Source organism: Paenibacillus sp. MBLB1832 (genome assembly GCF_032271945.1).
In the GTDB taxonomy this organism is placed as follows: domain Bacteria; phylum Bacillota; class Bacilli; order Paenibacillales; family NBRC-103111; genus Paenibacillus_E; species Paenibacillus_E roseopurpureus.
Genome location: NZ_CP130319.1, coordinates 1,423,358 through 1,538,700, shown reverse-complemented (window position 1 = coordinate 1,538,700; position 115,343 = coordinate 1,423,358). Strand labels below are relative to the sequence as shown.

Genomic DNA, 115,343 nt, shown 5'->3' with positions numbered 1-115,343 from the left:
TAAGCCTTTCTCATACAAGCTTACGAATACTTCACGTACCGCTTGTGAGAGGCCTTCATCTAGGGTGAATCGTTCACGCGAGTAATCGAGCGAAAAGCCCATTTTGGCCCACTGTTCACGAATCGTGTTCGCATATAGTTCTTTCCATTCCCACACCTTCTCCAGGAATTTCTCACGGCCTAGATCGTAACGGGTTTGACCTTGCTCGCGAAGTTTCGCTTCTACGCGCGTTTGTGTTGCAATCCCTGCATGGTCAGAGCCTGGCAGCCAGAGGGTGTCAAACCCTTGCATCCGCTTCGTACGGATCAGAATATCTTGCAGCGTGAAATCGAGTGCATGCCCGATATGAAGCATCCCTGTTACGTTCGGAGGAGGGATTACGATTGTATAAGTCTCAGCATCAGGACGGTTTCCTGCTTTGAAGAATTCATTTTGGATCCAGTAATCATACCATTTGCGTTCCGCTTCTTTCGGGTCATACGTTGTAGGCATTTCCGTTTGTAATTTGGTTTCGGTCATACTAAGTACCTCCATACCTGGGTAGATGATATTGTAATTTGCTTTTAAAAAGATCCATAAACACAAAAAAACCTTTCGCCCCAAAAAGGACGAAAGGGTTAGCTTCCGTGGTACCACCTTCATTTCATGTACTTGCCCCAATAGCAAATAACATGACACTTGAAACAGATAACGGCTGCGACCGGATAATGCTACTGCACCTGCCGATCACTCGGTTGCTGCACTCACATTAACTGCTCCAGGGCGACTTCGTTCGGACGTATCCTGAGGAACCTCTCAGCGCTGCAGTTCCACTCTCTGAAGGGCTTTCCGACTACTACTCCCTATCCTAGCAATTCCATATGTTGGTTTGAAAATGATTTACACTATATGATAACTAACATTTGGCACATAGTCAATATGCAAGCATGGAACTTCCACGATTGTCACGGTTATTTCATAGTATTGGATAGAACTTGAAATTGTATACCTTTATGAAAGTCAGATGCGTGTATCGACCGATAGATAAAAAAAGTAAAAAGCCCCCAGCTGCCGTAACAGCCAGAGGCTCTTGCCTATGTATCCGGTATGATGAAGTTACCTCGGTAAATAGATGACCTGCCCCGCGGTTACATCCTGATCGCTTAGCCGGTTCATCAATTGAAGCTCACGCGTTGTTAATGCGTACTTCTTAGCGATGGAATCCAAGGTTTCCTCTTTTTGAACAATACACATTTTAACCTTCTTAAACTCTTGTGATTCGGAACGGCTTTGTAGAAACAATCGTTTCCACTCAACCGCATCTATCCGCGATTCCGCCTCAAGAGCCGCTTGTGCTTCCGCTTCCGCGATCCGCTTATCCGAAAGATACGAGCCTGCCTTAGATAATAGCGATTTGATGCCATATGGGTTAACCTCCACGGCGTCTGCCGCCTTCTTGCCAAAGGCAACTTTGAGCTCTTTTTTCTCCTCCGTCACAACCGTGCTGTCCGCATGAGGCGTGACTTTCAACTCAATTTGTTCGACGTCGATGGCTACTACGCCACCATCTTTCGGCGTTTCAGGCGGAGTAGAAGCAATAGGCCCCGGCGGAATAGGCGTGGGAACCGGTATAGGCGACGGTATTGGCGTAGGCGGTACCTGCGAGATAGGCGGCGCCTCTGGCAACGGCTGCTCAACTGGCAGCTGCGTGGCGTACGGTGGCGGCTGCTCAACTGGCAGCTGGGTAACGTACGGTGGCGGCGCGGGTATAGGTGCAGGTTGCACGGGCTCTGAACGCGGATAGTCCAGCTGATGCACAAACGTTACCTCTTCCTCCTCGCGCCAACTTTCCTGCGGGGAAGAGACCATTTCCACTCCTTGCAGAGACAACACACCTGTCACATTCAAGCTGCGCGCCGATAACAGATCGACATCAAAGTTCTCGATTTCCACCTGAATATCTTCGACACGGTGAATGCGATTCAGCGGCAGCGTAATCTCAACGGGAATAAAATGCTCCAGCGAGCGAGTGCTATCCCCCTCTTCACTGACATAGTTGCCAGTCAACAGCAAATTCCCCTTGAGAATCGCCTGATCATCCAGCGTTAGTACTTGAATGTGCGGAAGCAACTCAACATCACTCAACTCATGAATGGCTGCCAAATTCTCATGCAGATGCACACGTTCATAAATATCGAATCTTAATCCTGGTTGTTGTTCGGACACCGAATGAAACCTCCCTTCCATTAATCTAGAGGATTGATCAACTCCAGATTGTTGGGTGATATACTGGATTGTCTCTAAAAGTATATGGGTACAGGAGTCCAGGCATGACTACATTTTGTGGATTTCTCATTTCTCCGACAACTGATCCAGCAATTTCTTGAAATCTGATGGATACGGCGCATGTACGACAACCTCATCACCTGTGAGTGGATGCGGGAAAAGGAGCCGCTCGCCATGGAGCGCCTGCCGATGAAATCCCCGCGAAGAACCTCCGTATAAGGTATCGCCTACTAGCGGGTGGCCGAGATAACTGAGATGAACTCGAATTTGATGGGTTCGCCCAGTCTCGAGTTCGACTTCAACTAAAGCGGCACTTTTCATTTGCTGAACCACCCGATAGTGGGTCACAGCTTGATCCCCATTCAGCGTCACCCTCCGCTTGCCAGCATGATGCCGATCCCTACCTATTGGCTCATCAATGGTTCCTCTCTTAGCAATGAATCTTCCTTCTGCGATGGCCACATATTGCCGATCAATGCGATTCTCGCGCATCGCTTCATCCAAGAGAACATGTGCCCATTCATTTTTGGCATATAGAACAGCACCTGTTGTATCTTGATCCAGGCGATGAATATGGCGAATACCGCAAGCTTGCCCCGTTGTTTCATAATAGTGTGCAACCGCAGATGCCAGCGTTCCACCTTGCCCTGCTTCCGAAGGGTGAACAGACATCCCCGCCGGCTTGTTCACAACAAGAGTGAACTCATCCTCGAACAGAACGTCTAATGGATAGGCTTCCGGTTTGAAAACCGGCTTTTCCTGCGGAAATATTTTGAGCCGAACCGATTGATCTTCTACTCGAATACATCCCTGTGAAGCTAATCGCAAAAAGTATTTGCGAGGCACAGGCAGACAAACTGCTAGTTGTTCTACAGCGCCTGGTTTCAGCGGTTTCCACTGTTCATTAGGCAAAGGCAATGCAAGCCATTCACCGTGACGCGCCCAATTGATCATCGTCTAGTCCCTTTACGGAAAGAAAGGAAGATTACTAGAAGCACACATAGAAAAGCCAAAACAATTGCCATCAAATCGACAGGGAAATCAAATAAATAATATCGTTTCATATCGGAAGTGAACTCCTTGTTCTTATAGGGATTATGTACACTTTATTTTAACAATTACCAATACCCTTTGCATGCATAAATATGATATTATTAATCTTGTATTGTTTTTTTTCGACATTTTCTATCAATTTATTAATAGAGCAGGAGATGAACAACCTTGGGTAGTTCAATAGCAAATCATTTTCGAAATTATAGTTGGCTGAAGCGAATTTTACTTGTCATAGCCGTTTGTACGTTTTTAAGTTCAAGCTTTTTATTCCTGACCCCGCCAGGAACTTATATACGGGAGTATTTGGCTAAAACCGTTATTACGACACAGCATCGTGATTGGGCTTGGATTTTTGTAGGAGCGCAGCGCAGAGATGAGATGGTTCTCGAGATGCAAAATCTAACGGAGATTAACTCGATTGAGAAGCAAGACTTGAATGCTGTTCAGTTCAATACGTCGCGTCCGATTGAAAGTTTAGTGAAAGTCGAAGATATCTCGGGTCAATTCTGGAAAGGGAAACGGATGTATGTCTATGATCCGCGTACCATCCGCGTCGTCGTTCCTGCTAAGCAAGGTGAAGGGGAACGCATTACATCCATGGTTCAGCGAACAGGCGCTGTGGCTGGTGTCAATGGGGGCGGCTTTAATGATCCTGACGGTCTGGGCAACGGATTCGCCCCAATCGGTGCTATTATGTCCGGCGGCAACATCCTTTATACCGACCAAGAAGGAAGCAATCCGCAGCAAATCGTCGGCTTCACCAAAGAAGGAACCCTCATTATCGGAAAGTATACGATTAATGAATTGTTGAAACTCGGCGTATCCGAAGCCGTTTCCTTCTATCCGCGTGTAATTGCCAACGGCAAACCGCTCATTACGAGCGGCGATGGCGGCTGGGGACGCGCACCGCGTACCGCGGTTGGCCAGAAAGCGGACGGTACTGTTATCTTTATCGTAATTGACGGCCGCCAAACATCCAGTGTCGGGGCCACTTTGAAAGAGGTACAAGATTTATTCTTAGAAGATGATGTCATCAACGCAGGATTCCTAGATGGCGGCGCTTCTTCCGAGATGGTTTATCTCAATGAACTGATTACGAAGCCGTCCAGCCGTTACGGCGAGCGTCGTTTACCTTCTGCTTTTCTAGTGTTCGATCACCCAGAGAAAGTTGATGTGAAGAACATATGGGCGGGGTTGACAACGATTGATCCAGGCGGAGCTGCTACGCACCCTGAATTCCAGAAAGAACAAGCGGAATTGAGAGCACAAGGGAAACTGCCAACACCGACGCCAAAAGCAACGCCGACACCATCTGTGAAGCCAGAAAGCACGAACGAGGCTGGCAAATCAGGCGCATCAGCATCACCTAGCGGCACAGAGTCTGTGAAACCTAATATATCGGATAAACCGAATACCACAACATCACCAACAACAAGTGCAACATCTGGCTCAGGAACAGCCACCACGGCTCCAGGCGGCACGACAAGCACTAAACCAAGTACAACGCCTTCACCTACACCAAGTGCCACACCCAAAGCAACAACCAATGGTGCGACAACTTCAGCAACACCAACACCAAGTGTGAAACCGAATTAATACAAAAAAGCTGTTCTCCGAAACATCGTGAGAGCAGCTTTTTCTATCCTTACAATCGTTTCAAAGCTTCGCGGTGAGCGTCAATCGTTAGATCTATATCCTCATCGGAATGGACCGTAGAAACGAACATGCCTTCAAACTGCGAAGGCGCAACCGAAACACCCAGATCAAGAAGATGTCCGAAATACGCATTGAATCGAGCGAGATCTGATGTTTTCGCCGTTTCATAATTGATGACAGGCGTTTCTGTGAAGAAAGGGCAAACCATTGATCCGACACGGTTAATCGTGCTCGGGATCCCGCATTCTGCGGCATTCGCCGCAAAGCCAGCTTGCAGCTTCGCAGATTTACGCTCCAGCTCCTCATATACATTCGGCTCGCCCAATAAGGTCAGCGTCGCGAAGCCCGCGGCCATCGCCAGCGGATTGCCGGACAAGGTTCCCGCTTGATAGATCGGACCTGCAGGCGCAATTTGCTCCATGATATCTAAGCGACCGCCATAAGCACCAACGGGAAGTCCTCCGCCGATGACTTTTCCCAGACATGTTAAATCAGGTGTCACGCCGTAAAGGCCTTGCGCACAATTTTTGTGAACACGGAAGCCCGTCATAACTTCATCGAAAATAAGCAAGGAACCGTATTGCTTCGTGATGTCGCGAAGGCCTTGCAGGAAGCCTGCCACAGGAGGAACAACCCCCATATTGCCTGCAATTGGTTCCACGATCAACGCGGCGATTTCTTCGCCGAACTTCTCGAAGACGAGCTTCACGGAGTCTAAGTCATTATATGGCACAGTAATCGTATTCGTTGCCACACTGCTCGGTACTCCAGGGCTGTCTGGCAAGCCAAGCGTTGCCACACCAGAACCAGCTTTGATTAACAGAGCATCCGCGTGACCGTGATAACTGCCTTCGAACTTAACGATTTTATCCCGTTTCGTGAATCCGCGAGCTAGACGAAGTGCACTCATCGTCGCTTCTGTTCCTGAGTTGACCATACGGACCATCTCGATTGACGGCACGCGTTCAATCACAAGCTTCGCCATCTCGGTTTCCAGCAACGTAGGGGCTCCAAAGCTTGTTCCTTTGGCTGCTGTTGCCGTAATGGCTTCCAACACCTTCGGGTGCGCATGTCCAACAATCAGCGGTCCCCATGAGCCGACATAGTCAATAAACGTATTACCGTCAATATCGGTGACACGCGAGCCTGAACCGCTTTCCATAAACAATGGCGTAAGTCCAACCGATTTAAATGCACGAACCGGACTGTTCACACCTCCAGGGATGACCCTCTTCGATTCTTGAAAAGCAGCCGCGGACAATTTGTCGAATCTGCTCGAATTTCCCATTTTTTAGCCCCCATTTGCGTGATCTTGTGATAAAATAAAAGGCATATCCTACCTATAACTTCCTATAAAGGCGGTACATACCATGCTTGAACTTCTCAAAAAGGTACCATTATTCGCTCAATTAAACGAAAACCAACTTCAGGCCATTGTCCAAATAAGCACCAAACGCACGTACAAAGCAGGAACCATCCTTTTTTCTGAAAAGGAAACGGGCTCCGTCTTCTATATGGTACTAAGCGGCTCCGTCAAGATCTACACGACGAGTCAGTCTGGCGAAGAGAAGATCTTATCGATCTGCTCCGCCAGCGAAAGCTTCGGGGAGCTTTCACTAATCGATGGCAAGCCCCGCTCTGCTTCAGCCCAAACCTTGGAGGAGTGTGTACTCCTCACCATCACGGGACAAAGCTTTCTGGAGCTGCTGCGCGCGCATTTCGACATGACGCTCGGCATCATGCAAGAGCTTAGCAACCGTCTGCGGGATACGAATCAGCAAGTCTATGATCTAACTTTTCTAGATGCCAAATCACGTGTGATCAAAAGCTTAATCAAAATGGCCAATTCCCACGGCATCCGTAAAGGAACTTTGATTGTGATCAAGCTAGTCCTGAATTACGATGAAATCTCCCAATTGGCTGGCGTTACGAAAACGGTTCTTATGCAAGTCATTCGCGATCTGGAAGAAAAGAAAATCCTTACGATCACGCCATATGATTTCACATTAGATCTGACCAAACTGCGGTAGTTAGCCTGCTGACGTAACACCTGCATCCTGCTTAGAAACCCGCTCAGCAAGCTGCTCAGCGGCTTCTTTGCCTTGCCGGATACAATCTGGCAGCCCAACTCCATGGAAGCCAGCACCTGTCACCAGGACGTTCGGCATCGCGGCTTGCAGCTCCTTACGGAAATGCACCAACTGCTCCAAATGCCCTACAGGATACTGCGGCATCGAATGCATTAACCGGGTCACTTCAGCGAAAATTGGCTCCGCCGCGATACCCAACAGATCTTGGATGTCATGTCGTGCCTTCTGAATTAACTCTTGATCTGACCACGCTGGCCACGATTGCTCTCCTGCTCGCCCGATATAGCAGCGAAGCAATACTTTCCCAGCTGGAGCGGCATGCAGCCACTTCGCAGAAGTAAGTGTACAAGCCGTAATCGTGTATCCCTCCCGTTTGGGCACAAGGAAACCAGATGCATCCAGCTCAAAAGGAATATCTTCACGGTTGAAAGCCATAATCACATTGGCCACAGAAATATAATCAATATTCGCTAGCACGCTCGACGCCGGTAGTTCCGTCAACAGCTTGGCCGCCTGGTAAGTCGGTGTCGTAACAATGACACCCTCTACGATTTCAACATGTCCATCCTCAAAGGTTACTTCTACTTGGTGTCCCTTCGACTTTCTCACAGACACAACACCCTCACCTGGGCGCAGATCGACTGTAGATAACGCCTCGAGTAAACTATTCACCAACGATTGAAGCCCACGCTTAAAGGTAACAAAGACCGAACTGCGAATAGCTGCAGGCAGATGCGCTGTTTCTTCTGCCACTTGCTTGCGACTCGCCATCATCCCCAGAATTAGGCTTCGATGCTTCTGCTCCATCGCTCGGAATTGCGGAAAGGTTGATTTCAAACTCAGTTTGAACGTATCTCCCGCATAGATGCCAGCAAGTAACGGTTCAACAATTCGTTCCAACACTTCTGTCCCTAAACGACGTTGCAAGAAATGGCCCAGAGACTCATCTTCCGTCATCATTCGTTTGGGCTTTAACAAATCCATAGCAGCACGTAATTTGCCCAAGGGAGAAATCAAGCCCGTCTTCATAAATGGTGTCATTTGTGTCGGAATGCCCAGGACTAAGCCTGGAGGCATCGGATGTAATTTTCGCCCGCTCACAATAAACGTCTTCTTGGCTTTTGGATTCGTTCCTGTCAGCTCATGTTCAAGTCCGAGATCGTAGGCGAGATCGATAATCGGACGCTTGCGAGCCAAGAAGGAATCTGGGCCTTTCTCAATAACAAAACCATCGCGTTCAAGGGTATGTATTTTTCCGCCAAAAGCCAGTGATTTCTCAACCACTGAAATTCGAAAAGGGGAATCCCCAGCAGCTTCCAGCCCCTTTTTCAAATAAAAAGCAGCACTTAGCCCCGTGATTCCACCGCCGATAATTAGATAATGCGGTACGCTTGCACTCATTTCGATACCGCAGCCTCTTGCCATTTCTTGTACACAACATCACTTAACGTTTCCATGTAGAGCGGGTCCGTGTTAAGAGACGCCGTACGCTCCAAGTGGACACCTAGCTCTCTCGCCAACGCTTGCGCTTCGATGTCAATATCATAAAGCACCTCGAGATGATCAGAAACAAAACCAATCGGGCATAGCAAAATCTTATCCACGCCTTCTTCTTTAATTGTTCGCATGACGTCCAGAATATCTGGTCCTAACCACGGCATCGCAGTCTGTCCGGCACTTTGCCAGCCAAACTGCCAATTCGTAAGTCCCACACGCTCCGCAAGCGCCTTGGACGTTGCGAGAAGTTGATCCGGATATGGATCTTTCATTTCTAAGATTTTCTCAGGCAAGCTGTGCGCTGTAAAAATAACTCGTACCTGGTCACGTTCTCCTTCAGCAAACTTGCTCAATGCTTTCTCAACACGCACTTGCAAGGCATCCAGAAGTTTCGGATGAAGGTGATACTCCAACACGAAAGACATGTGGAGACCTAATTCTTCCGCCTTCTCTTTCGCACGTTTCACATAACCGCCAACGCTCATCGTTGAGTAGTGGGGCGCCAGCACGATCCCTACGGCCTCTGTAATGCCGTCCTTCACCATGTTCTCAACACCGTCTTCAACATACGGCTGAGCATGCTTCAGTCCTTGATAGCACACGAATTCCACTTCAGGGTGTTCCTCGCGCAGCGTTGCTTCAAGTCCCTTAACTTGTTTGTTCGTATTCTCACGCAGCGGGAAAAATCCGCCGACAATCGCTTCATAACGAGCTGTTAACTCATGTAATTGCTCAGGTGTTGGCGGGTGGCCACGTCTAATATGTGTGTAGTAAGCTTCAACTCCATCCAAACTTTCAGGCGTACCATACGACATTACTAAGACACCGATACGACGTTTCGTCATGTTAAACACCACTCTTTTCTGCTCGCTGAGATAAAATGGAATGTGAATATGTATGAACATAAGTTGTTAGTTCTTTCAATTTCTCAAGGGATGCTTCAGGGAAAAGTCCATGTCCGAGGTTAAAAATAAAACCTGGCTGCTTCATGCCCTCATCCATAATCGCTTTGGCTTGCGCTTCAACAACAGACATTGGCGCTGTCAAAATGTAAGGATCAAGGTTGCCTTGCACCGCATACCGATTCTCAAGTCTAGCTCGTCCTACCGAAATAGGAACACGCCAATCCAGACCAATCACATCCGCTTGAATCGTCGTCAAGTAGGGCAGCAATTCGCCTGAGCTTACGCCTGGGAAATAAATTTTAGGTTCTTTCAAATCCGCAAGCTCTTGGAAAATGCGCATCATTGTCGGACGTACATAGACATCGAAATCGGCTGGTGACAATGCGCCTACCCAGCTGTCGAACACTTGAACGGCTTTCGCGCCGTTGGCGATATGCGCACGCAGATACGTAATGACCATATCTCCGAGCTTATCCATAAGCGCGAACCATACTTTCGGTTCCGAGTACATCATTTGCTTGGTTCGGATATAGCTTTTGGACGGCTTGCCTTCGATCAAATAGCTGGCGATCGTAAAGGGCGCGCCTGCAAACGAAATTAAAGGCACTTCCAACGCTTTATCCAAAATGCGGATCGTTTCCATGATGTGAGATAAGTCCTTATCCACATCGATCGGACGCAGTCGTTCCACGTCTTGCGCGGTACGGATTGGTGTGTGAATGACGGGGCCAATATCTTTGACAATATCAAAATCAACACCCAGTGACGCTACAGGATTCATGATATCCGAGTATAGGATAGCGGCATCTACGCCAAGCTTCTTGATCGGCATCATCGTGACTTCAGCTGCAAGCTCCGGCTGTTTGCAAATTTCCAAAAGGGTATACTTCTCTTTAATTTTACGGTAGTCGGGATCATAGCGTCCTGCTTGACGCATATACCACACGGGGAGCGTATCTACCTGTTCTTTTCGACATGCTTTAATAAAATTATCGTTATAACTCATGAGGCACCTTCCTCTTGTTTCCATCTATTCTCATCCATTATGCCCTAATTATACCCCTCTCACAACCTAAGAGCGCCGACGTATTGCGACAAAAGTATGACAAAAAGAACCACCCGATCCCCGCTTGCATACGCAGAGACCGAATGGTCCAGTTCTTCCTCTATTTTTGCAAGTAACGGGCAATATCCTTGGCGAAATACGTAAGGATAATATCTGCACCCGCTCGTTTGAAGCTGAGCATCGTTTCCATCACGATCGCTTCTTCATTCACCCAGCCCTGCTGCGCCGCTGCTTTCACCATCGCGTATTCTGCGCTGACATTGTACGCAACAACCGGCAGGTCGAAATTCTCTTTCAACATACGAATGATATCCATGTAGGCAAGAGCAGGTTTCACCATGAGGAAGTCCGCACCTTCGCTCACATCATTCTCTGCTTCGCGCAAAGCTTCACGGCTGTTCGCCGGATCCATTTGATACGTCTTCCGATCACCAAATTGCGGTGTGGAATGAGCGGCATCACGAAATGGACCGTAATAAGCGGAGGCATATTTAACGGAATACGCCATGATCGGCGTGTTCTCATAACCAGCAGCGTCGAGACCAGCACGAATGGCACTCACATAACCGTCCATCATGTTGGAAGGCGCGATGATATCCGCACCAGCTTTGGCTTGTGATACGGCAGTGCGAACGAGCAATTCCAATGAAGGATCATTAGCCACATCCGCATACCCTGTAATCGGGTGATGATGAATGACGCCACAGTGACCCGTATCGGTAAATTGGCACAAGCATGTATCCGCGATGACGAGCAAATTCGGGTTCAATTCTTTGATGAATCGAGTGGCTTGCTGCACAATGCCATCGTCCATGAACGCAGAAGTTCCTGTCGCATCTTTGTGGTCAGGCACACCAAACAAGAGAACAGCTTGAATACCGAGCCCCGTAATCTCATCGATCTCTTCTTTCAAACGATCTAAGGAGAAATGGTACACACCTGGCATCGAAGCAATTTCTGACTTCACATTGGTGCCATGGGTGACGAAGATTGGCTGTACAACGTCATTCACGGTTACTTGATTTTCACGAACTAAATTGCGAATAGCGGTACTTCCGCGCAAACGGCGGTTACGTACGATTGGGAAACTCATGTTGGATTTCCGCCTCCTTGAATCATGCTTTGTACCAGAGAAGCAACGGTTGCTTCTTCGGCCATATATGTGATCGGCAGGCCAGCTTGCGCCACGGTTTCTGCCGTTTTGGGACCAATACAGGCAATCTCCACGCCTTGCAGCAAGGATTGCGGATCTTCAATTCCTAGCTGTTTCAATGCTTCGAGCAAATTCGTAACGGTTGATGAGCTTGTAAAAGTAAGAATATGAATGCTTTGATTTTGTAAAAGATGAATGATTTCTTCCCCGTCGTCCATGGACAGCACGTTCTCGTACACATCGACCTCGGTTACCTCTAAGCCAAGTTCCTTCAGTCTGGCAGGCAAATAATCACGAGCAAGATCTGCCGTTGGCAGCAGCACCTTCTGACCTGCGTTCAAATCCCCTTGGATGGCATCTAGGATGCCTTCCCCTTGAAACTTGGCTGGCAGGACGTTAGCGATAATGCCACGCTCTGCTAACGCTTCAGCTGTCTTAGGGCCGACTGCTGCAATGTGCGCCTTGCCCATGCGGCGAACGTCAATCTTACGCTCGCGAAGCCTGCGGAAGAAGAAGTCCACCCCGTTCACACTGGTCAGGATAATCCAGTCATATTCCTGCAGGTTGTCCAGTGCACGATCTAGCGCCTCTTGGGCTTCTGGACGACTAGGCGGTTGCAATCGAATTACAGGGAACTCTACAGGCTCACCGCCGAGATCATCGATTAAATCAACAAGCTCACTCGCTTGGCTCCGTGCTCTAGTGACCAGTACGCGCTTGCCGAATAGAGGCTTCTTCTCAATCCATGACAGCTTGTCTCGCAGTTTCACGACTTCGCCGACAATGATAACAGCTGGCGACTTAAAGTCTGCTGCTTTTACCTTCTCTGTGATATCGGCAAGCGTGCCCGTTATCGTCGCTTGATCAGCCCAAGTTCCCCAGCGTACGAGCGCAACAGGCATCTCTGGCGGCTTGCCGCAGCGAATCAACTCTCGGCAGATTTGCTCTAAATTGGCAACGCCCATTAAGAAAACCATCGTACCAATGGCTTTCGCCAGATGCTCCCAATTTAAGCTGGAATACGTTTTGTTCGGGTATTCATGCCCTGTAACGATAGCCACAGATGACGTAAAATCGCGATGTGTCACTGGAATCCCTGCATAGGTTGGAACCGCGATGGAAGACGTAATCCCAGGAATGATATCGTACGTGATGCCATGATCTGCCAGAAGCTCAGCTTCTTCACCAACACGTCCAAATACGCTGGGATCTCCGCCTTTCAGCCGGGTGACCACTTTCCCTTGCAAAGCCAAATCCACAAGCAATTGGTTGATTTCTTCTTGCTTTAATATATGTTTGTCCGGCAGCTTGCCAACAAAGATGAGTTCCGCTTCCGGTTTGCGGTGCTTCAAAAGCCGCGGATTCGCCAGTCGATCATAGACGATGACATCCGCACGCTGGATGGCTTCCATCCCGCGGACTGAGATCAGCTTCGGATCTCCAGGACCTGCCCCAACAAGAAAAACTCTTCCTTTGTTCACTGCCATCACTCCCTCACCTCAGCTAAAATACGTTCAGCGCCTTGTGCGATGAGCTTGTCAGCGACTAGCAACCCTAATGCTTCCGGATCGTTCCCGGAAGCTGTTTCCTTCAGCATGGTCGCGCCATCCGGCGTCCCTACCATGCCCGTCAGCGTCAGCAGCGCAGCACCGCCGCTGCTGTCTTCGTTCACGCTCGCGTACGCCCCGAGCGGCACCTGGCAGCCTCCGTTGAGTCTGCCGAGGAAAGCCCGCTCCGCTCGCACCGCGAGCGCTGTAGGCTCATGCTGGAACTTGCTCAGCAAGTCCAGCACGAACGTGTCGTCGCCGCGGCACTCGATGCAAAGCGCTCCCTGCCCCACGGCAGGGAGGCATTGCTCCGGCGGCAGGTACGCGCTGATGCGATCTTGCCAGCCGATCCGGTGCAAACCGGCGGCGGCAAGCATAATCGCATCGAAGTTCTCTTCATCGAGCTTGCGCAGCCTCGAATCGATGTTTCCGCGGACCGACTCGATCCGCAGGTCCGGGCGCAGATGCTGCAGCTGGCTGGCGCGGCGCAGCGAGCTTGTGCCGACGAGCGCACCCTGAGGGAGCTCTTCCAAAGAGCTATAACCGCGCGTAATCAGCGCATCGCGCGCATCTTCACGCTGAGGAATGGCACCCACAACGAGTCCTTCCGGCAACTCGAACGGCATGTCTTTCATACTATGCACCGCGATATCGATCTCGCCATCTGTCAATGCCTGTTCGATTTCCTTGACAAACAGCCCTTTGCCTCCGACCTTCGATAACGTGACATCTAGAATACGATCGCCTTTGGTCACAATTTTTCTAATCTCAAATTGACATTCAATACCATGTTCTTGTGCAAGCTGTTTCAGAAGCTCGACGGCTTGTCCTGTTTGCGTCAATGCCAAAGCACTTTGCCTTGTCCCTACAATGATGGTTCTCATCCGTCTCTCGCCTCCTCTATATGTACAGTCCTATCTCATTCATAAACGACCAGGATGGGCTAACTAGCTCGTCCTCATCTTGTGACACCATCCAAGGGGCCGCTTGTAATTCGAGGTTAAATCGCTCTCTCCAACTATCAAAAACACCTTTGCGAATCAGTCCCATCACATCCCAGGCCAGCATCTCTTTGAATAAGCGCTGTCTAGCTTGTTTGTCCTTCACATGGTTCTGAATCAATAGGCGGGTTTCACTTAAAAAATCCAAATAAATCTCGTATTCGTCACCATAAGCGTTGTCAATTTCCTTGGCGATCTTCCGCGCTGCAGATGGACTTGCGCCACCCGTAGACACAGTGATGACCAGCTTGCCGCGACGGACAACCGAAGGCAAAATAAAGGAACTGATTTCGGGTTGATCCACGACATTCACAAGGATTCCACAAGCTTTCGACGCTTGCGCAACAGCTCTATTCACTTGGGCTTGATTCGAAGCTGCAATCACCAGCGCGAATCGCTCGCTTTCCTCATCTGTCAGGATGGCTGCGTCGAACGGCTGCCTAATCAGGACCACGTCCGTGCTAGAAGCCAGCTCAATCAACGCTTCGGTGAACTCAGGACTCACAACGGTAACGTTTGCGCCAGCTTGCTGTAAGGATTGCACTTTCCGCTCTGCCACGCGCCCGCCGCCAACAATCAAGCATGGGCTGCCAGATACATTCATCATAATGGGATAGGGGTGTTGCCAGCTCCTTAACTCCATATCCAACCATGAAAATCAGATACCAGGTTAGACACGACGAAGTTTAAAACAACGATGCAAAATGCAGCTAAGTTCCAGACTGCCAATTTTTTGCCCGAAATACGCATCGACTTGTGTTGGAATAAATAGAAGGCATACGCTGCTAAGACGAAAAAGGAATTGATGACTTTGGGATCCAGCAGCAGGTTGCGATCACCTTCAAGGAACACCCACACCACACCCAGGCTTAAAGCCATCAGAAGCAGCGGTCCGCCGATAATGACGGATAAGTAGGTATAATGCTCAATCTTCTCTAGGGACGGTAGTCGCATAACCGCCTGCGAGAAGTTCTTTGTTTTCAATTGGTTATGTAAAAATACGTACATGCCTGAGAAAATCGCGGCAATTGAGAATGCCGCATAGCTTCCTATCGCTAATGAAATATGAATGAATAAGAGCTCATCATTAACTTCCCAAGCCGATCTTATAGGCACCACATGCGGGTTCCCGAAAATATTAAGAGCAAGAATCGCAAAACCCAACACATTAACGAAAAACACAAACAATTCAATGCGGAAGAATCGATTAATGATCAATGAGATCGTCACGATCAGCCATGAAAACATGAAAATAACATCCGAGCGGACAAATGCCCACTGTGTCAAATGACCGTACAGGCTCATCGCTAAGTAAGCGGTTTGCAAAACCCATACAAACAAAAGCAGCCCCGTCCCCATCCGTTTTGCGCTTCGGCTCGCATTCGCAAAATCCGAAAAGTAAAACAGTAGGCTCAGGGCATACATATAAATCATCGCGTCAAACAGCCAGCTACGTGTTACCATGGCACCTCTCCTAGGCGGTTAGCGCCTTTTTATCAAGATGGGGCTAGAACATCTGCGTTCTGCAAACTGCGTATCGACATCTTCTCGTCCATCGCCAACTTACCTTCCGCTTTGTTATAGCTTGTCTCTAGCTCTCGTGCTACTTGATCTGCCTGTTCTTGTTGTTGGAGTGTTTCTTCAAGTGCGAAAAGCTTCGTAAAAATGTCCAGGGCGTCGTCGCCGTGACGTTCTCCTGCCATTTCCTTAATCCGTAGAATCGGATCGCGCAAAACTTGGTTGACAATGCTTTTGGTTAATTTACGAATGACTTTAATTTCACGTTCATCCAGATCTGGGAGCTTCTTCAGCATATTCTCCATCGTCTCTTCATGGATGACATTCGCTTTCGTTTGCAGCGCACTAATCAACGGACTTACACCTAATGTTTTGGTCCATTGCTCGAAGGCCGTGATTTCTGCAGAAATCATCACTTCAATCTTAGCCGCTTCTTTCTTTCTCTCCTGCAAATGCTTGTCAACGATATGCTCCAAGTCATCAATATCATAGAGGAAGACGTTAGGCAAGCCGCTGATTTGTGGATCTAGATCCCGTGGGACCGCAATATCCATCATAAACAGGGGACGCGCTTTACGCTTTTGCACATGAGATTGAATGTCATTCTTCGTTAACACATAGCCAGGAGCGCCCGTCGAACTGATGATGATATCGACTTCTGCCAAATATTTCGGCATTTCCTCAAGTGTGCAAGGAATGCCTTTGAATTTATCCGCTAGCTCCTGCGCGCGCTCAAACGTACGATTCACCACAATTACTCTGTCCGCGCCATTGGCATACAGATGCTTAACGGTTAATTCGCTCATTTTACCTGCACCGATAATCATGACGGTCTTGTTCACGTAGGTACCGAAAATACGCTTCCCTAGTTCAACCGCGGCATAACTCACAGAGACTGGATTATTGCTAATACCTGTCTCCGAGTGTGCTTTCTTCGCAAGCGTCACGGCTTGTTTAAATAAGGTGTTGAAATAAGAACCTGTTGCTTTCAATTGTTGAGACGTTAAAAAAGCATCCCGTACTTGACCAAGAATCTGTGTCTCCCCGATAACCATCGAGTCAAGACCACTCGTCACACGGAACAGATGTTCAATCGCTTTCTCATTTTCATACGTATATAAATGCTTCTGGAACTGATCTTTCTTCACTTCGAACCAGCGCTCAATGAAATGCGTCAAGTAATGACTGCACAATTGAGGTCGATCAACGACCGCATAAATTTCGGTGCGATTGCAGGTGGCAACAATGACACATTCCAATATGCTCTTCGTTTCTTTCAATTCTGTTATAGCCTTCGGCAAATCTGAATCGGAAAAAGCAAACTTCTCACGAATTTCCACCGGGGCTGTCCGATAATTCAAGCCGACTGCGATAATATGCACCGTTACCACCTGCCTTTCCTTCTATTTATAGACCATTATAGCACAGCAAAACCGCTATTTCCGACAAAATTTTTGAATAAATTATGAATGCGGCAGCCTGCAAGTTAGTTTTAACAGCTCGAAGTTCATCTATACCTGACATCATCCATAATTGTTCATTGCAACCCTTTTTTTCTTAAAAAGGCAGTCAGATTGCGATCAAGCTCAGATAGCTTGGAATTTTGTGAAGAAATGATATCTCCGTTCGAAGCCATCATTTTCTCATACACCTCATACATACTGTTATATTGCTTCTGCGCTTCCTTCAACGTCTGTATTTCATCCCCCTTTAAGGCTCGTTCGCCACCTAATTGAAGGCGCTGGACGAATTGACTGAGCTGGTCTGTGGAAGCAAGCAGTGTCAGTTCATCTTCGCCTCCTACCGCGATTACTAACCGTTCATGCGTATAGGCGGCGGCATACAATGCCTGTTTAACCGCGTTCAACTCATCTGTCGTCTTACTCTGCGCAGCTTCTTCCAAAGAACTCTTCAGCATTTCCATTTGAAATAAGGATACTTGAAATAGTAAATGCTTCGTATCATGTTCTTCCTTATGGGAACCACCCATATGAAATAACTGATAGATCGGCCAAATAATCAGGAAAAGTACGACACCATATAAGATCGTTTTTCTTGCTACTCTTTGCTTCAATCTCTTTTCCCCCACCCCAATGAAATTGGACATGTAGCGCCAATATCATTGTATGGGTCTGGAAACAAACAAATAACCACGGATTTCTCCGTGGTTATCGTTATGAATCATTATTTAACAAGCTCTGCTTGCTTTACTTCAGGAGTTTCTACTTGTAACTCACCCAATCCACGAACAAGCTTCTTCGCATAGAACGTTTCTGGTTTCAGTACGGACACCATAAAGTCGATGGCTAATTGTGGGTCGACTGTTTCACCGCAAGTATAACAATCCAGCGCGGCAAAACCTCTCTCAGGATAAGTATGAATGGAGAGATGACTCTCGGACAACAGAACAAGTACTGTTGCTCCTTGTGGTTCGAATTGCTTCGATTGTACAGATAGCACGGTTGCTCCACATACCTCGGCAGCTTCAACCATCTGAGCTTGCAGCCATTCTGCATTGTTCAGAAGTTCGAAATCTACCCCCCAAGTATCAATAGCAACGTGTCTTCCGAAAGTTGAGTATTCAGTTTCCATCTTTCGGTTCCCCCTTCCTAGGAATAAAATGTGTAGAAAAAATTTCATCCGCTAGGACCTACGTCATTCACTTCCCGAGGGTAATATCTCTCGCAACATTCAATGTCCTGAGTGAATCCTGGTTCCTATATTGTTTCAACGAGAATAAAAATAACATCTATCGACGATAAATGCAATAGTTTTTTTTACCACGCATCCACTGTCACAGTAATGCCATATCTACATTATGTTGAAGTCCAAATTCTGTGCGCAAAAACAAAAAGAGACCCAAAAATAGGTCTCTGACTTATTAGGATGTATGAGTAATTATGCCTCCAATACGAACAGACGATGCGTGAGTTCACTGAGGCGAATATCAATCTGTTGATGTTCTTCCCGTTCGTGCAGCATATTGCGCACATCCAAAAGATGATTGATTTGATCATGAATCATTTCAATTTCTTGTTCAACCTCTTGCTTCTGGAAAAGAAGCTGCATGAGTCCAATGGTATCTTTATGCTCATAAATTATTGTTACGTGTTGACCTTTGATTTCTTCAATCTTCACAACCGTACCACGTTCATAATAATACACCATCGTATAGGAACGATAAATCCGATTGACTTTCGCGCTGCCTTTGAAATCCGCTACCGCTTTACGCATTAAATTAGCTAACAATGTGTTACTTAATCTGCAGGATCCTGTACACTCATATAGGCCCGACTTTTTCTCAAATGAAAGGGTAATTTCTTGACCTTCGCCATCCTGGAACACGACTTCTTGGTTCCCATTTTCCAGAATCTTGACTTGCAGTGTCACGCCATGATCCACAAACATTTGAAAAAACTTCAACATCTCGGCTTCTGTTAACTGGAGGCAGGTTTTGACATATTCAGTCGCTAACCTTTGTGCCATAAAAATCCCTCGATTCTTTGTTTTCAAGCCATTAACTATTACCTTGTTTATTATTATACTACAAGCGTTGCGAATATTCCTGCCCGCAATTCATGATAATCAGCCAAATATTCTGAAAAAACCACAGTTATCCCAAATGCCATTAATTTTTCCCCAGTTTACCTCGCTTTCCTAATAGCTTCTATTTGATTTCCTCTGTCTTTCACTGCAATGCCTTTGAAATACACAAAAAACCGCCCTAGTTAGGACGGTTGCGGATCAGTAACTTCGGTTGACACTTCTTCTACGTTCTCGGATTGAGGCTCGCCATAAGCAATTGCCTGCTCTAGAATTCCCCATAGCTCGTCTTTGCCGAGGCCAAGCTCGGAAGAGAACATAAGCGGCCCAACCCCCTTATCCATACCCAGCGTTTCTCTCACAATTTTCAGATGCTTGGGCCATCTGCTCTTCGGAATTTTATCTGCTTTCGTCGCAACGACAAGTACAGGGACATCCATGTGACGAAGCCATTCATACATCGCTTGATCATCCTTGGACGGTGGATGACGAAGATCAACGAGCTGCATGACGAGTCGCAATGTCTCCCGATTTAATAAATAGCTTTCAATGAATTTGCCCCATTGCTCGCGTTTCGTTTTGGAAACTTTGGCATAGCCATAGCCAGGAAGATCTACGAAATATAAGTCCTGATTCACTTTATAATAATTTAACGTTTGTGTTTTGCCCGGTTGAGAACTGGTTCTAGCTAAGTTCTTACGGGAAATCAAACAATTGATGAGTGACGATTTCCCGACATTCGAACGCCCTGCCAGAGCTATCTCTGGCAAGGCATCCGCTGGATATTGGCTAGGTCCAACCGCACTGATAATAAACTCAGCTTGATTGACTTTCATGTCTATTCAACTACTTTCTAAATCGATCCGACGTTGGCCGTCGGCTTATTTGTGATCAGTGCGTGCTCCAGCACTTGGTCCATATGACTGACTGGAATAAAGGTCATCTCAGTACGAACACTCTCTGGGATCTCACTAATATCTTTCTCATTATCCTGCGGCAGCAAGATCGTACGAATACCTGCGCGATGCGCGGCTAACGCCTTCTCTTTCAAGCCGCCGATCGGCAGCACTCTGCCGCGAAGCGTGATCTCGCCAGTCATGGCAACTAATCGAGAGACAGGAATATTCGTTAGCGCCGAAATTAACGCGGTTGCCATCGTGATCCCTGCGGATGGCCCATCTTTAGGAATGGCTCCTTCAGGAATATGAATATGAATATCATTTTTCTCGTGGAAATCCGATGGAATCCCTAGCACCTCAGCTCGAGTTCGTGTATAGCTGAATGCGGCTTGCGCGGACTCCTTCATCACATCGCCCAGTTTACCCGTCAACGTTAATTTCCCCGTTCCAGGCATCACCGTCACTTCAATAACTAGCGTATCTCCGCCTACTTCCGTCCATGCCAGACCCGTCACTGCGCCGATCTGATCTTTCTCTTCGGCTACATTGTATTTGAACTTAGCAGGACCTAAATAATCCTTTAAATTGTCTTCCGTGATGTGTACGGGCGTCTCTGGATCTGACACAACCTTCTTAGCTGCTTTGCGATTCATGCCTGCTACTTGCTGTTCGAGATTACGCACACCCGCTTCTCTAGTGTATTCACGAACCATTTTCATCAAGGCGCCTTCATCCACAATAAGCTGCCCTTCTTCAAGTCCATGATCGCGTCTTTGTTTCGGAAGCAAATATTTCTTGGCAATTTGCAGCTTTTCGATTTCCGTATAACCTGGAATGTATAGAACTTCCATCCGATCTAACAGAGGACGAGGAATATTATGCACCGCATTCGCTGTCGTCACAAACATGACGTTGGACAGATCGAAAGGGACTTCAATGAAATGATCGCTAAAAGTGCTGTTTTGTTCTGGATCTAGTACTTCAAGCAGGGCTGAAGCTGGATCCCCGCGGAAATCCATCGCCATTTTGTCGATTTCATCTAGGAGAAAAACAGGATTGTTGGTGCCTGCATTTTTCATACCTTGAATAATTCTGCCTGGCATGGCCCCGACATACGTACGACGATGTCCACGAATTTCGGCCTCATCACGTACACCGCCGAGCGAAATACGAATGAATTGGCGCCCCATAGATCTGGCAATCGAGCGAGCTATCGAGGTTTTCCCCACGCCTGGAGGCCCTACTAGACAAAGGATCGGTCCTTTAAGCTTTTTGACCAGCTTCTGCACAGCTAAATATTCAAGAACGCGCTCTTTCGGCTTCTCCAGACCGAAGTGATCCTCGTTCAAGATCTCCTCAGCTTTAACGAGATCTAAATCGTCATCTGTGTGCTTGCTCCATGGTAGTCCAAGCAGCCAATCGATGTAATTGCGAATAATGCCGCCCTCTGCAGAAGTTGCAGGCATTTTCTCCAAACGATCGATCTCTTTCTCAACCTTCTCACGGACCTTATCAGGCAACTCGGTCTCCGCTAACTGCGTGCGAAGCTCATCGACTTCACCCGCGCGGCCTTCTTTATCGCCAAGCTCTTTCTGGATCGCCTTCATTTGCTCACGGAGATAATATTCTTTCTGCGTTTTCTCCATTTGCTTCTTCACGCGTTGGCTGATTTTGCGTTCCAGTTCGAGCACTTCTCGCTCGTTATTCAAGATGTTCAACATTTTCTCAAGACGCTCGCGCACGTCCACAGTCTCAAGAATATCTTGTTTATCCTTGATTTTCAGCGATAAATGACTGCAAATGACATCGGCCAATCTGCCAGGCTCATCGATATCTGACACCGCGGCGAGCGTTTCTGGCGTTACCTTTTTGGAAAGATTAATATAATGCTCGAATTGGCTGAGCACGCTTCGCATCAAGGCGTCAATCTCGGGATCAGAGATTTCCTGCTCTGGCAATTCTTTCACAGTGACTTCATAATACTCTTCATTGGTCAAGTATTCGACAATTTCTGCCCGTAACACACCTTCAACCAAAACACGAATCGTGCCATTGGGAAGCTTCAGCATTTGCCGTACTTTGGCAATTGTTCCAATCCGATAAATATCCTCTTTCGTTGGTTCTTCTATGTTGATCTCAGATTGAGAGCAGAGGAGAATCATGCTGTCATCCACCATCGCCCGCTCGAGTGCTTTAACCGACTTTTCCCGGCCTACATCTAGATGTAGAACCATGCTCGGATAGACAAGCAATCCCCTAAGTGGCAATAACGGTAATCTGCGCACCTTTAATTTTCCAGGTCCCATCCTCTGCACCTCCAATAATACTTACCTTGTGGGATAAGTGGGATTTTCTCCCTTGTCGCCTTTACATTTTAACAAAACTACAAACAAAACACCAATTTAGAGCTTACGCGTTATGTAAGATAATGCGTAAGCCCTTCAAATTAAGAATCAATCGTATGCTGTGAATTTGCGTGTAAAATGGGCAACGTGGAAGATGGCATCGTTCTCTCCAGGGAAATCGGCATTGGGATCACGTTATCGAGCAGATCTATGCCTAACGCTGCAGATAACACTTCTTCAATCGTATCCGCCGCGATCACTTCTACGCCAGGCAAATCCGTGAAGAGCGCTTGCCAATTTTCCTTTGGAATAATGACACGCGTAGCTCCTGCCTGAAATGCCGCCTCAACCTTGGCGACGACACCGCCTACAGGCTTCACTTTGCCGTGAATGCTCATTTCACCCGTCATGGCCAGCTTATTATCTACAGGCACCTTATGTATGGCTGAGGCAATCGCCGTTGCCATAGAAATGCCTGCGGAAGGTCCGTCGATCGGCACACCGCCAGGAAAATTGATATGCAAATCATAATCAGAAGTAGGAAAACCAAGCTTGCGCAGAACGGTAAGTACATTTTCCACAGATCCACGAGCCATACTTTTCCGACGAATGGTCCGAGAGCTGCCACCCATCTCTTCCTCATCCACGACACCTGTAATGTTGAATTTGCCAGTACCTGGGCTCGCAATTGGAATCGCGGTGACTTCAATTTCTAATAATGTTCCTTGATTAGGTCCATACACAGCAAGACCGTTTACAAAGCCGATTTGCGGTTGTGAAGGTACCTTCTTCTCGGGTCTTGGCGGGATTTGCGAGGAGTTCACAACCCACTCAATATCCCCCGCCGTGATCTCATCCCGTTTATCGGTTAGGGCAATTCCTGCCGCTAGCTGAATGACGTTGACGGCTTCTCGACCATTCGTTGCATATTTCATCACAACTTGTACCGCGTCTTCACACTTTTTGAAACCAATTTTATCGAGCGCTTTTCTAGCGATTTCGCCAACCTCACCAGGAAGGAGCGGTCTAAAGAAGATCTCTAGGCAACGCGAGCGAATGGCTGGAGGAATTTCACTAGGAGTCCTTGTTGTCGCCCCGACCAATCGGAAATCAGCAGGCAAGCCGTTCTGAAAAATATCATGAATATAACCTGGTATATTCGTATCTTCTGAGCTATAGTACGCACTCTCCAGGAATACTTTGCGATCTTCTAACACCTTTAATAATTTGTTCATTTGGGTCGCGTGCAATTCACCAATCTCATCAATGAACAAGATACCTCCATGCGCCTTCGTTACAGCACCAGGTTTGGGCTGTGGAATGCCAGCGACTCCCATCGCGCCTGCTCCTTGATAGATAGGATCGTGCACAGAGCCGATCAAGGGATCAGCGATCCCACGCTCATCAAATCGCGCGGTTGTCGCATCAATTTCGGTGAATTTGGAGTCAGGTCGAAAAGGGGAATCTTGATTTTTCTTGGCTTCTTCTAAAATGACGCGCGCAGCAGCCGTTTTTCCAACCCCTGGCGGGCCATAAATCAGCACATGCTGCGGGTTCGGACCGCAAAGTGCCGCTTTTAGTGCCTTTAATCCTTCAATTTGACCAACAATATCCTGCATGGAGGAAGGTCTTGTTTTCTCAGATAACGGCTTTGACAACGAGATCGATCTCAGTTTGCGTAATTTCTCCAGTTCCTTTCTGGATTCTCTATCAACGGCAGATTTATTCGTCTGTTGATTACGTAATAAATTCCAGAAATACAACCCGATTACGACAGCAAAAAACACTTGAATTACCATTAAAACAATACTTAAGCTCATGTGTTGAACCTCCTTAAAGTTTTCTGTAGAAAACTAGCTTCGAAAACATCCGCTTATACACGGTCACTGAATTGCACCTATGAATTATGCCTAATTGCTATAACTTCCATTATTCCCGCGGAAAAGAAGGTTAATCCAATCCATGCAAACTTTTGCATGACGTATGAGAGCCACCTAACGGAAGAAGGATAAGGGGAGATATTGACGCAAAAGGATGTGGCGGGCTTGAAGATTTACTTGTTAATCGTACTATCGCTAATTCTTTGTGTACCAACCTCACAGGCATCAACTCTTGCGGGCGACCCTTTACTCCCGAATGCTGATGTACTGCTGGATGTAGGGCATGGTGGTATCGACAGCGGTACGATCGTCGGCAAGTATGAAGAAAAAGATATGAATCTTGCGATTGCCAAGAAGACGTATAAGGCTTTGACCAAACGAGGGTATCGGGTAATGATCGACCGAACGGAGGACTATGCCCTGAGCGATGATAATCGTTGGTCTTTTGGCGGCAGACATCGTAAAGATCTTGCGCAACGGACAGGCCTCGCCAACGCGCTTAAACCAAGTATAATGCTTAGCCTCCATATCAATTGGGCCAGAAATGCTCGCACCCGCGGACCGCTTGTCATTTATCAAAATCAATCAGACAGCATCCTGCTAGCTAGTCTTCTGCAAGACGCCTTAAATAAAGTGTATGGGACGGAAGAAATTCCTGTACTCGGCAAAAAATATTTCGTCCTCCGATATACCAAAGTTCCTTCCGTCATCGTAGAGCTTGGCTTTCTTTCAAATAAAGCAGATCGCAAACTATTGAATGACAGTCATCATCAAGCCAAATTGGCTAAGGCGATTACACAGGCTGTTGATCAGTATTTCGGTATGACCCATCCGAAGTAAACCTTATTTGACCATTTGAGAAATAGGGACAAACGTTGCTTCCTTTTGAATGGAGGGAATCGCATCCTTAATCACTTGAGCGGTCTTCTTGCCTGGGGGGCCCACATGTCCGATGGCAATCACTTCGTCTTTATCATGAATGAGCCGCTTCAACTTCTCCATTTGCTTACTGATATGACTATACGTATAGAGATCGTCGAAAAACAACTGATTCTCTGCATGCGGGACGCCGCGGGAATCCGCTATTTTGCCGATTAAGGATTTCGGCGTCGTACGACTATCTAGCAGGATGAGATTTCGTTCCTTACAAATGTCAATCAAGATCTTCATCACTCGCTCATCGGCCGTCGCTTTGGAACCCATATGATTGTTAATCCCGATGGCAAAGGGAACATCGTCGATCGCGGCACTGATTCGTTTATGTATTTCCTCGTTGGATAAATCGGTTGTAATCGCGCCTGGGCCCAGCCAACTCCGTTTCCCTCTTACAGGCTCCATCGGCAGATGGAGAATCACTTCCAGACCTCTGTCATGCGCCAATTGGGCATCCTGCTTGGTGGAAGGCAAGAATGGCATCACTGCCACTGTAAAAGGAATTGGAAGTTTTAACATCTCAGCCGTCCCTTCCATGTTATTGCCAAAATCGTCAATGACAATTGCCACCTTCTTCGTTGAAGCACTTATCGGTTGTTGACCGTCCAGACTAGGGTTACTCGCTCCCGCACTCGCAGCATTGACGATTAAACTCGTTCCCATCACCAGGGTAATCGCCGCCTGTCGCAACGCTTTATTCATGAATAATGCCTTCATGCCAATCTCCTCCTGATGCTAAAATGACTTTCCTGAAATCTGGCGAACTTTCCAGTTTCACTCATTATGCTTCGCTTCCCTGCCAAATATGCGCAAACGAAAAAACCGCTACAGACCTCATAAGGTTCGTAACGGTTTTTTATGTGCATATATCATAGTTATAAAAATTAATGATGCTTGCGACCAGGAATTTCTCCTGTTTCTTCATAAGCTTTCACAATGACATCAATTTCTCGTTTCAGCTCTGTCAAAAGCTCAGCTTCTGGCACTTTACGAATCATTTCTCCGTATCGGAAAAGCATCCCTTCCCCGCGAGCACCCGCGATGCCGATATCGGCTTCACGCGCTTCACCTGGTCCGTTAACCGCGCAGCCTAGCACGGAAACTTTGATCGGCACTTTGATTTTCGCGATATAATCCTCAACTTCGTTAGCGATTGAGAATAAATCAATATCGAGTCGACCGCAAGTTGGACAAGACACAAGCGTTGCCGCATTCGTGATAAGACCGAATGTCTTCAACAATTCTCTTGCTACTTTAATTTCTTCAACGGGGTCCGCACTTAATGAAATACGAAGCGTATTCCCTAGACCCATGTTAAGCAAAGTCCCGATCCCTGCTGCGCTCTTCACTGCGCCAGTGAACAGTGTGCCTGCCTCTGTAATCCCGAGATGAAGCGGATAATTGAAAGCTTTTGCTGCTTGCGAATACGCGGCAATGGCCATCGGCACATCGGAAGCTTTGAGCGACACGATAATATCATGGAAATCCAGCTCTTCCAAAATATTAATATGGAACAAGGCACTTTCAACCATGGCTTCTGGTGTTGGATAGCCATACTTTTCAAGCAAATGGTTTTCTAGCGAGCCAGCGTTCACGCCAATTCGAATCGGGATGCCACGCTCTTTACACGCTTTAACTACGGCTTCCACTTTCTCACGGCGCCCAATGTTACCTGGGTTGATACGTACCTTATCAATTCCATTTTCAATCGCAGCAAGCGCTAAACGATGGTCAAAATGGATATCTGAAACAAGCGGGATATGAATCTGCTTCTTAATTTCCTTAATCGCTTCAGCAGCTTCTTTATTGTTTACGGTCACACGCACGATCTGGCAGCCTGCTTCTTCCAAACGAAGAATTTCCGCTACCGTCGCTTTCACATCGGCCGTCTTCGTCGTACACATGCTTTGCATGATGACTTCGTTACTGCCGCCGATCGTTAAGTCGCCTACGCGAACGGGCCTCGTATCTTTTCTATGAAACATGTTGGTTTCTCTCCCCATGACACCAAACATCCTCCGCTCTAGTTCCCAGAAATGGGAACCAGATTGGAGGCTGCGTGATCTTTTATGAAAATATCGCTTACGCGCTTTCTTCCTTCTTCTTGCCAGACGGCTGTGCGCCATCTTTCGTTGTCAATGTAGGCGTAATCTTGTTCTGCACGGTTTCTTTGGTAACGACACAGGAAGATACGTCTGTTCTGGAAGGAACTTCGAACATCACGTCCAGCATAATGCTTTCGATGATCGCTCTCAAGCCGCGCGCTCCCGTGTTACGTTTAATCGCTTCTTTGGCAATCGCATCCAAGGCTTCTGCGTCAAATTCAAGCGAAACGTTATCCATTTCAAGCATTTTCTGATATTGCTTCACAAGCGCATTCTTAGGCTCGGAAAGAATACGTACAAGTGCTGCCTCATCAAGCGGCTCTAGGGTCGAGATAACTGGCAAACGACCTACGAACTCCGGAATTAATCCGAATCTCAAGAGATCCTCTGGAAGGACCATCGATAGGTATTCACCTGGTTTCAAGTCAACTTTCGCACCGTCTGTGCTGAAGCCAATCACTTTCTTACCAATTCTGCGTTTGATAATTTGCTCTAGTCCATCAAAGGCACCGCCGCAAATAAACAGAATGTTCGTTGTATCAATTTGAATGAACTCTTGATGCGGATGCTTACGTCCACCTTGTGGAGGAACGGAAGCTACAGTGCCTTCAAGAATTTTGAGAAGCGCTTGCTGAACGCCTTCACCTGAAACATCGCGTGTAATGGATGGATTCTCGGATTTGCGTGCAACTTTATCAATCTCATCGATATAAATGATGCCGCGCTCTGCTTTTTCCACATCATAGTCAGCAGCCTGGATCAGTTTGAGAAGAATGTTTTCCACATCTTCACCTACATAACCTGCTTCTGTTAAGGATGTCGCATCGGCAATTGCAAATGGCACATTCAAAATTTTCGCCAGCGTCTGAGCAAGAAGTGTTTTACCGCTACCTGTTGGTCCAAGGAGAACGATATTACTTTTTTGAAGTTCAACGTCTTCCAGCTTGTTCTGGGAATTGATCCGCTTATAGTGGTTGTAAACGGCGACAGCCAAGGATTTCTTCGCTTGTTCTTGACCAATGACGTATTGGTCCAAAATGTTGCGGATTTCCTTTGGTTTTGGAACATCTTTCAGATCTAGCTCTTCTTCATGCCCTAGTTCTTCTTCCACAATTTCCGTACAAAGCTCTATACATTCATCACAAATGTAAACTCCCGGGCCAGCAACAAGTTTGCGCACTTGGTCCTGGGATTTTCCACAAAAGGAACATTTGAGTTGGCCTTTTTCATCGTTAAATTTAAACATGGGATCACTCCTTTATTTCAAGTCGTTTCGAGTGATAACCTCGTCGATTAACCCGTATGCCTTCGCTTCTTCAGCGCTCATAAAGTTATCTCGGTCGGTGTCTCTTTCGATCTTTTCAAGCGGCTGTCCCGTTCGGTCCACGTAGATCTGGTTGAGTTTGTTCTTGGTTTTGATAATCCAATCCGCATGGATTTTGATATCGGTCGCTTGACCCCTTACACCGCCGAGCGGTTGGTGAATCATAACTTCAGCATTCGGCAGCGCGTATCGCTTACCTTTGGCTCCCGCTGTCAACAGCAAAGAACCCATGCTTGCAGCCATTCCTACACAAATCGTAGAAACATCCGGCTTAATAAACTGCATGGTATCGAAGATACCCATACCAGCTGTAACGGACCCACCAGGTGAGTTGATATATAAGTGAATATCTTTGTCAGGGTCCTGGGCGGATAAAAAGAGTAGCTGGGCAATGACCAAATTAGCCACATCGTCATCAATAGCGGTTCCGATAAAGATTATGCGGTCCTTAAGTAAACGCGAGTAGATATCGTAGGAACGTTCTCCACGAGCCTCTTGTTCAACAACCATAGGAATAAGACTCATTGTACCAACTCCTTTTGCGGCAATAGCCATGTTCTCTAAATTGAGATTCATTTACAGTTTACCACGATTGAATAACAATGTCATTTTTCTGAAATCAGCTATGTAGGCGGGTAATACATATGTACGATAGATTTTAGTCGTAAATTAGGGTAAAAGAAAGGCACGTTGCTTACGTACGTGCCTTTACTTACCTTATTTATACGGCTGCGGAAACATGCTTGCTATTTTGAAGCAAGAAATCCACCGTTTTTCTGATAACTAAATCGTTGCTAAGACCTTCAAGGCTACCGTTTGAAGCAAACAGTGTGCGAAGCTCAGCAGCTGACTTTTGGTAGGACGGTGCATACTTCTCAAGTTCCGCGTCAACTTCTTCATCGGAAACTGTGATATTTTCTGCAACAGAGATCGCTTCAAGAACAAGGTTGTTACGAACACGCTTCTCAGCATCTTCTTTCATTTGCTCTTTCAATGCGCTCTCATTTTGACCTGAGAATTGGTAGTAGATCTCAAGCGTCATGCCTTGGGAGCGGAGACGTCTTTCGAATTCTTTTACCATGATATCAAGCTCAGCTTCAACCATCGCACCTGGGATCTCTACTTCTGCGTTTGCAGCAGCTTTCTCAACAACAGCTGTTTCAAGTGCAGCTTCAGCATCCTTTTTCTTACGGTCTTGCATACGGTTTTGAAGTTCAGCTTTGTACTCAACAAGTGTATCGTACTCACTTACGTCTTTCGCGAACTCATCGTCAAGCTCTGGCAAGTTTTTGCGTTTGATATCGTGAATTTTCACTTTAAACACAGCTGCTTTGCCTTTCAAATCTTCGGATTGGTAGTTCTCAGGGAAAGTCACGTTAATGTCTTTCTCTTCGCCTTTGCCAAGACCTACGAGTTGATCTTCAAAGCCTGGAATGAAGGAGTTGGAGCCAAGCTCAAGGGAGTATTTCTCTGCTTTACCGCCTTCGAAAGCTACACCGTCAACGAAACCTTCGAAATCAATTACGACTACGTCACCGTTAGCAGCTTGTCCTTCTTCAAGTACAACTAGTTCAGCGTGACGTTGTTGCAAACGAGAAAGCTCAGCGTTCAATTCATCTTCTGAAACTTCAGCGTTTACAGCGTCAACTTCGATACCTTTGTAATCGCCAAGCGTTACTTCAGGCTTAACCGTTACTTTCGCTTTGAACTTCATGACTTGACCTTTACCAAATTGCTCAACGTCTACTTCAGGACGATCAACAGGCTCGATTTTAACCTCTTCAATCGCTTGTACATAAACTTCTGGCAAAATGATATCAATTGCGTCTTGGTACAAACTTTCAACACCGAATTTAGCTTCAAAGATTGAACGAGGCACTTTCCCTTTACGGAATCCTGGAACATTCACTTTCGCTGATACTTTTTTGAATGCTTTATCCAAAGCATCTGCTACGCGCTCTGCGCCAACTTCTACTTCAAGAACGCCAACGTTCTTCTCTATTTTTTCCCAACTTGCTTTCATTTTATGCCTTCCCCTCCAAAAATGTACCTTGACTAATAGTTTTCACGTTAAGCTCATTATAACCATTCTATTATACCATATAACATTTTCATTTCAAGGCACGTTATCTGCCTAAGTCGGATTAGGTGTAAACTGCTTCACAAACGCGCTGAGTACGTTATGCGCCCGCTTCCATTGCAAAGCCATGCCGTCGACTATCCCGTACGTCTCTAGCAATTGTTCACGCTCGCCAGTTCCAAATAATTTTTCCTGCAAAATTGCATGCAGCGCCGAAGCCCACACATCTACCGCGCTTTCTTCCGTTCTAAGCAACTCCGTGTAAATCGACGTCCCGTACGCGTAGGCTAAGAACTCTTGCCAGGTCTGAGATGCGAAGTAGACAAAGTCAGGCTGGCTTATTTCACTAATGTCCCCGACTCTTCGAATCATATCACGAATGCGGGATGGAAAATCTTCCGCGGTGAGGGGTGTCTCCTCAATCTCCACCAGCACGATTTTACCGTTTTTGGGAAATTCGATCATCCCCTGCTCCCCCATTTGTTTCAGCGCTTGCAGCGCCTTGAACTGAATATGCGGATGTCTTGGTCTCTCGCACAGCCATGCCTTCACGAATTGACTGACCTCAGGCTGTTCAATATAGGCCAGTTGGTCTAGAGCATTCACCTGGGCTTCCAACGTACCCTCTTGGAGCATCGTTTTCAGCTTATTGACAAAGGCGCCATCGTCAGCTGCCGTTTTGTCTTGAATATACTGACGCAGCAAGGCGGATTCTTCCTCTGCATCCTCTGCCAACGATTCCGATGATGGAAACATCGTCTCGGGAAACATCGTGAGCAGCCAGTGACGCAGCGCTTCCCATTGGTCGGATTTATCCCGATCGACGCCTGGAAACTGCAAAAGAAAAGTTAGCATCTCGAGCGCTTCTTGATACCGTTCTGCCCGCAGCAGCTTGGTAAGTTCGTCTTCATAGAACTTTTCAGTTTTCGGAAAAAGAATAACATTATCCAAAGATGGATCAGACAAAGGGATCACCTCGGTTCGTGGTCTCGCTTGTGACAGTTTACTCCATCATCCATGGGATTGCAAAAATTAATCTGAAATGAAGTGTTGACTTCGTATAAAACGTTATGATATTATAACTCTTGCTTCGCCAAACGGATCTCGTCCAGGCGGTAAGAAGTGAGGTATGTCTCAGTAGCTCAGCTGGATAGAGCACACGCCTTCTAAGCGTGCGGTCGGGGGTTCGAATCCCTCCTGGGACGTTTGCAAGACAAGAGATCGCGAGAAATCGCGGTCTCTTTTTGCATTTGTAGACGTGTTAGGAGCGTTCAGCAGCAGGCGCCTAACAAAAAGTCTTTGCATGATCTTCGAATTCATGTATAGTATTCACAATTGCATATTGTGGGAATAGGTGCTCTTGATCGTTTACTACGACTAGAGCTTAAAAGGGAAGTTCGGTGCAATACCGACGCGGTCCCGCCACTGTAACAGAGGAGTCCGACGCTGCTTAAGCCACTGATCAAACGATTGGGAAGGCAAGCGTAGGACGACGATTCTGGAGCCAGGAGACCTGCCTGTTCTGACAGCACTGATTTACCTACGGGAGATAGGGAGGTGTTAGAGATCGTAACCACTGTACACACATACACGGGGTATCTTTAACCTTTTCCAACAAGGTTAGAGATGCCCTTTTTTTTGCATGAAAAGCAAGCTAGAACGGTTAAACAAATGGAGGAGGCCACCACATGTGCGCATTGTTAAGCAGTAATTTAGGATACCCAAGAATTGGTGAAAATCGGGAATGGAAGAAGGCGCTAGAGGCTTTCTGGGCAGGCAAGCTGGAGGAAGGCGAATTCACACAGCAGATTGAGGCGATTCGACTGAACAATCTGCGAGTCCAGCAGCAGAAAGGGATTGACCTGATCCCTGTCGGTGACTTCAGCCTGTACGATCACGTGCTGGATACAGCCACGATGTTCGGCATTGTTCCGAAGCGTTTCCCGTATGAAGGAGGCGAAGTTCCCCTCTCCACGTACTATGCCATGGCGCGCGGCAGTCAAGGCGCAACAGCTTGTGAAATGACCAAATGGTTCAATACGAATTATCACTACATTGTACCCGAGCTGCAAGATGTGCAGCCCCAGCTCACCATCAACAAACCGCTTCAAGCGTATCGCGAAGCGAAGCTTCAGCTCGGCATTCAAGGCAAGCCAGTTCTACTGGGGCTATTCACGTTCTTGAAACTAGCAAAAGGTTATCAGCCAGCTGAGATTGATCAGTTGATCAGTGCTTTCTTGCCTCTCTATGTGCGCATCGTTACTGAGCTTGAGGAAGAAGGCGTAGAATGGCTGCAAATCGACGAGCCAATCCTGGTTCAGTCCTTGAGCGATGCCGATATTAGCCGAGTAAGCAGTATCATTGCTACACTGACTGCCGCAGCGCCAAAATTGAAGATCGTGCTTCAAACGTATTTCGATGCCGTTGAACACTACCAAGCGATTAGCCAACTGCCTGTACATGTGATCGGCCTGGACTTCGTCCATGGATTTGAATTGAACTGGAAAAACATTCAAACATACGGCTTCCCTGAAAATAAATTATTAGGCGTTGGCCTCGTGGATGGCCGCAATATTTGGCAATCGGACTTGCAGACGCAGTTGGAATTCCTTGATCATTTATCTGCAATTGTTCCTTACGAACGGATGCTGTTGCAACCATCCTCCAGTTTATTGCATGTTCCGGTTTCCAAACGCAAGGAAACCAAATTAGCGCCCGTCTTGCGTGATGCGCTTGCTTTCGCGGAAGAGAAGCTTGCTGAACTCACCATCTTGAGTAAAGCCACCCAACATGGACAAGATTTCGTCCAATTGGAATTGGACATGAATCAAACGGTCATTACAAAGCTCAATGCATCTTCGTACCGGAACAAACCGGAAGTCCAACTGGCAGTAGCTAACCTACAACAGCAGCCATCCACAAGAAATAGCGATTTCGCTTCGCGTAGAAGCCTACAGGCTGCGAAATGGCAGCTGCCTTTTCTGCCAACAACCACGATCGGTTCGTTCCCGCAAACAACGGAAGTCCGTAACGCGAGGAAAAATTGGAGAAGCGGCGAATGGACACCTGCGCAGTACGAAGCGTTCATTCAAGAGCAAATCTCTGAATGGATTCTTTTACAAGAAAAGCTTGGTCTAGATGTGCTGGTTCATGGCGAGTTCGAGCGAACGGATATGGTTGAATTTTTCGGAGAGAAGCTGGACGGGTTCGCTTTTACATCCAATGGCTGGGTGCAGTCTTATGGTTCCCGTTGTGTGAAGCCGCCTGTCATTTTCGGGGATGTGTCCTTTGTTCAGGAGATGACTGTCAAAGAAACGAAATACGCACAGTCGTTGACGAGTAAGCCCGTAAAAGGCATGTTGACAGGCCCAATCACGATTTTGAATTGGTCCTTCGTTCGAAGCGACATCACTCGCGAACAGGTTGCTTATCAAATCGCTTTGGCGCTGCGTCAGGAAGTAGAAGCTTTGGAACAAGCCGGGATTGAGATGATTCAGGTCGATGAACCTGCTTTGCGTGAAGGCTTGCCTCTTAAGAAAAAGGACTGGCAGGCGTACTTGGACTGGGCTGTTCTTGCGTTCCGCTTATCGACATCTACAGTGAAGGACGGTACGCAAATTCATACCCACATGTGCTATTGTGAGTTCCATGATATTATCGACGCTATCCGTGCCCTGGATGCCGATGTTATCTCCATTGAAACCTCCAGAAGCCACGGAGAGCTGATTCACAGCTTCGAGGAGCATGTGTATGATCAAGGCATCGGGCTGGGCGTCTATGATATCCACAGTCCGCGCGTTCCTTCTGTTACAGAGATGGTCGAGATGATTGATCGTGCGCTTCAGGTGCTTGAGCCAGAGCTATTCTGGATTAATCCAGACTGCGGGTTAAAAACAAGAGGAAAACAAGAAACCATTTCCGCCCTCGAGGTTATGGTTGAAGCAGCAAAGCGGATTCGAGCCAGCCGTAGCCAATTGATATCTTTATAGAAAAACCCTTGCTGGGAGCCAGCAAAGGTTCATTATAGAGTTTATTAAACATGCGGCCTGTTCGGTGGCAGATGACCAGGCTCTGTAGAGTCCAGATTCGATTGTATACGGGAAGATTGCTTGGAGTGATCGATGGTACTTTGTATTCTTTGACTCATACTTTTCTTTTTACCCATGTGGCTATAACAACTCCTTTTATGTCATAGGATGAACGCTATCCTAGTATGGAGGATTTAGATTCACGTTATGCTAGTTAACCCCACCAATAAATGCCATATGATGAGCCTGCAGGGATTGAATCCCTGCAGGCTCTTGTTCATGCCATAAGACGTTAGTGCATGTTATGAGGCAAATTTTTACCTGGATGACCGTCACCTTGCGTCCTTTTATTCTTCTCGGCTTTCCTCTGCTTCTCATGCAGCTTGCTAATGAAATGACTATCCATGAGCACTCGCCTCCTGAATAAAGAATGGCATTACCTCTATAGAATGTCACGCGGCATCTAAATTTAGTCAGCTTCCTCACAAAAACCGCGTCCCGCTTGCAACTGCCGTCTTCTGGACAGACATTTAAAACCTTCCATGTGCATACCCTTTATCATTATGCTCTCTTCACGAAGAAAGGAAGGAACGTCTATGTGCGGAATAACGGGTTGGATAGATTGGCGGAAAGACTTGACCGGGTACCCGTCCATTCTAGAAAATATGACGGAAACGCTCCACCTGCGTGGACCCGATGCTTCGGGCACTTGGATTTCGCAGCACTGTGCCCTCGGACACCGGCGTCTAAGTGTCATGGATCCTGAGAACGGCGCTCAGCCGATGATCCGCAAACAAGGTGATTATACGTATACCATCGTATATAATGGCGAACTTTATAACGCACCTGAGCTGAAAAAAGAGCTCGAGCTTCGCGGCCATCAGTTCCGCACCACTTGTGACACAGAAGTGCTCTTGGTCGCATTTATCGAGTGGGGAGTCGCTTGCGTGGATCGGTTGAACGGCATCTTCGCCTTCGCGGCCTGGAATGACCAAGAACAGTCACTGACACTCGTTCGTGACAGACTCGGCGTAAAGCCGCTTTTTTATTCTCATCAGGATAGTGTGCTTCTCTTTGGTTCAGAACCGAAAGCAATCCTCGCTCATCCTGATTTCAAAGCGGAGGTTGGCGCGGAAGGGTTCGCTGAAATTTTCGCCGTTGGGCCGGCACGGACGCCTGGACATGGGATTTATCGGAACATGTCTGAGCTCAAGCCAGGTCAATTTGCCATTTTTGATAGGAATGGACTATCCGTTCGTACGTATTGGAAGCTTGAAAGCCATGCGCACGGCGATGATATTGATGCTACCGCGGCTCAAGTTCAACAATTGTTACGTGACACTGCGCAGCGTCAACTCGTTTCAGACGTTCCGATCTGCACACTCCTGTCAGGTGGGCTCGATTCCAGCGCGCTTACAGCTCTGGCTGCGGCGCATTACCAGGAGAGCGGGCAAGGTCCGCTTCATACCTTCTCCGTCGATTACAAGGATAATGATAAGCATTTCAAAGCTAATGTGTTTCAACCCAACTCCGATGCGCCATGGATTAAGCGGATGACCGACCATTTGGGCACGGAGCATCATTACATTGAGTTCGACACACCCGAGCTCGTTGAATCGCTTAAAGCCGCTGTTCTAGCCCGCGATACGCCAGGAATGGCAGATGTGGATGGCTCTCTCTATTTATTCTGCCGCGAAATCAAGAAGGAAGCCACCGTTGCGATTTCAGGAGAGGCAGCCGACGAAATATTCGGTGGCTATCCGTGGTTCCATAGCGAAGAAGCCTTGGAAGCAAACACCTTCCCTTGGTCCTTGAAGCTGCCGAGTCGCGTCGACTTGCTTGCGCCAGATTTCATTGATTGGATTAAGCCAGTCGAGTATGTGGAAAATCGCTATCAGCAAGCCTTAAGCGAGGTGCCTCGCTTAGCAGGAGAAACGAAGAGCCAGAATCGGATGAGGGAAATGTCCTATCTGAATATTACACGGTTCATGCCTACACTTCTCGATCGTAAGGATCGTATGAGTATGGCAGTTGGACTCGAGGTCCGGGTTCCATTCTGCGATCACCGTTTAGTGGAATATGTGTGGAACATTCCGTGGGAAATCAAAACTTCGGGAGACCGTGAAAAAGGCATACTGCGTAAAGCGCTGCGCGGCGTTCTCCCTGAAGATGTGTTGACGAGGAAGAAGAGTCCTTATCCTAAAACACATAATCCCAATTATTTAACTGCTGTGCGCAAATGGGTGTTGGAAATTTTGGATGATCCCACATCTCCGCTCCTGCCTTTTATCGATGTCAAAAAGATTCGCGCACTGGCCTCCTCGGATGCCAATGACTTCAACCTCCCGTGGTTCGGCCAATTGATGACAGGACCGCAGTTATTCGCGTATTTGGCCCAAGTGGATATGTGGCTGCGTACGTATCACATTTCCATTCGGTAAAAAAGACCTGCATGACGTCAATGACGTACGTGCAGGTCTTTCATTTTAGGTTTGATCAGGAAGCTGGTCCAGAAACTTGCGCAGCGCTTTAGCACGATGGCTCATTTCGTTTTTTTCTTCTACAGTAAGCTCCGCCATAGTACGACCAAGCGTAGGGATGTAGAACAACGGATCATAGCCGAAGCCGCTTTCTCCCCGACCCTCTTGGATAATGTACCCTTGGCACACATCCTCAGCTTCAATCACTTCATTGGCGACAGGATCAATCAAGGTAAGCGCGCATACAAAGGATGCCTCGCTCAGCATCTTAGGATGTCCGTCCTGTTCAGCAGGTGCATGCTCCTCACCGAGTTCTAGTAAAGCTTGCAATAACCTGGCGTTGTTATCAGCATCCGTCGCATTCTCACCAGCATAGCGTGCTGAATACACACCTGGCGCCCCACCGAGCGCTGCAACGCATAATCCTGAATCATCGGCCAGTACAGGTACATGGAGATGTGCCGAAATAATTTGCGCTTTGATACGGGCATTTTCTGCAAAGGTTGTACCGCTCTCAACAATTTCGGGTAGATCTGTATAGTCCGCCAAACTTCGAACCTTGTAGCCTTTGGCCTCAAAAAGCTTGGCAAATTCCTTGACCTTACCTTCATTTCTCGTTGCAATGACGACAAAATTACTGGGAAGCCGCATGCTGTGCACCTCGAATACGATCAGCAATCGGACCCAATACGCCCGCTTGCACCTCGATCATCGTTTGAATACCCGATTCCGCCAAGGCGAGCAGTTCATCCAATTCCTTGCGGGAAAACGGCGCATCTTCACCTGTTCCTTGCACTTCCACGAATTGACCTTGCCCGGTCATGACAACGTTCATATCCACTTTCGCCTTGGAATCTTCTTCATAATTCAGATCCAGTTTCGGCGTATCACCGATGACACCAACACTGACTGCAGCGAGGAAATCATTGATCGGGAACTTCGCTAGATGCTTATCTGTCGCGAGCTTATTGATCGCAAACGCCATCGCTACGAAAGCACCTGTAATGGAAGCTGTACGAGTACCCCCATCAGCTTGAATCACATCACAATCAAGAGTAATGGATCTCTCGCCTAACGCTTCCAAATTCACAACGGAACGTAAAGCCCGCCCGATCAAACGTTGGATTTCCATCGTACGTCCGCCAAGCTTACCTTTCGCCGCTTCACGTTGATTCCTAACTTGAGTTGCCCTCGGCAACATAGAATATTCAGCCGTGACCCAGCCTTTACCTTGCCCTTTCATAAAAGGAGGAACACGTTCCTCGACGGTTGCGGTGCAAATGACTTTCGTATCCCCGACCTCAATAAGCACCGAGCCTTCAGCATGTTTTATATAATGAGGGGTAATTTGCATCGGTCGCAGTTCTTGATCCGTTCTTCCGCCAATTCTCATCAATGTCTTTCTCCTCCTGTAACTTCCATCAGAAACACTAGTCCTTAAGCCCCATTGTAATGTAGTACAGCCCTTTTGTAAAAGCCCCTGTAAAACATCTTGGAAACCTAATACTAATTTAAGTTTCATTCATCTGCAAGTCTTGAGGCGGGATGCCGTAAATGAGTAAAGCTGCGTGATGATTCCCCTTCTCGAGCAGAGAACCAATCACGCAGCTTTCATGGGTATCTTAAGCTGTTACATTTTCGAAGGGTTAATGTGGGAAGGACGAAGCACAGGCTTGCTATAGTTTTGATTGTCGGTTGACGTTATTTTCACAGCGCCATCCACCTTAATCTGCACTTGCTTGTAAGCCGTGTTCTCTGTCAAAGACAAGATGACCGATTGCAGCGCATCGCCGGAAGCTTTCTGATCCGCACCTAGCAGTTTATTGGAAAAGTCTACGGTAATAAGTCCTTCTGTCGGCTTAATGCTCTTCACTTCCGTTCCCGTATTGAAAACGGCGCCAAGCCCCTTCTTGAGGTCAGGCCCTTTGATCAATTGATCAACGACCGTCTGCGCGATATTTTCTGTTCGTTTCACAAGACGTGTCACAGGCACATAATATTTGTAGTCTTGATCGTTTTTACTTAAGAAGTAAAGCGTTACAGGTGTTGACTGGCCAAATTCCGCATCCTCCGCCTTCTCCAAGTTAATCCCCATGGTGCGAGCTAAAGGTGTGTCCAGCGGCGTTTTGCCCTTCGGCATCTCTTTCAAATCCTTGCCGTCTACACGCAGTTGTACCTTCTCAACGGTAGGGAAATTCGTCAGGTTCCACGTGATCGCCTCGAGCAGCTTGCGCTCATCCTTCACATCATAGGTAAGGAACTCTTTCGAGAAATCCACCGTCGCCTGCTTATCTTTAATATTCAGAGAGATAACTTTCGTGCCTTTAGGCAGCAGTCCTTGGAAGCCAGCAGGCAGCAAGCTTGTTTCTGGTCCGCCGTCTACCATGTACTCCAGTGTTGTTTTGGCTACGGAAACCGTTTTGGGCAGGGCAATACTTACTGGCGTCACAAAGCCCTTGGCGTCTTTCACAAAAATGGTCATCTGTGAAGTAATCTCATCGGACATGTCAACGGTAACCGAAGCTGAAGTCGTCTTCGCGTCAACATCCGTCGTTGGAGGCGCATCGATGTCCGTCTTCTTTCCAGTGCCCAAAATCGAACATCCTGTGGTCAGCAGAACAATCACTCCAGCTAAAGCGGCTGAACGAATCCAGTGTTGATGTTTCATTGCTTATTTCCTCCCTCGAGTTTGGCTAATGGCATGGCCTGTACGATGCTTTTTCGTATTACTATGTATACGGGGCTTGGTCCGATTTATAACTACTTTTTGTCCACCTTTTAAAATATAGATCCCCGCCGTCCACGTTCTTCCATCTTCGTCATTCCTCTTTCATATGGTATACTGAAGATCAGCTTTAGTTTCACATGGAGGTGCTTGTGATGAGAACATTTCTGAAAGAGAAGACCCTGATTTTCAACGAATTTCGCGAAGAGGTTTTCAGCCATTATCCGCAAGCTGTCATTGAAGAGGCCGTTGCCAGGCTGCTCGTTGAAATTAAAGGCATAAAAAAAATTCCAACTGAATTGATCACAACCACCCTCTTAGGTGTCCTAAGCAAAACCGAAACCTTCAATGTCATGTCTACATTGATGGAACTTCAGAAAAAAGTGAAGCATGATGTCGAGCTGCTAGCGAGCATGAAAGATCCTGCTTACAATGTGCATCGTACGATCGCCATGTCAATCTGTGGCTTGTATGGAAGCGGCGCAATTTCCTTATTCGGCTTCATCGATTGCAAGTTCCGGTTCTTTTTTCCGACCAAACGCCCGAAATCCTTCATATCCAAGGGGATTTGCGCGATTGTCGCATCAACGGCCTCTGTCATTATTTCAGATAGTGTCAAAATCGACTATACGAAGCGCAACTTGCAATTGTTAGAAGCCAGAGGCGTACTGTTGGATGATATGGTCGATATTCTTGACCAGCTCCAACGTCCGTATAATCCTGATATGCCGCGGAGTATTTGTGAGGACAATATCCTAGCTGTTCTGCGTAAACAACAAACGTTTCACGCCCTTCAACTTGCCATCAAAATCGATACAGCGGTCGAAGCCAAGGAATTCAATCCTCAATATAATCACATCGTAGGTAAAGACGAAGGGCTCTTCGGAGTCGATGAAAGTATTGCAACCGCTGTCCCGCTCATGTACGGCACGATTGCGCTCACCAACTTCGGTTATTTGGATAAAGAGAAAATCGGAATTATCGATAGGCTCGACAGCGACCATGAAGATGGCAAATGCAACACTTTTATTGATGATATGGTTTGCGGCATTGTGGCAGCCGCTTGCGGAAGGTTAGCGCATAATCATACGCCGACGTTTAGTAAACCTGTGAAGTGATGGGTGTTGGGAATTGAGAAAACCAGGAGTGGCCGCAAGTTGTATATTGTACAACATGCTGGGCTGAAATGAGGCTATTTTGGCGTGGATGTTGTATTTGTGCAGCATTTTCGTTGGAAATGTGGAGTTGGACTAGTAAAAGCGCCAATATTGTTGTATTGCGTACAACATGGATTGCGAGATGTGCCTTACAAAGGATAAAATGTTGTAGTTTTTGCAATATGGAGCACCGTCGTCTTTGCTTAACTCGATTACTCTACTCTGAATCGCAAACTTGCTAAACCAAACACCCCTCCAACGACTATCCGTTGAAGGGGTGTTTCTGTCTATGTATTCGCGACGTAGGTCACGTGCTCCGCTTGCGGGTCCACCTGCCGGATGCGGCCTTCCGCTTCCAGCAGGATCAAATGCGCGATCGTCTCCGACAGCGCGAATCGCAGCTGGTGCACGCTCAGCCGGTCGCCGAACGTCGCCCGGCACACCTCATAAGCGCTCTGCGGCGCGCTTAACTGCCCTTCCATGAGCGCGAGCCGCTCATGGTGATGGCTCACCAGCTCCGCTGCGCGGGCGCTGAAGCCCTGCCATGGCTCCCGGTGTCCCGGGTACGCCATGGCAACCTGCAGCCTGCCGATTTCCTGCAGGCTGCTCAAGTACGCGCCGAGCGGGTTTTCTTCCACCTCCGGGAGGAAGGAAACGTTCGGCGATATTTGCGGCAGAACGTGGTCGCCGCAAAAGATCACCTGCGCCTCAGCGTCGTAGAAGACGAGATGCCCCGCGGCATGGCCAGGGGTCTCGATGGCTTCGTAGACGCGGTCGCCGAGGCGCACAGGCCCTTCGCGCAGCAGCGTGACCTGCGGCTGCGGCGAAACGAGCTGGACGAAGTCACTCATGTGCTTCGTCATCTCGTCCAGCCCGGCTTCGGGGAAGCCGTGCCGGGCGAAGAGCTCCAGGAGCAGCGCTGACATCGGCTGCTCCGCCCCCCACAAGAGCTGCACTTGCGCGTACCCGGTCTCCGAGAGGAGAACCGGCGCGCCCGTGCGCTCCTGGAACCAACCGGCCATCCCGTAATGGTCGGGATGGTGGTGGGTGAGCACGATTTGTTCCACGTGCTCGAAAGCAATCCCTTGCTCCGCCAAAACCTGGAGCCAGAGACCCTCCGCTTCAGGGGTGTGCAGCCCTGGATCGATGACCGTGTAGCCTTGGCTGCCACGGATCAGATAGGCATTCACCCAGCGCAGCGGAAAAGGGAGCGGTACTTTGACTTGCGTTATTTCATCCGTATGTATCGTTACAACGTTCATTCCCTGTTGTCATCCTTCCTTATGCCCCACAAAAATCAATCGACTCGAAGATGCCTGCGCATACGGATTCCCCTCATAATCGCCATAGACTTGATCGATACGTAACCCAGCACGTTGCAGCATCGCTTCAAATGTCGGGCGCTCATACAATTTCACCTGTTCCAAATAGTGACGATCTTGTTGAGCGGGTTCCGAAATGACGATACGCTTGCGTACACAACCATCTTCAATCGAGCGCATTTCACGAATGGTAACATCATCCTCTATCCGTTCGGATTGAGCAACCAGATTCGCTTTTACATAATCGGGATTAAGAAAATCGATAATAAAACGGCCGTTCCTTTTTAGCAAACGATGCATTTCATGGAGGACCCTCTCGTTCTGCTCATCCTCGTCAAAATACCCGAAAGACGTAAACAAATTTACAACCGCATCAAAAGGCTCGGTTAACGGCACCTCGCGCATGTCCCCTGGTATCCAGGTCACTTGCTTTTCGCTATCCTGCTTCACCGCTTCTTCTAATAGCACCGAGGACAAATCAACCCCCGTCACCTCAAACCCGAATTCGGCAAGCGCCATCGAATGACGCCCCATCCCGCAGCACAAGTCCAAAATCCGAGCACCCTGAGCTAAGCCCAGCCAATCCACCATCTTCTTCACTTCATGGTAAGCACCTTGAAGGTCCCGATGTTTATAGACCAGCAAGTAGTCGTTCCCAAAACTTTCCTGATACCAGGCCATTTCTTCCACACCTTCAGTTTTATAAAATAGATGAACCTCTATAATTGCATTTTCTGCTTCATGATGGTTAGACCCTCAATAACTTCTTCCCTGCTAAAATTGCCAGCAATCAATTGTTCATCCTCAACCTGTAACAGCTTCTCATAAAAAAGCAGCCCTTGCCTCGGCACATCCCTCTCATCTGGATGATCCTCCATAAAATGAAACAAGGCATCTTCTGCCTTCGCATATTGCCCGATCTTCTCATAATGTGTAAACAGGAGACGCTGCACCCCCGCTGGGATTGCCCAGCCTTGCAGATACGCTAAGCTCGTTCGCAACCGTGAGTCGATCTCTTCATTGATTTCCTCGTGAGGTTCGACCTCATCATGGACAGACACATGCAAGAGGAGATCCAAGGATTTCAGGTACGCCCAGTAGGCTTCCCCATTTTCCCCATGCTTCTGGAGCAAATCGCCTTGCCCGACCAACATATCGCTGATGACCAGCGCTTTAGCCGTATCGAGATTCCCTTGATAAGTAAGCAGCTCCACAATATCTTTGCTGGACAAAGCTTGCAAGGAACGGATATTCAGCCCTAATAGATGTCGGCTCGCTTCATCCAACTGTCTCTGGGCATCTTCAATCGGGAGATGTTCTTTTTGAAAAAGGATCCGGTGCAGCACTACAGTCAATTGCTCAATCTGCCGCATCAAATAATCACGCCTGAACATGAGGAGTAGGCTCCTTTCAGCTTTAACCCAACCGCTTTCTTTCAGCTTACCATGCTTGGGTAGGAAACTCAAAAGTGTATTCGCCTATTTTTCCATATATACCGCACCATTGACAACAGCCCTTCATAAACTAATTTTGACTGTATCCCTTAACCTTGTAATTCCCAATACCCGAGCAAGGAGGGGTGACACACATCCATGGGCAGCGACCACAAAAACAAATTTTTACTTACGAACCGCGAACGCGAAGTATTCGAACTCCTAGTGCAAGACAAAACGACGAAAGATATCGCGCAGCAACTTTTCATTAGTGAGAAGACTGTAAGGAATCATATATCGAATGTCATGCAGAAATTAAATGTCAAGGGTCGTTCACAAGCGGTTGTAGAATTGATTAAGCTTGGGGAATTAAAGATCTGATTCCGTCACCAGCAAAGGGATCCATGTAAGCCACCGCCCCTCTCCAGAGGGATTCGGGGGCTTTTGTGTTTGTGAAGCAACTACGATAGGCTACGTTTAAAAGAAAAAAGACTGTATACAATACCAGTCTTCAAGTAAAAAGCAGCTTTTAAGTATTAGATAATTGAGTAATATGAGCTTGAATCTTCTCGATTTCCTTATTCCTAGCTAACCACCAATTACGACTCCATATCCTGTGTATTTTCCAGCCTTTACTCTCTAGGAACCTCTGTCTGTACAAATCCCTTTCACGAGCAACTTTCGAGGAGTGATACGCTGCTCCATCACATTCTACACCTAAAAGGTATCTCTCTTTAGTCACAGAATCTAATATTGCTAAATCAATCCGATATCCTGAAAAGCCAACTTGGGTATGAACTTCATAACCACATTCTCGCAATGCCTGGCAAACCTCTTCCTCAAACACGCTATCGAAAATCAATTGGTTATTATATTCTTGAACGTTAGTCGCATCAATAAGACCGTTTAGGATCGATTGAGCAAGTTCAAAGTTACCATCTGAAATAGCTTTACCGTACTCCAGATAACGTTTAAATAATCTTACACCTTTTGCATAAGTCTCAACTCTTGTCCACTCGCTAGGTTCAAAAGAGCATACTATGTAAACTTTGATTTTAGCGCGGGAAATTGCAACGTTTAGACGGTTTTCTCCTCCATCTCTTGCTAATGGTCCGAATTGACTAACCATTTTACCTGAAATGTCTTTTGCATAACCAATAGAGAATAAAATTACATCTCGTTCATCCCCCTGGACATTTTCAATATTTTTAACAAAAAGACCGACATTCTCTTCCCCATTTTTGCGTTTTTTTGCTGCTTCAATTAATATTTGAACTTCGGGATTACTTGCTATCCTTTCTTCCAAAACATCATTGATAAGGTCAGCTTGCTTCTTGTTGAAAGTGATGATTCCAAGTGTTGGTTTGCTGACATCTTTCACAAGAATATCCAAGACTATATCAACCGTTTTCTCTGCTTCAACTCGATTAGATTGATTTTCCCAACGTCCTTCAACTGAAATAAATTCAAAAGGCTTTGCTGCACTTCCCTTAGATACTGAAGGAGCAATTTGTACTCTCTTATCGTAAAAAGCATAATTTGAGAAATTGATTAACTCTTCAAACTTCGAACGATAATGCCAAGTTAACCACTTGTCAGGGAATTTAGGTTTAGCCCATTCTAACAAGCTTTTTGCCTGCTTATCTGTTTTATCAACGTAACTAATGTTATCTTCGTCTTCGTCCTCTTCATCATCAGTAGAAGATTGAAAAAAGGAGCTAGGTGGAAGTTGCTTTTCGTCTCCAGCGATGACTAGTTGTTTCCACGATATATAGCTGGAATAGCATTTTCAACAGGGCATTGGGAGGCTTCATCAAAAATAACTAAATCAAACATATCTTGATGCATTGGAAATATTGCACTAACCGCTTCTGGAGTACAAAGCCAACATGGGACAAGCTTTAAAAGATCATCATAAAAGTGTCCCACTACTTGTCGTAACGGTAGAAGTTTACGTTTCTTATTTGACTCATGTTTCAACTTCTGCCGCGTACTTCCTTGAACATCTAATGCTTGGCTAGCTAGTTTACCATCGACTAACGGTGGGACTGCTTTACGACGATCTGACAATAGAGAGGAAAAGCGCTCTAAATGCTTTTGATATAATTCAGTAGATACATCTTTCACATGAGGTTCATTAGTTTCGATTTGCAAAATCCAAGCGTGCAAAAAACTGTTTTCAATCAATACTAACCATTGATCAACTACATTTGCAGTTTTTTCTAACGGCGTTTTTTTGTTACATCTTTCTATAAGTAACTTCTTAAGGCTTCCCATTTCCATTTTCATTTGATCAAGACGACATAAACTGCTGAAATCATCCAATGTATGAAGTAATCCGTCTACATAGGGGATATTGTAATTGCCACTATTCATTTGATTCAAAAGGAGTTTAACTTTCTCGTCCTGTAAATATGTATTTAGTTTTTGTATGGTGACGTTAAGTTCACGAGTAATATTGGCTAGGTTGATAAGTTTATTCAACTCATCCGCAAATACCGTATTGGAAAACTCATCTAAAACATGATTAGTATCTGGATTCTTTAGCCATTTAGGAAATGCTACTTGCGCATGAACAAAAGCATGAAGGAATTGCAACGCTTGTTCCTTGAGCCTAATCCACTTTTTCCAAGCATCAATGTTATTCTCAGTAGGAGCGTCCGAAAAGAAATGTGATCCAATCGATTCTTTTCTTAATTTTTCAAAATACAAGAAAGTTTCAATACGTTCCCGATATTCTCGTACTGAATTCCCATCAAAACTAATTCCAATTTTCTTGCAGTGTTCTTGAAGCTCTTTTTTTAGACTGTACCAAGTTGTATTGAAGAATCGGGTTAATTTCTTATTCAATTCCTCGAAAGAGTTAATTTTTGTATTCCACTTTTCTGCTTCTTCAATTGATAAGTTTGTTTCAGGCTCAGTTCTGTTATTTAGAAAATTAATTTGTTTATTCACAGAAGCATAGCTTTTTCTAACTTTATCAAGATGATCCTCGTTTTCGTATTCTCGTTCATCATCTACAAAAAATTGTATTACATGCCTGTAAAGGGCTCTATTTCTTAAAGATTCCAATGCTTGTTCTAAATCATGTAATGCCTGCACATTCTCCAAGTAGTATACGGGTTCGAATAATAGATTCAGATCCTTTTTTAATTCAAATGCCTTTTTAGTATCCACCGATAAAGTCTCAAGTATATTTTTTAGTTCAAGATGCTGCTTTACTGAAAAAGAAGCAAAACTCTTCCTCTTACTCCATGGATAATTAGCATGATCATATTTGTACATTAATTCTATAATTGTTTTAATATCAACGAGTTGCACTTGTAACTCACCAAATGTAAGATTTTTTAGTAAATCTTCGACTTCAATGATTTTATCCTGATCCCATTTGGCATTACTGTATAAATAAAAGAGACTTCTTCCAAAAGTTCTTTCTTTGTGAAGAGAGTGAGCAATCTGATTTAGTTTCTCTGCCAAGGCATGCTTCTCATTCGATATACGATTATAATCTTGACCTTGCTTAGGTGAACTGCGATCAATAACTGAAGCTATTTTTGAATAAACATCCAGCTTATTTTTATTGAAATCATGAACTAAAGCAACATGGTTTTGAAGGTTTATTTGTCCTAGTCTATTATATACAACATCAAGCGCTGCTGGCTTTTGGCAAACTAATAACACTCTTTGTCCTCGAGCCATTCGATCAACAATTAAATTTACAATTACCTGTGATTTACCTGTTCCTGGAGGTCCATGAACAATTAAGCCCTTTTTTTCTCTTGCTGCAACAACTACAGCTTCTTGACTTGCATCTGTATCTAGAACAAAAAAGTTTTCTGAGGGATGGACTCGATTTAGTTCATCTGTATCTATTTCATCAAAAGCATTTTCATCCTTTTCTGATCCTTCAAGTAAATCATTAAGATAACCACTTTCGGGCATTTCCTCTAATAATGCATTGTAGTCATTTAAAAGTGTACTTGTTGATTGTTGAAACTTCCCCATAATAACATATGGATACAAAGTAAATCCCTTTTTCCCCTCAGGGATATTCTCTTTTTTCATTCCTTTAAATGGAACAATTGCTTTTGAGTTATCAACTGTTAAAGATATCTCATGCTTCCTCAACAATTCATATAAGAATGGAATAATCCTGCTGACGTCCCTTGGAAGTTCATTTAACGCATCTTGAATGGATGTGCTTATGTCTCCTCCAACATACTTCTGAATAGCCATAATGAATGTTCTATTGATAAATGGTGTTGATTCTTCGCCAACTTCCAATGCCCAATAAGGCTTATTCTTTATGTTTGTTTTAATTAGCCGACCAGGGAAGAAAAGAATTGGACATCGAATGAAAAAGTCTGGGACTAAAAAGCCTTCCAAAAAACCATAGGCTATGTAAAAAGGGTTATTCCCCGTCTCTTGTTCAACAAGATCAACTTCTCGCTTTAGAGCAAGCAATTTGCGATTAGCTATAATCGCATCCTCTACGAGACTGTTTTGAGGAATAATGGGAATCTGTTCTTGAAGGGTAACTACTTGTTCTAAAATATTATTATCAAGCCCAAGTTCTATGGTGGATAAACTACTTATATCGAAATGATTCTTATTGGTAAGTCTCATTAATTTCAAACTTTTATTGTTTGCAGTAAGATCGGTAAGTCGATCTCGATAAAGTGTAAGTAGCTCTTTCATAATCAGACTCCTACCTTCAATTAAAAGGAAAATTAGGCTTTTTTGCCTACTCCAATAATAACACTTTCCACCAAATAATGAATCGTATAATTTTACAGAATAAAGTGGTTACAAGATGTGATTAGACTAGTTGAATGAGATACTATTTGTCTGTTTGCAGTTATTTTGAAACATATCAAATTCTATTCAAAATAAAATACTGACCACTGGCGGTCAGTATTCTTTTTTCTAACCTAGGACAATGTAGCCATGTTTAGAAAATAATTTATTTAATTCATTTGTTAAGTAATCACTTGCTTCCTTTGTGATTCTAATATGAGATCGCCTAAAATGCATGCTATGTAGTGTTTTCAAACTAACATTATTTTTATTTTGTAAACTCGGATACGTCTTTTTCCCTAAAGTATTGTAAAGATAAACAAGTCTAATACCATGTTTTATAGGTGCATTGATTGCTTTTCCTTTTGAGAATTCAATATAGTGTGGAAAGCGTTCCTTCCACGGCATTTTCTTAATATCGGATGGATTTGCAGTGTTCCTAGAATCGTAACCATTTGTCTCTGTATAACCAACAATTAAAGGAGTTGGTACATTCTTTTCATCATAGCTAACAAGAGTCAAAAAAAGAGTGTCACCCTTTTGAATTCCACTCGGTCTTAATGGAAAAAAGGATTGATTTAAATCTCTTTTTCGTTCTCCTTTCATTTCTAGATAATTAATATTATTTGCAATTCGATCATCTCCTGTCCCTTCAAACTTGAGCCAGGTTCCTGAAAGAGGTTGATTATTCGAGAAGTTGAGTAAATCTTCAAATTGATCCTGCTTAACAATTTTACTAAGGACAACACCTCTTCTAAACCCATTTGAATATTGCACAGTTTTATCTTTTCTCAAAGGAGCAGTTTTTCTAATATTCTCCTTTTCTTCATCAATCCATTCTTGCGTTACAATTGCATCCTTGACTCCTTGAAGTCTGCTTAATAAATCATTACAACATTCGATACATCTAGCCGATATATCTGGTTCGTCATTGAACAGCACGGAGATCTCATGATTAGAAAAAAATCCACCGTGGGTAAAATTTGCTGACCCTAATATAGAAGAATGAGAATCAAAAATATATAATTTTGAATGTAAATCAATCACAGCATAGATATTAGCACCTGCCTGGAGTAGTTTTTCTAAGCCATATACACTACTTACCTGCTCGATAAACTCTTCTCGATAAAAGCGTGTAATTAAATTGCATGTTACTTTTTGGTTTTTGTTTAACCATTCTGCTAAGATCGTTGCTGTTTGTAGCCCTATAAAGGGAGAAATGATATTAATTTCATGCTCTGTAGCTGATAGCAATTCATTGAATTGGTCAAATAAATCAACAGTAATTAAACTTATCGAAATATTAATCACCCTTCCTCAATTTGAATTTTTACAACTCATCAATCTCGACTAACCACTCTCTCGTAGGTGCCTCCGAAATAGCTCCAAGTGCTTGTCTTGCTAATTTTTTAAACATTAATACATTGAATCCGTAATCATTTAAATCATTTCGATACCTCTTTAAGAAGAAAAATAAATTTTTAGCTTCACCAGAATTAATGGTAAATCGCTCAAGTTTATATTTATGCTCAACAACATCGAAATCATTACTTACCCAATATTCAACTTCATTCTTGATCTGTTCGGTTGCTTGTTCTCTTTGGATATTAATGTAATCTTGATAAGGAACATACTTAGTCTCTTTGTCCTCCTCTTGCTGCCGTTTAAGTTCAAAATCTTTTAAGTTCGAAATGAACTTATTTCTAAATAACTCCTTATCCTTACTATCATGTTCATGATCACTTAATTGAATGGCATCCTGAATAAGCAAAGCTTTTGAAATGTTCATTTTATAACCTTCGTTAACTGCAAATGCCCTAAAAGGAGCTTTAGCCTCATCAAGTATAAGTCTGTATACAGAGAACGTAATCTCTTCACCAACAGAATGCACATAATACAAACTTCGTACATCAATACTTAGAGATGATCGTTTGTGATAGTTTAATACTTCAAACAAATCATACGCTGAGTAATTCATAATTAGATTTAGTAAGAACTGGTCCCATTGAGTGTCTGCATTGGTCTTTACCGTTAAATTCCGTTCAGCTTCCCACAAATGGATCACCCGATTTGAAAGATCATCGGCAAGCTCTCGATCTTCAATAAACCATACAATTTCTAAACCTTTATTAGTAAAATATTTATTTCGCTTTTCAATCACTTTCACAACATTTTCGTCACCTATTTTGTATACATTTGTAACGATTGAAACTGCATACTCCTTACCATTTTTATTCAAATAGATATCAGGGTAATACTTCCAATTTTCTTTTGCTTTTTCTTTATACCCATACTCTACTTTTAAGTCAGGTTTTATCTTTTCTTGCGTTTTGAGTTCATCATAAATAAGCTCTTTGATAACCGAATGTTTCTGACTTTCACGTTTTACTTGATTGGAATATGTGTCATAAGCACTTGATTCTAAACAAGTCTTTCCACGGATATGAGCGAAATGGACGCCGCGTATATCACCAGCTCTAAGAATAAGTTTTTCATCACAGAATGGGCATGTCATTGCACCTTTTTCAGCGATCTTACGCAACTTGTCAATGATAGATTCTTTCATCGCATCACTATATTTACTTATCTCAGAAATAATATTCATTTGCTTACCTTCGTACTTAGCAATATCCATAAAGGGGCCCCCCACATCCAAATTCCGTACTTGCTCATAGCAGATAGTAAATTGAATTTTAAAAAAAGAAACCCTCAGCATCGTGTTGTAGGTTTAAAATTTTGAATATGCCTTGTACATGAAATACTTCTCAGCAATTGGTTGGAGAACTTTTTAGAAATATGGATTCATCAATACTAAAACTTTATCCAGTATACCCTTGATTCAAGATTTTGAGATGTGATTCTTCCCTCATATTAAAACTGAGAGTCTGAAACCCATATTTACTGAACTTGTATTGCAAGTATCTCGATACATAGTCTTCATGAGTAGATATAATAATTTGCTTATGCTGAAAGTCATTTCTAAGAAGTTCTGTTAGAGAGGCCATATTAATTTCATCCATGGACTGAACAGGGTCATCAATTAATAAAACACCTAGATCTTTATTTCCATAAACTTTGTTTAGGGATAGAGTGAAAGATATGACAAGTGCCGATAGCTGACCTGAGCTCAAAAAATTTAACGCATCATGATCCGAAGCATTGTCTGAAACAAAAACTATACTTTCCGCTTCAACCTTCTCCTTAATAAATAAACCTAATCCCCTTTGATAATTCTGCATTATTTTTCCACTGTAGATATAGAACGGGACCTCAATATCCACCATTATCTTCTTCCAATGTTTTTTTATGGAGGAGTCGTAGGTTTCAATTATCTGTTTAAGTTGTTCCGATTGTTTAGTTAGTTTAACAAAATCTTCATTGATTTTGTAAAGCAGCGTTTCATCCTCTACTTTTTTCGCTTCATTCTGATTGAAAAATTGATAATCAATGTAACGTTTTTTACGTTCAACTGCCTCGACATTTACTTTTGCTACGTTAGCCTCAAGCCCATTAAAGTTCTCTTGAAATAATGTTTGAAAAGTTAAGAACTTTTCATCGAACTCAGCATATCCTTCTTCAATGACATACTTTCTACCACGAAGTTGGTTTGAAAAATTTTCAACTGCAAACTCCAAATTCTCCAGAGGAATATTAAATTGATTGTTAGTGTGTGTCGAAAGATCGATGTTGTTCAGTGCACAGAAGTCCAAAAAAAGAGCTATTTCTTTCTCATACCGATATCCGTTTTCTAATTGCGTGTAAAATGCTTCACTTACTGAGTTCTCTGGATTTGAAAGGTATCCCTCTAGCCATTGAATGATAGCAGAGAAATGAACTTGAAAAAGATCCTTTATTTCTTGCTCCTGGACTTTTGTGGAATCATCATATAAAGAAGAAAAATACTCCTTTTTGGCTTGGAATTCAATAAGTAACCTCTCATGGTCTCCCCAATCATAACCACAAAAAGGACAGTCTTCTTTTGATTTCCCTTGATGAGTATGGAAATCATTCAATTTTTCTAAAAGCTTGTCCCTCGTTTGATTTAGTTCACTTACAATACTTGATAACATGGAAACGTTTTGTCCTTGACTCCTTATTGTCTCGACTTTTTGTTTTACCGTTATTAAGTCAAACTCAACTTCACTATGTAACTCATCATAATTAATAGAGAACATACTTTTTTGATAATCCTTCAATTGCATCAAATAACGCTGTAGCTTTTTCTGTTTTTCAAACATGTTCTTTATTTCCTGATATCTATCAAGAAAAGACGCGGCGGTTATAGTTGATTGTAGCAGGATCTTATTATCAGCATACTTGTTTAACCTTTGATTGAAGTTAGCCAATTTAAATTGCTCAAAATGGATAATAAAGTCCTCAATCGAAAGTAATTCAGCAATAAACTTATCGCGCATTTCCTTGTTGTTTACAGTAAGATTTTCCCGATCCCATAATTTATCGGTAATGTACCCCAACAATAATTCGTACTCAGTGACATCTTGATTTAAGACTCCATCATGATTTTTGTAAGATTCCAAGCGAATTTTAATATTGTTAATTTCAGTTGACTTTAATTTCTTTTCCTGATCAATAAACTTAACTAATCCTTCAAAATATTTCTTCTCCTCAACTTCATCCTTCGTGTCGAATAGACGGCTTATTTCCGCCATCCTTTCTTTCCCAGGCCTCTTTAAAAACGAGGTGTTTTCTTCTTGCTGAATATAATAAAAAAGACTATATAGGCGTTCTAATTCTTCTACTCCAAATTTTTCACTTACTTCTTTCTGAGTTGACTTTGTATCATTAGTAAGAGAGCTATCGAATGTTTCAAGGAGGTATGTATCAAATATTTCCCACTTTCCTGGCTGCTTATCAACCCCCGTTAGTCTTTTGCTTGTAGGGAGTGATTTAACTATTGTTCCTTTTTCCCCTGTATTGGTGGTTAGCTGCACTTTAATTAAGACGTTTTTTGATGGATTGTTACTAAATAGAACATCACTATAAGCCACACGAGCATCCTGAGGTTTTTTAATTCTATCAATCTTGCCCGTTAAAGCCAATTCAATTGCATCAAAAATAGTTGTTTTTCCGAAACCATTTGGTCCATCTAGCACAATTAATTGACCATTGCTCCAATCCAGAAGAAGGTGATCGATCCCTTTAAAATTTTCTATAAGAACCTTATCAATAGTGTAGTTTGTCATTTATTCAACACCCATTCCTATGTATTCCAAAAGCCTTGTTCGTAACGTCTCTGCATCAGCAGATTGATGCACTATATCGCCCTCAGCATCTTCAACGGTAATGATGTTCAGCTTGAGCAAATCATTGCGTAATTGGAGCAATTCGGGACTAAGAGATCTCGTTATCGTATCCTTTAAACTTGAGATTTCTCTATTCCTCTTTGTTAAATCGAGAAATGGCAACTTGATAAATAGCTTACTTACTAAATTATATTCTGATTCACTATTCGGTGATTGCTTATGTTCCTGAAATGCAATTTCGTCATTTAGGAGTGAATGTAGGTACGACATTACACCATGATCATCTGTTTTTTGGAGTGCCATATCCAGTTGGTGATCAGTGTATGTCAAAACGTACTTCTTAAAAAGATAAGGATCTTCTTCAATATCAAATATTCTTTTATTCTCCGCAGTGTCTACCCCAGATTGAGTTCTTTTCACACAAATCAACATTGAAAGATTTTTATCCATTTGGGGTTCATAACCTTCTTCTAACCCCTTAACAATACCGTAATAGTCGTTTAACTGTTCGACGCTGGTCTTATCAAACTCAGTGCTATCTAAAAATATTGTTAAATAATAACTTGCTCTTGTAGAATCTGAAGCAAGAATTATCGTTTCTTCTGGCTCTAATAAGCGAATTTGGTAGTTATTTTCCTCGAATATTCTTTTGATTAACCTTAACATTAGTTCAGTTCCCCTTTTGCAGTGTTAATGTCAATTAAACGAATCCTTTTTATTTTCGTAATCTTATCATCACTTTTGGCATCAGCATCATCATCAATATCTGTAAATTTATTAGCGGCTTGAACGAGCGATTCTGAATTAAAATTTTCAGTTATCATGACTTCAATCTCATATAAATTATTTCGAATTGCAGCGTTACTCAAAATTTCACTTGCAATTGCTGACTTCAACCTATCTTCATTTCTTCTAATTTTTCCTACATCAAGTTTAAGAGTTGTTGGTAAATAAACTGTATTTTTCGATTGATCTTGTACAATATATTTGTACTCATTCGAGTTCATTTTTTGTTTAATCTCATAAAAAGCAGTTACAAGAACCACTATTCCTGATTCTGGAACAAGCTTTCTGTATGCTTCATCATTAGCTTTATTGATATGAATATGAGGAGTAACCATTTGGCAAAAAGTGAAAAATTCATGGTTATTTAGAGACCCAATTGTACGAATATATTCTTCTACTTTATACAAATCTTCAAGTCCACTCATATCCTGATCCTCCTTCATATTTAGAAGGAGCTCCTCAGACAACTTATCGCAAATACTATGAAATTCTCTTCTAAGTTGAAGTATCACATACTCCTCTGATGGTTCTTCCCAATTACATTCAAGCACTTCAATAATTTTTCTAAAACTTATCCGATCAGGAATCTGTACATCTCCATCTTCGCTTTCGCTTTGCTCTTTTATGTGCCTGCGAGTGATATTTTTATCAACTTCACCTAAGAGGTAATGGTAAACCACATCCAGCTGTAGTTGTGTGTAATGACTGCCCTTTTTACCGTAATATTGTTTTAAACGATCAAATATTTCACTTTCCAATTCGGATAGAGGACAATAACTTTTTGAAGCCGAGTATGTATATTTTGAGAATTTTGCAAAAGATTCTTCATACGCCCCAGATGACGTTACCATGTTGAAGTAATGCCAGGGTGAATAATTTTTAATTTTCGGACTTTTCGGTGGGTCTTTGGGTTCCTTTGGAGTCGGAGGTGGGTCTAGTTTTAATAATCTTTTCTTGATCGACTCTTCCGACTCGATCTCTGTTGTTGAATGAAGATAACACTCATCACATGAGTTAAGAAGTGTTTTTCCTAGTAAATTCCAAATGGCATCTTTGTATTCACTTAGAGTATGAGCCTTGTACGACTTCACCTGATGAATGGATACGTAATCCCCTCCATTCAAAATACAAAAATCTTCATACCATTCCAGCTCAAGCTGGTAATTATCATAATCAGCTGGGCTAATTTTGAGTATGTAATCAAGAACAACATTGAGTGCAACTTTACCTTGATATTGATAGCCGCTCCAGCTCGGGATTGCACTGTGGTATGGGGTAAATTCAATAGTCCCTGTAGTAGTCATTTCAACACCCTTTGCCTTATATCATAATAAGCTAAAATTATTCGACTTTTTCTAGTTTTTTCCTGCATTTTCCGCGATTTAAATAAAAAAAATGCCTACAGGCGGCTATGCCCATGGCATTATCTCGATTTACGCTTCTTATGAAATTGTACTACCTCATGCATACTGAGGCGGTAATAGTCAAGAATTCGGCTCAATAGCCGTTCTCCCCCCAAATAACATAATCCTTCTGCCTCGTGTACAAAAATACCCGATGTATAGAATGTCTCATTTTCTTTAACATTGTGAGGGAATACCCAGATAGTGTCTTTATCATCCAAATGCACTTGATGTAGTCCATTAGAAATTAAAAAGAAATGGATATTAATTGGTAAAGGATTCTGACTACAGTACCTGCGGTAGTCCAATCCAAATTGGTGAATTAGTGTTTCGTTTACCAACCGAAAAACAGCATATTTCAAATCATACATGTTGTCGCTCATTCTTACAGTTTTCACTAACACTTTAGAGAACTCAATTAATTCCCTGAGTAGTTCGAATCTTTGCAAGTCCTCTAACACCTCTGGTTCCTCGTGTTTATCACAGAGGGGATCTTTGAATGACATATCCCAATATGTTGCATAGAATAATGGTAGTTCAAAGTTAGTTTCTATCCTTTTGATCAACCTCCTCCATCGTATGAGGAGATGAACATCGTATTTCTCTTTAAGTTCTTCAACAGCTCGGTATGAGTAATCAATTAGAGAGGCAAGTATCGTCTTTTGATAATAAGTCAACACGACAATCCCTTCTTTACCATTTATTAACAACATTATTCCCATAAATTATTGAGATTAAAATGAACCCTTTATGATAAGTTATGAAGTAATAAAGCCTTTAGAAGTGTATTAAACATAAATGATCGCTCCTCACGCAAGGAGCGGCCTTCATTTACTACACATATTTGTTTTTCAAAACACATTGCGAATGTCATGCAAAAGTTAAATGTCAAGGGTCGTTCACAAGCGGTTGTAGAACTGATTAAGCTTGGGGAATTAAAGATCTGATTCCGTCACCAGCAAAGGGATCCATGTAAGCCACCGCCCCTCTCAGAGGGATTCGGGGGCTTTTGTGTTTTCGCTTGTTCGTAAGTAGAAAACGATTTACTTACGGAATGATTACTGATACCATATTGGTTGATTTGGATAATACAGGGAGAGGCAGAAAAGAATTGAACAAAAATAAGTGTGCAAGTATCAGAGGATTTATTTTAGGCGTATGTACCACATTACTACTAATGGGTGCTACTGCCGTGTATGCCGCAGAAAACACAAAGATTGATGTCTATTTCAAAAATTTACGTTACATGTTTGATGGTGTAGAGAAAAAACCTTCTGGCTCGAAAGGCTTCATTTACGACGGAACTACCTATGTGCCGCTGCGATTTATTGGAGAAGCACTGGGGAAAGAAGTTTCTTGGCAAAGTGAGACGGAGACGGTTTGGATTGGACAGCAACCAAAACAAGAATCGCTTGCGACTAAAGATTCAAACGGTACAAGCTTGACTGACTTGAGTGTGAGCAAGCAGGACGAGGCGAGCTCGCTCGCGATCAATAGTTGGAACGCTGGCGGCTATAACACGGCTAAAAGCAAAACCTTCACCATTAATGGCAAGTCGTACACGACAGGTCTAGGTTTGTATTTGCACAACAACCCGTATCCGCCGTATTACCGAATTGGAGGAACAGCTACCTTCAACATCTCTGGCAAATACACTCGCTTAACTGGCCTTGTTGGCGCTGCTGAAAGTACCTTGAGTGGCACTGCCGAGGGAACATTAAAAATCATAGGTGACGGCAAAGAACTGCTCGTTATTTCTGGCATCTTTGCAGATCAAGCCCCTAAACAAGTCGATGTCGACCTCACCGGGGTCCAAGAATTAAAAATTAACTTTAATTCGAATCGTAAAAGTTTAATTAATATGATTTTTGCTGATCCACAATTAACTGCCGCCAAAACTACTGTCACTACAAATCTGCCTGCAACCGCACCTTCAGACGTATCCATTGTCACCCGCAATCGAACCGCTGAATATGTTGCAATCAAAAACACGAGCCAGAAAACAATTGATCTAAAAGGTTGGAGAGTTCTCAGTACAAACGGCCAAGAGGCTTACACCTTCAAGGACAATATAACACTTGGACCCGACAGTTATATCTTTCTTACAAGCGGCAGTGACGGTGCTATTGGCAGAACATCTGATTTCAGAGAATATGCACGTAGTTTCGTATGGTCGACGAATGAGATATGGAGCGATCAGTCTGAGGATACTGCACAGCTCTATGACGCTGCTGGTAAGTTAATTAGCGAGTATAAGTAAACTTGCGGAAGGAGTCTACTCATGAAAAAACTACTCATTTTATTTCGAGCTAAAGTCTTATTACTTTGTTTTTTGTTATTAATTTTTACGTTGAATTATGACAATTCAGTAAAAGCTTCAGGATCATTAATTCAAGATCATAACCTCGAAATAGCTATTAGAGATGTATTGCAAAAGTACAGCGGGGAAATTACGAAAGACGATTTGGACAATCTGGACACGTTATATCAGACGAGAAAAGGGAGTACCGTTAGTAGCTTGAAAGGACTTGAATATGCGAAAAACCTATACAGTCTTTATTTTTCAAATAACAATATAAGTGATGTCTCGCCTATTGCAAATCTTCCTAAGCTAACGAAATTGAGTTTAGGTAGTAATAAACTTAATGATATTCGTGCACTCGAATCATTACCCAACTTGACTAATCTTAGTTTGGATCACAATCAAATTAATGATATAAGTGTGCTATCTAACTTTCCAAATTTAGAGCAATTAAGCATCAACCATAATCAAATTAAAAGTATCGACAGCATATCCAGTCTGACCAAACTAACTTTTTTGAACATTGAAGAAAATCAAATCTCGGATATCTCTGCTACTCAAACGATGAAAAAAATAAATTTATTAATGGCCAACAACAATCAAATTCATGATATTTCGCCTTTAGCCAATTCACAAATCTTTTCTATTCAAATGAATAATAATAAATTAGAAAACCTTGCACCGTTAGCAACAATGAAAGAGCTAGGTAACTTAAGAATTGCTGGGAACCAAATTAAGGATATTAGTCCACTAGCAAATTTGAATAAACTTACTTTACTGGAGCTAGCTGACAATAGAATCGAAGACATCACGCCACTTAAAAACCTAAAAAGTATCGCGGGCTTGTACATGAGCAAGAATTTAATTCAAGACATTTCCCCATTAAAAGAAACTAATTTTAGAACAGTTGATTTAAGAGAGAATAGAATTCAAGATATAAAACCACTAGCTCAAATGAATAGACTCCAACATGTATTACTTTCAAAAAATAATATTAACGACATCCAACCACTTGAGTACACGCAATATTTAAGTGAAGTCGATCTATCTGCTAATCCACTGAATGAAGAATCGATCTCATCAATTGAAAAAATAAAGCAACATGGAACAATTGTTAAAAGCGGTGATCTTTATTATAAACATTGCTCATTTGATTGCATTTACGTATATCTAAATGGGCAAGAAAAACAAGTAGAAAATAGAATTTTCCAACAAGATGGACGCATCTTGATCTCATTACGTGAAATATTTGAAATGCTTGGTGCAACTGTAACTTGGGACCCAAATAATTATGAAATTACAGCTCAAAAAGGGTTGAATAAAGTTACGATCCAAATTGATTCAAAAGAATCAAAAATAAATGATAATGCCGCTACTATGGATGTGGCACCTACACTTATTAGTAATATTACATATGTACCCATCAGATTTGTTAGCGAGGCAATTGGTGCAGATGTAAATTGGGACGAGACTAGTCAGAGAGTTTTGATTAACAGTAAATAAAGTTTTGTTTTGCGGATTCTGTAAGCATGTTTTACATCACTCCAGCGTTCCTCTAGGATGCTCCCATACCAAAAATCCCCCCAGCCGAAACCTCAGCTAGGGGGATTTGCTTATTCCACGCGCTCAATCTTCACAGCGCAGATTTTGAACTCGGGCATACGGCTCGTTGGATCCAACGCGTCATTCGTCAGCACATTGATGGAGTGCTCATCTCCCCAATGGAAGGGGACGAAGACGGTGCGCGGTTGGATGCCATCGGTGACTTTGACTTGGAAGATCAAGGAGCCGCGACGGCTAGTGATTCGGATCTTTTTTTCTACACTTAACCCAATTCGCTTCGCTAAGGAGGGGTGAATTTCGGCAACCGGAACGGGTGCCTTTTTAAAAAGCGCCTCGGTCCGACGGGTTTGGGCTCCGCTTAGATAATGGTTGCCTAGCCGTCCTGTCGTCAAAACAAACGGATACTCCGCATCGATGGGCTCCGCTGGCATCTTCGGCTGAATCCCGAATAACTTCGCTTTCCCATCCCCATGATAGAAACGATCTTGAAATAATTGCGGTGTGCCTGGATGATCCGCCGAGGGGCACGGCCAAAAAATCCCCTTCTCGTCTTGCAGACGCTCATACGTAATCCCGCTGTAATCCGCCTTGCCGCCAGCAGTGGCCGCCGCCAGTTCACGGAACACCGCTTCAATACCCGCATATTGAAAATAGTGACCACGCCCTAGTGCATCTGCCAATTCCGAAATAATATGAAAGTCAAGTTTACATTTACCCGGCAGTTCCATAGCTTGCCTGCGGTGAAAAACACGACCTTCAAGGTTTGTCATGGTCCCTTCCGCCTCGGTAAACGACGAGCTAGGCAAGATATAATGCGCATGGCGGGCGGTTTCGGTTTCGAACATATCCGCAACGACGAGGAGGTCCAGCTTTTGCAGCGCACGCTCCACCATGCGGTTATTTGGACTCGAAACGAGGGGATTGGAGCCCAGCACGATTAACGCCTTAATCTCGCCTTCATCGATTTTCTGCAGCAACTCATAGGCAGAAACACCTTTACCAGGCAGTTCAACTGGATCGATGCCCCATACTTTGGCCACGTGCTCGCGCGCAGCAGGATCTTCGATCAGTCTATAACCGGGGAGTTGGTCCGCTTTCTGACCGTGTTCTCGACCGCCCTGGCCGTTGGCTTGACCGGTTACAGCACCGTAACCGCAGCCTTTACGCCCTATTTTGCCAGTAACCAGCGCCAAATTAATATAATTGAGGGTGTTTTCCACACCATTCACTTGCTGTTCAAGCCCTCGTGCCGTGAGTACGATGCCCGTCTCTGCCTTGGCGTAGCCACGTGCGATGGTACGAATCACCGCCTCAAGGATGCCTGTCATATGCTCAACCCGATCAGGCGTGAATGATTGAACCGCTTCTTTGACTCCTTCAAAGCCTGAAGTACGCGATTGAATGAAGCGCTCATCAACCAGTTTTTCCGAAATCATCACATGAAGTAGACCATTAATGAAGACGGAATCGAATCCCGGCTGCAGACGAACGTGAATATCTGCTACTTTGGAGGTCATCGTATTTCGAGGATCGATGGTTACAATGACGGCGCCGTTTTTCTTCGCTTCTAATAAATAAGGCATCATCGTTGGCTGGCATTCTGCAATATTCGTGCCTGCTAGAATGATATATTTCGCATGCGGAATTTCGGATAAAGGCATGGTCATGCCGCGATCAATCCCGAATGCTTGATTGCTAGCAGCCGCTGCGGATGACATGCAATACCTTCCGTTGTAATCGATATACTTCGATCTCAGCGCAACACGTGTAAATTTACCAAGCAAATAACTGACTTCGTTCGTTAAGGAACCGCCGCCGTAAACGCCGATCGCATCGCGTCCGTATTGTTCCTGCAAGCTTTTTATTTTATCCGCAATGCCAGAATAAGCTTCTTCCCAAGAAATCGGCTGCCACTGTCCAGCCCTGGCTACCGCGCGATGAAGCGGTTCAAGGATGCGCTCTTTATGAAGCACGTGTTCCAGCGCATTTAACCCTTTTTGACATAACCGGCCTGTTGCCACCGGAAAAATCCCGCTCGGCTTAATCGTGAGACCCTCTGTCTTCTCACTTGGCAGGATCTCCAACCCACACTGCATACTGCAAAAGCAACAATGGGAGGAGGGCTGTTCCTTCGATACCGTCAACAATGCTGATTTCAACGCACCCACCCCCGCAAGTTATACGATTCTATCGCTATAGAAAAATTAGCAAGCCATTTCTTCACTTGTAGGAAACCCGATGTAGATCGTGCCCTCGTCATCCACTCTCGTATGATACGTTTTGACACAACCCGTATCCGGCGCCTGCACAAGTCCAGACGGCAAGTGAATTTTGCGATCATGCATCGGACAAAAGACGTGGTCGTCACAGACGATTCCTTCGGCCAGTACACCCTCTTTGTGTGGACAGCGATTCTGAATGGCTTGCAGCTTTCCGCTTCTTAATTTGAACAAAGCCACTTCTTCATCCTGATATCGTATCGTTTTCCCTGTATTAAAAGCAAGATCCTCATAAGATACAGCTTGCACCCATACCACTTGCTCCGCTTGTGTTTTCATCGTCTCTGCTCCTCCCTGGATATCCTCTATCTATTTAATTTCTACCACTTCATACAGGTCACGTTGAATTTTCTTGCTATCGATCGCTTGCTTCCATGGATCTTGAGTGACGGAAAGTGCTTTATCCATCCGCTCACACAATTGCTTGCGCTCTTCTTCATTCATGACAACTTCACGCACATGCTCGATTCCCACTCGGTGTACCCACTCACTCGTACGCTCGCCGTATTTCCCTGTTTCACGGTAATATTGCAGGTACGCTTCGGTATATTCAATAATTTCTTGTTCCGTCTTGACCGTTGCCAGCAAATCGCCAACGCGTACTTTCACGCCGCCGTTCCCGCCTGCATACAACTCCCAGCCGCCATCAACAGATACGACGCCAAGATCTTTAATACCCGATTCCGCACAGTTACGCGGGCAACCTGATACTGCTAACTTCACTTTAGCTGGTGTATTCAACCGCTCGAAGCGTTTCTCCAGCTCAATGCCCACAGCCATCGAATCACCTGTGCCGAAGCGGCAGAACGTCTCGCCAACACAAGTCTTAACCGTACGTAAAGCTTTCCCGTAGGCGTAACCTGACGGCATATCCAAGGCTTCCCACATAGCCGTCAAGTCTTCTTTCTTCACACCAAGCAAATCGAGACGTTGACCACCTGTAAATTTCACTGTCGGCACATTGAACTGCTCTGCTACTTCAGCAATTCGCTTCAATTCTGTCGGATTCGTGACCCCGCCATAAATCCGTGGGACGACGGAATAGGTGCCATCCTTTTGAATATTGGCGTGCATCCGCTCATTGACGAAACGGGACGTGCTGTCATCTTTATACGTTTCAGGGCTAATCATGCCCAAATAGTAATTTAATGCTGGACGGCATTTGGAGCAGCCCTCTTCGTTTTTCCAAGCCATGACATTCATCACTTCGCGAACATTGGATAAACCTTTATCGCGAATAGCCGCCACGACTTCATCACGCGTATGTGTCGTACAGCCGCAAATCGTTTCTTTTGCCGCATTTTTATCATAAGAATCTCCGAGGGTGAAGGCGAGCAGGTCACTGACCAACGGCTTACAGCCGCCACAGGAGCGAGACGCTGTTGTGCAGTTTTTCACCTCATCGACTGTGGTTAATCCCTGATCTCGAATAGCAGAGCAGATCGTTCCTTTAGTAACACCGTTACAACCGCAGATAATCGCGTCATTCTTCATATCCGCCACACCTGAAGCTGCACCGCCGCTGCCGCCCCCCGAATCGGTTAGAATCGACGTTTTGCTCATCCCGCTAATATCCGTTTCTTCCCGAATCATCTGCATTAGCCGTGTTCCATCAGCCGTATCGCCAAAAAGAACCGCACCGATAATTTTGTTCTCTTTGATCACAACTTTCTTATACACACCTGTAAACTCATCATGAATGCGAATCGCTTTGGTGCCTTCGGCATCGACGAATTGACCGCCTGAGAACACATCAACACCAGATACTTTCAATTTGGTATATAAAATGGAGCCTTCATACGGACCTGTCTCTACGCCTGCCAAATGCTTCGCAAGCACCGCGCCTTGCTCATAGAGTGGAGCAACGAGACCATACGCAATGCCTCTATGCATCGCGCATTCCCCAACTGCAAACACATTCGGGACGTTCGTTTGCAGATAGTCATTGACGATAATCCCCGGGTTGCATTCCACGCCCGCTTCTTTGGCTAGCGCCACATTCGGACGAATGCCTACCGCCATGACGATCAGATCCGCCTCCGCCACGGTGCCGTCCTTGAATTTCAGACCTGTCACCCGTTTGTCACCAATGATTTCCGCGGATTGTTTCTCCAGCAAGAAATGAATGCCTTGTTCTTCGAGGGCTGCTTGCAGCATTTTAGAAGCTGTGCGATCCAACTGACGTTCCATAATCGTATCCACGATATGAACGACATCGACCTTCATCCCCAAGTTGAGGAAGCCGCGCGCCGCTTCTAACCCTAGCAAGCCACCACCGATGACAATCGCTTTCTTGTACTTTTTAGCTGACTCAATCATAATCTCGCAATCCCGGATGGTTCTGTACGCCATGACGCCTTCTTTATCCGCACCAGGCAGTGGAATCATAAACGGATTTGAACCTGTGGCCAGAATCAACTTATCATAGGAGACCGTCAGTCCTTTATCACTGGTCACGGTTTGCGTGACTGTGTCGATACTCGTTACGGTTTGATTCGTATACAATGTAATATTGTTCGTCGCATACCATTCGTATGGATGGATTACGATGTCCTCTACTTTGGAATCTCCAGAGAGAACGTACGACAACAGGATTCGATTATAGTTCGGATGCGGTTCACTTCCAAAAATCGTTACCTCATATTTATCTGGTGCGAGCTTCAGCAAATGTTCCACGGCGTTCACGCCTGCCATCCCGTTTCCAACCAGAACTAGCTTCTCTTTTTTGACTGTCATTGTGATCATCCTTCCATCCATGTACTAGAACAACGTATTTGATTGCAGTTGTTTGTAAAAAAGGTCATTCAGGAGCTTGGCTCCCAAATGACAAATTGGGATATGGAGCTTGAGCAGTTCGCAAAGACGCTAGTCGTAACGTCTTTGGGCATAAAGCCTGACAGGAAGGCTCCATGCGCAAAAACTTTACGGATGACCGCTGGCCCTCAAGGCCAGCGGTTTCGATCAACCTCTATGCTTGAACTGTGCCTGTACTTGAAGTTGTCGTTGTTGTTGTCGTTGTCGTTTTTACTTTTCCGCCTTCGCCAATCCAAGTTCGTTTCCATTGACCTTGCACGAGGGCAATAATCAAGATGCATGAAACCGCAATGCCGCTTAGAATTAGAAATCCTGGTGTGAAGGAACCCGTGGACAGCTTCAAGTTGCCGAGAATTTTCGGTAAGAAGTATCCTCCTAAGCCTCCGGCAGCACCAACAATACCTGTCATTACACCAATCTCCGTACGGAAACGTTGCGGCACAAGTTGGAACACCGAGCCATTTCCCATACCGAAAGCCATCATCGCGATGAAGAGCATAACAGTCGTAAGCGAAAGTGTCGGCAGTGTAGAGATGCCTGCCATCATCAGACCAACAACGCCATAGAGCACCATCAGCATGCGAATACCGCCAAGTTTATCTGCTAGCCAGCCGCCTACTGGGCGGAAGAAGCTGCCGCCGATCACACATAATGTCGTAAAGTCGGCTGCTCGAACTGGTGATAAACCGTACTGTGTATTGAAGAAGATCGTTAAGTAAGAAGCCATGCCGACGAATCCGCCAAACGTTACGCTGTAGAAAATGCAGAACAACCAGGAATCTCTTTGTTTCAGAACCTTGCCATACTCTGCAAGCTTCTTCGGAGCTGGCTTATTCGGGCTATCCTTCGCTAAGATCGAGAATACAACTAATGTAATGAGAATAGGGATTAATGCGAGTCCAAACACCACATGCCAGCTGCCATAATGTTGTGCAAGGCGGTTTGCAAAGAGCGTTGCGAAAATCGTTCCACTGTTACCAGCACCTGCAATCCCCATGGCTAAGCCTTGATATTGCGGAGGGTACCAGCTGCTTGCGAGCGGCAAAGCAGCGGCAAAGCTCGCACCTGCAATCCCTAACATAAGCGCCACGAAATACATTTCTCCCATGGTGTCCGCAAACAACCAGCCATAGAGCAGAGGAATCAATGTAAGCGTGAGACCAATCTGTCCGGTTCGTTTCGGACCAATCTTATCTGTCAACACCCCAAGAACTAGCCGTAGTACAGCTCCACCCAATGTCGGCAGCGCAACGAGATTCGCTTTCTCTGCCGCATTCAAGTGAAAGTCATTCGAGAGGATAACAGCGAGCGGTCCGAGTAGAACCCATACCATGAAACTCATGTCAAAATACAAAAAAGAACTGAACAATGACCCTTTGTGTCCCACTTGCAGAAAACTTTTCCGATCAACCATGCCATCCCTCTCCTTTTGTGAGGCTTTGCGCCTTCTTTAATTTCCTACCCTGTTCGGTTCTGACTGTACGTTGACAGAAAAGGCCGACAAACAATCCCTAGGGTTTCGGGATGTTCATCGGCCTCATTGCCACTGCTGCCACGTCCTCGTGATCAGCATGTTGATAAAATTGAGTAATTCTTGCTTCTTGCCTATAGTTGAACATAAAAAGCCTATCCATTTACGTACTTGTAAGAGGATAGGCGCCGTTGCCTTCGTTGAGTGGCACATCATTGTGCCGATTTCTTACCTTGATTATACGATGCGAAATTTTTTATGTCAATAAACTTAACACAAATATTTTGAAACGAAGATTCCATGTAGCATATCGACAAATTTTAGGTGCATATGCTATAGTATTGCCGTATAATACTGGTAAACAACCTCGAAACCTAACATCAAGTTGCCATGTAATTAATGTTGCCAAAGATGGAGGTATTCCCATGCTACAAACATTCATCCTGATCGACGAGTTTCATCCAACTCGCTCAGCTGCCTCCTCTGAGCCGTCATCACCCGCACGAACGGAAACCATCCAAGGACAGAATGGTTTGCCCGATGAAATTCTGAAGGATTTAGGATTTCGCATTTATTCTACATTTAATATGAAAGAAATTTCTTTTATCATACCGAAGGCAGATGCTGTATTATTATCTGTAAGTCCTGATCGTGTCGCCGATTGGCGGTCGCGATTGCTTGCACAGAGAAGCCTACCGGTCTTCTGGTGGTGCGATACACATACTTTTCCTTCTAATGAATGTAAAATGGACGGGGGCATCGACGGACTGATCGGTCCTCAAATGAGCCCTTTGGAAATTCACTGCGCGTTGCTCCTGGGAGTGAATCATTACTTCCAACGCACGGAATGGCAGCAAGAACGTGAACAATTGCTCTCCAAGCTGGAAGAGCGCAAATGGGTCGATCAAGCGAAGCGAATCCTCTGTGAAATCAAAGGCATTTCTGAAGCAGAGGCTTATGATTTTCTCCGTAAACAAGCTATGAATGAGCGTAAGCGCATGGTTGATGTCGCCACCTCCATCGTGAAGGTATATCAGATACTGCAAGATCAAAACAAAGGGGGCCGCAAACGATGATATCTCTATTAAAAGAAGTAGGACGCGGTAAACGCGGAGCAAGGGATTTAACGTATGAAGAGGCTGCACAAGCGGCTGAATTGATTTTATCTGGAACCGCCACACAAGCACAGATCGGTGCATTTCTCGTTGCGGAGCGTATTAAGATGGAGTCGCCCGATGAAATCAAAGCGTTCATCGAAGCCCTCCGCGCGCGTATCACGACGTATCCAATGGCTGGCAGCATGGACTGCGCGGGCCCCTATGATGGCCGTACGCGCACGTTCATCGCCACCTTGCCAACGGCTTTCGTGCTAGCCGCATGCGGTTTGCCAACAACGCTGCACGGGTCGCCAAGCATGCCGCCGAAATGGGGCATAACGATCTCGGATGTGCTCGCCGCGATGGGGGTGCAGGCGCTTGAGGCATCACGCGAAGCCTTAATCTCTGCTGCAGCGCGAACAGGCTTTCTTTTCACACCTACGGAGAAATGGTGTCCGCCGCTAGGCGAGCTGCGCCAAATCCGTAAGGAACTCGGACTGCGTACGGTGTTCAATACGGCAGAGAAATTACTTCGCTTTACAGAAGCCTCGTATATGGCAGTCGGCGTGTTTCATGGTACTGTTTTTGAGAAAATTACGAACTTATTAATCGAATTAGGCGTTACCCGCGGTATTGTGGTACAAGGAATGGAAGGCTCCGAGGATTTGAGTGTGGAAAAGCGGACTCGTACCTATTTAATCCAAGGCGATTCTAGCGAACTATTCATCGTCGACCCTGAAATATATGAGCTTATGGTAGAAGTCCCTGAAATGGAGTGGACCGCTGAACTCCAAGCGGAGACGGCCCTTTCCGTTTTACGCGGAGATGCCCCGCTTCCGTTCTTGAATATGGTTCTTCTCAACAGCGCCGTTCGTCTATGGGTCGCCCAGAAGGCTGGATCGATTGAAGAAGGCATCTATATGGCAAGGCATGCGATTGATCAAGGTGCTGCGCTTCAAAAGTATACGGAATGGACCGAGGCAATTAAGCCCGTTTCTGCCACCTAAAAAAAACAAAAGGACTTCATGGCTGTGTAAGCAACCACGAGGTCCTTTTGTTCATTGAAGCTTGATAGGATTTGCGCCTATTTGCCAATGAATTGCTGTGTAAACATTTTGCCGCAAGGACCGCCATTAACGATCCCGATCCCGATATGGGTATAGTCTTTGCTGAGGATGTTCGCTCTATGGCCTGGCGAGTTCATTAATGCGTCATGCGCAGCTTGTACGTTCTGATTGCAGGCAATGTTCTCTCCTGCTGCATTGTACGCGATGCCGAACTTCTCCATCATATCGAACGGCGAACCATATGTCGGTGAATCGTGTGAGAAATACTTATTATCCACCATGTCCTGGCTTTTGAGACGAGCTGTCTTGGTAAGAGCCAAGTCTGCTGTCAAAGGCGGAAGACCCGCATCCCTGCGTGCTTTGTTGACCAGATCCAGCATTTGCTGCTCTTCTACAGTTAAGCCTGAGGTAGATGGCACCTGCGGAATTGGCGGCGCTGGCGCTGGAGTCGGAGCTGGCGTAGGCGCTGGCGGTTTCTTCGGTATTTTGAGATTGCCATAAGCCCAGAGGATGGATTGCAGCGTTTGATCGTCTACATTTCCTGTTACAGGCAGCCCATATCTACTTTGAAAAGCTTTAACCCCCGCTTGTGTTTGATTGCCAAAATACCCTGTAATCGGTCCCGCATAATACCCTAACGATTTCAGCATCCCTTGAACGGCGTAGACATCTGGACCTTTGGCCCCTTTGCCATAGGCAAATACAGTCGTTGTGGAAGCGCTGAACAAGACCACACAGATGAGAGCAATCCAAATCAAACGTTTTTTCCCTTGTAGCATGCGTACGTTCACTTCCCGTCGTCTTCAGTATCCTCGTCACACGTTGGACGATAGGTTTATCGTTACCTTTTATTTAATATTTATCCAACATTAGAAAAGTTCGCTATCAGGGTGAAGCCACATAATAACTACCTTTTATGGAACTATAACGAAATCGTGAACTCCGCCTTCAGACTGAGATGAAACCCGACTCAAGCCATATACAATGTCGGATAATTATTGCTATACTTGGAACTGGATCATTAAAGAGATAAGTTGAAAGGGAGCGAGACGTGTGACTTGGTTTACTAAATGGGCATTCGGAAACAAAGCTGCAGTAATTTTCATGATCATTTTAATTCTTGGAACTGGAATCGGCAGTTACTTTAAATTACCGATGGAGTTCCTGCCTAGCGCAGATTTTCCACAGATTAGCGTAACTGTTGTAGGTCAAGGCTACGACGCCAAATCCATGCTAGATAGTGCAACAACACCTATAGAAAAGGCGTTATCCAGTGTACCTGGCAAAAAAGAAATTTTCTCCACATCCTCAGATGGCTTTATGAAAGTCGATATGACGTTTGACTCGGATATTAAAATGAAGGATGCCCAAGCGAGTGTGCAAGAGGCCATTGCCCCAATCGTACTTCCTGCTGGCATGTCGAAGCCTTTTGTGGTTCGATTAAACACCTCCATGATTCCACTTTCTTGGGTATCCTTGAACTTTAAAGATGGCATTACGAAGCAAAATGTTGAGCTGGCGCAAGAAAAGATCTTGCCTGAGTTTCAAAAAATCAAAGGTCTAGCCAGCGTAGTGCTTGGGGGAACCTCTGTTTCTCAAGTTATTATTCACCCAGACAAAGATAAATTAGCAAAAGCGCAATTGCCTGCACAAGTTCTAATGGGCGTGCTGCAAGGACAGAATGTTGCGGTGAATGTTGGTGAAAGTCCAATTGACGGTAAAACGAGTGCAATTAAAGTCGTCGGTAAACTTGAAGATTTAAATACATTGAACAATTTGACGGTTGCGCCTGGCGTTAAACTGAAAGATGTTGCAACGGTTGAAGTTGCTGCCAACAAAGATACACTCACACGCATCAACGGTAAGGATTCCCTTACATTAGTTGTAACGAAAGACACGAGCTCCAATGCAGTAGACATCAGCGAAAAAGTGAAGAAGATTGCCGATGAGATCGGAACCAAATATCCGAATGCGACGGCAGAAGTGATTTACTCTACAGCTGAATCCGTCGTAACTTCCGTAAACAGCATGATGCGTGAAGTATTGTTAGGCGCATTGTTTGCAACGATCGTAATCTTGATCTTCCTGCGAAACATTCGTTCCACATTCATTACGATTGTTTCCATTCCATTATCACTTGGTTTAACGTTGTTCCTGCTCTCCCAATCCGGCGTAACATTGAACATCTTGACGCTGGGCGGAGTCGCTGTCGCCGTCGGTCGACTCGTGGATGACAGTATCGTCGTCATCGAGAACATTTTCCGTAGAAATCAGAAAGAGGCCTTCTCCAAGGAGTTAATTATCGATGCAACACGTGAGGTAGCTAGAGCCATCACGGCTTCTACGTTAACTACCGTAGCAGTTTTCTTGCCTCTTGGACTATTGGGAGGATCACTGCAAGCGTTCTTGCTTCCTTTCGCCTTAACGGTTACGTATTCCTTGCTTTCCTCGTTGCTTGTTGCACTAACGGTAGTGCCCATTATGAGCGCATGGCTGCTTCGCAACACGAAGTTGAAAGAGCATAAAGAATCCAGAAAACTCAGAGGGATTTTGTCCTGGAGCTTGAATAACAAGATTCTTTCGATCCTAATCTCTATCATCCTTTTCGGCGGTTCCATCGCCCTTTACTTCTCCATGCCGAAAGGTGCCGTAGGCGGTTCAACAGCAAGTCAATTGAATATTAGCCTGAATTACACACCTGAAACGCCGATCGCGACTATTCGTGAGAAAGCAATTGAATTAGAAAAGTTCATGCTGGAGCAAAGCGAACTTGACCATCTCATTCTTCAGCAAGGAAATACCGAAGATAATGCCAAATGGGGAAATGTTACCCCTCCAACCAATGTTAGTTATTTAGTTTTCATTAAAAAGGATGCGGACACGCAACATTTTATTGATCAAGTGGTTAGCCAAAAATCAAAATATCCGAACGCTGACTTAAATGCTGGCGGCGGCGGCTTCGATGGCGGCAGCGGCTCTGCAATTACGGTTGATCTCACTGGCGATTCTTCTAAGAATTTGGAACAAGCGGCTGCCGATGTCATTGCAGCTGTAAAAGATATTGAAGGCGTTGAGAAAGTAAATAGCAACCAAAATGTAACGAAGCCAGGCTACTCCATTACAGTGGACCCAGCATTAGCGAAACCACAGGAAATTGCGGGTACGATCCGCTCTCTGATGAACCCGACCCCAATCGGTTCCATGAAGCTGGAGAACAAAGAAATTCCTGTTGTGCTAGATGCTTTGATTAAGCCTACAACTGTTTCTGACTTGTCCAATATTCAAATTATGACAGCAACTGGACCAGCCGCATTAACATCGGTTGCCAAAATTGAGAAAACGAATGAATCCAATACGATTCTACACAAAGGCGGCCAACAATATTTGCGTGTGACTGCACTTGTGGATTCGGCCAAACTGTCCAAAATCAATAAGGAAATAACGACGAAAACGAAAGACCTGAAACTCCCTGAAGGTGTTACCCTTCTCGTAGGTGGAGCATCCGCCCAGCAATCCAGCGATTTTGCTGACTTGTTCATGACGATGGGTATTTCCATCGGTATCGTCTTGTTGATCATGGTCATTACGTTCAAATCGTTCCGTGCACCAATCGCAAGTATGGTGTCCCTGCCATTCGCAGCAGTTGGCGCCATCGTTGGGATGATGATTACGAAAACGTCCTTCGACGTAACTTCAATCTTCGGATTCTTAATGTTGATCGGTATCGTCGTGACGAATGCGATCGTCTTGATCGACCGTGTGAAGCAAAACGAAGAACACATGACCATTCGTGAATCCTTGCTTGAAGCCGCGGCAACGCGTATGCGTCCAATCCTGATGACGGCTGTCGCTACCATCTGCGCGATGGTACCGCTTGTCATTGCGAAAGCAGAAGAAGGAAGCATCGTGTCCAAAGGCTTGGCCGTCGTCGTTATCGGCGGACTTACCTCCGCAACCATCTTCACCTTGGTGATGGTACCTACGGTGTATGAGCTCTTGCATTTCCGCAAAGCAAAGCGTCAAAGAAAGCAGCTTGAAGCTGCGAAATAATTCATCGTATAAAATAGAGCAGCCCCCAGTTAGCCAATATGGGGGCTGCTCTTTCAATACATTTCAAGAAAATGACGCAATAAATGTAGTGCAACTGTTTTCCGATAAACCGCGGTAGAGCGCCCATCATCTATTGGTTTTAATAGGCACTCAAAATCAGCAACAATCCCATCAATGAACTTATTATCCAGCGGAAATGCTGCACTCAGTAACTTTTTTTCAATATCCATGGAACGTACAATGGTTGGTCCGACAGCACCGAATGCAAATCGAGCATCACTAATCCTTCCTTCATCCCTACGCAACAAGCCTGCAAACGATATTTTGGCTATGGCATCTGCTCTTCGGTTAGCTACTTTCTCAAAAACAAAATGAGTAAGATCCTCATGCACTTCTGGCAAAATAATTTCTCTCACGATTTCATCATTCAATCTGTTTACTTTTCTTGGTCCTTGAATAAAATCTTGAATCTCAATCATGCGCTCCCCTTTAGCGGATACCAGTCGCACTTTAGCGTTATAGATATATAGCAAAGGTAAAGTATCTCCCGCAGGGGAGGCATTGCAAATATTCCCGCCAATCGTCCCTCGATTTCGAATAGCTGGCGCGGCAATTTCTTTGATTGCTTTCTTTAGAATTCCAGGTATGAGGGGATGTTTCATCATTTCACTATAGGTACAACAAGCCCCTATATGAATATCATGATTCATCTTATATACTTGCTTTAATTCCTTTAATTGATCGATAAAAACAATGGGTTTATCGAACTTGGCAGGTGTACCTCTTGGACTTTTATGCTGTACCATGACATCCGTGCCGCCCGCAATAATTTGGCATTCTTCTTTACTTAGCCTGGAAAGGGTTTCTTCTAGACGCTTGTATCGGTAAGATGTATTGGTTTTGATTACCATAAGCCTTCACCTTTTTTCGCTGCTAAGTCAATCGCATCTACAATCATGTTATAGCCGGTACAACGGCACAAATTTCCGGAGATCCCTTCACGAATCTCTTCTTCTGTCGGATGAGGATTTTGGGATAAAATGGCAGCGCTTGCCATTACCATTCCTGGAATGCAGAAACCACATTGAACTGCACCTGCTTCCGAATAGCATTCACTTAATAGTTGAAACTGTTCTGTCTTACAATATCCATCAATCGTTATAACTTCCGCTCCTTCAATGGCACCGATAGGTACGAGGCAGCTATTATGCAAAAGTGAATTTACTAGGACACTACAAGTTCCGCATTCTCCATCCCCACAGCCTTCCTTAGAACCAATTAACTGAAATTCGTCTCTTAATAGATCAATTAATCTCATGGTGGGTGGAGCTTCTGTTTCTACTTCTCTTCCATTCAGGTTAAATGTAATCAAGAGCTTCCCCCCGCCTTCTTCGTCAAACTTTCGATAATCAATTCGGGCGTAACAGGAATTTGATAAAACGATATTTGCAGGGCGTCCTCAATCGCTGCTTGCACAGCAGGCGCTCCTCCCGTTAGTGGCAATTCACCTACACCTTTCGCGCCATAAGGTCCTCCGGCAAAAGGATTATCATAGAGTTTGCTTTCAATATGGACGACATCCATAGCCGTTGGGGGGCCATAGTCTGAAATGCTTTTTTGCTGGATTTTGCCTGATTTAGACGTCATTTTTTCCATACAACCATAAGCGATTCCTTGGACCATGCCGCCATCGATCTGACCCTTAACAATTTGTTCATCAATCGCTTTTCCTATATCATAACTGCCGTAAATCTTTTCCACTCGAACATTTCCAGTTAAGGTATCCACTTCTAGTTCAATCATATTGACTCCCCACGCATAAGCGGGATAAGCATCTCCAGAGAATTTCTCCTCATTCCATGGAATCATTTCTTCATGTACATAGTGCTCCACTACCTCTTGAGATACACCTGAAAGCCACCCAGCTTTCATTTTACTTGCTGCCCGTTCCAGTAATTTGCCGACAATCATCGTGGTTCTGGATGCGACGGTTGGACCAGAATCAGGAACTTCTTTCGTATCTGGATACGGAAAGGAGATATCTTTGTAAGGCAGTCCAAGCTCTCGCGCTACAATTTTACTCATAATGGTTAGCGCGCCCTGACCCATATCTGAATTTGAAATCTTGATCAGTACCTGATCGCTTTCTGTTTTTACTAATTTTACAGTTGCTTTAATATGGTCTCTTTCCCCACTGCCGGTAAATCCACAGCCATGCAAGAAAAAGGAAGCGCCTATCCCTTTTTTGTAACGCTTATTTTGTTGGTTAAAGCCGAGGAACTCTTCTTTTTTCTTTGTATAGTCGACTGTAAGCATTAAATCTTTGATCATGTCTTCCATCAAAACAGGATCTTTAAACTTCCCGCCCGTAATAGTGTGATCACCTTGTTTCACCAAATAGTTTCTTTTATATGCAATGGGGTCTCGTTTTAGCTTACGACTAATGTGTCCCATAAGACTTTCAATGGCCGCAAAGCTTTGCGGTGCGCCAAAGCCTCTAAAAGCGCCATTCGGCACCGTATTGGTTTTCAGCGCATAGCCTTTCGCATGAAAGTGCGGAATTTTATATACGCCTGCACTGTTCAGTAATGCCCTCTGCAAAACGACAGGACTTAAACCTGCATTTGCTCCGCAATCAAGAAAGAGCTCTACATGCATACATAGAATATTTCCTTTTTCATCTAATGCCGTTCGATATTTAAATTTGGCGGGATGTCGCTTTGTCGTGACTTCAAAATCCTCTGCTCGGTCAAACAGCAGCATAACTGGTTTCTTGACAACCTTAGCGGCTATGCCAACATGACAAGCCATCATCGAAGGGAAATCTTCCTTCCCGCCAAACCCGCCGCCAGTAGGACTTTGTATCACCCTAACCTCATCCTCATCACAGGCCAGTGCACTTACCAACGCTTTTTTCACATAATAGAGACATTGCATCGATCCTTCTACATGGATTTCATCCTCTTTATAAATCCCCAGCATGCCTTGGGGTTCCAAATAAACATGTTCTTGATAACCCGTCTCGTACTCTTCTTCTACGATTTGATGTGCATTGGTTTCGATAGTTTGTATCACTTCGAGACTTTCTCCAAATTCATGACTAGCGAATACGCCCGTTTGATCCTTCTGTTGAATGGCTTCTTCTAAAGTAAGGATTGCTGGATGTTCTTCCATATCCACTTGGGCTTCCTCTACTAATTGATGCAGAATGTCTAACTTAGGGCCCACTAGCATGAAAATGGGTTCACCAATATAATTGACCCATTCATTAGCAAAAATAGGCTGATCCTTATGTAACAATTTTACAAAATTAGCCCCGTCCGGGATGTGTTCGGCTCCAATTTTCTCATACCCTTCAGGCAATGGCGGCAACTGGATCGATCGTACTTTGCCATATGGGATAGGTGAGCGATACAAGACACCATACAGCATAGAATCTAGTTTCACATCGCCTAAATAAGCGAGCTGACCCGATACTTTCCCATCGTGATCTTTCTTTTTCACAGAGATACTAATATCCTTAGCACTCATGGAAGCAGCACCCCTTATGGTAGTTTTAAAATTCTGCTGCATTCGTTGTAATATTCAGTTGCTTTCTCAAAATCTTTCGGCGTATCCAAATCCATAAGGACACCAGGATCGTCTATATTCATATAATTCTTTTCATATAGTTGAAGAATTGCTCTCAGATTACTATCAGGCTTGGCTTCAAGAATGCGTGTCTTTATCTCGCCTGTTAATTTAATCGGGTGTCCGCCTTTCCATTGATAACTTGGAATCACAACCTCCCCCTTTTCTTGTGCTAACTTCCAAATGGTTTCCTTCTGGACAAGGGGACAATCTCCAGGTGTAATAAAAAAGCTAGATGCTTCCACTTCTCTGCAGCCTCTTTGAACGGAACTAAACATACCTTGGTCAAAATGTGGATTAACAACATCTACGATATCCATGTTATATTTGTTTTTCTTCTGCATCTCTGATGTAGCTTCTTGTATCCGTTCGCACTGAAATCCACTTACAACGATAACCCTTTTGCATATGCCTTCAAATTTTGAAACGGTATGCTCCAATACGGTCATTGTCCCTAGTTGTAAAGTCATTTTAAAATCATGTGCTCTGCTTGAAAGTCCGGCTGCAAGGATGATCGCTTCCATCGATTCCACCTCTTTGGCTTCCTATAATATATGCTCCCGAATATTTCGTATTACCTGAGGGAATTAGCCAAGGATATATCCAACCTATCTCTCTCAATGTAGGGGCTCAATAAATACAACCTGAATGCCGCCGCAGATCCCTCCATCTTCATAAAACAGTCCTGCAGTCAGATCAACCGTGTGCTGGATGCTCATCTTTGCGGCTATAACATGCATGGCTATCTCAATCACCTCGCCTTCCCCACACCCCCCTCCGATCGTCCCAGCAATGGTTCCATCGGCATAAATAATCATTTTCGCGCCGACCTTTCTAGGCGTAGATCCCTTCGTTCGAATCACGGTAGCCAATACCGCATTTGTACCGGTAGATTTAATCTGTACGATCCGTTTCAGCAGCTCAAGATCGCTCATTCCTCTTCCACCTGCCTATCCACGATAAAATGGCGGACTTCTTCTTTTAGTGATCTTCCGGATTTCTGATTCTTTACCCGTAAAATTTCCGCCAACACGCTAATTGCTATCTCCTCAGGCGTTTGTGCGCCAATATCCAGACCAATAGGCGCGTATACATGCTGAAACCCGACATCTGGCAAATCCTCATGGAGCTGAGAAAACACACCTGAAATGCGTCTACGGCTTCCAATCATTCCTATGTAGGGAACAGAAAGATGCAGAATTTCACGGAGGATCGCAACATCATACTGATGGCCCCGTGTGAGCAACAATATATAAGGCCGATCCGATATGTCCAAATTTCGGAAATACTCCGTATAGGGTCTACATACAACCTCGTCGGCCCAAGGAAATTGTTCGTTATTCGCAAATTGTGGCCTATCACAAATGACAGTGATATAAAACCCAAGCTTGTTACCCATTTCCACCAATGGCTTCGCCACATGGCCAGCTCCCACAACGATTAGATGCAACGGCTGCGGATACACGTCCACAAAATATTCGATTTCGCAGGACTTTATTTGTGAAATGCACGTATGTGATTTTTGATTGGCCAACGCCATCTTTGCATTTTCCAATAGAGGCTGCCAGTCTTCCATTGCTAATTCTTTTTCACAAAATACGTTTCCACTAGCGTAAACCAGCAGCTTGGTTCCCACAGTAAATTCCGTTAGCTGCCAGTAATGGTTTGGATCGTGAAGATCGATCCTTGTGACTGTGATTAAGGCAACCCCTATTCGACTTTCAATGGAGGAGATCAGTCTCTGATAAAGTTCCATGTTACTCGCCCTCTCTTATAACAAACACTTCATATATAGATATATATATTATTTGAAAGCTATAATTACGACGACTGTTGGGTGACAAATTGGTTTTGAAATGGATAAAGCCAGAAAACATAAGGGGAGGCCACTGAAAAAGTCCCCTTATTGAAAGCAAAGGTACAGATTTCCTCATTTTTTTGAGGATGCTGTACCTTTTTTCTGTATAATTAAGGTATTAAACTTAGTGTAGTTGATGGAACCTATTTCTGCTTTTGCAAAAGTGCGATTCGATAAGCTTCACTATCTAATGTCTGAATTTCATATACCTCTTCTTTGGTCAGCACTTTAGGTAGTCGGATGGCCGAGGCTAGCAGGTAAATTCTCGCGCTTTCTTCCATAATCTCGGTTCGATAATACGCTTCTCTTAGGTTTTTCCCGGACGTCACTAATCCGTGATTTTCCAATAACAAGGTGTCAGAATGAATGATTTTCGCTGCAACGGCGTCGGCCAGCTTCTGTGTCGTGGGCACCACATAATCAATGAATTCCATACTGCCGATAAGTGCTGCCTGATCGGGGAACATGAATGGCAGCTCTCTAGCGATGAGTCCAAGCGCAATACAATTCGCCGGGTGTGTATGCACAATCGCTGTCATGTCCGGTCGGACACGGTATGCGTCCAAATGCATGGTGATCTCCGAAGAGGGACGTAAGGAATTCGCTTCCAGCTGACCTGATTCGATGTCTACAACACACCATTGCTCCGGCTGAATCTCTGCTAAGTCGAATCCGCTTGGTGAAATTAGCATCCTGCCCCCCTCACTCGCACTGATGTTCCCACCCGGTCCCACCACCAGACCCTTGTTCACGATTTTAGCCCCATATTTACTTAATTCTTCTCTAAGTGCTATATAATCCATATTTTCCCTCCCTTTTAACCACAAGTAGATTCTCACAGCCGTGATTTTATTATAAAATTAGCAGGAAAGACTGTCTTTGGATACCATCTCACATTTGCTGGCTCCCATCGTTTTTTATTACCTGCCATGATTGAATTTCTAATCTATCATTTGCACAATATTGACCTATGAGGAGGGCGTGTCCTTGTTTATTCGAAAAAGCGGTTATTACGCCGATACGGCGGGTATGGAGATGGAAAACGGAGGTATCCATCCATACTCTGAACTTTTATATATCGTTGCAGGAAATGCCTTGTTAACCTGGGCGGGTAAAGACTACACCGTTCAGGCGCAAGATCTCATCCTTCTACCTCCAAATACCCCTCATGAATTAAACCGCTTGTCTCCGGGCTTATCCTATTATTATCTGGAGTTGGATCTTGCAGGGGATGTGGCGTTCCCCGACACCAAGAAAGCTAGAATTTGGTGCGAATTACAGTCGGTACTGGATCGGGCCTCGCCTCTTATTCGGATGTTACATGGGAGCTTACAGCTGTTAGGTCAGCTTATTCAGGATCGTGGCCGCTTCCCCTCTACTATTTTTAATTCCTACGTACAATCGGAGCTATCCAATATCCTGTTGAGCGTGGATTATGTGTTACGTTCGGCCACTCCGACCACGGCTGACGGGAATACTTGGGAAGCAGGCAAAAGAAACATCGTTGACACGCTCATGAGCTACATGGAATCGCATTACAAGGAAAACTCGATTACACTCCAAACTTTAGTAAGCCTAGTTCATTTAATCCCTCTTATTTAATTCGTATGTTCAAAGAGATGAGTGGCAAGACCCCGTTTCAGTATTTGAACGAGCTTCGAATGAATGCAGCTGTCAGCTATCTACACGAAAGTGATCTGTCCATTGAACATATCGCTATGGCATCGGGATTTTCATCTATTCACTATTTCAGCCGATTATTTAAGCAGAAATTTGGAGTCAGCCCTACGGGATGGAGAAAAAATCCTACCCGCTAAATATCGTAGCGGGTAGGACTTTTTTATTTGGACTTTATGGGATTATGATTACACCTGCGCGAATACAAACGTTTAGGAATGCGGTAGCGGTCCAAATGGCATCGGGCAGCCACCACGGACTTGTCTCTCCAGTCTATGCACTCGTAGCAGCTGCCATTCTTGACTGCGTACGAGTTGAGCGGTTCGACCGATCTTCATTTCCCAATTCACTCCGGAAGTTGACACGGGAAGATTGGCGAGCACACAATGGTGGAAAGCTCTAAGTGGCAGGGTTCATTCCAATTTTAGTTGAGAGCTTAGTTGTCTGATCTTCCAATTGAAAAATTGGCCGGCACATGTAGGGTGCCACGCTTGGTTATTACGCACACATGCTGCTCCTGATTGAACGAAATTATAAAATTCCCCGCTTGCTTTAGGAACGATCTTGGACAGCATACTTTCCGAGGACCAGGTCATGTTCCCCACTTCCAGCTCCGGACGCATCGCCAAGGCTTTGTACCTCTCGGTCACCCTGATCTCCCCTTAATTTATGGCTACTAATTTTTTTGGCCTTTAGAGAAGGACGAGCTTCTTTAATTAAGGAAGAAGCTCCTTCCATAATGTTTTGAATTGTTCTTCGTCCAATTCGGCGCCCCTCTTGCGATATAAAGAGTGCTGATTACCCGCTCCAAGAGATACTTTTCTATTATATTTGCTACTCCTGTATGAAGTATGTCTGTTCTCAATCTCCTCCCTTACCTATAAAGTGTAATGTTGGATTCTCTCCAAATTGAAAATGCTCGATGTTCAAACCGCGAACCTCTGAGACTCTGTTGAGCATCTGCAGCGGTAACTGCACGATAAAAGCAAACACCACTTTTCCTCACGGGGAAAGAGTGGTGTTTGCTTGTGCTACAACTAAAGGGCTTAATGACTCAGAATATGTTGGGCATCCCGAATCAGTAGTGCAGCCGCACTCGCCTTGATGTGCTTGCCGGATTGAGACTGCAGCTCGGCGATCAGATCGCTGTAGCTGCCAGCCTTGACCTTAGCACGAAGGCTGTTTGCTACGCCGCTGCTGTCGATCGCTCCAGACGTCGCGAATCTGTTGATTTGCGCGTTAAGCGAGTCGCGATCCGCGTATACCAGAAACGTAATGGTTACGGTATTGACATTCCCTGCTTGGTCGCTTGCGCTTACGACAAAGGTGTGATTGCCGAGTGCCAAGCCCGTCAGATCGATCGATTGACCGTTCTGAACGATGCTTCCATCCAGCGTTGCCGTTGTTGTTTCCGTTGCAAGTCCCGATCCACCCGACTCCGTAACAGAGAACTGAACCTTCAAATTGTCGGTATCACGGTAACGCCCACCCTCAGTCGGTATACCGACTGCAATGACTGGTGCTGTTGCATCAACATCGAATACGATCGTCTTAACCGATTCCTCATTGCCTGCGTTATCCTTGGAACGGTAAAGAATCGTGTACGAACCGTCCTGACTCACCTGAAACGCTCCTGTGTAAACATTCCAATGCGCTCCGCCATCAAGACTATACAACGTCTGCGTAACACCGCTCAGGTTATCAGCCGCGTTAAGCGTGACCGTCACGGGGTGCGAATACCAGCCGTTCTGACCGCCTTGCGTAGATGCTACAGTCGCAGATGCCGCAGGTGCGGTCGAATCAACCGACACACTTACGGAACGAGTCGTCTCTTGGTTTCCAGCCTTGTCCGTGGAGCGATAACCTACGGTCGTCTGTCCTTCCTGCCCGATTACGATCGTACCTGCGTATGGTAACCAGGAAACTCCGCCATCTATGGTATATTCCGTGCTCGCCACACCGGATACCGCATCGACAGTGCTTAAGTCGATGGATACAGGCGTGCGGTACCATCCGATCTGTCCATCCGGCTGTGCCGGCGCCAAGGCCGCGGAACTGATCGGACTATTTGTATCCAATTGCAAGCTGAGCGATTGCGCTACTTCCACATTGCCTTCCTTGTCCTTCGAGCGGAAGAGGAACGTTCTCTGGCCGTTATCGTTGACAGTAACAGGCGCCGTGTAAGGCATCCAGCTCGCTCCGCCATCCAAACTATACTCGGTCTTGTCGACTCCTGACATGTTGTCCGTTGCTGTCAAAGTAATCGTAACCGGATTACGATACCATCCGCTCTGTCCATCCGGCTGTGCAGGACTGGTCGAGGAAACAGTAACCGGAGGTTTAAGGTCCACCGTAACCGCACTGCTCAAGTCGGATGCATTGCCGGCAGAATCCACCGCTCTGACGGAGAAGCTGTAGGCCGTGTCAGGCTGCAAGCCTGCAGCGGTATAAGTGGTCTGAGTGATGCCGGCGGCAACACGTTCAGCTCCACAATATAACTCATAAGTTACCGTACCGCCTGCGTCGGCTGATGCACTCCATGCTAAGCTAACGCTGTTCTTCGATGTGCCTGTAACCTGAAGCCCCTCCGGAATGGAAGGCGGAAGCGTATCCGGAGTAACCTGGATCGTTACTTGCTTATCCGCAGCAGTTGCAAAATCAAAGGTAATTGTTGCGGTACCGACAGGCAGGGTGCTCAAATAACTGCTCTTGATTCGGTACACATCTCCTGATACGGTATAATCGACTTTCGGTACGAGGGTGTATGCCCCGTTTTGCAACCCGGAAAACTCGTTTCCGTTCGCCGTTATTGTGAAATCCACATCTAGTGGAGCACCTTTGTTGTAGGACGCGATGGTAGGTGTTACATCCGCCGGTGTCACTGCTACCGTGATCGTCGGAATGGTCGCCGCTTCACTCTCTTTTCCTTTAGCATCCGTAGAAGTCGCTGTCAGCAAGTACACGCCGTCAGCAAGCACCGGCAGCGGCACACTAACTGCAGTGTCGCCTGCGCCCACCGCAGTCGCTATTACTTCTGCCCCATTACGCACCTTTACAATCACGCCAAATTCAGCCTGTAGTGAGATCACGACTTGACCCGACCTTGTTACCACAGCATCTATTGGCGAAACAACGACCGGGGGCGCTGGTGGAGGTATGGATTTGACAGTAAGCAAGGACACTGCCGAATGCCCACCTTCCTCTGTCATAACAGTAATGGTCGCTTTACCTTCACCTATTGCCTTAACCTTCCCCGTTTGAGCGTCAACAACAGCGACAGCAGTATCACTGCTGCTCCACACGGTGGTTGGATTATAGGCGTCAGCGGGAGTCACCACTGCCTCCAGATCCCGCTCAGCGCCCACTGTCAGTTCGAATTCCGAAGGGCTGACAGAGACACCTGTTGTAAGAATCAACGGATAAGAAAACAGCAGATAAGCGCCATTTACACCCTCTCGGCTCTCCAGTCCGGCTAATGTGGCATTGGAGGTTCCTACAACCTCCAGACTGATGATCTTATCTCCAGCACTAAGCTGATTGTTCACATACGGGGTAATATCTATGGACTTCCAACTTCCAGACCCCACACTAAACTTCACATTGCCAACGATAGGGTTGCCTTGTTGCTGCGGCATGTTCTGGTATGTTAGCCCTCTTTCCGTCCAAGAGTCACCCACACCCCATACGGCAAAATCACCGGTATCATTATCTTGGTCCCCAAAAAGATACAATTTAGCGCCCGTTGATCCTGCGGGAACATCGGAGAGATCAAATTGGAGAAACGTTCGGCGGTCCAATCCCGCTTGAGAATTCAGCTTCACAAGCATCCTTGTAGCGGCTCCGTAATTTGATGACGCATTTCCACCATTATTCACATAGGAATCTGCGGAGGCGGAAACCGTATAGCTGGAACGGTCCCGAACGATAACCTGCGTAACTCCCTTCCTTGTTACCCCTTGATAAGTGACATCCGCCGCAATAAACGCCCTGCCGAGCTTATGTCCTGTGACGACTCCATCCTCGTTGATTGTAAGGACGGAGGAATCAGAGCTTCTGTACTTAATAGCAGCAAATTGGGCCTTCGAAACCTCCGATCCATTCGTTAATTTACCGGTTACAGTAAGTCTGGTTTGTTTCCCGATTAATACTTGTGTCGCTTCCGGGTTAACTGCAACGGATTCCAGCGATGCAGGCATCGGAGTAAGAACTGGTGTTACATTACCGATCCGCACTTCCGTATAATTGTTCCAATCATTAACCGTACTCCCATAACCAACTATCTTAACCAATCTCGCTGCGATGGGAGAAAAGGAAAAGGATTGAAGCGGATATTCAACCGGATTCGTAGCCGGTGTTAGCGAGCTTATCACTCTGTCCAGCACCTTCGTGTAGGTGATACCATCCGTCGAAACGAGCACATCAAACGTATACTTCCTGGCGTCGGATTGATTAAATGCAAGCTGAACCTCGCTAATCAACTGATCCTGTCCGAGATTATATTGAATCCATTGACCCGCCCCTTGCGCGCTCCATCTTGTGCTTCCATTCCCGTCCAGCGTGTTCTCTGGCGTATTTCCCGGCTGGAAGCCACTGTAGCTGAGAATACTGCCGCTATCAATCGGATAGATAAAGGAGACTTTATATCGACTATTCTGCTTGGTATGAGTCCTGGATTGAACCTCTACCCAAGCGGAGCCCTGCAGAAGATCGGCTTGGATGACATGAACCTCCAGATCCGGGTCGGACACTGAAGCGGTCACATTTGGAATGGTAGCCCCCAAAGGTAGGATTCGGGAATAACTGAAATTGCCAGGTTGAAAATTGCTAATTGGAATCCCGTCTATTGCAATAGAATCCAGTTTGGCAGCAGGTGAAGCATCTACACTCCACTGGGCCAGCGGTTTCAGACTCGCAACCGGCTCGTCGAGGACATCCCCGGCATAATAAGGAGTCATGAGTACCGATAATGTCGTGGTTCCGGCATTTGGCATATAGATGGTCACATTCTGTATGCCGGCACGTGAATTTTCCAAGGGAGAGCTTGACATTGCTGGACTGAGATAATCGGAATTGCGTACGGTAAAGCTGGCTGCCGCCGGAGATACAATCGTCATTTTCAAGCGTTTATTCTCACTCTTCAAAATAATTGATTTCCCATCTCCGGAAAGCTCCGTCTCAGCTGCAGTGTGCATCGACCACCAGAGTTCTACGGGGACTTGGGTAACCAGCTCGTCTTGAACCATGACACTTCGACGGTTATCGAATAATCGGATTCCTCTGGTTAAGCTGCCCCCTTGTGCATACACATCCTTATAGACAGATGTCAAATCTGCAATTGCAAATGCCTCCTGTTCGGAGGATCCGAAGCGACTGATCACCGCCTTCGCGGTTGGATCCTGATCCGGTGCCGTCCCAGGATTCACAAGAAGGGTATTATGCCCTTCAGCACGCTTCGTATAATATTTCCATCGCTCTCCGGATGCCCCTGTCTGAAAGTAGTTAGGCAGCAAGTAGCTGTCCAGTCCAAAATCCTGTGCCCACCGCACACCTAACGCATCCATAACAAAGGTCCCGACATCCAAGTCACCATGACTTGCAGCTAAATTATCGCCAGCTTTGAAAGAAACGGAGGTGCCCGATGACTGATCCCAGCTACTTCGCATAGAGAATAGCTCCACTTTGCCGAAATATTTGTCCAAAGGTGTTTGTGATTCATTCAGGCTCTTATCATAGGCCGGATCGTACCAGATCAAATCCTTTGGCTCACCTAGCGTCAAAGCTTTTCTCCATCTTGCGTATTCCGGATGATGAAATTGCTTGGCATAATAGAACATGGCCGGTGTGCTTGAGCTTGCCGTTAAACCGTCACCGAAGTTCACAGCTTGCCCCGTACTACCGGATAGATAAATCGGATAGAGCGATGTTTGATCTAACGCTGGCGTGGATAGAAGACCCATATCGGTACCTAACGACGATTGAAGAGAGGCAATGTAGGTGGTGAAGTAGTCTACTGCATAGCTCCAATACGTGGCTCCCTCCATCCAACCTCCATCTGGAGCGAATTCCGTTGTTACATTCGGTAAGGAACGCTTGGTAAATTGGATGATTTGCTCGGACAGGACCGGTTCCTCATCGCCGATTGCCAACGCCCCAAGTCCTAAGCCGCCATTGGTTACGAAGTTCCAATTATTATTGATGGTTACCCATCCGTTCCGGCCAAAATCTCCCCAATTATCCTTATCCACGGGCTTGGGTGCTCCATTATAGTGGCTGTCATAGGTGGCTTTGCCCGGTAATAACCCTTTATTAACAATAGCATTGCGTACAACCAATTTCTGACTCTCATCCAAATAGTCATAAAGCCAATCATACCCGATCGCGAATGCGGCCGTCATCTCGGCAGTATCCAGGAAATGATAGGGATACCAATCTGGGAAAGCCGCGGCCGTATTCAACTCTGTCCAAGCCCGGTTCGCGTAGGCTGTTGCAAGTGCGATGTTTGATTCTTTTTGAACACGATACATCATGGCCAAGGTCTGAACCCTTGTAAGAACTTGCCTGCTAGTTGCCAGTAATCCTTCGCCTGAAGTGACGTTATAGGTTGACGGCGCAAGCTGAAGCATACCCTGGGCGTCATGATCCAGCTTGGCAAACCATTCTTTATAGGGGCTTGTTTGGTTGGCTACATGGGTTTGAATTCTTTGGAAGTCTGCTTTGGTCGCTAGCAGCCTTGGGTGCTCGTTAAGAAGCGAACGCATCGTTGGTTCGGTTACTCCTCGGAGAGAATCGGTTACAATAGCGTTGCCTAGCACAGCTCCTCCGTTCAATGATCGGATTGCGTTCGCTTGAAGTTTTATTTTATTCTCTGTGCCTTTTAGACCATAGCCTAGTCGAATAACAATCGTATTGCCTTGAATGAAAATTTGGTCGTTTTCTCCTAATGGCTTGAACTGCACCCCATCCGATGCAATCGATGCCATCTCTTTCAGATTTGTGGTATTTGCCATAATCGGCTGATCAAATTGCAGCGTAACCGTTGTGTTCGTAGGATTGACTGTTTCTCCGGTCAGTACAGGAGGCAATGAAGGGGCCGCTTCCGAAAGCCCTTTGAGCGGTGGTGTCAAGATATCTATGGCATTCGTATTTCCGTATATATCCGTAAGTGCACCCCCAGAGATTTTCAACACATTCTCGCTTCCCAATAATGGAGCAGCAAGTTGAATGCTTATGCTATTTCCTTGAATGAAAACTTGGTCATTTGACTGAAGGGGACTAAAGCTATTTCCATAAGTTGCAAGTGACACAGATGATTGAAGTGCTGCTAATTGATTTTGGAGCTGTCTGTCGAATTGCAGCGTTATCGTTCTGGCATCATTGCCTACGATGGCGTTTGTTAATTCCGGCGCTGCATTAAGACCCATGGTAACATTATCCAACGATATGTTTTTGGGAGCTGTACTCAATTTTTTAATAGCAATATAGCCAAATTCATCCACGATCGAACTTGTAAAACTGATATTTCCACCACTGCTTTGTGGAACACCGTTTACATAAAGCTTATACTTTTTCGTCGCATAATCGAGTATACCGGAGATCGTTGCGTAAGTATTGGGTACAAGCTTCATTACCGTGGTTTGATCCGACTGCTTAACACTAATCCAGGTTCCCCCGTTTTTGTACTGGATGGTTCCATCCGCGTTAATGGACAGGGTTATGGCATATCCTTGATTCGTGCCGTTAAGATCCCGAATGCCGACTTCCCAATCTTGGGCGTAAGCCCCCGGTTGGTCATTCATATTGACATCCAGGCTGAAGCTCATTTTACTGTTTAAAGGGGGTCCTGGCTGAACGCCCAATTCCGCAGCAGTCGGAAGAAAACGAATCTGTTCGAATTGGGCTCCTGTGCTCTGAGAACGAAGGCCGGCACCGGTCTTACCAGCTGTAGGATCTACTTTGAACAATACCGTGTTGGTGCCTCTTCCCCACTTCACTCCGCTGGCCGGTTGATTATATACGTCAGCATTCATCGTATAGCTCTCGCTACTCTCAAAACCGATAGTGAACGGCTTGTTGCCTGCAGCAAACGCCTTCTCAAGCGGTAACCATGAACTGCCGAGAGATGATAGTACCAGGAGCGCGCTAAGCATAAATTTAATTATGGATCTAATCCGAACAAACTTAATCAAATAAGTCACCTCCAGTATTTTGAAAACGGTTCCATTCTTGGTATTGGAAGACCCTCCGCGAGGGAGGGTTCGTTCCAATTTTTTATTGATTACTTCTTCTTATTCGCGTTGTACCAATCGGTATCTTCCTTCAGAATGGCTCCACCTTCTGTACGATATCGCTTCACATACTCATCGAAGGTTGCATCCAGCGGAGAATTGCCTACGACAATCTTCGCTGCCATTTCGCGCCATGCATTATCCAAATTCGTCTTTACACCATTTAACTGGGGATTCACGGGCTTGCCTAACAGCGGGTATGAAACACCTTCACTATTGGCTTGATCCACGGTAGTTTTCAGCTTGGCTGCAATCTCCGGAGATTGTTTGACTGCTGTAATGCTTTCATTGAAGCTGTGCATTTTGAATAAATTCTCGCGAAGCTGATTTACTTTGCTGTCTGTATCCTTTTTTGCGTCGTACACATACTTGTCGCCTTCTTTTTTGTAGGTATCGCCTTCAATGCCCATTTCGGCAAAGCGCTGCCCCTCTTCCGAATACAGCCAATCAAAAAGCTTCACGATCGCTTCAGGGTTCTTGGCGTCCTTGTCCACAATATAAGCTTTGCTAATAGGATTAATGATGCGACCTACGGGTCCTGTTACTCCATTTGCCTTGGGAGTTGCAATCGTAATAACTTGCGGCTTTTTATCCGGAAGAGCCTTGTTCAAATCATCCTGCCATTTTGGCAGCAAATCAACCGCATGGTTCCATACGCCGACCTGGTCCGCTTTAATCTTTTGTTCCCATTGGGGACGCTGATTCGTTAGGAAATCGGCATCCAGCAGCTTTTCATCATACAACGTCTTAAAGAAACCAATTGCCTTCTTCATATTCACAGACATATTGCCGTTAATAATTTCTCCATTCTCCAAAACCGGATTATCCGGATTGATCCCAAACATGCCAAAAATATTTTCTCCCCACGACCACTTGTCGCGCATGGAGAATGGGATTTCATCCTTTTTGCCGTTGCCATTCGGGTCCTTATCCCGGAATTCACGCAGTACATGCAGCAGCTCATCCGATGTTTTGGGCACCTGCAGACCCAGCTTGTCTAACCAATCCTTGCGGATGTACAGAATTCGCTCAGTTTTGGCAAAGGACGGTGAAGGAATTCCAAGTATCTTACCTTTATCTGTAATCGCATCCCAGGTTTCCTGTGGCACATTCTTCTTGATGTTCGGACCATATTTATCGATGTATGGCTTTAGATCCATCGCACGCCCTGCAACAATGAGATCATCGAATAAACCGTAGCCTAAATGAACGTCACCGTAATCTCCCGAAGCAACCTTCAACCGGTAATTCTCAATCGCATTGGAGGCAGACATGAACTCAATATTCAAATTTGTATTCGTCTTCTCCGCCAAATATTTAACGAACGGGATTTCCATAGCATTGCTCGTTGATACCGGCTGGTTAAAATCTGGAACATACATTTTGATCTTGGCCGGAACACTCGGTGAATTCACAGCAGGTGTAGCTTCACTCTTCTTCTCTGTGGAGCAAGCCGCCAAACTGGTCATAATTGCTGCTACACTCACCATGCTTACTGCCATTCTAAACGATTTCATTTTAGTAGACCTCCTAATTTATGTTTCTATCTATATGAATGGCCGTGCCAAACATATCATAACGTAATCCTTATTCCTTGAGCGAGCCTACAAGTGCGCCTTTAATAAAATGCTTTTGAATAAATGGATAAATCAATACGATTGGCACGGTTGAAATAACGATAGTCGCCATCTGAATCCCTTGGGGGGAAACGGTCATTGCTGATTCCAGCAGCGCAGAGGAGCTTTCGTTTGTACTGCCTCCATTAATGACATTGTACAAATAGAGCTGCAGAGGGCGCAGAGTCGGCTTCGTCACATAGATCAGTGCGGAGAAAAAATTGTTCCAGTGTCCCACGGCATAAAATAACATCAAAGTGACCATAATGGGCTTGGACAAAGGAACGGCAATCTGGTAAAGAATGCGATATTCACCCATGCCATCCACACGCGCCGCTTCAAAAAGCTCCTCAGGTAAAGAACGGAAGAATGTCAGGCAGAGAATCATATTGAAAGCGCTGATTGCCGATGGAATGATCAGTGCCCACAGCGTATTGAGCATTCCCAATTGCTTAACAACCAAGAAGGTGGGAATGAGTGGTGCCTGGAAAATCATCGTAATCAAAATGTAAATAATTACACCTTGACGCCACTTTAAATCATGTTTAGATAACGGATACGCCGTCAGGACGGTCAGAACAATATTTAATAATGTTCCTATAGTAACGACAAGAATGGAAATTTGAAACGACTTCCAGAAAGCCGAATTGGCAATCACATAATGAATATTATCCCAGCTAAAAGCGACAGGCCATATTCCCACTTGACCCTGCACAATTGCATTCGTCGAGCTGAAGGCACCCGCAACTACATGCAACACCGGGATCATAATGAAGGCTGCTACTACAAGCAGGAAGCCTCCATTGATTACATCGAATAGCCGCTCTGCCGGTGATTGTTTGATTTTAATATCCGCCACCTCCTAATAGATGCTCTCTCCGGTCGTTGATTTACTAATGCGGTTCGCAAACAATAATAAGGTCATACCGACCAGTGACTTAAACAAACCAATAGCTGCTGTGACACTGTACAAGCCGGTTTGTATGCCAGTACGGTATGCATAGGTGTCAAGGATTTCAGATACGGGCAGATTCGCCGGATTCTGAAATACAAACACTTGCTCGAAACCAATTTCCAGTACATTTCCAACTCTGAGCAGCAGAAGAATCATGACGGTTGGGAGCAATCCCGGCATCGTAATATGAACAAATTGCTTCCATCTTCCGGCGCCGTCCATTTTGGCCGCTTCATAAAGGGAAGGGGAGATTCCGGCAATAGCCGCCAAGTAAATAATGGCACTCCATCCCATCTCCTTCCACATCCCTGAGATCACCATGATAGAACGAAAATGATCGACACTCTGTAGAAACATGATCGGTTCCCCTCCTAATGAACCAATGAGCTCATTCACCAGTCCCCGGGAGGATAGCAGCATGAAGGAAAATCCAAAAACCACAGTCCAGGAAAAGAAGTGAGGTAAATACACAATCGTTTGAAGAACCCGCTTAGCTGCCATCATCCTAATTTCATTAAGCAAGAGTGCCAGAATGATCGGTGCAGGAAACGAAAACACAATTTGATAGATACTTAAAATAATTGTGTTCCAAACAATATTTCGTAGATGGGGATATTCGAAAATGGCTTCAAAGTGCTTTAGTCCCACCCAAGGGCTTTTCCAGAAGCCTTCCAGCCCCAGCATAAAATTGTAATCCTGAAATGCGATAACGCTTCCTATCAATGGCAAATACTTAAACACGAAAAAGTACAGCAAACCGGGAATTAGCATGACATAAAACGCATTATACTTGCGGATATAGCTGCCAAGGCCTTGTCTCTTATCCCTTCCGTTCGTTGTGCTAACCGTACGGTTCGGTGACACATCGATCCTCTCTGCATACATGGGGTTTCCTCCATCCATCAACATCTTCTTTGTATAGGCTTATTGTACCAGTCTCCATCGAGCCACCTCAACGAGGGGATATGAGCATTTTATTTGTAATATAACGATTTCACATGGGATAAAAGAATAATATTCGCATAAATAAAAGAAGCGCTCTCCCAGTGGAAGAACGCTTCTCTGTCAGTTTTCCATTCGTTTCTTATACTCCATAGGACTAAGCCCGTAATAACCCTTAAACAACTGAGAGAAGTGCATGCTATTGTCATAACCCACAGCAAAGGAAATTTCATAAGCCTTCATGTTAGTAGACAGCAAGAGCTCCCTGGCCTTCATCATCCGAAGGGAAACAACATAGTTCCATATGGTCGTACCCGTTTCCTGTTTAAAAAGGTTCACGATGTAGCTGCGGCTCATCTCCACATGGTCAGCAACATCCTGCAAGCTAAGCTTTTCCGTGTAGTGCTCTTTAAGCATGAGTTTGATTTGCTCCACAACTCTACGGGATTGAATATCACGCAGTCCCTTCGTGGCTTGAAACAAACGATGCGCTCCTTCCTCCAGCCTTCGAACCGCGCACAACCGGAAGTAGCTTCGGAGCTTGGCCAGTGGGATCGTCTTCTCACCCAAGCCTAAATCCTTCCCTTCTTCCAATTGAAGATCGGTCCGGTCGGATTTTATGGAGTCTACTACCAATTTTAGCCATACCATTGCAAGTGGGTTGAGCAAATAATAATTCGTCCCTACCCAGCCCTCTAGCATTTCCAACGTATCAACAACCATGAGAGGCATCGTATCGAACTTGTACGTCTGTACATGTTCAATCCAACGGTCCAGCATATGCCGATTCTGGGGCAGACAACCAGTCAAAAGGTCCGTTGCATGCCGATGCCGATGCTCATCGATAACAGCCACCGTACGACTCAACGATTCGTACAGCATGTCAGCGTCTAAGGGCTTGAGCAAATAATCGACTGCCCCCAGTTGAAGCCCTTTTTTGGCATAACTGAAATCATCATAGCTGGATACGATAATGGACTTCATCCAAGGATATTTCCCGTTAATTTCCTCTATTAATGTTAATCCGTCGACAATGGGCATGCGTACGTCCGTAATGCACAGATCCGCATAATGTTGCTCCAGCCATTCTAATGCTTCATTACCGTTGGATACACTTCCTGATACTACGGTTAGCTCACTATATTGTTCTATGCGCTTTGACAAACTGTTACGGATAATGGGTTCATCATCCACTACAAGTATACGATACATCTAGTCAGCCCCCTTTACTGGTTGACAAGGAAAACGCAAGGTTACCAGCGCTCCTCTTCCACCCTCTGCATTAGCCAGAAATACACCTGCTTCGGAATCGGGAAACATCATCCGTATCCGGTAATGGACGTTAAGGAGGCCGATGTGCTTCAAGTGGTTGTACTTAACCAAAAAGTCCGGATCATGAAGCTGTTGAGATAAACGATCAAGCTCGTCCTGCGTAAAGCCAGGGCCATTGTCCTGGAAATGAACAGCCATATATTCGGTGGACTCCCGTATGAGACGAATATGAACAAACAAGGGAAGCCCGGTTTTCTCTAAGCCGTGTTTGATGCTATTCTCGACGATAGGCTGGAAAACAGCCACGATACAGGGAATTTCCGAGCATCCCTCTAAGTCTTCAATTTCATATTGAAACTTTTCCTCGTAGCGTATTTTAATGATATTCATAAAATGAATGACGTGCCGGATCTCGTCTCCGATGGTTACGTTCCTGTCGTGCAAAGCAGCCGAATAACGCAGCATTCTGGACAAGCCCACGGTCATCGTCTGAATGGGCTGATGATCTATCATATTGGCAAGGGAATTAATCGATTCAAGCGTATTATACAGAAAATGAGAATTAATTTGGGATTGGAGCGCATGGTAGGCTGCCTCCTTTTGCTTCACCTTCGATTCCGACAATTGATGGATGACACTCTGCAAATTGTCCAGCATGGAATTGTATGCTCTTCCGAGGTCCCCCACCTCGTCATGTCCGATGATCGTCGCTCTTGGCTCCATTTTACCAAGCTCCGTTTGTTTAATGACCTGCCTTATATTGCGAATTCCTGCCATATATTTCGATATAAGTGTTACGATCAGTATGCTGGCAGCCATAATTCCAATGATGGATATGCTGAATGTCATATTGCGCACTCGGACAATGCTCTGGGATACTTCCCCGAATGGAACCTCCACAACAGATTTCCAACCAGTAAATGGAACGGTCTGGAACATGACAAGTTCATTTGTTCTTTTTCTGGAGAAAAATCCATTTTCCTTTTGCTGAACTTCCCTCATAAGATCGGCGTCTGCAGCATGACCGATTTGCTCGGTATTCGGATGGGCTACGATGATCCCATTTTTGTCTACGATGAATCCGATGCCGTTCTCGGCAAGCTCCATTTCATTGAGAATACGGTTGATCGGTTCCAGGGAAACATCCATCTTAATAAAACCGTTTTGTCCATTATAGGTGGTGAAGTTTTTGACAAAAGAGAGCAAAGGCATGTATGTCGGCTTCCCGTCAGAGGTCAGGATATGATGCGACTGAACTAAGTAAATCTGCGTTTTACCGCTCTCTGGTAGCGTTTGGAACCAAGGCTCGCTAGTTACGGTATAATCCTTGTCCATCCCCTTGAGCGCATAAGACATTTCATTTCCATTTCTATTATATAAGGTGATACTTACTATCTCTGGATGCAAGCGGTTAAAGGGTGTGAAATTCTTCTCCTCCAGCTGCGTGTAGGCCAAATACATTTGGATCCGGTTCCCTTGGCTCGCATTGATCCATTCCTGATAATCTCTGCTTAATCCAATCAGCGACAGAGCCTGCTCATATTCATTAAAGTACCGATTTAAATTCAAATTTCCTTGCTTGAGTACCAGATTGCTAAAGCGCTCCACATCCTGTCGGATTGTTCGCGAGGTCTCATAATAACTGAATAACCCGATGGACAGAACCATGCATAAGATCACCGAAATATTCATGATCAGCAATTTTCGCTGCAAGGAGGTCCTATTTCTTTTCATATTCCTATTCATTGGCACAATAACCACCCTACCGAAAGATGTTCCCGATATGATTACTGTATAATGAACCTTGTCGTGTGTCCATAGTTCCCATCCATAATGTACGATTCCCCTGTATGATTGTACGATCACCTTCTTGTTCCCTAAAATCTTATTCTCTTACAATGATTATGTAAGCGAATACATATTTGAAAGGAGCGAAGTGATGTACGTAAGAAAAACGATTTTGGCTGTTATGCCTGTCATTAGTCTTATAGCTAGCTGCCTGCCGTTGGGAACACCTGCCCATGCCGGCGTCTCTAGAACCTGGTGGGTATTTATGACCCCTGAGGATGCAGTCGCGCTTTACCAGTCACCTGGCTTTCATTCCATTCGAACGGAGGCAAGAACCTTCCATCTTTACGGATCCGCATGGCCGATTACGCCATTGGATCATGCCTCCATGTGGGTATACGACATGGGGATTGCCCAGGAGTTGTTAAGTGCCACCTATATGGCATTAAAGTATGGCCAATATGGTGGAGTCCCTAGCTCTGAAACCGATTTATACCTTAAGCGAATGGTGAGCAATTGGATGGATATCATTCAAGCTGGTCCCGCTAGCATGTTTACCAATAATATTCCCCAGCAATCCTCAGACCTGAATGGACACGAGGACCCACCTCTTCCCTTCCAGGCAGGCTGGTTTGAGGGGGATATTGCCTTGCGTTCCTGGCTCTCGGGCGCTCTGCAATCGTATGACGCCATTCGCGATGATATTACGTCCCAGGAACGGGAAGTCATCGATCGTTGGCTTGGTGATGTTGCAGACCAGTTATGGGAACGCACAGGAGCCTTATATCCGGATCTCGCAAACAACCGAAGCATGAGCGCTGCTGCCCAAGCTCATGTGATCGCACTTGTCCTTCAAGATAGATTGCGTTTTCAGTCTTATTTTGATGATCCCAATCGTAGTATGAAGCAAGTATTCTCCCAGCTTAATTATCCGCCTAATCCCAGTGCAACTCCTGCATTTCCTGATCGACCAGGATTCTCCAAGGAGATGAATGACCGTGACGGCCTTCACGGGATCGATACCGTAAGGCACGGTCTTCATGCCCTAGCTACATTGTCTTACGTGGCCAAACACGGTGGTCAATCATCGTGGGATGTATATGCCAATACAACGGATACAGCATTGCGCGACGGTATTTTTGACACGTGGTACGACATTGCAGGAGATCTCCATCAGACCTTTATCGATTATGCCCAATCCGTTGAAGCGTTGCAAGGGCTCCCCACAATGACAACACCCCAAATTCTCCAAGCGGGGGTTTGGGACGGATTCGCGTATTTCCAGCCCCGATTCATGAACATCGGTTCAACCTACGGCGTATCCAAATGGACTTGGCCCGGAACAAGGATGAATCATAATATCGGCGCCGTAACGATCCGCACAGGAGTGGAAATATTGCGTAAAGAGCGTTCCAGAATCGCAAATGGAATAACGACTGCTATTAATCCAGTTCCGTTATCCCAATGGAATACAACTCAACTCTCTCTTAATGAAACGATGCTCACGCCGCAGACTCGTACCTTTACCTTTCAGGCGGAAGTAAAACCAAGCTCTACCAGTGGCATCAGTTATATCGGGCTTGCTAATGACAAGGCTTCTTTCGGTGGAAAAACCGTTTTGAAGCTGCGCTTTAACTCCAATGGCAAGATTGAAGCGTTCAACGGATCGGCCTATGCGGCAAGCAACGTATCATATTCCGCTAATACTTCTTACAGTATTCGGCTTACTGTGGATGTCGTCAATCGGAACTATAGCGCTTATGTCACACCAAGCGGGGGCGTCGAGCAAACCATTGGCACCGACTTGAGCTTTGATACAAGTGTTCCCAACGTAACAAGCATCAAATGGTGGGTATATAAGAATGATGGCTCTAGACTCGATATCACCGTGCCGCGAACTTCCAGTTCCACCTCAGCCGTCCCTTATACGCCAACCGCAGGGTTGCCTTCAGTGACAGGAATTCAAATAGGCTTTGAACCTGGGGAAGGTTACACCGTGGGGAATGACGTGAAGGGGAGTCCATCCGCCGTTGGTACCAAGTGGAGTTCGGATGTAGCCAATATATTTACGATCGTAAATGGGATAGGCAATGGTGGGGGGGCGGCCGCTCAATCCAGTTTACAAGCACAAGCAAACAAAAGTATTTATTATAAGCCTGTCTCCAATGAATTGGGTGGACAGATCGGTTATCCCACTTCTCCCATAAGTGGTCAAGTCCAATTCAGTGTGGATGTACGGCTGGATTCCGATCCGGCCACGATGGAGAGCGGAATGTCATGGCTGTTGTCGTTTGGGAGAGATAGCAACGGGTCCCTGACAGGAAGAGCTGTTCGATTGGAAATAGCGGATAACGGACAATTGAAGTATTACAGTGGCAGCAATTCCATAAAAGCGAAGACAGCAAGCGGCACCGATTATAAACTAGTCAAAGGGTCTTATGTTACCCTGGCGGGAATTATCGATTACAATACCGATCAATTTACCCTGTCCATTGGCGGCATCACCCAGAACAACGGAAGCTGGATCTCAACCATTTCTTCCAATTTGGATGAATTCGGCGGAATCTATTTTACACAAGGCGGTACTTCCCAATATAAGCAACTCAGCATTGACAATCTTACGCTTTGGAAGCTTCCCTAGAACCAGCCGCCTCCAGTCCCGGACAATGCTTACATCCTCATCCCCTACATGGAATCCCATTACAAAGACACTTCTATAACCCTTCAAACCTTGGTTAACAGCCGGTTTGTTGCAAACAAAATAGAAGAAGTGAGCCCACTTAAGGTCCACTTCTTCATTTTCCTAATAGTGTGAGTTATCAGTCTCGTTCCATACCCCAACGTAAGTAAGTTTCCACTTGTATCTTGTAAACACTTTCCGCAGCAAGTCCTCATAGATGGTCCAATTCTTTACCACACCATAGGAATGTCCATCGTAAGTAAGCCATATTGGAACCTTGGTCACCAGAAGCATCATCTTCTGCCCTTTGATCACAACCGTCGGCAGAAGAAATAATGTAACTACAATCTTGCTGAAAAGATTACCAAAATTAGTAACTATCTCCACGGAATGGAAAACCGGTTGCATGGAATTGGACGCCTTGTAGGCGTTTCATGCGGATCGTCTTAATTTCGAAGGGAGTAAACGCAAGACAAATCGATGTATCGACTACGTTTAGCGAGTGAAGCTCCCGTTCCATCAAATCGCATTCGGATGCAGACAAAATAGATGTGTGCGGAAAAATAACCTTAACCGGAGTCCTCGCTCCATGATTCTCGTATAGTCGCAGGATTAAATCATCGGATCCATCCTCCGCAGGCTTCAGGGCCGACAAGAACACACCTCCGGCTGACTCCAAGGTCAACCATGTCTTTTCACTTACAGCCTCCGATTCCGGAGCAATTGGATATACAAGGAATGGAACGTTGAATTTCCAGCCCTCCTCGTCCACCCGCCCTGTTCTCCAATCCCCCTCATGCAGATAAAGCGAATATGTAAAATGATGATGACCGATATCGCAGGTGGTATCCGGGTATTTCGGTGCCTTCAGAAGTGTGATCCGCATTTGACCGTCCTTGATATCGTGCCCAACCCAATGGGCGAATACTGCCTGCGTTGGGAGTTACTGCCTGCTGATGGCAAATCGGAGGACCATAAACATCAAGAAAGCATAGAATATCAAACGATGAAAAATTATTTCTCCCATTGTTATCCTCACGCCTTCGAGGATGATGCCCGTATAGACCAAAAGTTTGAGCGTATCTTCAACGAACTTGAAGCGCCCCGTGTGGGCTCTCACCTGCGTGTCCAAGCCATTCTCATCGACTTGATGGTGGACGTCCTCCAGTCCATCCAAAGCTACCGCGCAGAGAGTACGCATCGTGACCCTAAAGCAGAGAACGAGCTTCGCCTCAACCGGATACAAGAATTCGTTCAGAATGAGCTTCACCGCCCAATTACTGCAGAGGAAGTAGCCCACCTTGTCTTTCTCTCCCCACGGCAAATCAATCGTCTGCTGCAAAAGCAGTTGGGATGCTCCTTGATGGAGCTTATTGTAAAATACCGATTAGAGCAGGCGGTATACTCGCTGCAGCACTCCAATTTATCCATCGAGGATATCGCCCTTTGCTGCGGATTTACCAGCCGATACTATATGTACCAAGTGTTTCGGAAGTATGGATACCTCCCGCCAGCTGAGCTGCGAGCACATCTACAAAAGCTATAGATAGTGAACCTCTCTTCTGAGCCGGCAGTTGTTCTTTTTCCGCGAAACCCTGCAAGTATTGTTAGTTGCCAAACAAAAAGTGTTTGTTGGTTCGTCAATCTCACATGCTATAATGGAGACAACGCCCGATCACCCTATCATCGGGAGACTGTCATGAAACCAATAAGCGCAAGAGGAACATTTCATTAAAAACTTCTCATCTCGCTGTTGCTGCTCTCGAGCATACCGGTTGCTCTGTTCGGGCTATTGTCCTCAGAGATCAGCAACCGGGTAATCAGCGCCGAAACCAATCGGACGCATATGGCATTCCTTAATCAAGTAGAGAAAGAAATGAATGGCGTTTTTAAAAAGTTCGACGAATTGATGCTTCAATATACCTACCAGAACAACTCGCTTCTCCAATTTACGCAAGAGGAGCTAAGCTCTCGTAATGTGCGTACGATGCTTGATTTATACGGGGTGCTGAACAATTTGCGCAGCGGGTTGGAACATGTTGCCGAAATTGATTTTTATAACACTGCTCAGAAGAAAATCTTTACATCCAAAAGTTTGCTTCTGGATACCGATGAATTCGGCGATGCGAGAGCGATTGATCTAGTAAGTAAAATGCACTCCTATGGAGCTTGGCTGGACACTCGTACCGATGTCAACAAGCGAATTCCCCTTCCGGTCATCACTTACATAAGACCTGTGAACAACACCAGCTTCAGCGAGAATCGTGCTGCATTCATCCTCTACCTGCATGCTGTTTCCCTTAGCGGCAAGCTCAAGCTTGCAGAAGACGAACAGACCAGCTATTGAGGAACGAGGTGGACACTCTAACCGAAATGGAGAACGCGATTCTGGAGAGTCTGAAGCAAGGAAAGGCGGAAGAAGCGGTATCCACTATGCGAATGCTCTGCGAACGCATTATTCTGAAACATGCTTGCCGCGTTGTACACAAAAAATTCAAGGAGTCGTTCGGATATACCCCTTCGGAATACCTCAGCAAGGAATGGCAAAAAGCCCACGGTAATGGCTTACCGCGAGCTCATTAGAGTTACGTCTTTATTGAGCGAATAATGCCGCGTATAGCTGGGTCGCCAATCCCGTCCCCATCTGGGACAGGATGCGGTAGCCATCCCGCTGAAGCTCCTCCCCAGACTTGTTGTTCTGGCTGACACCGCCTAGTACCCCATCTGCCGTTAGAAAGTCGTCTAGCGCGTCTCGGGTCCTTTTCGCCGCAGCTGCCGCTCTATCTCCCAACACGCCCAGCTTCACCCCGATCGCCAGTGCGGTCGCTATGGCCGAGGAACCTGACGTCTCCGGACCCGTTACGGGCTCGTTGACATAGACACACCACAGGCCGTTAGGCTGCTGGCGGGATATGGCCACATCGGACACGCGTGCAAGCTCCCGCTCCAGCTCCTGGATCCTGCTGTGCTCGCTGTCCCCCAAGCCTTCCCAGCCCTTCAGCTCGCGAAGCGTGCGAGCCAAGCCCAGCATGTACCAAGCATAGGCGCGCGACCAGTTGCAGAAGCTGCGGGTACCGTTCGCATGATGACGGAGGTATAAGTCTTCTCCAATAACGAGTCTTTCCCTGCGCACCTCGAGCTGACGGAGGGAGAGCGACGCCAGGTCGGACCGTCCATATTGCCGAGCCAGGATCGCCATCGGATACGCGATCGTGTAGCTTCCCTCGCCAGACAGCATCGAGCCGTCCAATATGGCACCGTCCTCTTGGCGTTCCGACAGCCAGAAGGTCAAGGCATGCTCGATCGCCGGGTGCTCCGGTTTCAATTGAGCGAGCGTCGCGAACGGCAGCGTTCCTTCAATCCCGTACACCTTGCCATCTACCGGCTCGCTGCGCGGGTTCTCGTAGTGCAACTCCCCCTTCTCATCGAAAAAGAGACGGAGATGGGCTTCGGCCGCTTCGCGGAAACGACCGCCTCCAAACGCCTGCTCGAGGTCAAGCAGCCCATCCAGAACGCACCCTTCCAGCCAACCGAAGGCTTGGACCGACGATAAAGAGGCCATCGTATCCTGGAGTCTTTCCATGGGGAGACTAGTCTTCTCCTCTTCATAGAGGATATGAGGCGCGAGAAGTGGCGCTTCCACAGGCACTTCGGAGAAGATCCAAACCGGAGCACTCCCCCGTACAAGCCTCAGTTCCACGCCGTCCCGGCCAGCCTCGTCCACTTGGGCAGCAGTTAATTCACTCTGGTGAGGCTGAAGCACGGAGGCGAATCGAATATCGAATAGGCCGAGCCGCTTTCCGGTAGCAGCATTCAAAGCCTCCACCACCACCTCTTCCCGCAAATCCAACGCGATAGAAACCCGCAGCCACGCCTTGCCTGTAGGCTTGGGGTGAGTTGCAAACCGAAGCCGCACCGCTTCCTCCGGACCTTTGCCAATTGAAAGTGCCTTCCACCCGAACGGAATTCGTTTGCCGGCAGGAACGGCACTCTCCGATCCATCTGCTTGAGAAGTGAGAACATATGAAGCCAACTTGACACAACCTCCTACACTTCTACATATAAACGCCCGTCCTGTTGATGGACCGTATACGTTCTCAACCGCATCTTAATCCCACTGCATACTGGTTTCCCACTATTCAGTTCGAATTCCCAGTGATGCCACGGACACCGAAGCACCCTTCGACCCGAGTCCAGCTCATAGACGGCGGATGGTTGACTGCCCACCACCTCAGCCATGAGAGGTGCCTCAACCTTACCCTCGCAAACCGGAGCATAGGCATGCGGACAAACATTGAGAACCGCGTAATACTTCCCTTCTTCATGAAAAATACCAATCTGCTGCTTCCCGATCGTCACCAGCTTGCGTTGCCCTTCCTGGAGATCGCCGATATCCGCCACATGATGGAGTGCCATTATCCATCTCCTCCTTCAACCCAGCCCAAAGAAGGCGGCGGCGTTGTCATGCATGATTTTCTGACGAGCGGATGCCGGAAGCTTCTTCACGACGGTCGTAGGCTCATCGAAGTCCCAATGCGGGTAATCGCTCGCGAACATCAAGAGATTCTCCGCATCGATCATATCGAAGATTTGGTGGAGATGCTCATGCTTGCGAGGCTCCTCTAGAGGCTGCGTCGTGAGCCGTACATGATCAGCTATATATTCGCTCGGCAGTCGCTTCAGCCAAGGAGCTTGCTGACGAAGCCCTTTATAATGAGCATCCATCCTCCACAGCAAGTGCGGTAGCCAAGCCACCCCTCCTTCGACAAGGAAAAAGCGCAACTTCGGGAACCGCTCGAACACGCCCTCAAGGAGCAGGCTCGTCAGGTGGCCCATATAAATCTGTGAGACTCCCGTATGCCACTCCAGATAGCTGCGGGCAATCCCCGATGCCGTTGGGGAAGCCTGCGCGAACATCGCTCCGCCCTGGCCCGGGTGAATGCCGATCGGAAGGCCTTTGCGCTCCGCCGCTTCGTAGATCGGATAGAAGAAGCGATTGCCGAACGACACCCGACTTGTCGAGGAGAACCAGACGGCTACGATGTCCGGGTGATCGCCGAGACGCTCGATCTCCTTGGCCGCCAAGAGGGGGTCCTGGTGGGCGACCCAGAGCGCCATTTTGAACCGCTTATCTTTGGGAAGCCAATGCTTAATCGTATGATCGTTCCATGCCGAGACCATAGCTGCGGCATAGTCCGGATCAGGAATGCCCGTTATGTGATGGCCCGAACCGGTGAGGAGCGCATAAGAATATTCGTATTTATCAAGGAGCTGCTCGATCAGATAATCGGGATCCCCGCCTGGCGGGCCTCCTGCAGGTGGGAACGAATCACCACGCATTCCACCTTCCTGCTGAAGAATGCCGGAATCCAGCCTCCGTTCGCCATATTTCAACAATTCGCTTCGCCAAGGCTCAGGTAAAAATTCCGCAAGCTCCCGGGAATCCTTCCGGGCGTGATGCACGTCGCAGTCAATAATCATAGCGGCACTCCCTCTAGTATCATAATGATAACCCTCGTTTCTACTTCGATTGTATCAAGTCGAGGGAGGGAGCGCTTTCGCACGATTGACCTAAGATTTGCGTAAACTTGATGTCCATTCCTTGCGATACTGGGTCGGACTCATACCCGTTATTTGCTTGAACATATGGCTATAATGCGCGAGCGTAGAGTATCCAACTTGCAAGGCAATGTCGCTTATTGGCATTCCCAGCTTCTCCGTCATCAGCTCACAGCTCTTCGAGATGCGAGCTGCGATGAGGAAGCGATGAAAGCTAGTTCCGATCTCTCGCGTGAAGCTGCGCGTCAGATGCTCTTCGCTGATGGCGAATCGCTTGGCCATCCTCGCCAGCGTCAACTCCTCCTCGAGATGCTGAAGCGCGTATTCGATACTGTGTTGAACCAGGGCAGATACTTGCTGATCGTCTTCGGGTTTGGAGAAGACAGGAGAGGACATCCGCTTCAGGAGCACGACCATCTCCAGCAACTTTGCGAGCCCAAGCTCCCTCCAGCCTTCTGACTTCATCCGCAGCTCTTGCTCGATAACACGGGCTTGCTCCTGAATGCGAGCATAGGCCTCTACGTCCAGTTCCAGCTGTAAGGGCTCGCCCTCCCGCAGCCAGTCTAGCGCCATGAGCGGCAACAAGTTCTTCTCGGATAATCCCATCCACACGTCAGGATCGAAGCAAACAACCGTACGCTTGAAGGTTTTCTCGGCAAGACCGATGAAGCGGTGGGGCTGGCCCCCTCGATGAACGATCACCCGCCTCGCCTTTTGAACCCAGAAGTGGTCCCCCGAGACGAACGCTGCCCGTCCTTCACTTGTGATATGAATCTCAACACCTGGCTGTTGATGCCACGTCGTCTGAGTGATCGGTTCATCCAGTTGAATATGAATCGGAAACTCCTTCAGCCGCTCCTCCACTTCCCTATTCCACCGTGGATCTCCACCGGGTACGATCGGTCCTTCAAGGCTCATGCATTCCCTCCTGCTCGATCCAGAAATCCTTACCTCCACTCTAACATACCAAGCTGTCACGCAAATACAGAGAATATCCTCATCCCTGTAGTGGTAGATGAATCAACTCGCCTTTATAGGCAACAACACAACCAGCATTCTCTCCTGTCTCATGCAACTGTACCTTGCATAGTGGTCGGTCCTGACCACGATAAGGCACAATAATAGTAGCATAGCGTCGGGTCGGCTTCGTATTTGCGACATCAGTCAACTCCAGTCGTACAGAAGGCCGAGAATGGTCCATCGCTTCCGAGATTAGACCGGGAAGTAACTCCCCTTTTAAGCCTCCGCTGGAGTAAACCGCAACGTTTACATCCTTGTTGAACGATGCCGCCATCTGCTCCGTATCATCCCAGCGGACGTCTTCTGCATCAAGGTGCCAATACTGCGACACAATATCCTCATGCTGAAGACCGGTCAAGGTGTCCAAAACCGCCAGAAAGCGACCTGGCACTAGGACCAACTCGCGTCTATGGACTGAAGGCTTGTAGCTATAATGAACGGCAGAGGCTCTTAACCATTCTCCATCATCCTCACAGCCTTCAATCCACCCCGATTCCTGGGGTCCGAATGTCCACGAATCCACATACTCAAACGGCTCATTACCGTTAATCAAAATTGTATTATGCCAGGAACCGGATTTAAAATGACGTCGCTCCGGCTCCCGCCAATATCCATAACGCCCCGGATCGATTACAAGTGCTTTGCCTAATGCTGTGAAATCGAAGCTCGCTGGGTCTACATGCGCATGGCTGTTGTAAACAGGCAGCCGACATGCGAAGAAAACGCTGTATGCCTCCCTTGACCAGTCCGATCGCATCGTAACCTGCTTTAACTCCTTGTGCCAGTACAATCTGGGAGGTTCCTCCCTATTCCCTGGTTCTTCCGTTTGATCGCTGTCACGGAGAAGATGGAACAGTTCGGGATAGTGGAAGAAGAGCTTGTTTGCCATAGAAGTCGATCTTGCTCTGCCCATTAATCCTTGCACAATTTGCAACTGTTTATGCGTGCCGTATATCAACGCTCCAATCCAAGCTATTTCACCAGGGTACTCATCGGGGTCCGAATCACCCCACGGAACCGCTGCTCCAGTTGGCCGACAGGTCTGTACCGCATAATCGACAGCGAGCTTCATCCGCTTCAGAAAGAACGGTGAAAAAGTGATATCACTTCGCATCGCATGGTATACAACTTTGCTTAGGTGACTGATCACGGCATTATGGTAATGCGGGCAGCCTTCTACCTGCCCTCCCTCCGCTGTGAATTGGCGAACCAGACCCCGATCCAGCTCATCCAGCGCAAATTTACGCCATTCTTTGGCGTCAGGCAAATCCGGATAGAGGATAGAAACCGATAATAGCCCCGCCATCTGCGTAAAGTAAAAATTATGATCGGCATTCGGGAACAACATGGGGCTAATTTGCCGAAGAACAACTCCGTGTTGCCTTACGACGTCTTTTACTTGCTCCTCCAACATGTCAAGGAAGCCTGGGATCCCTTTTAGAACCGTAAGAACGAATGGCCATACCTCACACATTCGAAAGCCAACTTCTAACTGCCGCCACCCATCTAGCCCATTGAAAAGCACTGCAGCTTCCTCCGCATGTTCAGGAATCGGAGGACACGGGTTTCTAGCTATCCAGTCTGCAAGTTCTCTTCTTATACATTCCACGTAAGATTGCTCACCGGTTAGAAGATAAGCCTGCGCCAAAGTGCGCCAATGCTGCATCCGATTTAATGTCCAAACATAGCCCTTATCATTAAACTTATTGTGAGTCCAATCTGGCGGACTACCGATATATTCCAATTTTCCTTGAGTTCCTGGCAGTACCTGTTTACCTTTGAGCGCCAACTGCGCTTTTATAACAATAGATTCTACCAAGGATGGGTCTTCCTCGCGTAAGTAACAGGCAATCTGTTCGAATGCTACATTCACAGCAAATGAAACCTCCTGCATGGGGTAATAGTTCATTTAAGGATAATCCAAGTTAAGAGAATCGTACATACAGAAAAATACTCAGTTTTTGGATTATTGATCACTGCATACTCCGCCGGCGGCACCAGCTGTGTTGTCCGAATACAACCCGTATCCTCTTCTTCAATCATTTATAATGAAGCCCGCGGTAGGAGTTACCGCGGGCTAGCATAATACCTGCATTCCTTATTTTTGATTCGCTTTGTAGCCTGCATTCATTTCCGCAATATATTTTTGGTAAGCCGAATCGTCCTTAAACGATTTCACCAGCTTGTCGAAGTCGTCCATGTTGCTCTTGCCGATGACTACGTTCATAACACCGTCCTGCAGCTTCTTCGTCCAGTCTGCGCCTTTCTCTAGTCCTGTCGGGGAGACCAGACCGGCACTTGGGTCCGGGTACGAGTTCGGAGCAATTGCGTCGATCACCTGATAATTATGCTTGATTTCCTCGTCAGTCATGCCTGACGACTCGCCACGGGAATATTTATTAAAGATGCCCGACAACCATTGCGAGGAGTTGGAGGTGTACTTCTTCTTCCCTTCTTCCGTTTGCGTCACCAAGAAAGGCAAGGATGTTGTCTTGTAATCGACGTCTTGTATGCCATAAGCCGTCAAGAAATAGCCTTCCTTCGTTGCTGTGTAGTCATAGATTTCCAGAATTTTCTTAAGTTTCTCTTCATTCACGCTCTTCTTATTAATAACCATCTGACCAAAGGAACCGGACGCCTTATCATAATAACGCTTACCGTCGGGAGCGGCTGGCAGCTCGTAAGATACGAATTTTGCCTTAGGGTCGGTCTTCTGAATAATCTGATTATAGCCAAAGGAATCGTTCACATTGCCAAAGGCAATACCGGCTTTCCCTTGAACCATCTGATCCTTGCCCTGGCTTGATTTCAGAATAGGTAAATCTTGAGGTAGGAAGCCTGCCTTAAACGCCTTGCTCCAGTATTCTATCCCTTGTCGGAATTGAGGAGTAAGGAAGGAAGGAATAATACCGCCTTTCCCATCCAACGTCCACTTATCGCTTGTTCCGAACATAATGGTGTAGGAATTAGCAAAACCACCTTCTCCTGTAGCACCTACGGCGTACGTATCTTTCTTACCGTTTCCGTCTGGATCATTATTCGTGAACGCATCCATGACTTTCCACAATTCATCCATATTCTGCGGAACCTTCAATCCGAGCTTATCGAGCCAGTCCTGACGGATCACAAGGGAGCGATGGCCATCAAGCGGACGAACGCGCGGAATGCCGTACGTTTTCCCTTCGAATAATAGACCTTTGTAAATCGCAGTATCATATTTGGCCAAATTCGAGTAATTCTTAATGTACGGAGTCAGCTCCCAGAACGCACCCTGCTTGGCGGCATTGGCGTAGCTCTGAACACCATTCAGGTCCCAGACTAAGGTTACATCCGGCAGATCGTTGGAAGCGAGAAGCGCGTTCAACTTTTCTTGATAGCCGTTAACAGGCGCATATTCGAATGACAGCTTGACATTAAATTTTTCATTAAGCTTCTTGATGGCTTCCACGTCTGTAGGTGGCGCTTCTGCATAGGTTGTAGTCAAGATTTTAATGGCAATGGGCTCCTTGCTGGCTGCCTTCGTAGCCTGCGGGGAAGCGGAAGCACCCGTGCCCGATTGATTACTAGACCCGCAACCTGCCACTGTAGCCGCCAAAGCGATTGTGATCGAGCCTGTCAGAAACTTCGTACTCCAATTTCTCATGTTTATAACCCTCCCAAGACTATTATGGTTGTTCCGACTTCGTGATACAAGACCCGTGGCGGCGAACCTAATTACGCGTTCCTCAACTCCTTTTCGAATTCCTGACTCCTTACCCCTTCACTGAACCCAGAGTCAAGCCTTGAACGAAGTACCTCTGCAAGAATGGATACACCATCAGGATAGGCAAGGTCGAGATAATGACCGCAGCCATCTTGATTGTCTCTGGAGGAAGCTGTTGCTCGGCTTGAAGCTCATTTGCGATACTCGCGTTGCCCACTAGCGTGGAGGCTTGAATGAGCATCATTTGCAGAACGACCTGCATGGGACGAAGCGTCTCGTTGCTTATGTAGAGAACACCGGCAAAATACGTATTCCAATAGCCGACGGCGTAGAATAGACCGAAGGCCGCTAATGAGGGTAAGGACAACGGAAGCATAATGCGGAAATAAATACCGAAGTCCGAGCAGCCGTCGATCCTTCCCGCATCTTCAAGCTCCGCCGGAATTTCCTCGAAGAAGCTTTTCATCAGAATGATATTCCAGCCTCCAGTCAACGCCGGTAGAATTAACGCCCATATGGTGTTCATCAGTCCGAGGTTCTTGACTAGAATGTAATTAGGAATCATGCCGGCGCTGAAGAGCATCGTAAATACAATGCCCATCAACAAATACTTGCGACCAAGCAGTCGCTTGCGGGATAACGTATAAGCGAGTGTATTACTTATGGCGAGTCCGATCACGGACCCTACCACGGCGAGAAGCCCGCTGACACCCAGGGAGCGGATAAACATTTTCGTTGACATGATATAGCGGTAGGAGGATAGGCTCCACTTCTCGGGAATCAGAATAATCGATTTCGTATGGAACTCCTGAGCATCTGTGAAGGAGACGAAGAAAATGTAGAGAAAAGGAAGAAACGTGATTAATGTAACGAGTGTAAGCATTAGATAGATGAGGCTATCCGCAACCCTTGAACTGGCCTTTGCTTTCATCAGTAGATGCCCTCCTCTCCAAAGCGCTTGCTAAGCTTATTCGCAAGCACTACCAATACAAGACCAATCATTGACTTGAAAATACCGACGGCTGTCGCGAAGCTGAACCGTCCGTTCTGCACCCCGCTTCGATAGGCATACGTATCGAACACATCCGCAACATGAGATACCGGGGAGCTCGTCATTAAATAAATGTGCTCGAAGCCTACTTCAAGAATGGATCCCATTCGTAGAATAAGCAGGATCACAATTATAGACCGAATGCCTGGGAGGGTAATGTGGACTGCTTGCTTCCAGCGATTCGCACCATCGATCTGGGCCGACTCGTACAGCTCGGGATTGATGCCGCTTAGCGCTGCCAGAAAGATAATAGTCCCCCATCCCGCTTCCTTCCAGATTGATTGTGTGGTCAGCATGAACCAGAACGTGTCCGGATTGGAAAGAAAGTTGATCTTAGAATAGCCTGCCTCAACAAGCAATTTGTTTACAACGCCGTCTCCTTGGCTAAACAACAAGTAGCATATCCCGACGATCACGACCCAACTGATGAAGTGAGGCAAATAAATGAGCGTCTGAACGACTCGCTTGAACACTTGCTTCTTGACCTCGTTCAGGAGGAGTGCAAGTATGATCGGCAACGGAAAGAACAGAAAAATATTCATGAGGCTGATCGCAAACGTATTTCGGAAAAGCAATGGAAAGTCCGTATTGCGAAACAACTCTTCGAAATACTTAAAGCCTACCCACTTACTTTCCCAGAAGCCCATATAGGGCGAATAGTCCTTAAAGGCGAGTAACAACCCCCACATGGGCACGTACTTGAATATAAGGAAAAACAACAATCCCGGTGACGCTAACACATACAGTCGATAGTCTCTAATAAGCATTTGAACAAATCCTGGCATTGACGCCGAACGCTTATCAGGTGTTGCGAACTTCTCTTCGACTACGTTATTCATCTTCGTCCCCACCTCCTCTCCACTTGCTTGTCGGTTGATAGCCTAATGGTAGCGGGTGCGGAAAGTATAGAGCAACTTGCGATTTTTCATTCCCATTTATTAATCACATCTAGGAATACGCAAAAAAGGAGATGAGCAAAAAGCCCTCGATTCGCAGAATTTCCGCGCTCGAGGGCCGATTTTGTTACTCTACATTTTTAAGATAATCCTCCCGGTACTGTCCAGGAGTCATCTGTTCCCATTTCTTAAACACTCGGAAAAAATTTTGCGGTAAGTAGCCGATCTGAGCGGCGATCTCTTGTACGGACAAATCGGTTTCTCTCAATAACTGCTTCGCCCGGTTAATTCGAACGTCCGTTAGGTAATCAATAAACGAAGTCTCCATGGTGTTTTTGAAGAGCTTGCTCAGATACTGCGTACTGAGTCCGCATAGCTCGGCACATTGCTCAAGCGAAATATCGTGTTGATAATTCTTGTGTATGAACTCAACGACTTGCTGAATGGCATCCACGTATTGACGGTCCCTGACGTTCAGTATATAGGTGGTGATCGGTCTGGCAAAGTGCTGAACAATCCATCTATTCACATCCTCAAACTTCTGGAGCTTATTCATCTCCGAATAAGGATCGGTCATCTTCCAGTCATCCAGTACCTGATACCCGCTCGAGTAAGCAACACGCAGGGTGCTGGCGAGTAGCTGCGTATACAAAATGCGCACTCGTTCGAATCCAACTTGAGAGGACTGAAGACGAATACTGAATTGCTCCAATGCATGCTCTGCTTTCTCCAAATCCCCTTGACGCAGGGCACTTTCGTACTGTAGCTCGAGATCAAGCGGATAGGAAGTTGGATGAACATCCTGCCATATCCCTTTATCCTGTATCGTCTGATTCGCCCCGATTACAATGCGCGAGCGTAGGGTTGCCTGGGCTGACAAGAACATTTCGTGGAGAGCCGATACTTGTTCCGTTACGCCCGTTACCGTGGCCGTGACTTGCAACTTAAGCAAATTGGCGACAATACGCCTGGTCTCTTCCACAAAGCCCATTCGTCCGTCAGACTCCATCCGTTCGGAATGATCCCACAGCCAGATCGCGATATGCTGATTCAGTAAATTTACAATGATTCCACTGATTGAGTAACTGTGCATCATTTCATGAACAATATTTCTTATTGCGAAAATAATCAGATCACGATCGGACTCCTTATAACGGTTCGTTTCCATTAGAGGCAGATCATACGTTAATAGAAATAACTGATGTCTGGCTTGAACAGGAATCTGATATTTTCTCAACTGATTATCCAATTCATCTTTAGAATAATGAAGGTAAAGCCCTTGAATGAGCTGCAAGGAGAACGTTTCCTGCAGAATTGGAAGTTGCCCATGCAGCTGCTCCATGTACGTCTCCGTCTGCTTCTTCATGTCTAACCAACGTCGCTCGACATCCGCTAGTTCTTCTGTATCTCCAGCCGTTTGACCGTCCTTAATACTGTGAAGCAGGGATCGAATCGGTCGATAAGCCTTTCTTGCTTGGAGGACCACAGATACAAGTCCAATCAAGATGAAGACGATTGATATAAGGATGGTTACATTCGCAATTCCATGGGACTTGGCATTTAGCTCACTTACCGGAATTAAATCGATGTAGCTCCAGTTGTAGAGAGGCGATTTGGTGGAGCTCACCAAATACCGAATCCCGTTGTACGGATCGGTGTAGTAGTTCCCTTCTGGATGAGGCGCAAGCTCATCAATGGACTTGAGTTGTTCGGCTGACAAACGATTGGAAGTTGTGGCAACAACATTCCTCCCGGCATCCATGATGGCGAGCACTTCATCTTTGTAAAGCCTTGATCTGGCAAGAGTGTCCGCAAAAAGTTGTGAATTCACATTTACAATTAGCATCCCAATCGGATCACTTACAGAAAGAGGGATACTGATCATAAGTGATATGCCGGAATATTGAGCATTCGGAGTCATTCGGTACTGTCCGAATACCCATTGCAGTCCCTTGCCAGCATGTAACCTGTCCTCAAAGAGATGACGATCGATTAAGCTTTCCGTTCGATAACCTCCATATGCGCCTGACAAAAGAAACCGATTACGAATATAAAGAGAGACATCCGCAACATCGCGATTATTATTTTTGAAGGCGTTCAAAGATGCCGAAAGACTATAAGTGAGACTGGCGTCGTTCTGAGACAAGTTGTCGTCTAAGTTATTACTGTAAGGGTAGACCGACAGCATCTGTAAGGCAGCATTCTGTATGCTTTGCAGCTTCTGATCAATAGCTTGAGCTGACGATTGAAGGACGTTGGAGTTGGCTCGGCTAATTTCCTTCTGCAGGACTGAAGCCGAATACCAATAGCTGCCAAGGCCAACGGCTAATGTAGCGATAACTGTCGCAATTAAGGACGAATAAATCATACGGTGCAGAAAGGAGCGGCGGTTGAATAGTCTCTTTCTTACCCTATCCAGCTCATTACCTGGTTTCAATTGGCACCCCCCTGATATTCGCACATGTGTTCAACCTTATTGTATGAATTTGCGAGTAACCGGTCAATTTAAAAAAAGTTACTTTCGATCCGTATAGGTACCATGGCTTCCGATGGCTTGGCCCCGATTAGGATATCGTACAATTCACTATGGGTTTGTCTCATAAACTGAACCATGGAGGGATAAGGCTTATGACGCCCATCTACGATACCGATCTGCGAGCATTCTCCATCAAGCCGACCTGTGAATGACTGATCATTAAGTATAAAATAGTGCATGCCCAGCACTTCGGACATTTCCGCACACTTTTCCACGTAATAACGATAAGCCTTGCCCCGTTCCTCCTGATTGGCTACAGACTTCAGCCCCGTCGTAGGCAACCCGGCGTCAGGGGCTCCGAAGTGATATTCACCGATGAGGACAGGTTTGCCGGTTCGTTCATAAATAAGTGCGATTTCACGCAAATTAGGCTCGAAGCCGTAACAATTGAGTGAGAACACGTCGAAATACGCACAGCCGTTCAGCACAAGCTCCGTCGAGATCCAGGCATATCGCATGCCGAGATTTAAATGGTGCGGATCGACCTTCTTAAGCTCGAGTGCAGGCACTTTGACAAATTGTTCGATCATACGACCGGTAAATTCGAACAAATCCTCATCCGCCTTGCCCTGGAAATCTTGGTGACTCCAATCCATGATATCTTCAAACGATGCAAGCTCTGTTCTCCATTCCGCGTTTAACAGGCTTAGGTTATCTTCATACTTGGCTCTTAAATATTCAAGCAGCTTACTCTTACTGGCGAAGGGATATGACGAGCGGAACATCTCCCTTGCCAAGTTCATGTGACCCGCATACGCCCAATTCGGCTCGTTGCTCATGAAATAGCCGATTAGCAGCCGATCCTCGCGAAGCGCTTCAAGCTGAACAGCATATATCTCGGACAGCTGTCGATATTCTTCTGAGAAAACATCAGGGAAATCGCGAAAGATGCAGCGCTCCGTCCTCGGAAAGCCAGCGAGTGGATACACATACGGCATCCCCGCCTGCTTGATAAAATCCGGATGAGACCAATTCGCGACGGTATTAACTCCCCACTCCTTCAGCCGGCTTCTTGTAAGCTGGATCCACTTCGTCTTCCATTCTTCACCGAAAGCGCGAATCAGATTGGCAATGGCAAAACTAAATAAGCTGCTACTGGTTGGCTCATGGATTTGCCAAGCATCCTTGTAGAGTGGATCGTCCTGATTCGGGAGCCAATCAAAGAGAGGCTCGAGTCCCGTCACCATGCCATATTCGCCTGGGCGTACTCCGTCCAATCCTACTGAGAAAAAGCCGCAACCGTCCGGGTCGACAAGCCACCAACGTCCACCCTTATCCTGGTCAACTCGAAAATAGCCCGTTGCCCGAAAACGTTTTGCTACAAAACCCCCGAATGCGTTACGATTACGATCATACTTATCCTCCTTCGCCGCGAAGAGTTCATCACGCAACCGACTGATCATGTCCGATTCCGAGGAAAGTTTGTTTGACCAATCCGCGTTTTTCAGCTGCCCAAGCTTATCGAGGATCGGCTCAACCGCCCGAACGGAGTGAATCGTGGAATTGGGAGATAGACGGAGTCGATGAATAACGAACCGTTGGGGTTTATGAAACGGAAGAATTCGAATGACTAACCCGCAGATGAGCGAACGATCGGTTTGTCTGCCTTCGACAAGCGATTTTAAGCGTCCGGGAGATCTCGGCAAGAACGCCAGCTGATTATCTGTCAGTTGAAGGTCGTAGCTCGTAACGAGGTGGGTCATAGGCAGGAACGAAGTCCTCAATCGAATCGGAGGCTGCTCCTCCTCGCCTGGTTCCTGCTGAAGATGAAATTCAATCTGCAAGGTAAGCTGTCCAGAGTTCCGATTCTCAAGTTCCAATTCAAGAAAGTGATTGGTAACAAAATCCTCGAGACCAAGCGCGACTATCCTTCCTCCCGCTTCACCGGTGTGGATTAACCAACCGCCTTCCTCTGTCTGTTCCAGCTGCAAATCGCCGCTTGCCTTGAAAAGCTGCATATTGTCTGCCCCCTTCGCCACATCATCGATATTCAAAATTAAGCGCCCCCCGCATGGCGATCGGGGCCATACGGGAGGCTGTCTTACTCGTTATTTGGTGATGGTTAGTACAGGTCTCATTAACAAATCTACATTTTCCCCCGAACCGTATTCAACTTGGCCCGATGAGGAAAAAGGTGTCGTGCTGACAACCTTAATAGATATTTGCTTGCCGCTGCTAAGCGCGCTTTGAACCTGCGAAGTAACGTCGATCGTAATCGGACTGCCTCCTGTAATGGTGTACGATCCAAGGACAGTTGAGCCTGCCGGACGCGTATTCCACGTGATCGTGCCTTCCGACCAGCTATTGTCCGCTACTAGCAGCACGTTATGAGTAATTCCCGACTGCCCGGTTAACGTCGGAGTCAATACAATCGCTGCAGCCGAAACGCTGTTGGCATAGGAGCTAAAATTAAATTTGAAATACCCTTCCCGCAAATAGCTGGTACCGTCATTCTTAACCGTTACGGTCGTAGCAGTGGTTCCGGATTGATTGGTTGCGGCATAGCTGCCGTCCCGTACCGCGGCATCGTCGGTTGCCGTGAAGGCGGACAATACCTTGAATCCGATTACGGCGCCTGCCGGTACTCCAATCGTCGCCGTAAGTGTGCCGCCGCTGACACTGGCAAGCTGGATATTCCGAACCGCTGTTGCATCATTAGCGGTTGAAGCCTCATAGATGGCAAGTGCGGCCGTTCCATTCGGCAGCCCTGTATTCGTTAACGTGACGCTTGCCGTATTGGCAACGGTATCACTATTGACGAGAACCCCGATTTGTTCGCCATTCGAATTGACGGCTCCAAGCGCACTTGTGATCGTTGAGAAGGAAGTACTCTTCACGCTGCTGTCACCATTGCCGAGCCCCAGATCCTTGGACATAAGCCGGTACGTCTTCGCTTTCGGGGAAAAGGCACCGTCTTTATAGAAATACCAGAATGGATATGTCGCGCTGTATCCACTAACTTTGAATAAATAGGCTC

At 45.9% G+C, this 115,343-nt stretch carries 91 protein-coding genes, 1 tRNA gene, 1 pseudogene, 1 riboswitch and 1 other annotated feature (2 of these 95 running past the window's edge); of the genes and pseudogenes, 22 read left to right on the top strand and 71 right to left on the bottom strand.

Annotated elements, in window-relative coordinates; translation table 11 throughout:
• From MJB10_RS06960 to MJB10_RS06950, 3 genes are all read right to left on the bottom strand, one after another.
• Positions 1-519 carry the 5' end (the start) of a valine--tRNA ligase gene (locus MJB10_RS06960; protein ID WP_314802925.1) on the bottom strand. It extends 2,142 nt beyond the left edge of the window, so only the first 519 of its 2,661 coding nucleotides appear in the window; it begins with the start codon at positions 517-519; its stop codon lies beyond the left edge, outside the window.
• Positions 520-601: 82 nt separating this feature from the next.
• Positions 602-858: a binding site (T-box leader), on the bottom strand.
• 237 nt (positions 859-1,095) lie between these two features.
• On the bottom strand, positions 1,096-2,205 hold the full coding sequence (locus tag MJB10_RS06955; protein WP_314802915.1) for a LysM peptidoglycan-binding domain-containing protein: 1,110 nt from the start codon (positions 2,203-2,205) through the stop codon (positions 1,096-1,098).
• A 126-nt stretch (positions 2,206-2,331) separates the two neighbouring features.
• Positions 2,332-3,219 (bottom strand): RluA family pseudouridine synthase, encoded by an 888-nt coding sequence (locus MJB10_RS06950; RefSeq protein WP_314802910.1) that lies wholly within the window; start codon positions 3,217-3,219, stop codon positions 2,332-2,334.
• A 402-nt stretch (positions 3,220-3,621) separates the two neighbouring features.
• Here MJB10_RS06950 and MJB10_RS06945 point away from each other — a divergent pair, with 402 nt between their 5' ends.
• Positions 3,622-4,914, top strand: a complete 1,293-nt coding sequence (locus MJB10_RS06945) for a phosphodiester glycosidase family protein (RefSeq protein WP_314802907.1) — start codon at positions 3,622-3,624, stop codon at positions 4,912-4,914.
• 49 nt (positions 4,915-4,963) lie between these two features.
• Here the strand turns inward: MJB10_RS06945 and hemL are convergent, their stop codons facing one another.
• Positions 4,964-6,262, bottom strand: coding sequence for a glutamate-1-semialdehyde 2,1-aminomutase (gene hemL / locus MJB10_RS06940; protein WP_314802905.1), 1,299 nt, complete (start codon positions 6,260-6,262; stop codon positions 4,964-4,966).
• Between the two features lie 82 nt (positions 6,263-6,344).
• On the opposite strand from hemL, the gene MJB10_RS06935 reads away from it, so the two are divergent.
• Positions 6,345-7,004: a Crp/Fnr family transcriptional regulator gene (locus MJB10_RS06935; protein WP_314802904.1), complete on the top strand. Its 660-nt coding sequence runs from the start codon at positions 6,345-6,347 to the stop codon at positions 7,002-7,004.
• On the opposite strand, the gene hemG is transcribed toward MJB10_RS06935, so the two are convergent.
• From hemG to lonB, 15 genes are all read right to left on the bottom strand, one after another.
• Entirely contained in the window at positions 7,005-8,465 is a 1,461-nt protein-coding gene (hemG, locus tag MJB10_RS06930) for a protoporphyrinogen oxidase (protein ID WP_314802901.1), read from the bottom strand.
• A complete protein-coding gene (gene hemH / locus MJB10_RS06925; RefSeq protein ID WP_314802900.1) occupies positions 8,462-9,406 on the bottom strand; it encodes a ferrochelatase in 945 nt (314 codons plus the stop codon). Before hemH ends, hemG begins: the two co-directional genes overlap by 4 nt.
• Before the next feature lies 1 nt (position 9,407).
• Complete coding sequence (gene hemE / locus MJB10_RS06920; protein ID WP_314802898.1) at positions 9,408-10,472, bottom strand: uroporphyrinogen decarboxylase; 1,065 nt, start codon at positions 10,470-10,472, stop codon at positions 9,408-9,410.
• 160 nt (positions 10,473-10,632) lie between these two features.
• Complete coding sequence (hemB, locus tag MJB10_RS06915) at positions 10,633-11,625, bottom strand: porphobilinogen synthase (RefSeq protein ID WP_314802896.1); 993 nt, start codon at positions 11,623-11,625, stop codon at positions 10,633-10,635.
• The gene (gene cobA / locus MJB10_RS06910) at positions 11,622-13,172 is read right to left on the bottom strand and encodes a uroporphyrinogen-III C-methyltransferase (RefSeq protein WP_314802895.1); all 1,551 of its coding nucleotides are present in this window, start codon (positions 13,170-13,172) and stop codon (positions 11,622-11,624) included. The genes hemB and cobA overlap by 4 nt, the downstream gene beginning before the upstream one ends.
• Positions 13,172-14,116, bottom strand: coding sequence for a hydroxymethylbilane synthase (hemC, locus tag MJB10_RS06905; protein WP_314802893.1), 945 nt, complete (start codon positions 14,114-14,116; stop codon positions 13,172-13,174). The genes cobA and hemC overlap by 1 nt, the downstream gene beginning before the upstream one ends.
• Positions 14,117-14,132: 16 nt before the next feature.
• The gene (locus MJB10_RS06900; protein WP_314802892.1) at positions 14,133-14,840 is read right to left on the bottom strand and encodes a precorrin-2 dehydrogenase/sirohydrochlorin ferrochelatase family protein; all 708 of its coding nucleotides are present in this window, start codon (positions 14,838-14,840) and stop codon (positions 14,133-14,135) included.
• 26 nt (positions 14,841-14,866) lie between these two features.
• Positions 14,867-15,697: a cytochrome C assembly family protein gene (locus tag MJB10_RS06895; RefSeq protein WP_314802891.1), complete on the bottom strand. Its 831-nt coding sequence runs from the start codon at positions 15,695-15,697 to the stop codon at positions 14,867-14,869.
• A gap of 32 nt (positions 15,698-15,729) precedes the next feature.
• Positions 15,730-17,133, bottom strand: a complete 1,404-nt coding sequence (gene hemA / locus MJB10_RS06890; RefSeq protein WP_314805503.1) for a glutamyl-tRNA reductase — start codon at positions 17,131-17,133, stop codon at positions 15,730-15,732.
• Positions 17,134-17,288: 155 nt separating this feature from the next.
• Positions 17,289-17,825 carry a hypothetical protein gene (locus tag MJB10_RS06885; RefSeq protein ID WP_314802890.1) on the bottom strand — a complete coding sequence of 179 codons (537 nt, stop codon included), beginning with the start codon at positions 17,823-17,825 and terminating at the stop codon, positions 17,289-17,291.
• 110 nt (positions 17,826-17,935) lie between these two features.
• Positions 17,936-18,343 (bottom strand): adenosylmethionine decarboxylase, encoded by a 408-nt coding sequence (gene speD / locus MJB10_RS06880; RefSeq protein ID WP_314802889.1) that lies wholly within the window; start codon positions 18,341-18,343, stop codon positions 17,936-17,938.
• Positions 18,344-18,649: 306 nt separating this feature from the next.
• Positions 18,650-19,237: a non-ribosomal peptide synthetase module gene (locus MJB10_RS06875; protein WP_314802888.1), complete on the bottom strand. Its 588-nt coding sequence runs from the start codon at positions 19,235-19,237 to the stop codon at positions 18,650-18,652.
• 242 nt (positions 19,238-19,479) lie between these two features.
• Complete coding sequence (yihA, locus tag MJB10_RS06870) at positions 19,480-20,130, bottom strand: ribosome biogenesis GTP-binding protein YihA/YsxC (RefSeq protein ID WP_314802886.1); 651 nt, start codon at positions 20,128-20,130, stop codon at positions 19,480-19,482.
• A gap of 17 nt (positions 20,131-20,147) precedes the next feature.
• On the bottom strand, positions 20,148-22,499 hold the full coding sequence (gene lon / locus MJB10_RS06865) for an endopeptidase La (RefSeq protein WP_314802884.1): 2,352 nt from the start codon (positions 22,497-22,499) through the stop codon (positions 20,148-20,150).
• A 140-nt stretch (positions 22,500-22,639) separates the two neighbouring features.
• Positions 22,640-24,358 (bottom strand): ATP-dependent protease LonB, encoded by a 1,719-nt coding sequence (gene lonB / locus MJB10_RS06860; protein ID WP_314802882.1) that lies wholly within the window; start codon positions 24,356-24,358, stop codon positions 22,640-22,642.
• Positions 24,359-24,559: 201 nt separating this feature from the next.
• On the opposite strand from lonB, the gene MJB10_RS06855 reads away from it, so the two are divergent.
• Entirely contained in the window at positions 24,560-25,258 is a 699-nt protein-coding gene (locus MJB10_RS06855) for an N-acetylmuramoyl-L-alanine amidase family protein (protein WP_314802881.1), read from the top strand.
• A gap of 3 nt (positions 25,259-25,261) precedes the next feature.
• Here the strand turns inward: MJB10_RS06855 and MJB10_RS06850 are convergent, their stop codons facing one another.
• The 6 genes from MJB10_RS06850 to MJB10_RS06825 all read right to left on the bottom strand — a co-directional run bounded on the left by MJB10_RS06850 (position 25,262) and on the right by MJB10_RS06825 (position 31,811).
• Entirely contained in the window at positions 25,262-26,068 is an 807-nt protein-coding gene (locus MJB10_RS06850) for a divergent polysaccharide deacetylase family protein (protein ID WP_314802880.1), read from the bottom strand.
• A gap of 167 nt (positions 26,069-26,235) precedes the next feature.
• Positions 26,236-27,336 carry a flavodoxin-dependent (E)-4-hydroxy-3-methylbut-2-enyl-diphosphate synthase gene (gene ispG, locus MJB10_RS06845; RefSeq protein WP_314802878.1) on the bottom strand — a complete coding sequence of 367 codons (1,101 nt, stop codon included), beginning with the start codon at positions 27,334-27,336 and terminating at the stop codon, positions 26,236-26,238.
• Positions 27,337-27,433: 97 nt separating this feature from the next.
• Positions 27,434-28,702, bottom strand: a complete 1,269-nt coding sequence (gene clpX / locus MJB10_RS06840) for an ATP-dependent protease ATP-binding subunit ClpX (protein WP_314802875.1) — start codon at positions 28,700-28,702, stop codon at positions 27,434-27,436.
• Between the two features lie 12 nt (positions 28,703-28,714).
• On the bottom strand, positions 28,715-29,305 hold the full coding sequence (gene clpP, locus MJB10_RS06835; RefSeq protein WP_314802873.1) for an ATP-dependent Clp endopeptidase proteolytic subunit ClpP: 591 nt from the start codon (positions 29,303-29,305) through the stop codon (positions 28,715-28,717).
• A 196-nt stretch (positions 29,306-29,501) separates the two neighbouring features.
• Positions 29,502-30,803 carry a trigger factor gene (gene tig / locus MJB10_RS06830; RefSeq protein ID WP_314802872.1) on the bottom strand — a complete coding sequence of 434 codons (1,302 nt, stop codon included), beginning with the start codon at positions 30,801-30,803 and terminating at the stop codon, positions 29,502-29,504.
• Between the two features lie 111 nt (positions 30,804-30,914).
• On the bottom strand, positions 30,915-31,811 hold the full coding sequence (locus MJB10_RS06825) for a hypothetical protein (RefSeq protein WP_314802870.1): 897 nt from the start codon (positions 31,809-31,811) through the stop codon (positions 30,915-30,917).
• A 180-nt stretch (positions 31,812-31,991) separates the two neighbouring features.
• Here MJB10_RS06825 and MJB10_RS06820 point away from each other — a divergent pair.
• Positions 31,992-32,065, top strand: a tRNA-Arg gene (locus MJB10_RS06820).
• A 130-nt stretch (positions 32,066-32,195) separates the two neighbouring features.
• Positions 32,196-32,395, top strand: a riboswitch (cobalamin riboswitch).
• 153 nt (positions 32,396-32,548) lie between these two features.
• A complete protein-coding gene (gene metE / locus MJB10_RS06815) occupies positions 32,549-34,849 on the top strand; it encodes a 5-methyltetrahydropteroyltriglutamate--homocysteine S-methyltransferase (protein WP_314802868.1) in 2,301 nt (766 codons plus the stop codon).
• Positions 34,850-35,180: 331 nt separating this feature from the next.
• Here metE and MJB10_RS06810 read toward each other — a convergent pair whose 3' ends face one another.
• Positions 35,181-35,294 carry a DUF4023 domain-containing protein gene (locus tag MJB10_RS06810; protein ID WP_314802866.1) on the bottom strand — a complete coding sequence of 38 codons (114 nt, stop codon included), beginning with the start codon at positions 35,292-35,294 and terminating at the stop codon, positions 35,181-35,183.
• Between the two features lie 190 nt (positions 35,295-35,484).
• On the opposite strand from MJB10_RS06810, the gene asnB reads away from it, so the two are divergent.
• Positions 35,485-37,329: an asparagine synthase (glutamine-hydrolyzing) gene (asnB, locus tag MJB10_RS06805; RefSeq protein WP_314802864.1), complete on the top strand. Its 1,845-nt coding sequence runs from the start codon at positions 35,485-35,487 to the stop codon at positions 37,327-37,329.
• Positions 37,330-37,374: 45 nt separating this feature from the next.
• Here the strand turns inward: asnB and MJB10_RS06800 are convergent, their stop codons facing one another.
• From MJB10_RS06800 to MJB10_RS06790, 3 genes are all read right to left on the bottom strand, one after another.
• The gene (locus tag MJB10_RS06800; RefSeq protein ID WP_314802862.1) at positions 37,375-38,019 is read right to left on the bottom strand and encodes an XTP/dITP diphosphatase; all 645 of its coding nucleotides are present in this window, start codon (positions 38,017-38,019) and stop codon (positions 37,375-37,377) included.
• Positions 38,003-38,761, bottom strand: a complete 759-nt coding sequence (rph, locus tag MJB10_RS06795) for a ribonuclease PH (protein WP_314802859.1) — start codon at positions 38,759-38,761, stop codon at positions 38,003-38,005. The genes MJB10_RS06800 and rph overlap by 17 nt, the downstream gene beginning before the upstream one ends.
• A 237-nt stretch (positions 38,762-38,998) precedes the next feature.
• The gene (locus MJB10_RS06790) at positions 38,999-40,036 is read right to left on the bottom strand and encodes a GerMN domain-containing protein (protein ID WP_314802856.1); all 1,038 of its coding nucleotides are present in this window, start codon (positions 40,034-40,036) and stop codon (positions 38,999-39,001) included.
• A gap of 212 nt (positions 40,037-40,248) precedes the next feature.
• Here MJB10_RS06790 and MJB10_RS06785 point away from each other — a divergent pair, with 212 nt between their 5' ends.
• Positions 40,249-41,211, top strand: a complete 963-nt coding sequence (locus tag MJB10_RS06785; protein WP_314802853.1) for a phosphatidylglycerophosphatase A family protein — start codon at positions 40,249-40,251, stop codon at positions 41,209-41,211.
• 326 nt (positions 41,212-41,537) lie between these two features.
• Here the strand turns inward: MJB10_RS06785 and MJB10_RS06780 are convergent, their stop codons facing one another.
• The 3 genes from MJB10_RS06780 to MJB10_RS06770 are packed head-to-tail and all read right to left on the bottom strand — an operon-like array spanning position 41,538 to position 43,966.
• Entirely contained in the window at positions 41,538-42,512 is a 975-nt protein-coding gene (locus tag MJB10_RS06780; RefSeq protein WP_314802851.1) for an MBL fold metallo-hydrolase, read from the bottom strand.
• 9 nt (positions 42,513-42,521) lie between these two features.
• Positions 42,522-43,253 (bottom strand): class I SAM-dependent methyltransferase, encoded by a 732-nt coding sequence (locus tag MJB10_RS06775; protein ID WP_314802849.1) that lies wholly within the window; start codon positions 43,251-43,253, stop codon positions 42,522-42,524.
• Between the two features lie 38 nt (positions 43,254-43,291).
• Positions 43,292-43,966 carry a DUF6483 family protein gene (locus MJB10_RS06770; protein WP_314802846.1) on the bottom strand — a complete coding sequence of 225 codons (675 nt, stop codon included), beginning with the start codon at positions 43,964-43,966 and terminating at the stop codon, positions 43,292-43,294.
• A 198-nt stretch (positions 43,967-44,164) separates the two neighbouring features.
• Between MJB10_RS06770 and MJB10_RS06765 the strand changes: the two genes are divergently transcribed.
• A complete protein-coding gene (locus MJB10_RS06765; RefSeq protein ID WP_028556998.1) occupies positions 44,165-44,386 on the top strand; it encodes a helix-turn-helix domain-containing protein in 222 nt (73 codons plus the stop codon).
• A gap of 148 nt (positions 44,387-44,534) precedes the next feature.
• On the opposite strand, the gene MJB10_RS06760 is transcribed toward MJB10_RS06765, so the two are convergent.
• The 8 genes from MJB10_RS06760 to MJB10_RS06725 all read right to left on the bottom strand — a co-directional run bounded on the left by MJB10_RS06760 (position 44,535) and on the right by MJB10_RS06725 (position 56,977).
• The gene (locus MJB10_RS06760; protein ID WP_314802839.1) at positions 44,535-45,632 is read right to left on the bottom strand and encodes an AAA domain-containing protein; all 1,098 of its coding nucleotides are present in this window, start codon (positions 45,630-45,632) and stop codon (positions 44,535-44,537) included.
• 125 nt (positions 45,633-45,757) lie between these two features.
• Positions 45,758-48,703, bottom strand: coding sequence for an AAA domain-containing protein (locus tag MJB10_RS06755; protein ID WP_314802837.1), 2,946 nt, complete (start codon positions 48,701-48,703; stop codon positions 45,758-45,760).
• Between the two features lie 228 nt (positions 48,704-48,931).
• Positions 48,932-50,113, bottom strand: a complete 1,182-nt coding sequence (locus MJB10_RS06750) for a phospholipase D family protein (RefSeq protein ID WP_314802834.1) — start codon at positions 50,111-50,113, stop codon at positions 48,932-48,934.
• Between the two features lie 19 nt (positions 50,114-50,132).
• Positions 50,133-51,437, bottom strand: a complete 1,305-nt coding sequence (locus MJB10_RS06745; protein ID WP_314802832.1) for a competence protein CoiA family protein — start codon at positions 51,435-51,437, stop codon at positions 50,133-50,135.
• Between the two features lie 184 nt (positions 51,438-51,621).
• Complete coding sequence (locus tag MJB10_RS06740; RefSeq protein ID WP_314802830.1) at positions 51,622-54,006, bottom strand: ATP-binding protein; 2,385 nt, start codon at positions 54,004-54,006, stop codon at positions 51,622-51,624.
• Positions 54,007-54,732, bottom strand: coding sequence for an ABC-three component system middle component 1 (locus MJB10_RS06735; protein WP_314802828.1), 726 nt, complete (start codon positions 54,730-54,732; stop codon positions 54,007-54,009).
• A complete protein-coding gene (locus MJB10_RS06730; protein ID WP_314802827.1) occupies positions 54,732-56,156 on the bottom strand; it encodes an ABC-three component system protein in 1,425 nt (474 codons plus the stop codon). Before MJB10_RS06730 ends, MJB10_RS06735 begins: the two co-directional genes overlap by 1 nt.
• Before the next feature lie 119 nt (positions 56,157-56,275).
• A complete protein-coding gene (locus MJB10_RS06725; RefSeq protein WP_314802825.1) occupies positions 56,276-56,977 on the bottom strand; it encodes a hypothetical protein in 702 nt (233 codons plus the stop codon).
• Positions 56,978-57,112: 135 nt separating this feature from the next.
• Between MJB10_RS06725 and MJB10_RS06720 the strand changes: the two are divergent.
• From MJB10_RS06720 to MJB10_RS06710, 3 genes and pseudogenes are all read left to right on the top strand, one after another.
• Positions 57,113-57,202 (top strand): annotated as a pseudogene (locus MJB10_RS06720) (helix-turn-helix domain-containing protein); the annotation flags it as partial.
• Between the two features lie 230 nt (positions 57,203-57,432).
• A complete protein-coding gene (locus MJB10_RS06715) occupies positions 57,433-58,515 on the top strand; it encodes a lamin tail domain-containing protein (RefSeq protein ID WP_314802823.1) in 1,083 nt (360 codons plus the stop codon).
• A 21-nt stretch (positions 58,516-58,536) separates the two neighbouring features.
• The gene (locus MJB10_RS06710) at positions 58,537-60,060 is read left to right on the top strand and encodes a leucine-rich repeat domain-containing protein (protein WP_314802821.1); all 1,524 of its coding nucleotides are present in this window, start codon (positions 58,537-58,539) and stop codon (positions 60,058-60,060) included.
• Positions 60,061-60,170: 110 nt separating this feature from the next.
• On the opposite strand, the gene MJB10_RS06705 is transcribed toward MJB10_RS06710, so the two are convergent.
• The 4 genes from MJB10_RS06705 to MJB10_RS06690 all read right to left on the bottom strand — a co-directional run bounded on the left by MJB10_RS06705 (position 60,171) and on the right by MJB10_RS06690 (position 66,627).
• Complete coding sequence (locus MJB10_RS06705) at positions 60,171-62,288, bottom strand: molybdopterin oxidoreductase family protein (RefSeq protein WP_314802819.1); 2,118 nt, start codon at positions 62,286-62,288, stop codon at positions 60,171-60,173.
• Between the two features lie 36 nt (positions 62,289-62,324).
• Positions 62,325-62,678, bottom strand: coding sequence for a nitrite reductase small subunit NirD (nirD, locus tag MJB10_RS06700; RefSeq protein WP_314802817.1), 354 nt, complete (start codon positions 62,676-62,678; stop codon positions 62,325-62,327).
• Between the two features lie 30 nt (positions 62,679-62,708).
• Positions 62,709-65,135, bottom strand: a complete 2,427-nt coding sequence (gene nirB, locus MJB10_RS06695) for a nitrite reductase large subunit NirB (RefSeq protein ID WP_314802815.1) — start codon at positions 65,133-65,135, stop codon at positions 62,709-62,711.
• A 232-nt stretch (positions 65,136-65,367) separates the two neighbouring features.
• Entirely contained in the window at positions 65,368-66,627 is a 1,260-nt protein-coding gene (locus MJB10_RS06690; protein WP_314802813.1) for a nitrate/nitrite transporter, read from the bottom strand.
• A gap of 482 nt (positions 66,628-67,109) precedes the next feature.
• Between MJB10_RS06690 and MJB10_RS06685 the strand changes: the two genes are divergently transcribed.
• Both MJB10_RS06685 and MJB10_RS06680 read left to right on the top strand, forming a co-directional pair.
• Positions 67,110-67,760, top strand: coding sequence for an ANTAR domain-containing response regulator (locus MJB10_RS06685; RefSeq protein WP_314802811.1), 651 nt, complete (start codon positions 67,110-67,112; stop codon positions 67,758-67,760).
• Positions 67,757-68,788 (top strand): anthranilate phosphoribosyltransferase, encoded by a 1,032-nt coding sequence (locus tag MJB10_RS06680; RefSeq protein ID WP_314802809.1) that lies wholly within the window; start codon positions 67,757-67,759, stop codon positions 68,786-68,788. Before MJB10_RS06685 ends, MJB10_RS06680 begins: the two co-directional genes overlap by 4 nt.
• A 77-nt stretch (positions 68,789-68,865) precedes the next feature.
• On the opposite strand, the gene MJB10_RS06675 is transcribed toward MJB10_RS06680, so the two are convergent.
• Entirely contained in the window at positions 68,866-69,627 is a 762-nt protein-coding gene (locus tag MJB10_RS06675) for a peptidoglycan-binding protein (protein ID WP_314802808.1), read from the bottom strand.
• A gap of 274 nt (positions 69,628-69,901) precedes the next feature.
• Between MJB10_RS06675 and MJB10_RS06670 the strand changes: the two genes are divergently transcribed.
• Positions 69,902-72,898: an efflux RND transporter permease subunit gene (locus MJB10_RS06670; protein WP_314802807.1), complete on the top strand. Its 2,997-nt coding sequence runs from the start codon at positions 69,902-69,904 to the stop codon at positions 72,896-72,898.
• Between the two features lie 53 nt (positions 72,899-72,951).
• Here MJB10_RS06670 and MJB10_RS06665 read toward each other — a convergent pair whose 3' ends face one another.
• The 7 genes from MJB10_RS06665 to MJB10_RS06635 all read right to left on the bottom strand — a co-directional run bounded on the left by MJB10_RS06665 (position 72,952) and on the right by MJB10_RS06635 (position 79,189).
• A complete protein-coding gene (locus MJB10_RS06665) occupies positions 72,952-73,809 on the bottom strand; it encodes an FAD binding domain-containing protein (RefSeq protein ID WP_314802805.1) in 858 nt (285 codons plus the stop codon).
• Positions 73,803-74,270 (bottom strand): (2Fe-2S)-binding protein, encoded by a 468-nt coding sequence (locus MJB10_RS06660; protein ID WP_314802803.1) that lies wholly within the window; start codon positions 74,268-74,270, stop codon positions 73,803-73,805. The genes MJB10_RS06665 and MJB10_RS06660 overlap by 7 nt, the downstream gene beginning before the upstream one ends.
• Entirely contained in the window at positions 74,267-76,402 is a 2,136-nt protein-coding gene (locus tag MJB10_RS06655; RefSeq protein ID WP_314802801.1) for a xanthine dehydrogenase family protein molybdopterin-binding subunit, read from the bottom strand. Before MJB10_RS06655 ends, MJB10_RS06660 begins: the two co-directional genes overlap by 4 nt.
• Before the next feature lie 41 nt (positions 76,403-76,443).
• Positions 76,444-77,052, bottom strand: coding sequence for a nucleotidyltransferase family protein (locus MJB10_RS06650; RefSeq protein ID WP_314802799.1), 609 nt, complete (start codon positions 77,050-77,052; stop codon positions 76,444-76,446).
• Between the two features lie 93 nt (positions 77,053-77,145).
• Positions 77,146-77,463 carry an XdhC family protein gene (locus MJB10_RS06645; RefSeq protein ID WP_314802797.1) on the bottom strand — a complete coding sequence of 106 codons (318 nt, stop codon included), beginning with the start codon at positions 77,461-77,463 and terminating at the stop codon, positions 77,146-77,148.
• Positions 77,460-78,284 carry an XdhC family protein gene (locus MJB10_RS06640; protein ID WP_314802795.1) on the bottom strand — a complete coding sequence of 275 codons (825 nt, stop codon included), beginning with the start codon at positions 78,282-78,284 and terminating at the stop codon, positions 77,460-77,462. Before MJB10_RS06640 ends, MJB10_RS06645 begins: the two co-directional genes overlap by 4 nt.
• Positions 78,285-78,529: 245 nt before the next feature.
• The gene (locus MJB10_RS06635) at positions 78,530-79,189 is read right to left on the bottom strand and encodes a class II aldolase/adducin family protein (RefSeq protein WP_314802793.1); all 660 of its coding nucleotides are present in this window, start codon (positions 79,187-79,189) and stop codon (positions 78,530-78,532) included.
• Positions 79,190-79,373: 184 nt separating this feature from the next.
• Here MJB10_RS06635 and MJB10_RS06630 point away from each other — a divergent pair, with 184 nt between their 5' ends.
• The 3 genes from MJB10_RS06630 to MJB10_RS06625 are packed head-to-tail and all read left to right on the top strand — an operon-like array spanning position 79,374 to position 80,466.
• The gene (locus tag MJB10_RS06630) at positions 79,374-79,988 is read left to right on the top strand and encodes a cupin domain-containing protein (RefSeq protein WP_314802791.1); all 615 of its coding nucleotides are present in this window, start codon (positions 79,374-79,376) and stop codon (positions 79,986-79,988) included.
• Between the two features lie 5 nt (positions 79,989-79,993).
• The gene (locus MJB10_RS26675; protein WP_397386579.1) at positions 79,994-80,203 is read left to right on the top strand and encodes a helix-turn-helix domain-containing protein; all 210 of its coding nucleotides are present in this window, start codon (positions 79,994-79,996) and stop codon (positions 80,201-80,203) included.
• The gene (locus tag MJB10_RS06625; protein ID WP_314802789.1) at positions 80,179-80,466 is read left to right on the top strand and encodes a hypothetical protein; all 288 of its coding nucleotides are present in this window, start codon (positions 80,179-80,181) and stop codon (positions 80,464-80,466) included. Before MJB10_RS26675 ends, MJB10_RS06625 begins: the two co-directional genes overlap by 25 nt.
• 10 nt (positions 80,467-80,476) lie before the next feature.
• Here the strand turns inward: MJB10_RS06625 and MJB10_RS06620 are convergent, their stop codons facing one another.
• The 7 genes from MJB10_RS06620 to MJB10_RS06590 all read right to left on the bottom strand — a co-directional run bounded on the left by MJB10_RS06620 (position 80,477) and on the right by MJB10_RS06590 (position 94,867).
• The gene (locus MJB10_RS06620; RefSeq protein ID WP_314802788.1) at positions 80,477-80,713 is read right to left on the bottom strand and encodes a hypothetical protein; all 237 of its coding nucleotides are present in this window, start codon (positions 80,711-80,713) and stop codon (positions 80,477-80,479) included.
• Between the two features lie 396 nt (positions 80,714-81,109).
• The gene (locus MJB10_RS06615) at positions 81,110-88,249 is read right to left on the bottom strand and encodes an OmpL47-type beta-barrel domain-containing protein (protein ID WP_314802786.1); all 7,140 of its coding nucleotides are present in this window, start codon (positions 88,247-88,249) and stop codon (positions 81,110-81,112) included.
• 89 nt (positions 88,250-88,338) lie between these two features.
• Positions 88,339-89,865 (bottom strand): extracellular solute-binding protein, encoded by a 1,527-nt coding sequence (locus tag MJB10_RS06610; RefSeq protein ID WP_314802785.1) that lies wholly within the window; start codon positions 89,863-89,865, stop codon positions 88,339-88,341.
• 70 nt (positions 89,866-89,935) lie between these two features.
• Positions 89,936-90,823: a carbohydrate ABC transporter permease gene (locus MJB10_RS06605; RefSeq protein ID WP_314802784.1), complete on the bottom strand. Its 888-nt coding sequence runs from the start codon at positions 90,821-90,823 to the stop codon at positions 89,936-89,938.
• A gap of 3 nt (positions 90,824-90,826) precedes the next feature.
• Positions 90,827-91,804 (bottom strand): ABC transporter permease, encoded by a 978-nt coding sequence (locus tag MJB10_RS06600; RefSeq protein WP_314802782.1) that lies wholly within the window; start codon positions 91,802-91,804, stop codon positions 90,827-90,829.
• A gap of 180 nt (positions 91,805-91,984) precedes the next feature.
• On the bottom strand, positions 91,985-93,073 hold the full coding sequence (locus MJB10_RS06595; protein ID WP_314802780.1) for a response regulator transcription factor: 1,089 nt from the start codon (positions 93,071-93,073) through the stop codon (positions 91,985-91,987).
• A complete protein-coding gene (locus tag MJB10_RS06590; protein WP_314802778.1) occupies positions 93,074-94,867 on the bottom strand; it encodes a cache domain-containing sensor histidine kinase in 1,794 nt (597 codons plus the stop codon). It lies immediately after the preceding gene.
• A gap of 205 nt (positions 94,868-95,072) precedes the next feature.
• Here MJB10_RS06590 and MJB10_RS06585 point away from each other — a divergent pair, with 205 nt between their 5' ends.
• Positions 95,073-97,562, top strand: coding sequence for a hypothetical protein (locus tag MJB10_RS06585; protein ID WP_314802776.1), 2,490 nt, complete (start codon positions 95,073-95,075; stop codon positions 97,560-97,562).
• A 409-nt stretch (positions 97,563-97,971) separates the two neighbouring features.
• Here the strand turns inward: MJB10_RS06585 and MJB10_RS06580 are convergent, their stop codons facing one another.
• A complete protein-coding gene (locus tag MJB10_RS06580; RefSeq protein ID WP_314802774.1) occupies positions 97,972-98,487 on the bottom strand; it encodes a glycosyl hydrolase-related protein in 516 nt (171 codons plus the stop codon).
• A gap of 120 nt (positions 98,488-98,607) precedes the next feature.
• Between MJB10_RS06580 and MJB10_RS06575 the strand changes: the two genes are divergently transcribed.
• The 3 genes from MJB10_RS06575 to MJB10_RS06565 all read left to right on the top strand — a co-directional run bounded on the left by MJB10_RS06575 (position 98,608) and on the right by MJB10_RS06565 (position 100,184).
• Positions 98,608-99,147, top strand: a complete 540-nt coding sequence (locus MJB10_RS06575; RefSeq protein WP_314802772.1) for an AraC family transcriptional regulator — start codon at positions 98,608-98,610, stop codon at positions 99,145-99,147.
• A gap of 246 nt (positions 99,148-99,393) precedes the next feature.
• Positions 99,394-99,948, top strand: a complete 555-nt coding sequence (locus MJB10_RS06570) for a hypothetical protein (protein WP_314802770.1) — start codon at positions 99,394-99,396, stop codon at positions 99,946-99,948.
• Positions 99,949-99,974: 26 nt separating this feature from the next.
• On the top strand, positions 99,975-100,184 hold the full coding sequence (locus MJB10_RS06565) for a hypothetical protein (protein WP_314802768.1): 210 nt from the start codon (positions 99,975-99,977) through the stop codon (positions 100,182-100,184).
• 10 nt (positions 100,185-100,194) lie between these two features.
• On the opposite strand, the gene MJB10_RS06560 is transcribed toward MJB10_RS06565, so the two are convergent.
• Positions 100,195-100,839, bottom strand: a complete 645-nt coding sequence (locus MJB10_RS06560) for a glycoside hydrolase family 88 protein (protein WP_314802765.1) — start codon at positions 100,837-100,839, stop codon at positions 100,195-100,197.
• A 57-nt stretch (positions 100,840-100,896) separates the two neighbouring features.
• Here MJB10_RS06560 and MJB10_RS06555 point away from each other — a divergent pair, with 57 nt between their 5' ends.
• Entirely contained in the window at positions 100,897-101,154 is a 258-nt protein-coding gene (locus tag MJB10_RS06555) for a hypothetical protein (protein WP_314802763.1), read from the top strand.
• Positions 101,155-101,648: 494 nt separating this feature from the next.
• Here the strand turns inward: MJB10_RS06555 and MJB10_RS06550 are convergent, their stop codons facing one another.
• The 10 genes from MJB10_RS06550 to MJB10_RS06505 all read right to left on the bottom strand — a co-directional run.
• Positions 101,649-102,017, bottom strand: a complete 369-nt coding sequence (locus MJB10_RS06550) for a Rieske (2Fe-2S) protein (protein WP_314802762.1) — start codon at positions 102,015-102,017, stop codon at positions 101,649-101,651.
• Positions 102,018-102,032: 15 nt separating this feature from the next.
• Complete coding sequence (locus MJB10_RS06545) at positions 102,033-103,082, bottom strand: amidohydrolase family protein (protein ID WP_314802760.1); 1,050 nt, start codon at positions 103,080-103,082, stop codon at positions 102,033-102,035.
• A 90-nt stretch (positions 103,083-103,172) separates the two neighbouring features.
• Positions 103,173-104,078, bottom strand: coding sequence for an AraC family transcriptional regulator (locus MJB10_RS06540; protein WP_314802758.1), 906 nt, complete (start codon positions 104,076-104,078; stop codon positions 103,173-103,175).
• Positions 104,079-104,157: 79 nt separating this feature from the next.
• Positions 104,158-106,053, bottom strand: a complete 1,896-nt coding sequence (locus MJB10_RS06535) for an alginate lyase family protein (RefSeq protein ID WP_314802756.1) — start codon at positions 106,051-106,053, stop codon at positions 104,158-104,160.
• A 225-nt stretch (positions 106,054-106,278) separates the two neighbouring features.
• Positions 106,279-107,823 (bottom strand): extracellular solute-binding protein, encoded by a 1,545-nt coding sequence (locus tag MJB10_RS06530; protein WP_314802755.1) that lies wholly within the window; start codon positions 107,821-107,823, stop codon positions 106,279-106,281.
• A 109-nt stretch (positions 107,824-107,932) separates the two neighbouring features.
• On the bottom strand, positions 107,933-108,814 hold the full coding sequence (locus MJB10_RS06525; RefSeq protein WP_314802754.1) for a carbohydrate ABC transporter permease: 882 nt from the start codon (positions 108,812-108,814) through the stop codon (positions 107,933-107,935).
• Positions 108,814-109,773 (bottom strand): ABC transporter permease, encoded by a 960-nt coding sequence (locus tag MJB10_RS06520; RefSeq protein WP_397386578.1) that lies wholly within the window; start codon positions 109,771-109,773, stop codon positions 108,814-108,816. Before MJB10_RS06520 ends, MJB10_RS06525 begins: the two co-directional genes overlap by 1 nt.
• Positions 109,774-109,957: 184 nt before the next feature.
• Positions 109,958-112,267 (bottom strand): AraC family transcriptional regulator, encoded by a 2,310-nt coding sequence (locus MJB10_RS06515; RefSeq protein WP_314802752.1) that lies wholly within the window; start codon positions 112,265-112,267, stop codon positions 109,958-109,960.
• A gap of 68 nt (positions 112,268-112,335) precedes the next feature.
• Positions 112,336-114,360 (bottom strand): hypothetical protein, encoded by a 2,025-nt coding sequence (locus tag MJB10_RS06510; RefSeq protein WP_314802750.1) that lies wholly within the window; start codon positions 114,358-114,360, stop codon positions 112,336-112,338.
• A 54-nt stretch (positions 114,361-114,414) separates the two neighbouring features.
• Positions 114,415-115,343: the 3' portion of a CBM96 family carbohydrate-binding protein gene (locus MJB10_RS06505; RefSeq protein WP_314802748.1), read on the bottom strand. 976 nt of this gene lie beyond the right edge of the window; 929 of the gene's 1,905 nt are visible here — the last part of the coding sequence; its start codon lies beyond the right edge, outside the window — the gene reads right to left on this strand; the stop codon is at positions 114,415-114,417.

What these genes read in the sequence shown, in the direction of transcription:
- MJB10_RS06650 (WP_314802799.1), bottom strand. Translation starts at nt 77,052, where the DNA reads ATGGAAGCGATCATCCTTGCAGCCGGACTTTCAAGCAGAGCACATGAT.
- asnB (WP_314802864.1), top strand. Translation starts at nt 35,485, where the DNA reads ATGTGCGGAATAACGGGTTGGATAGATTGGCGGAAAGACTTGACCGGG.
- MJB10_RS06550 (WP_314802762.1), bottom strand. Translation starts at nt 102,017, where the DNA reads ATGGCACTCCATCATGTGGCGGATATCGGCGATCTCCAGGAAGGGCAA.
- MJB10_RS06765 (WP_028556998.1), top strand. Translation starts at nt 44,165, where the DNA reads ATGGGCAGCGACCACAAAAACAAATTTTTACTTACGAACCGCGAACGC.
- MJB10_RS06790 (WP_314802856.1), bottom strand. Translation starts at nt 40,036, where the DNA reads ATGAAACATCAACACTGGATTCGTTCAGCCGCTTTAGCTGGAGTGATT.
- metE (WP_314802868.1), top strand. Translation starts at nt 32,549, where the DNA reads ATGTGCGCATTGTTAAGCAGTAATTTAGGATACCCAAGAATTGGTGAA.
- MJB10_RS06625 (WP_314802789.1), top strand. Translation starts at nt 80,179, where the DNA reads ATGGAGAAAAAATCCTACCCGCTAAATATCGTAGCGGGTAGGACTTTT.
- MJB10_RS06715 (WP_314802823.1), top strand. Translation starts at nt 57,433, where the DNA reads ATGGGTGCTACTGCCGTGTATGCCGCAGAAAACACAAAGATTGATGTC.
- MJB10_RS06730 (WP_314802827.1), bottom strand. Translation starts at nt 56,156, where the DNA reads ATGACTACTACAGGGACTATTGAATTTACCCCATACCACAGTGCAATC.
- MJB10_RS06745 (WP_314802832.1), bottom strand. Translation starts at nt 51,437, where the DNA reads ATGGATATTGCTAAGTACGAAGGTAAGCAAATGAATATTATTTCTGAG.
- MJB10_RS06785 (WP_314802853.1), top strand. Translation starts at nt 40,249, where the DNA reads ATGAGAACATTTCTGAAAGAGAAGACCCTGATTTTCAACGAATTTCGC.
- ispG (WP_314802878.1), bottom strand. Translation starts at nt 27,336, where the DNA reads ATGTTTCATAGAAAAGATACGAGGCCCGTTCGCGTAGGCGACTTAACG.
- MJB10_RS06520 (WP_397386578.1), bottom strand. Translation starts at nt 109,773, where the DNA reads ATGAATAACGTAGTCGAAGAGAAGTTCGCAACACCTGATAAGCGTTCG.
- MJB10_RS06610 (WP_314802785.1), bottom strand. Translation starts at nt 89,865, where the DNA reads ATGAAATCGTTTAGAATGGCAGTAAGCATGGTGAGTGTAGCAGCAATT.
- MJB10_RS06580 (WP_314802774.1), bottom strand. Translation starts at nt 98,487, where the DNA reads ATGCGGATCACACTTCTGAAGGCACCGAAATACCCGGATACCACCTGC.
- MJB10_RS06680 (WP_314802809.1), top strand. Translation starts at nt 67,757, where the DNA reads ATGATATCTCTATTAAAAGAAGTAGGACGCGGTAAACGCGGAGCAAGG.
- MJB10_RS06540 (WP_314802758.1), bottom strand. Translation starts at nt 104,078, where the DNA reads ATGAGCCTTGAAGGACCGATCGTACCCGGTGGAGATCCACGGTGGAAT.
- MJB10_RS06590 (WP_314802778.1), bottom strand. Translation starts at nt 94,867, where the DNA reads ATGAAAAGAAATAGGACCTCCTTGCAGCGAAAATTGCTGATCATGAAT.
- MJB10_RS06900 (WP_314802892.1), bottom strand. Translation starts at nt 14,840, where the DNA reads ATGATGAATGTATCTGGCAGCCCATGCTTGATTGTTGGCGGCGGGCGC.
- MJB10_RS06800 (WP_314802862.1), bottom strand. Translation starts at nt 38,019, where the DNA reads ATGCGGCTTCCCAGTAATTTTGTCGTCATTGCAACGAGAAATGAAGGT.
- MJB10_RS06545 (WP_314802760.1), bottom strand. Translation starts at nt 103,082, where the DNA reads ATGATTATTGACTGCGACGTGCATCACGCCCGGAAGGATTCCCGGGAG.
- MJB10_RS06895 (WP_314802891.1), bottom strand. Translation starts at nt 15,697, where the DNA reads ATGGTAACACGTAGCTGGCTGTTTGACGCGATGATTTATATGTATGCC.
- MJB10_RS06600 (WP_314802782.1), bottom strand. Translation starts at nt 91,804, where the DNA reads ATGTATGCAGAGAGGATCGATGTGTCACCGAACCGTACGGTTAGCACA.
- MJB10_RS06710 (WP_314802821.1), top strand. Translation starts at nt 58,537, where the DNA reads ATGAAAAAACTACTCATTTTATTTCGAGCTAAAGTCTTATTACTTTGT.
- MJB10_RS06645 (WP_314802797.1), bottom strand. Translation starts at nt 77,463, where the DNA reads ATGAGCGATCTTGAGCTGCTGAAACGGATCGTACAGATTAAATCTACC.
- MJB10_RS06775 (WP_314802849.1), bottom strand. Translation starts at nt 43,253, where the DNA reads ATGGCCTGGTATCAGGAAAGTTTTGGGAACGACTACTTGCTGGTCTAT.
- MJB10_RS06555 (WP_314802763.1), top strand. Translation starts at nt 100,897, where the DNA reads ATGCTCGATCGCCGGGTGCTCCGGTTTCAATTGAGCGAGCGTCGCGAA.
- lonB (WP_314802882.1), bottom strand. Translation starts at nt 24,358, where the DNA reads ATGAGCTTAAGTATTGTTTTAATGGTAATTCAAGTGTTTTTTGCTGTC.
- cobA (WP_314802895.1), bottom strand. Translation starts at nt 13,172, where the DNA reads ATGGCAGTGAACAAAGGAAGAGTTTTTCTTGTTGGGGCAGGTCCTGGA.
- MJB10_RS06640 (WP_314802795.1), bottom strand. Translation starts at nt 78,284, where the DNA reads ATGGAACTTTATCAGAGACTGATCTCCTCCATTGAAAGTCGAATAGGG.
- MJB10_RS06525 (WP_314802754.1), bottom strand. Translation starts at nt 108,814, where the DNA reads ATGAAAGCAAAGGCCAGTTCAAGGGTTGCGGATAGCCTCATCTATCTA.
- hemB (WP_314802896.1), bottom strand. Translation starts at nt 11,625, where the DNA reads ATGAGTTTCCCAATCGTACGTAACCGCCGTTTGCGCGGAAGTACCGCT.
- MJB10_RS06685 (WP_314802811.1), top strand. Translation starts at nt 67,110, where the DNA reads ATGCTACAAACATTCATCCTGATCGACGAGTTTCATCCAACTCGCTCA.
- yihA (WP_314802886.1), bottom strand. Translation starts at nt 20,130, where the DNA reads ATGAAAGTCAATCAAGCTGAGTTTATTATCAGTGCGGTTGGACCTAGC.
- MJB10_RS06850 (WP_314802880.1), bottom strand. Translation starts at nt 26,068, where the DNA reads ATGAAGGCATTATTCATGAATAAAGCGTTGCGACAGGCGGCGATTACC.
- MJB10_RS06725 (WP_314802825.1), bottom strand. Translation starts at nt 56,977, where the DNA reads ATGGGAATAATGTTGTTAATAAATGGTAAAGAAGGGATTGTCGTGTTG.
- MJB10_RS06675 (WP_314802808.1), bottom strand. Translation starts at nt 69,627, where the DNA reads ATGCTACAAGGGAAAAAACGTTTGATTTGGATTGCTCTCATCTGTGTG.
- nirB (WP_314802815.1), bottom strand. Translation starts at nt 65,135, where the DNA reads ATGACAGTCAAAAAAGAGAAGCTAGTTCTGGTTGGAAACGGGATGGCA.
- clpP (WP_314802873.1), bottom strand. Translation starts at nt 29,305, where the DNA reads ATGAGTCTTATTCCTATGGTTGTTGAACAAGAGGCTCGTGGAGAACGT.
- MJB10_RS06735 (WP_314802828.1), bottom strand. Translation starts at nt 54,732, where the DNA reads ATGTTAAGGTTAATCAAAAGAATATTCGAGGAAAATAACTACCAAATT.
- MJB10_RS06690 (WP_314802813.1), bottom strand. Translation starts at nt 66,627, where the DNA reads ATGGTTGATCGGAAAAGTTTTCTGCAAGTGGGACACAAAGGGTCATTG.
- MJB10_RS06810 (WP_314802866.1), bottom strand. Translation starts at nt 35,294, where the DNA reads ATGGATAGTCATTTCATTAGCAAGCTGCATGAGAAGCAGAGGAAAGCC.
- speD (WP_314802889.1), bottom strand. Translation starts at nt 18,343, where the DNA reads ATGGAAACTGAATACTCAACTTTCGGAAGACACGTTGCTATTGATACT.
- lon (WP_314802884.1), bottom strand. Translation starts at nt 22,499, where the DNA reads ATGGGACCTGGAAAATTAAAGGTGCGCAGATTACCGTTATTGCCACTT.
- MJB10_RS26675 (WP_397386579.1), top strand. Translation starts at nt 79,994, where the DNA reads ATGTTCAAAGAGATGAGTGGCAAGACCCCGTTTCAGTATTTGAACGAG.
- MJB10_RS06560 (WP_314802765.1), bottom strand. Translation starts at nt 100,839, where the DNA reads ATGCTGTCTGGCGAGGGAAGCTACACGATCGCGTATCCGATGGCGATC.
- MJB10_RS06585 (WP_314802776.1), top strand. Translation starts at nt 95,073, where the DNA reads ATGTACGTAAGAAAAACGATTTTGGCTGTTATGCCTGTCATTAGTCTT.
- MJB10_RS06935 (WP_314802904.1), top strand. Translation starts at nt 6,345, where the DNA reads ATGCTTGAACTTCTCAAAAAGGTACCATTATTCGCTCAATTAAACGAA.
- MJB10_RS06740 (WP_314802830.1), bottom strand. Translation starts at nt 54,006, where the DNA reads ATGACAAACTACACTATTGATAAGGTTCTTATAGAAAATTTTAAAGGG.
- MJB10_RS06755 (WP_314802837.1), bottom strand. Translation starts at nt 48,703, where the DNA reads ATGAAAGAGCTACTTACACTTTATCGAGATCGACTTACCGATCTTACT.
- MJB10_RS06665 (WP_314802805.1), bottom strand. Translation starts at nt 73,809, where the DNA reads ATGGTAATCAAAACCAATACATCTTACCGATACAAGCGTCTAGAAGAA.
- MJB10_RS06950 (WP_314802910.1), bottom strand. Translation starts at nt 3,219, where the DNA reads ATGATCAATTGGGCGCGTCACGGTGAATGGCTTGCATTGCCTTTGCCT.
- hemG (WP_314802901.1), bottom strand. Translation starts at nt 8,465, where the DNA reads ATGAGTGCAAGCGTACCGCATTATCTAATTATCGGCGGTGGAATCACG.
- hemC (WP_314802893.1), bottom strand. Translation starts at nt 14,116, where the DNA reads ATGAGAACCATCATTGTAGGGACAAGGCAAAGTGCTTTGGCATTGACG.
- MJB10_RS06575 (WP_314802772.1), top strand. Translation starts at nt 98,608, where the DNA reads ATGAAAAATTATTTCTCCCATTGTTATCCTCACGCCTTCGAGGATGAT.
- hemH (WP_314802900.1), bottom strand. Translation starts at nt 9,406, where the DNA reads ATGACGAAACGTCGTATCGGTGTCTTAGTAATGTCGTATGGTACGCCT.
- hemL (WP_314802905.1), bottom strand. Translation starts at nt 6,262, where the DNA reads ATGGGAAATTCGAGCAGATTCGACAAATTGTCCGCGGCTGCTTTTCAA.
- nirD (WP_314802817.1), bottom strand. Translation starts at nt 62,678, where the DNA reads ATGAAAACACAAGCGGAGCAAGTGGTATGGGTGCAAGCTGTATCTTAT.
- MJB10_RS06635 (WP_314802793.1), bottom strand. Translation starts at nt 79,189, where the DNA reads ATGGATTATATAGCACTTAGAGAAGAATTAAGTAAATATGGGGCTAAA.
- MJB10_RS06875 (WP_314802888.1), bottom strand. Translation starts at nt 19,237, where the DNA reads ATGGCACAAAGGTTAGCGACTGAATATGTCAAAACCTGCCTCCAGTTA.
- MJB10_RS06770 (WP_314802846.1), bottom strand. Translation starts at nt 43,966, where the DNA reads ATGTTCAGGCGTGATTATTTGATGCGGCAGATTGAGCAATTGACTGTA.
- rph (WP_314802859.1), bottom strand. Translation starts at nt 38,761, where the DNA reads ATGAGAATTGGCGGAAGAACGGATCAAGAACTGCGACCGATGCAAATT.
- tig (WP_314802872.1), bottom strand. Translation starts at nt 30,803, where the DNA reads ATGAAAGCAAGTTGGGAAAAAATAGAGAAGAACGTTGGCGTTCTTGAA.
- MJB10_RS06565 (WP_314802768.1), top strand. Translation starts at nt 99,975, where the DNA reads ATGGAGAACGCGATTCTGGAGAGTCTGAAGCAAGGAAAGGCGGAAGAA.
- MJB10_RS06530 (WP_314802755.1), bottom strand. Translation starts at nt 107,823, where the DNA reads ATGAGAAATTGGAGTACGAAGTTTCTGACAGGCTCGATCACAATCGCT.
- hemE (WP_314802898.1), bottom strand. Translation starts at nt 10,472, where the DNA reads ATGAGTTATAACGATAATTTTATTAAAGCATGTCGAAAAGAACAGGTA.
- MJB10_RS06595 (WP_314802780.1), bottom strand. Translation starts at nt 93,073, where the DNA reads ATGTATCGTATACTTGTAGTGGATGATGAACCCATTATCCGTAACAGT.
- clpX (WP_314802875.1), bottom strand. Translation starts at nt 28,702, where the DNA reads ATGTTTAAATTTAACGATGAAAAAGGCCAACTCAAATGTTCCTTTTGT.
- MJB10_RS06780 (WP_314802851.1), bottom strand. Translation starts at nt 42,512, where the DNA reads ATGAACGTTGTAACGATACATACGGATGAAATAACGCAAGTCAAAGTA.